We start from the raw sequence: 115,343 nt of genomic DNA on the forward strand, positions 1-115,343 counted from the left end.
GTATTAGGCACGCCGCCAGCGTTCATCCTGAGCCAGGATCAAACTCTCCAATAAAGTTAGTTTGTCTAGCATCTAAAATAAAAATTGACGTTTCACGTTGTTTGTTTCGTTTAGTTTTCAAAGTTCAATATCGCGTTTCAGCGACTTTTATAATATATCATAGTATATTATTTTCGTCAACAAGTTTTTTCGATAAGTTGTATCTCTCATTTGCTGACTCTGCCTATTATATAGGCTTTCTCTTCCCTATGCAAGTATTATTATAAAAAAATAAAGAGAGGGAAAATCCCCTCTCTTATTCTTCTGAAGAAACCTCTTCACTCGTTTCTTCCTCTTCATCTTTTTGTGCTTTTGCTACCGTCGCTACCTCTTGGTCTTCCTCTAATCGAATTAGACGAACACCTTGTGTATTACGTCCCATTTGAGAGATTTGATCAACTGGCATACGAATAATAACGCCTGCCGCTGTAATTAACATAATATCTTCTTCACCTGTAACAGACTTAACAGCTACTAATTTACCGTTCTTATCTGTAATGTTACAAGTTTTCAGACCTTTACCACCGCGACTTTGCAGACGGTATTCATCAATCGGTGTACGCTTTCCGTAACCATTTTTCGTTACAATTAGAACATTTACATCCTCTTCGACAATTTCCATACCTACAACTTGGTCTTCATCGCCCAACGTAATAGCTTTAACACCTGCAGCATTACGTCCCATAGAACGAACATCTTGTTCATTGAAACGAATTAGCATACCGTTACTTGTCCCGACAATAATATCCTTATCACCCGATGTTAAACGTACAGATATTACTTCATCCTCTTCACGAAGAGAAATTGCAATTAAACCATTTGTACGTATATTTGCAAATGATGAAAGTGGTGTTCTCTTAGAAACCCCTTGTTTTGTCGTAAAGAATAAGAACTGATCGTCACCAAATTCACGAATCGGAATAATAGCGTTAATCCACTCACCCTTATCTACCCCTAATAGGTTAATAATTGGTAGTCCTTTTGCAGTACGACTATACTCTGGAATTTCATATCCTTTCGTACGGTATACTTTACCCTTGTTTGTAAAGAATAAAATATGATCATGAGTAGACGTTGTTAATAAATGTTCAACAAAGTCATCATCATTCGTACCCATTCCTTGCACACCACGTCCCCCACGGTTCTGTGTTTTGTACGTAGAAGCCGGTAACCTCTTAATATAACCGTTATGAGTTAACGTAATCGCAATGTTTTGTTCAGGAATTAAATCTTCATCTTCAATAAATTCCATACCGCCAATTGTAATTTCTGTTCGTCTCTTATCATTGAAACGCTCTTTTACTTCTGTTAATTCTTCACGAATAATCTCAAGAACTTTTTCTTCATCTGCTAAAATCGCTTTTAATTCAGCAATTAACTTCATTAAGTCTTGATATTCTTGCTCAATTTTTTCACGTTCTAATCCAGTTAAGCGTTGCAGACGCATATCTAAAATCGCTTGCGCTTGTTTCTCACTTAAACCAAAACGTTCCATTAAGCCTTGCTTTGCAATATCTGCCGTTTTTGAACTACGAATTAACGTAATAACTTCATCAAGATGATCTAAAGCAATTCGTAATCCTTCTAAAATATGAGCACGTGCTTCTGCTTTTTCTAATTCATAAGCAGTACGTCTACGAATTACTACCTTCTGATGCTCTAAATAATGATATAGATTTTGTTTTAAATTTAGTACTTGTGGCTCCCCATTTACAAGAGACAACATATTAATACCGAAACTTGTTTGAAGCGCTGTATGTTTATATAGATTGTTTAATAGTACGTTTGCATTAGCATCACGACGTACTTCCATGACAATACGCATACCATTACGATCTGATTCATCACGTAAATCTGTAATACCTTCAATTTTCTTATCGCGAACTAATTCTGCGATTTTTTCAATTAATCGTGCCTTATTAACTTGATAAGGTAGTTCAGTTACGATAATAGATTGTTTACCGTTTGACTTCTCTTCAATTTCAACCTTAGCACGAAGCATAATGGAACCGCGACCTGTTTCATAAGCTCTTCGAATTCCACTTCTTCCTAAAATTAAACCTGCCGTCGGAAAGTCTGGACCTGGAATGTATTCCATTAATTCCGCGATAGTAATATCAGGATTATGACTTAATGCCAGCACACCATCAATTACTTCGCCAAGCTGATGCGGCGGTATATTTGTTGCCATACCAACAGCAATACCTGTTGTACCGTTTACTAATAAATTAGGGAAACGCGCTGGTAGTACTATCGGTTCTCTTTCGGAACCATCATAGTTATCTTGATAATCAATTGTATTTTTTGAAATATCACGTATTAATTCCATAGAAATCTTAGACATTCTTGCCTCTGTATAACGCATTGCAGCTGCTGAATCTCCATCTACAGAACCGAAGTTACCATGCCCATCTACAAGCATATAACGTTGACTAAAATCTTGCGCCATACGTACCATTGTTTCATAAACGGCTGAATCACCATGAGGGTGATACTTACCGATTACTTCACCGACAATACGTGCTGATTTCTTATACGCTTTATCAGCTGTAATTCCTAAATCATTCATCGCATATAAAACCCTACGATGCACAGGTTTTAATCCATCACGAACATCTGGTAATGCACGAGATACGATAACACTCATTGCGTAATCTAAAAATGAGGTACGCATTTCATGACTAATATTAATTTCTCGAATTCGTGCTTGTTGTTGATTGTCTGACATCAACGAGCACCTCCTCTTACATTTCCGTTACACATACATTGATTTATATGTAGAAGACAGGAATACTTAGATTCCTGTCATTACTCATTTAAATATCAAGGTTCTTCACGTATTTTGCATTCTCTTGGATAAAGTTACGACGTGGCTCTACTTTATCTCCCATTAAAATTTCAAATGTTTCGTCTGCTTCAATTGCATCTTGAAGGGAAACTTGAAGTAATGAACGTACTTCTGGATCCATTGTCGTCTCCCATAGCTGAGTTGGATTCATCTCCCCAAGACCTTTATAACGTTGAATTCCTGGTTTCGGCTGGGCTGGTAGCTCAGCTAAGATTTTTTCAAGTTCCTTATCGTTGTAAGCATATTGAATTTTTTTACCTTGTTGTATTTTAAACAATGGCGGCTGTGCAATATAGATATAACCACACTCAATTATTTGACGCATATAACGATAGAAGAACGTTAATAATAGGGTACGAATATGTGCACCATCAACATCGGCATCGGTCATAATAATAACTTTATGATAGCGTGCTTTTTCAATATCGAAGTCTCCACCAATATTTGTACCGATTGCCGTAATAATTGTACGAACTTCATCATTTGATAAAATCTTATCTAAGCGCGCCTTTTCCACATTAATAATTTTACCCTTCAGCGGTAAAATTGCTTGGAAATGACGATCGCGTCCTTGTTTTGCAGATCCACCCGCAGAGTCACCCTCTACGATGTAAATTTCACTAATTGCTGGATCTTTCGAAGAGCAATCAGCTAATTTACCAGGTAAACTTGAAACTTCTAACGCACTCTTTCGACGTGTCAATTCACGCGCTTTTTTCGCAGCTACACGTGCACGTGCAGCCATCGTACCTTTTTCTACAATTTTTCGCGCTACATTAGGATTTTCTAGTAAGAACTTTTCAAATGCCTCTGAGAATACAGACTCTGTAATTGTTCTCGCTTCACTATTCCCAAGTTTTGTCTTCGTTTGTCCTTCAAATTGTGGATTTGGATGCTTGATTGATACAATTGCTGTTAAACCTTCACGAACATCCTCACCAGTTAAATTACTGTCCGCATCTTTTAAAATGCTATTTTTACGACCATAGTCGTTGATTACACGAGTTAAAGCTGTTTTAAAACCTACCTCATGTGTACCACCTTCATACGTATGGATGTTATTCGTAAATGAGTAAATATTATTTGTGTATCCTTCGTTATATTGAAGAGAAACCTCAACCTGAATACCATCTTTTGAACCTTCTACGTACACAGGCTCTTCATGAATCGGTTGTTTTGAGCGATTTAAATGCTCAACGTATGATTTAATTCCACCTTCGTAATGGAATTCTTTCTTTTGCTTATGTTCACGTTTATCTTCAATTGTTAATTTAATATTACGATTTAAAAACGCTAATTCACGCATACGAGTTGCTAGCGTATCAAAATCGTATACTGTTGTTTCTTGGAAAATTTCCGGATCTGGTTTAAATCGAGTTATTGTTCCTGTTTGATCTGTGTCACCAATGACTTTTAAATCCGCAACCGGAATACCTCTTTCATATTTTTGGTAATGGATTTTACCTTCACGATGTACAAATACTTCTAATTCTGTTGATAGAGCATTTACAACCGATGCCCCAACACCATGTAAACCACCAGAAACTTTATAACCGCCACCGCCAAATTTACCACCGGCGTGGAGAACAGTCATAATAACTTCTACAGCTGGACGTCCCATTTTTTCTTGTATACCAACCGGAATACCACGCCCATTATCCGTTACACGAATACTATTATCTTCTTCGATACTAACATTAATTTCATCACAATAACCTGCAAGTGCTTCATCAATACTATTATCTACGATTTCCCAAACAAGATGGTGAAGCCCTTTTCCACTTGTAGATCCAATATACATACCAGGGCGTTTCCGAACTGCCTCTAGTCCTTCAAGCACCTGTATCTGACTTTCATCATATGCATTTTCTTGCATTTGCTTTTGTTCCATTGACACAAAGATCACCTACTTTTCCATTTAAACAGGGGTTATTCCCTATCTATTTCACAATCTACAGTGCCGTTCGTTACATGAATTGTTTTCGCTTCTTTTAATGTTTCGTGTTCAATTCCGTCGACACTCGTCGTTGTAACAAATGTTTGCACTTTTCCTTGAATTGTATTTAAAAGATGTGATTGACGATAATCATCTAATTCTGATAAAACATCATCCAACAAAAGGATTGGATATTCTTTAACCTCTGAATAAATCAATTCAATTTCAGCTAATTTTAGGGATAGTGCGGTCGTTCGTTGTTGTCCTTGCGAACCAAAGACTTGAACATTTTTACTATTAACGAAGAATTGTAAATCGTCACGATGAGGACCAATCAAAGTCGTACCACGGAAAATTTCACGTTGTTTCACAGATTGAAAACTTTCATAGTATACTTCTTTTATTTTCGACAAATCCATTGATTCTGATACATCTACACTTGGTTTATAGACAATTTCTAACTCTTCTAATCCACGGCTTATACCTCGATGAATTGGAGCTGCCCATTCCTGTAGCAAATGCAAAAATTCAAAACGTTTTTGCAGTATTTTCGCACCATGCTCAATTAGTTGAAGTGTAAATACATCCAACATCGTTTCCTCATTCTTACTATTCCCTTGCATTTTTTTCAACAAGTGATTTCGTTGCGTGAGCACCTTTTGATATTGACTTAATTCATACAAATATACAGGAGCTATTTGTCCTAATTCCATATCTAAAAAGCGTCTTCTTACTTGAGGGCTTCCTTTTACAAGATTTAAATCTTCTGGGGCAAACATGACAACGTTCATCACGCCAATATATTGACTTAACTTTTGTTGTTCAAGTTGATTTAATTTTGCCTTTTTACCTTTTTTCGAAATATTTAATTCCAAAGACAAAGAACTGTTTCTTTTTTGTAATTTCCCTTTTATTTGACCAAAATCTTCATCCCAGCGGATAAGTTCGCGATCATTAGAGGTTCTATGAGATTTCGCCATCGCTAAAACATAAATAGCTTCCATCAAATTTGTTTTCCCTTGCGCATTTTCGCCGATAATTACATTTACCTTATCTTCAAAGGAAAGCTCTAATTTTTCATAATTGCGATAGTTTTTTAATTGTATTTCTGAAATAAACAAAGGGCTCCCCCTTTATGCCTGAACTTGGAAAGTTCCGCTTCCTGGAATTTCAATAACATCATTCGCATATAGTTTGCGACCTCTTCTATTTTCAAGTTCGTTGTTCACGTACACTTCATATTCTTGTAAAAACCATTTTACAGCGCCACCTGTATCAATTACATCAGCTAACTTTAAAAATTGTCCTAGTGTAATATACTCTGTTGAAATTTTAATACGTTTCATAAAATCGCTCACTTTCTGAAAGTGTTCATTCTTTCATTGTACTAAATAAACTAGCATTAGGAAAGTAATACCCAAAAATCAAATAAGGGCCACTAGCATCTTTAAACTAGCAACCCTTATTCCTTACCTAGTAAGTACGAACCGGTAAAATTAATTGAATAATTGAATCATCATTTACTGTACGAATTAAGAACGGTCTCATCGCCCCAGTAAAGCTAACTTTAATCTCTGTACTATCCAAAGCTTTCAATGCATCCATCATATATTTTGCACTAAAAGATATTTTTAACTCTTCTCCATCTACTTTTTCGCATTGTACTTCTTCGACAACTTTTCCGATTTCTGGTGAATTCGAAGAAATCTCTAGCATTTCTTGCTCTAAAGTTGATAATTTAACAACGTTATTGCGGCCATCTCTTGCTAATAGTGAAGCACGATCAATTGCTTGTAGGAATTCTTTTGTATTCACAAAAATATCCGTTTTACTCTCTGCCGGAATTAAACGTGTCGTATCAGGATAATTCCCTTCTAACAATCTTGAGAAGAATAATAAATGTTTTGTACGGAATAATACTTGATACTCCGTAATAACGATATCTACCATTTCTTCAGACTCATCTAAAATTTTACTTAATTCATTTAAGCTCTTACCTGGAATAACAACATTAGCTTGGAATTCATCTGCAATATTATGTCCTTCAATTTTTGCTTTTCGAAGTGCCAGCCTATGACTATCTGTTGCAATACAAGTTAACTCGCTGTTATATACCTTCCAGTTTACACCTGTCAAGATTGGTCTTGTTTCAGAAGTAGAAACTGCAAATACAGTTTGTCTGATCATATGTTTAAGTAAATCTGTTGGTATCTTAAATACATGATGTTCTTCAATCTGTGGCAATAAGGGATATTCTGCAGAATCTAAACCATTTAAGTTAAACTCTGATTTTCCAGATTTTATTTTTGTCATAAAATGATTTTCTACAGAAATTTCGACAGTGTCTTTAGGTAGTTTTTTTACAATCTCACTAAAATATTTTGCCTGTAAAACAATGCTTCCTGATTGAGTTATTTCTACGATTTCTTTTCCAGCTTCTTCGACTGGAATAAACGATTCAATAGAAATATCAGCATCGCTTCCTGTTAATGTAACTCCTTCTTCAGTCGCTACAACTTTAATTCCCGTAAGAATTGGGATTGTTGTACGAGAAGAAACTGCCTTCATTACATCTTGTACACCTCTTACAAGATAGTCTTTTTGTATTGTAAAACGCATAAAGAAAAACCTCCGGTAAGTATAAGATTTTATTTAATTAATAAAGATAAAAAATAGTAGTAATAGTAATAGGGCTTGTGGATATGTGGATAACTCCGCTAAAGGATGTAAAAACAGTCTATCTACATGTGGATAGACTGTGCGTAAAACAAGGTAAGTTATTCACACTATTCAGCTACTACTTTAAAATACCATTAATTTCTTCAACTTGCTTTTGTAATTGCGTATCGGTTTTTAGTAGTTTAGAGATTTTTTCATGGGCATGGATAACTGTTGTATGATCACGTCCACCAAATTCTTCACCTATTTTTGGTAAAGAGGAATCTGTAAGCTCGCGCGATAAATACATTGCAATTTGGCGAGGAAACGCAACTGATTTTGTACGTTTTTTCGCTTTAAAATCTTCTAATTTCACTTGATAAACGTCCCCGACAGCTTTTTGAATATCATAAATAGAGATAATTTTCGGCTTAGAATTTGGAATAATATCTTTAAGTGCTTCAGCTGCTAAATCAGCATTAATATCTTTATTAATTAAAGATGAATAAGCTACAACTCGGATAAGTGCACCTTCTAATTCACGAATATTTGAATCAATTTGATTTGCGATATAAAGCATAACTTCATTTGGTATATCAAGCCCTTCAGCTTTTGCTTTTTTGCGTAAAATCGCAATTCGTGTCTCTAAATCTGGCGGCGTAATGTCTGTAATAAGTCCCCATTCAAAGCGGGAACGAAGACGATCTTCTAAAGTTGGAATTTCTTTTGGTGGTCGGTCACTAGAAATTACAATTTGTTTACTTTCTTCGTGTAATGCATTAAATGTATGGAAAAACTCTTCTTGAGTCTGTTCTTTTCCAGCAAGAAATTGAATATCATCTATCAATAAAACATCTACGTTGCGATATTTATTACGAAAATCAACAGCTTTATTATCACGAATAGAGTTAATAAATTCATTTGTAAATTTTTCTGATGATAAATATACAACTTTTGCATTTGGATTATGTTCAATTACATAATGACCAATTGCATGCATTAAATGTGTCTTTCCAAGTCCAACTCCTCCGTAAATAAAGAGTGGATTATACGCTTTAGCTGGCGCCTCAGCTACAGCTAATGAAGCTGCATGGGCAAAACGGTTACCAGAGCCAATAACAAATGTATCGAATGTATATTTTGGATTTAACATGCTCTGTGGTAAATGAGCTGAATCATCTTGTGCTGGATTCGGCTTAACTGGAGGCAGATCAATGTCCTCTTCAGCTTGACTTTGGGGAATAATAAAGCGAATTGCTAATTTTGCCCCTGTTAAATCGTATAGTGTTTCTGAAATTAGTTCGGAGTAATGAGATTCTAGCCAGTCACGAGCAAATTCATTCGGAGCTGTAATCGTTAATACGTCTTTCTTCAAGTTATGAGCGGTTGTGGATTTTAACCATGTCTCATAACTAGGCTTGCTTACCTTTTTTTCTAATTCTTTTAAGGCACTATTCCATAAATCAGAGATATTTTCCAAAGGTGTCCCTCCTTTACTAAGTTGGTAAAAGAATAAGGTTGCGCAACAAATGTACAACCTAATAAATATAAAATGTATATTTATACGAAACGTATTTTAAAACCTAAAAACGTCGTTTGTATATGAGATAGGGTTTTCGACAAAAAAAGCAAATGTGGACAACTATTTACCCACATGTGATTAAAACTGTCCACATGTTATACACAAATTGTGGATAAGATAAAGATGTGGAAAACTTATTCAAAGTGAAAACACAACTATAATATCAAAAAAAAGTGGCTATAGCAATGAATTTAAGAAAGTTATCCACAAAATCAATACCTTGTGGAATAAACTTGTCCACAACACGATATACTGTGTAAAAGTGTGAAAAAAGTTTGTGGATATAAAAAACGCGAAAAAATATTTATCCACAAGGAAATATAGGTGCTGTGAAAAAGTATGTGAATAGGTTCAAAATGAATATTTGATGAAAATTTCTAGAACCATTGACATTTTCCTAGTTAATTAACTATAATTTATAGGACTGTCTTTAACAGATATTCCTCAGGGAGGTGTCATATAATGAAAAGAACTTACCAACCAAATAAACGTAAGCGCAGCAAAGTACATGGTTTCCGCAGCCGTATGAGCACAGCGAACGGACGTAAAGTGCTAGCAGCTCGTCGTCGTAAAGGAAGAAAAGTATTATCTGCGTAGACCACTGATCGTTCAGTGGTCTTTTTTTCTAATAATAGTGAATTTCCGCTGATGAAATACAGGAGTGTCAATTGATATGAAGAAAAAACATCGTATAAAGAAGAATGATGAATTCCAGGCGGTTTTTCAAAAAGGAAAATCAAATGCAAATCGTCAGTTTGTTGTATACCAATTAGATAAAGAAGAACAGCCAAACTTTCGCATCGGCCTTTCTGTTAGCAAGAAAATAGGAAATGCAGTAGTTCGTAATCGAATTAAGCGCATGGTCCGTCAGGCTATTACAGAGTTAAAAGATGAGATAGATTCTGGAAAAGATTTTGTTATAATAGCAAGGAAGCCTTGTGCAGAGATGACATATGAAGAAGTAAAGAAAAGCTTAATTCATGTCTTTAAACGCTCTGGTATGAAAAGAATAAAAAAGTAGCGTAAGGAAATGAATTACACTATATACATACCGATACAAGGAGGAGTAGGCTTTGAAAAAGAAATTAGGTTTACTAGCCATGGTCGTTGCATTAATGGCGATTGCCACCGGTTGTAGTGAAACGGGTCAGCCGATTACATCGAAAAGTACTGGGATTTGGAATGAATATTTCGTATATCCGCTTTCTCAGTTAATCACGTATTTTGCCGACTTATTTAACAGTAATTACGGTTTAGCAATTGTTATTACAACTCTTATCATTCGTTTTGCATTATTACCATTAATGATTAAACAAACAAAGAGTACAAAGGCAATGCAAGCGTTACAACCAGAAATGGTGAAGTTAAAAGAGAAATATAGTTCTAAAGATCAAGCAACACAGCAAAAACTACAACAAGAAATGATGCAGTTATATCAAAAGAATGGTGTAAATCCATTGGCAGGATGTTTACCGATATTTGTTCAGATGCCTATTTTATTCGCGTTTTATCATGCGATTATGAGAACAGCTGAAATTAAACAACATAGTTTCTTATGGTTCGATTTAGGACATGCAGACCCGTTCTATATCTTACCAGTCGTTGCAGCAATTACGACATTTATTCAGCAAAAGCTTGCAATGGCAGGAACAGCTGGTCAAAATCCACAAATGGCAATGATGCTTTGGCTTATGCCGATTATGATTTTAATCTTTGCAATTAACTTCCCAGCTGCATTATCACTTTACTGGGTTGTTGGTAATATCTTTGGTATTGCTCAAATGTACTTTATTAAAGGGCCAGAGATTAAGGCTAGTAAGGCTGGTAAAGCTGGAGGCTCAAGCAAGTGAGTGTAATTACTGCTAAAGGACAAACAGTCGAGCTGGCAGTAGAGGATGCTTTAAGGCAATTAAATACATCAAAAGATCGAGTAGATATAAATATTGTCGATGAGGGTAAAAGGGGATTCTTAGGTTTATTTGGGAATCGCCCTGCAGTAGTAGAAGTTGTATTGAAGAAAGATCCAATTCAAGAATGTGAAGAATATTTAAGAAATGTTATTCACGATATGGGTGTGGAAGTCGAGATTAGTAAAATTGTAAAAGGACGCGAAATCGAATTCACAATTTCTGGTGATAATGTAGGTGTTTTAATTGGGAAAAGAGGTAATACATTGAACTCTTTACAGTATTTAACAAAACTTGTCGCGAATCGTAACACGAAGCAATATATCGGTATTACACTAGATGCTGAAAATTATCGTAGTAAAAGAAAAAGTACGTTAGAATCACTTTCTTATCGATTAGCGAAACAAGTATTTAATACGAAAAAAAGAGTTATTTTAGAACCGATGCCATCTTTTGAACGAAAAATTATTCATCAGGCATTATCAAATCATCAAGGTATCAATACAACTTCTGAAGGAAATGAACCACATCGGCATGTTGTAATATCTCCTAAATGACCGGTTGCTCAAATGAGTGCCGGTTTTTTTGAGCGGAAAATAGATGTGGATAACTAAAAAACACTAAACTTATCCACTGTGAATAAGTTTAGTGTTTTTTACATGGGGATATAATAAAATGAGTTATTCTTCTTTTGTAGATAGGTTCGTTATGGTATCCTAATAATTTAGTGAAAGAAATAATCATGTTGAAATAGAGATAAATAAGCAAGTGAGGTGAAAGGACATGGAATTTGATACAATTGCTGCGATTTCCACAGCGCTTGGAGAGGGTGCAATTGCCATTGTTCGAGTAAGTGGGGATGATGCGGTTGAGAAAGTTGATCGTATTTTTAAGGGGAAGGATTTAACAGAGGTTCCTTCTCACACTATTCATTATGGTCATATTGTTGATTTAGATACAAATCAAGTTATTGAAGAAGTTATGGTGTCTATTATGCGCGCACCAAGGACTTTTACACGTGAAAATATAGTGGAAATTAACTGTCACGGTGGACTTGTTTCAGTAAATAAAGTATTGCAACTTATTCTAGCACAAGGAGTACGATTGGCAGAACCGGGCGAATTTACAAAACGTGCTTTTTTAAATGGACGTATCGACTTATCACAAGCAGAAGCTGTTATGGATTTGATTCGAGCAAAAACAGATCGTGCGATGAATGTAGCAATTAATCAAATGGAAGGGCGATTATCTAAATTAATTGGTCTTTTGCGTCAAGAAATATTAGAAACATTAGCTCATGTTGAGGTAAATATAGATTATCCAGAATACGATGATGTAGAAGAGATGACACATAATATTTTAATTGAGAAAGCGACGCATGTTCGTTCGGAAATCGAAAAAATATTAGAAACATCAAAACAAGGGAAAATTTTACGTGAAGGTATTGCTACAGCAATTATCGGTAGACCTAACGTTGGGAAATCATCGTTATTAAATAGTCTTGTTCAGGAGAAAAAGGCAATTGTAACTGATATTGCAGGAACAACTCGTGATGTTATTGAAGAGTACGTTAACGTGCGTGGTGTACCTCTTAAACTTATAGATACAGCCGGTATTCGGGAGACAGAAGATATTGTTGAACGAATTGGTGTGGAACGTTCAAAAGAAATGATGAGCCAAGCGGATTTAGTATTAGTTGTTGTCAACTATAGCGAGGCTTTAACAAATGAGGATGAAGATCTATTCCGTGCGGTACAAGGAAAAGACTTTATTGTTATTGTGAATAAGACTGATTTACCGCAAGCGATTGATATGGAACGTGTTACAGAGTTAGCCGCGGGAAATCGTGTTATTACAACATCCTTAATTGAGGAACAAGGAATAGATGAACTCGAAAAGGCAATAGCTGATTTATTCTTTGAAGGAACAATTGATTCTGCAGATATGACATATGTTTCTAATGCGAGACATATTGGATTATTAACACAAGCAGGAAAAACAATCGGTGATGCAGTTGAGGCGATTGAAAATGGTGTACCAATTGATATGGTACAAATTGATTTAACAAGAACGTGGGAAATACTTGGTGAAATTACTGGGGACACAGTGCATGAAAGCTTAATTGACCAGTTGTTCTCTCAATTTTGTTTAGGAAAATAATATAGTGAAGTTGTAGAAAGATAGAGATTATTAGGAGGAATAAACAATGGGATACAATGCCGGTTCATACGATGTCATAGTAATCGGTGCAGGTCATGCAGGATGTGAAGCTGGTCTTGCGGCAGCACGAATGGGCTCAAAAACATTAATGTTAACAATTAATTTGGATATGGTAGCATTCATGCCATGTAACCCTTCTGTTGGTGGACCAGCAAAAGGGATTGTTGTTCGTGAAATTGATGCATTAGGCGGAGAAATGGGACGTAATATTGATAAAACTCATATTCAAATGCGTATGCTAAATACAGGTAAGGGACCAGCCGTACGTGCACTTCGAGCGCAAGCTGATAAATTCGCTTACCAACATGAATTAAAGAAAACAATTGAAGAAACACCAAACTTAACGTTGTTCCAAGGAATGGTAGAGCGTTTAATCGTTGAAGAAGGTGTATGTAAAGGGGTAGTTACACAAGCTGGTGCAGAATATACAGCAAAAACCGTTGTAATTACAACTGGAACATTTTTACGCGGCGAGATTATCATGGGCGACTTAAAATATTCAAGCGGTCCAAATAATCAGCAACCGTCTATTACATTATCTGAGCATTTAGAAGAACTTGGATTTGATCTTGTTAGATTTAAAACAGGGACACCTCCGCGTGTAAACAGTAATACAATTGACTACAGTAAAACAGAAATTCAACCAGGTGATGATAAGCCACGTGCGTTCTCTTTTGAAACAACGAAATTTATTATGGATCAAATTCCATGTTGGTTGACATATACAAGTACAGAAACACACCGTTTAATAGATGAAAATTTACATCGTTCAGCTATGTATTCTGGTATGATTAAAGGAACAGGCCCTAGATACTGTCCTTCTATTGAAGACAAAGTAGTAAGATTTAATGATAAACCACGTCATCAAATTTTCTTAGAGCCAGAAGGGCGTAATACACAAGAAGTATATGTACAAGGTTTATCCACAAGCTTACCAGAAGATGTACAACGTGACATGCTTAGAACAATTCCAGGCCTAGAAAATGTTGAAATGATGCGTACAGGTTATGCAATTGAATATGATGCAATTGTGCCAACACAACTATGGCCAACACTTGAAACGAAAAAGATTAAAAATTTATATACAGCAGGACAAATTAATGGAACTTCTGGTTACGAAGAGGCGGCCGGACAAGGGCTTATGGCTGGAATTAATGCAGCATGCCGTTCTTTAGGTAAAAAAGAAGTTGTTTTAGGTCGCGAGGATGCTTATATTGGCGTCTTAATTGATGATCTTGTAACGAAAGGTACAAATGAACCATATCGTTTATTAACGTCTCGTGCAGAATACCGTCTATTATTACGCCACGATAATGCTGATCTTCGTTTAACTGAAGTTGGTCGTGAAATTGGACTAATTAAAGAAGAGCGCTATGAGCGATTTACAAATAAAAAATTACAAATTGAACAGGAAAAGGAACGTTTAAGCAGCATTATTATTAAACCACGTCCTGAAGTTCAAGAATTAATTCGCAATATTGGCGGAAGTGAATTGAAAGATGGAATACGTGCAAGTGACTTATTACGTCGTCCAGAGATGACATATGAGCATATTCATCTTTTAGTACCAAGTGAAGTAGAATTAAGTGATGAAGTTAAAGAACAAGTTGAAATTCAGATTAAGTATGAAGGGTATATTGAAAAATCTTTACAGCAAGTAGAGCGTATGAAGAAAATGGAGAGTAAAAAAATCCCTGTAGATATTGATTATGATGCGATTTCTAGCCTTGCTTCAGAAGCTAGACAGAAATTGAAAGATGTTCGTCCACTTTCAATGGGGCAGGCTTCACGTATTTCTGGCGTAAATCCAGCGGATATTTCCATTTTACTTGTGTATATAGAACAAGGAAAAATTGCACGCGTATCGAACCAATAAATAGTAAGGAGATATTGCTAGATGAACATAGAACAATTTCAATCTATGCTAGAAGAGAAGGGAATCACCCTCTCTTCTAGACAGTTAGAGCAGTTCAAAATCTACTTTGAAATATTAGTAGAGTGGAATGAAAAAATGAACTTAACGGCTATTACAGAAAAAGAAGAAGTATATTTAAAACACTTTTTTGATTCCATTACAGCTGCTTTTTATTATGATTTTTCAAAACCATTCTCAATTTGTGATGTTGGTGCAGGGGCTGGATTCCCAAGTATTCCTTTAAAAATCTGTTTCCCGCACTTAAAAGTAACAATTGTAGATTCATTGCAAAAACGTATTAATTTCTTAAATCACTTAGCCCAAAAGTTAGAATTAAGTGATGTTGCATTTTGTCACGATCGTGCTGAAACATTTGGGAAAAAAGAAGGTGTACGTGAATCATACGATATTGTAATGGCACGTGCAGTTGCGCGTCTTTCTGTATTAAGTGAGCTATGTTTACCACTTGTAAAAGTTGGAGGAACATTCATTGCAATGAAAGGTGCAGCAGCAAACGAAGAAATTGAAAATGGCAAGTATGCTTTAGAGGTGCTAGGCGGAGAGTTGAAAGAGATGTCTACTTTCCAATTACCATTTGAAGAGAGTGAACGTAATATTTTATTAATCGAGAAAAAGCGCAAGACACCAAAGAAATATCCACGCAAACCGGGAACACCCAATAAATTACCTATTGAAAAATAAATCTTATTAGACGTAAGATTAAATTATATAAATGAAAACGTAAATGTTTCATAGGAAACATTTTATGGAGAATAGTCAATAGGCCTAAAAGGTGGTGGAATATGTATGAAAAATACGTTTTCTCGTTTATTTGGCTTTGGAGATAAAGAGAGCGAATTCGAATTACAAGACGAAAGCCATGAAGAGATAGATAAAAAGGTATATGAAGAAATACAAGAAATTCCGATAGTAAATATTACCCCTAACCGTTATCAACCAAGAACAGTTTTTGATGATGCGCGTATTGATGAGTTAGCATTAACAATTCGTACACATGGACTTATTCAACCGATTGTTGTAAGGCAATATGAGGATGATAAGTACGAGATTATTGCTGGAGAAAGACGTTTTCGCGCGGCAACAAAGTTAGGTTGGGAAAAGGTTCCTGCAATTATAAAGAATTTAAATGATACAGAGACAGCTTCTGTAGCTTTAATTGAAAACTTGCAACGTGAGGAACTAACGGCAATCGAGGAAGCTGTGGCATATCAAAAGCTGATTGAGTTACATAATTTAACACAAGAAGCATTGGCACAACGACTTGGAAAAGGACAATCTACAATCGCAAATAAGTTGCGCTTGTTAAAGTTGCCTGAAGAAATAAAAAGTGCATTATTAGAAAAAAGCATTACAGAACGTCATGCCCGCGCTCTCATTCCTTTAAAAAATGAGGAATTACAACTGAAGGTTTTACAGGAAATTGTGGAGAAACAACTAAATGTAAAGCAAACAGAAGAACGAATTGCGAAGTTACTAGAGGAAGCGAAACCGAAGCGTAAGGCAAAGCAAAAAGCAGTAAGTCGAGATACGAGGATTGCTATGAATACAATTAGACAATCTTTACAAATGGTTACTGAAAGTGGTTTGAATGTTAATTCTGAGGAAGAAGAATTTGATGAGTACTATCAAATTACAATTAAAATTCCAAAGAAAAAATAATAATGACGTGCTAGAGACCTTATCCTATTGGAGAGGTCTCTTTTACTATATTTTCTTGTTAAATGAAGAAGGAGTTTAGAAATAAATTTTGAAGTTTAATAAAGGACGTAAAAGAAAAAGTTTTATTTCATGTTACAATAAACGTAATTGTTATTAGAATAAGATAGAAAGGTTGAAAGTAGGTGACATCATGGGAAAAATCATTGCTATTGCTAATCAAAAAGGCGGTGTTGGAAAAACAACAACATCTGTTAATTTAGGGGCTGGATTGGCGCAAGTAGGTAAAAAAGTCCTTCTTGTAGATATTGATGCTCAAGGAAATGCAACGACTGGTGTGGGAATTGAAAAATCTGAATTAGATCAATGTATTTACAACGTTCTTGTGGAAGATGCAGATGTTCAAGGGGTTATACAGAAAACCGCAACTGAAAACTTAGATGTTCTACCCGCTACAATTCAATTGGCTGGTGCTGAAATTGAATTGGTACCGACTATTTCCCGGGAAGTACGTTTGCAAAGAGCATTACAGCCAGTTCGTGATGAATATGACTATATTATTATCGACTGTCCCCCATCTTTAGGGTTATTAACGATTAATGCATTAACAGCAGCAGATTCTGTTATTATTCCTGTACAGTGTGAATATTACGCACTAGAAGGGTTAAGTCAGCTATTAAATACAGTTCGACTTGTACAAAAACATTTAAATAAAAATTTAGCAATTCAAGGTGTATTGTTAACAATGTTGGATGCCCGTACAAATTTAGGGATTCAAGTTATAGATGAAGTGAAAAAGTATTTTAGGGATAAAGTATATCGCTCGATTATTCCGCGTAATGTACGCTTGAGCGAGGCTCCAAGTCATGGGAAACCTATTATGCAGTATGACGCTAAATCAAGAGGAGCAGAAGTGTATATAGATTTAGCAGAGGAAGTGATTGCAGGTGGCTAAAGGATTAGGAAGAGGAATTAATGTGTTTTTTCCTGATTTAGATGTGAAAGAAGAGGAAACAATTCAGGAGATTCTTGTAACTGAATTAAGGCCGAATCCATATCAACCGCGTAAACACTTTAATAAAGAGGCGATTCAGGAATTAGCAATTTCGATTAAGGAACACGGTATTCTACAACCATTAATTGCTAGGAAGAGTATTAAAGGATATGAAATTGTTGCAGGTGAAAGACGATTTCGTGCTGCAAAAGAGGCTGGTTTAGAAAAAGTACCTGCGGTTGTAAGACAATTAACTGAACAGCAAATGATGGAATTTGCGTTGTTAGAAAACTTACAACGAGAAGATTTAAATCCTATGGAAGAGGCAATGGCATACCAGATGTTAATGAATGAGCTAAATGTAACGCAAGAACAATTAGCGAAACGTCTTGGTAAAAGCAGACCTTACATTGCAAATTATACTCGGTTATTAAGCCTACCTTCTTTCGTACAAGATATGATTGCAAATGGTCAACTTTCAATGGCTCATGGGAGAACTTTACTTACGATAAAAGATGAAGAACAATTGAAGTCCTTATTGAAACGCATTGAAAAAGAAGGATTAAATGTTCGTCAATTAGAGAAAATCGTCCAAGAGATTAATCAACACGTTTCACGTGAAACAAAAAAAGTGAAAAAAGAGCGAAATATATTTTTCGTGGAACGTGAAACGTTCTTAAGAGAAAAGTTTGGCACAGATGTGAAAATTAAAGAGACGAAAAAAGAAAAAGGTAAAATCGAAATTGAATTTTTTAATAAAGAAGATTTAAATCGTATTTTAGAACTATTAGCACAGAAAAATTAAAAAGCAAACCATCTTATTATTTATAGATGGTTTGCTTTTTTTAATGCGGATAATTTTTGATCCGTCTCTTTTATACTTTTTGCGATTACATCAGCCATTTTCATGACTAAACTTAATCTTGTATTTTGAAGAACGAAAAACTCCATAAACCCATTTAGATTGACGATACCGTGTATGTGCAAATCACCAACTGCAGGTAATTTCTTATTCATAGCAGCTCCAGGTTTACTAGGTCCCTTTCCAGTAGTGATTGATCCGATATTTTGGGACTTTCCTAAACATGCATCAACAGCAATTATAAATGCAGTAGGATATTCTTTCTGTATATTCTGAATTTTCTCTTCTAAATTTAGCGCATGTACTGGCTCATCTAGTGTACCGAATACTTGGAGGTTTTGGATGTCTATTTGTTCAAGTTTTGTACCAACTAATGGGCCGAGTGCGTCACCTGTAGAGCGATCTGTGCCGATACAAACGAGAATGAGTGGTATATTAGTTTTAATAGGAATATGGGTAAGTAAGAAATTACTGATTATCTCAGAGGCTTCTAGATCTTGGTGCATAACGTTTTGAGTTTCTTTCTCAAAAAATGGTAAGCGAAAACTTCCAATATTCATGAAGCACCCATCCTTTTAATAAATTTTCAATATATGTTATATGGTGAGGAAAATGGAAAGTTATAAGTGCGTAATTTTTGCAAAATGTGAATGAAAACGGAAATAATAGTACTAGTATATATATATTCGTTCCATTTTATACCTGGATGTCGGGGATAAAATAGGATTAAAATCATAAAATTTTTTCAGCAATTAGGGGACTTCTGATACAATAATAAGGGTAACTAAAAAGAAATTTTAGCTAGAGAGGTAGAGGTACATGGATTTATTAGCGAAGTGGTTTAATTCTATGAAACAGTATTTATTAGATGCTGATCGTTGGGCTCATATTGGAGTTGCGACATTAAAAATATGTATTATTTTAACAATTGGTGCAGTTGTTGTGCGAATTGCAAGGGCGGTTGTACGAAATGCGTTTCGTATGGGGAGTCGTTCTCCAATTCAAATTTCAGAACGTCGTACAGTTACAGTAGCGAAATTACTTGAAAATATTGTAGCGTACGTTGTTATGTTCATTATGCTAATTGCGATTTTAGGTGTGTTTGATATTAATGCATCAGGTTTATTAGCGGGTGCTGGGGTAATTGGTTTAGCAGTCGGATTTGGTGCTCAAAGTTTAGTGAAAGACGTTATTACAGGTTTATTTATTTTGTTAGAAGATCAGTTTTCAGTTGGCGATTATGTTAAAATCGGTCAATTTGAAGGAGTCGTTTTAGAAATTGGACTTCGTACAACGAAAGTAAAGAGTTGGACAGGTGAAATTCATACTTTACCAAATGGAAGTATTATTCAAGTTACTAACTACTCAGTTAGTAATAGTGTAGCATTTGTTGATGTATCTATTTCATATGAGGCTGATATTGCGAAAGCAGAGCAAGTTATTGAAGATTTATTAGTAGAATTACCTTCAAAGTACGAAAAAATGGTAACAACGCCTCAATTATTAGGTGTGCAAACATTAGCAGCATCAGAAGTTATATTACGTGTTATTGCTGAAGTAGAACCGATGCAACATGCAGTTATTGCAAGGGCACTTCGTAAAGAGATTAAAAATCGTCTTGATTTACATGGAATTGAAATTCCATATCCACGTATGGTTTTATATAATCGTGAAGAATTAGTTAGTGGAAAAGCAATTTAGTATGGAGAGGAGTTTGGAGAATGGAGCAAAAGGAATATAACTTGTATGATGTTGTGGAAATGAAGAAAGCCCATCCATGTGGCGAGAATCGTTGGAAAATTATTCGTATGGGAATGGATATCCGCATTAAGTGCGAGGGGTGTGACCATTCAGTAATGATTCCTCGAAGAGAGTTTGATCGTAAGGTGAAAAAAATACTTGTGAAGCACGAAGAATAGAGGGAGAGTAACAGTTACAGTAGGTAACTGTTACTTTTTTTCGTTTGGCGGAAACTTGTCATTTTTTTCGTTACTATCTATAATGATGAAAGATTGAGACATAGGAGTGAAAAATATGGGATTAACGGCTGGGATTGTTGGATTACCTAACGTAGGGAAGTCCACTTTATTTAATGCAATTACACAAGCAGGAGCAGAATCTGCGAACTATCCATTCTGTACAATTGATCCAAACGTAGGGATTGTAGAAGTACCAGATGAGCGTTTAAATAAATTAACGGAATTAGTAGAACCGAAAAAGACTGTTCCGACTGTATTCGAGTTTACTGATATTGCAGGTATCGTAAAAGGTGCTAGTAAAGGTGAAGGTTTAGGAAATAAATTCTTATCTCACATTCGTCAAGTAGATGCAATTTGCCAAGTTGTTCGTTGTTTTGAAGACGAAAATATTACGCACGTTTCAGGGAAAGTAGATCCAATTGATGATATTGAAACAATCAATTTAGAGCTAATTTTAGCGGACTTAGAGTCTGTTGATAAGCGTATCGAGCGTGTTGCGAAATTAGCAAGACAAAAAGATAAAGAAGCGGTATATGAGCATGAAATTTTAGTTCGTTTAAAAGAAGCTTTTGAAGAGGGAAAACCAGCTCGTACTGTTGAATTTACAGAAGAGCAGATGAAGATTGTTAAAGGCCTTCATTTACTTACAACAAAAGAAATGTTATACGTAGCGAATGTAAGTGAAGACGATATTATCGATCCTTCGGAAAATAAATACGTACAAATGGTAAAAGAATTTGCAGCAAATGAAAATTCTCAAGTAATCGTTGTATGTGCAAAAATCGAATCAGAAATCGCTGAATTAGACGAAGAAGAGAAAAAAGTATTCCTTGAAGAATTAGGAATTGAAGAGTCTGGTTTAGATCAATTAATTCGTGCAGCATATGACCTATTAGGACTTGCTACTTACTTTACAGCTGGCGTTCAAGAAGTACGTGCTTGGACATTTAAACAAGGAATGAAGGCACCACAATGTGCTGGTGTTATTCATACAGACTTTGAGCGTGGATTTATTCGTGCAGAAACAGTTTCTTACGATGATTTAATGACAAACGGTTCTATGACAGCTGCAAAAGAAGCTGGAAAAGTACGTTTAGAAGGAAAAGAATATATCGTAAAAGACGGAGATGTTATGCACTTCCGTTTTAACGTTTAATTTAATATTTCCTAGGAAAAATAAAGATATGAGCTTGGCAAATATATTATATGTTTGCCAAGTTTTTTATGTATTGGTGAGTTGATTCATATAACTTACTATGATATAATCTAAACTCGTGAGTAATTACTATAAATTAATTGCTCCTTGCCCATTACGGGCCGTTTAGACCAAAAGGAGGTGAAAGTGTAATGAGAAAGTACGAAATTATGTACATCATTCGTCCTGGCGTTGAAGAAGAAGCTCAAAAAGCTTTAGTTGAACGTTTTGCAGGTGTTTTAACAAACAATGGTGCAGAAATCATTAACACGAAAGAGTGGGGTAAGCGTCGTTTAGCTTACGAAATCAACGACTTACGTGAAGGTTTCTACATGATCTTAAACGTGAAATCTAACGCAGAAGCGATTAACGAATTCGACCGTTTAGCTAAGATCAACGAAGACATCCTTCGTCATATCGTTGTTAAAGAAGAAGAAAAATAATTGATATATAAGGGAGAGTGGTTCGATTGATGAATCGTGTTATCCTCGTTGGTCGTTTAACTAAGGACCCTGACTTACGTTACACGCCCAATGGTGTCGCAGTAGCTACTTTTACGTTAGCTGTGAATCGCGCATTTGCCAATCAGCAAGGTGAGCGTGAAGCTGACTTTATTAATTGTGTAATATGGCGTAAACAAGCAGAAAACGTAGCAAATTATTTGAAAAAAGGTAGCTTAGCAGGCGTAGATGGACGTCTTCAAACTCGTAATTACGAGGGACAAGATGGTAAACGTGTATACGTAACAGAAGTTCTTGCGGAAAGCGTGCAATTTTTAGAGCCGCGTAATGGCGGTGGGGAGCAACGTGGTTCATTTAATCAGCAACCATCAGGAGCTGGTTTCGGTAACCAAGGCTCTAACCCATTTGGTCAATCTAGTAATTCAGGTAACCAAGGTAACTCTGGATTTACGAAGAATGACGATCCATTTTCAAATGTAGGTCAACCGATCGACATTTCCGACGACGATTTACCGTTCTAATACAGTAAATTTGTTAGTTTTAACAAAGAATGGAGGGAAATAGACATGGCAGGACGCAAAGGTGGACGTGCGAAACGTCGTAAGGTGTGTTTCTTCACAGCTAACGGCATCACTCGCATTGACTATAAAGATGTTGATTTATTAAAACGTTTCGTTTCTGAGCGTGGTAAAATTTTACCTCGTCGTGTAACAGGAACAAGCGCAAAATACCAACGCAAACTTACAGTTGCAATTAAACGTGCTCGTCAAATGGCACTTTTACCATATGTTGGTGAATAATAGCGTATGAAATGCACAGTAGAGTGGGACTCTACTGTGCATTTTGCTATGCTTTTCTTTTTGAAAGAGAGGTTAAAATGTGAAACAAACAAAGTTTATTACAGAAGGTGCAGCATTATTAGCTATATATGCAATTTTATTGCTTATATCTATGTATGTTCCGATTTTGGGTACAGTTGTAACTTTTGCGTTGCCGTTACCATTTATACTATTAATGATAAGACATAAACTATCTAATGTGCTCGTGGTTTTTGTAGCGGCACTTTTTGTTACTATTATTGTGAGTCAACCGCTGAATTTAGTGAAGACAATTATGTTTGGATTGATAGGGATTGTTTTAGGATATATGTATAAAACAAGAAAAAAGCCAGTCGAAATCTTAATAGCGGGGACGCTTGCATACTTAATTGGTTTTGTACTTATTTATGTTGCGAGTATAAAGTTTTTCAACATAGATATAATGAAGCAAATGCAAAGTATGTTCAGTGAAAGTATGGCGAAAAGCGAAAAGATAGTAAGTGCTACAGGTATGCCGATTAGTAAGGAACAAAAAGAGTTACTCGCACAAATGAATGATATATTACAATCGTTACTTCCAAGTATACTTGTGCTAGTTTCAGTATGTTTTTCTTGGATTACAGTGATAATATCAGGTAGTGTTTTGAAAAAGTTAAAACATGAAGTTATATCTTGGCCTAAATTTAAAGATATACAATTACCAAAGAGTATCATTTGGTATTACGTTATATTTATTTTGTTAGCAACTTTTATAAAAGTAGAACCAACATCATATTTACATATGGTATTTTCTAACCTAAATGTCATATTTGCACTATTGCTTGTACTGCAAGGTCTGACATTTATCGCCTTTTTAGCGTATAGAAAAGGTTTTACTAAAGGGGTTCCTATTATTAGTTTTATTGCATGCATGTTTATTCCGATGCTGTTTCCTCTTGTGACAATCTTAGGTATAATTGACTTAGGGATTTCATTGCGTTCTAAAATAGGGGGATAAAATAATATTCCTTATACTATTTTAATCTGTTTAACTAACTGGAAGGTAAGTTAGTTTTACTTTATAGGAGTTGTATACATGCCTGAATTTGATAAGAAACAGTGGTTTTTATATCCTGTTTATGTATTGGCATTTTTTGTGTTTGTGCTCATTTTAATTCTCTGTTATTTTCATTTAATTATGGGTATAGCTGCTTTTGTCATTTTTTGTATCGTATTCTTTATCGTTATACGATTTGAACTTAATTTTCAAAGGAATTTCGAAAAGCATACGACAGATATGATTACAAGAGTAAAGAAAGTAAGTAATGAAGCATTTAACCAAATGCCGATTGGTATTTTGTTATACAATAAGGATTATGGGATTGATTGGGCAAATCCTTATTTATCTTCATGTCTGGGACAGCACGCATTAGCTGGATGGCACCTTTACGATGTATCAGAAACATTACTTCTTTTCATTAAAGGAGAAACTTCTGATGATATAGTCTCTTTAAATAATCGAAAGTTTCGCGTTTTTGTAAGGAAAGAAGAAAAGTTAATTTATTTCTTTGATGTAACGGAACAAACAGAAATCGAAAAGATGTACGAGGATCAAAGGACTGTTTTAGCTGTCATCTATTTGGATAATTATGATGAAGTTACACAAGGATTAGATGATCAATTACGTACGAATATAACAAGTCTTGTGACATCGCGACTAAATGAATGGGCACTTAAGTATGGTGCTTATTTAAAACGTGCATCTTCAGAAAGATTCTTCGTTGTGCTAAATGAAAGTATTTTGACGCAGATGGAGAAAGGGAAATTTAGCATTTTAGATCAGGTGCGTGAAGAAACATCTAAAAGGAATATACCACTTACATTAAGTGTGGGTGTCGGATCAGGTGATTTACCTTTATCAGAGCTTGGAGCAATGGCTCAATCTGGTTTAGATCTTGCGCTTGGGCGCGGGGGAGACCAAGTAGCTATTAAACAAGCGACAGGTAAAGTTAAGTTCTATGGAGGTAAGACAAATCCGGTTGAAAAACGTACCCGTGTACGTGCCAGGGTCATTTCGCATGCGTTAAAGGATTTAGTATTAGAAAGTAGTAATGTCATTATTATGGGGCATAGGGCTCCCGATATGGACGCAATTGGTGCTGCGATTGGTATTTTAAAAGTGGCTCAATTAAATGAGCGTAAAGGATATATTGTGTTAGATGAAAATGATTCCGATAAAGGAATTAAGCGTTTGATGGACAAAGTGAAACAAAATGAGGAGTTATGGTCTCATTTTATTACTCCAGAGCAAGCGATGGAATTTGCAAATGATGAGTCGTTACTTGTTGTTGTCGATACGCATAAACCTTCTATGGTGATGGAGCAAAAACTGTTACATAAAATTGAAAATGTGGTAGTTATTGATCATCATCGCCGTGGAGAAGATTTTATTGAAGACCCATTGCTAGTTTATATGGAACCATATGCTTCTTCAACGGCAGAATTGGTTACAGAATTACTTGAGTATCAACCTAAAAATTTAAAGATGACAATGTTAGAAGCGACGGCATTGTTAGCGGGTATTATTGTCGACACGAAAAGTTTCACATTCCGGACAGGGGCTCGTACATTTGATGCTGCTTCTTATTTACGCTCACATGGTGCAGATACTGTACTTGTACAAGAACTTTTAAAGGAAGATATGGATCAGTATTTACGGGTTGCAAAAGCTATAAAAAATGCGTACATTTATAAAAATGGAATTGCGATTGCTAAAGTTGATAGTGATGATTACTACGATCAAGTGCTTATTGCGCAATCGGCAGACACGTTATTAACGATGACAGGGATTATTGCATCATTTGTTGTTGCGAAACGTGGCGAGAATCTCATTGGAATTAGCAGCAGGTCTTTAGGTGAAGTGAATGTGCAGCTAATTATGGAAAACTTAGGCGGTGGCGGGCATTTGACGAATGCAGCCACACAGATGAAAAATGTTACAGTAGATGAAGCTGAGGAGAAGCTTCGATTTGTTATTGATGACTATTTACAGGGAGGCACACAATCATGAAAGTAATTTTTCTAAAAGACGTAAAAGGTAAAGGTAAAAAAGGAGAAGTAAAAAACGTACCAGATGGCTATGCAAATAACTTCTTACTAAAACAAGGATTAGCTGCTGAAGCAACAAATAGCAGTATGAAAACTTTAGAAGCTCAAAAGCGTAAAGAAGAAAAAGATGCAGCAGCAGAGCTTGAAAATGCAAAAGAGTTAAAAGAGACTTTAGAGAAATTAACTGTAGAATTAAAGGCGAAATCTGGAGAAGGTGGCCGTTTATTTGGTTCTATCACAAGCAAACAAATCGTAGATGCAATGCAAAAATCACACAAGATTAAACTTGATAAACGTAAATTTGAAATGGACGATGCAATCCGCGCGTTAGGTTATACAAACGTTACTGTGAAATTGCATCCACAAGTAACAGCAACAGTAAAAGTTCATGTTAGTGAACAATAAAAATAAATTAAGCAAGGAGGATTGCGTATGAGTGATGTACTTGCTGATCGTACCCCTCCGCATAATATAGAGGCTGAGCAGGCGGTTTTAGGGGCCATATTGATTGATCAAGATGCGTTAACTTCAGCATCAGAGTTATTGGTACCTGATTCGTTCTATCGAACGAAACATCAAAAGATTTTTGAAGTCATGCTTGGGCTATCTGATAAGGGAGAGCCGATTGACTTAGTAATGATGACATCAGCAATGGCTGATCAAGGATTACTAGAAGAGGTTGGTGGGGTTTCTTACTTAGCAGAGTTAGCAGAAGTTGTGCCAACTGCAGCTAACGTAGAATATTACGCACGCATCATCGCTGAAAAGGCGCTTTTACGTCGTTTAATTCGCACGGCGACTCATATTGTATCGGATGGATACGAGAGAGAAGATGATGTGGATGGTCTTTTAAACGAGGCTGAGAAAAAAATATTAGAAGTATCCCATCAAACGAATGCAAAAGCATTCCAAAACATTAAAGATGTTCTTGTAGATGCTTATGACAAAATTGAACTTTTGCATAATCAAAAGGGTGAAGTTACTGGGATACCAACTGGGTTTACTGAATTAGATAAGATGACAGCAGGTTTCCAACGAAATGATTTAATTATCGTGGCAGCACGTCCATCAGTAGGGAAAACGGCATTTTCATTAAATATTGCACAAAACGTAGCGACGAAAACGGATGAAAATGTAGCGATTTTTAGTTTGGAGATGGGTGCTGATCAGCTTGTTATGCGTATGCTTTGTGCAGAAGGGAATATTGATGCACAAAGACTTCGTACTGGTTCATTAACTTCCGATGATTGGGCAAAATTAACAATGGCAATGGGGAGTCTCTCAAATGCTGGTATATATATTGATGATACGCCAGGTATTAAAGTAAATGAGATTCGAGCAAAATGTCGTAGATTAAAGCAAGAACAAGGTCTTGGTATGATTTTGATTGACTATTTGCAGCTTATTCAAGGAAGTGGGAAATCAGGAGAAAACCGTCAGCAGGAAGTATCTGAGATTTCTCGTACTTTAAAAGGGATTGCGCGTGAATTGCAAGTGCCTGTTATTGCTTTATCACAGTTATCTCGTGGTGTAGAATCGCGTCAAGATAAACGCCCGATGATGTCTGATATTCGTGAATCTGGAAGTATTGAGCAGGATGCTGATATTGTAGCTTTCCTATATCGTGAAGACTACTATGATCGAGAAACAGAAAACAAAAATACAATTGAAATTATTATTGCAAAACAACGTAACGGTCCAGTTGGTTCAGTGGAACTTGCATTCGTCAAAGAGTTCAATAAGTTCGTTAACTTAGAACGTCGTTTTGAGGATGGACATGCTCCACCGGCATAAAGGCAGTATAAAAAAGAAACACATTTCTTATAATAAGATGTGTTTCTTTTTTTTTATAAGAAAGATAAGGCTTTCATAAGTTAAATATATAATTCTTACGAACGAAAATGTTTTTTTGTGAAAAAATGTTCGCTTTTCGGTTGACTTCTCTTTCGGTTTTGGTACAATTATATTGTTTGAATAGATCGTTTGAAAATTGCGGAGGTGCTTTAATAATGTCTTCAGTAGTAGTTGTAGGAACACAATGGGGCGACGAAGGAAAAGGTAAAATCACTGATTTTCTTTCTGAGCATGCGGAAGTAGTTGCAAGATATCAAGGTGGAAATAACGCGGGACATACAATTGTTTTCGGCGGAGTTAAATATAAATTACACTTAATTCCATCTGGTATTTTCTATAAAGAGAAAATTTGTGTAATCGGAAACGGATTAGTAGTAGATCCAAAAGCATTACTTGAAGAGTTAAAATACTTACACGATCGTGGTGTAAGTACTGATAATTTACGTGTAAGTAACCGTGCACATGTTATTTTACCTTACCACTTAAAACAAGATGAGTTAGAAGAAGCAAGTAAAGGTGATAACAAAATCGGTACAACGAAAAAAGGTATCGGTCCTGCATATATGGATAAAGCTGCTCGTATTGGTATTCGTATGGCTGATCTTTTAGACCGTGAAGCATTTAAAGAGAAGCTTGAGCGCAATTTAGTAGAAAAAAATCGTTTATTTGAAAAAATGTACGATACAGAAGGTTTCACTGTAGAAGAAATTTTTGAAGAGTACTTCGAGTACGGGCAACAAATCGCGCAATATGTATGTGATACGTCTGTTGTATTAAATGATGCATTAGATAATAATCACCGTGTATTATTTGAAGGTGCGCAAGGTGTTATGCTTGATATTGACCACGGTACGTACCCGTTCGTTACATCTTCTAACCCAATTGCTGGTGGTGTAACAGTTGGAACTGGAGTTGGTCCTGCGAAAGTTACTCGCGTTGTAGGTGTATGTAAAGCATATACAAGCCGCGTTGGTGATGGTCCATTCCCTACTGAGCTTCATGATGAAATTGGTCATCAAATTCGTGAAGTTGGTCGCGAGTATGGAACGACAACTGGTCGTCCACGCCGCGTAGGTTGGTTCGATAGCGTTGTTGTAAGACATGCACGTCGTGTTAGTGGTTTAACGGATCTATCATTAAATTCTATCGACGTTTTAACAGGTATTCCAACTCTTAAAATTTGTGTAGCTTACAAATACAATGGCGAAGTTATTGATGAAGTTCCAGCTAACTTAAACATTTTAGCGAAATGTGAGCCTGTATATGAAGAGCTTCCAGGTTGGGAAGAAGATATTACTGGTGTAAAATCATTAGATGAACTTCCTGAAAATGCACGAAAATACGTAGAACGTGTTTCTGAGTTAACAGGAATTCAAATATCTATGTTCTCAGTTGGACCAGATCGTAACCAAACAAATATTGTTCGTAACGTATACGAAGCTTAATTAACATTTTTTAGAAAAAACTCATGTCTGCATGAGTTTTTTCTTATTCTTTTATAAAAAAACAAAAAAAGTATTGCAATAAATACAGAATACATGTTATGATACATCTTGTCGTCACGAAAATATGACGTTGGTGAGTATGAGCCATTAGCTCAGTTGGTAGAGCATCTGACTTTTAATCAGAGGGTCGAAGGTTCGAGTCCTTCATGGCTCACCATTTTATTTTTCGTGGCCCGTTGGTCAAGTGGTTAAGACACCGCCCTTTCACGGCGGTAACACGGGTTCGAATCCCGTACGGGTCATGTTTTTTTTTGCTTATTTTTGGTCCCGTGGTGTAGTGGTTAACATGCCTGCCTGTCACGCAGGAGATCGCCGGTTCGACCCCGGTCGGGACCGCCACTTTTGTTTATACCACCATTAGTGGTTTTATATATAGTTTTGGCTCGGTAGCTCAGTCGGTAGAGCAGAGGACTGAAAATCCTCGTGTCGGCGGTTCGATTCCGTCCCGAGCCACTCTCAGGATATTAAGTGGGCCCACTTAATATCCTTTTTATTTATGTAATTTTACAAAACTGAGTAGTTATTTTAAAATAGAACGAGGAGCCTCTAGCAGTTGAAGCTAGAGGTTTTTCTATAGATCGTATAGGATGCCGTGTAAAAGTGGATCATACATGAGTCTATGAGAATAGAGGAGAAAATACTTAAACAAAGGATGCGGTCATATAGGACATACTATGTAAACATCAATATGTTTAGGGATTATTGACCATATTTTTATAAGGAGGAAATAGACGATGATGGGAAAGAAAATTTTAGTAGTTGATGATGAAAAGCCGATTGCAGATATTTTGAAGTTTAACCTAGAAAAAGAAGGTTTTGAAATAGTAATGGCGCATGATGGTGATGAAGCAATTGAAAAGGCTAATGAAGAGCAACCAGATATGGTTTTATTAGATATTATGCTACCAGGTAAAGATGGCTTAGAGGTTTGCCGTGAAATACGTAAAAGCTCAGAAATGCCGATTATTATGCTTACAGCAAAGGACTCTGAGATTGATAAAGTATTAGGGCTTGAGCTTGGGGCAGATGATTATGTAACGAAGCCATTTAGTACAAGAGAATTACTTGCTCGTGTGAAGGCGAATTTACGCCGCCATCAACAAGGTGGTGCTGCGGAAAAAGAAGAAAATACAGAAATGGTTATTGGACCAATTGTGATTAATCCAAATGCATATAGTGTAACGAAGCGTGAGGAAAATATCGAGCTTACACATCGTGAATTTGAGTTGCTACATTATTTAGCGAAACATTTAGGACAAGTTATGACACGCGAACATTTATTACAAACAGTTTGGGGTTATGACTATTTTGGAGATGTGCGCACAGTAGACGTTACAGTACGTCGTTTGCGTGAAAAAATTGAAGATAATCCAAGCCATCCTACTTTAATTGTAACTAGACGTGGAGTAGGGTATTACTTGCGTGACCCAGAGCAGGAATAGTATATGAAGAAAGTTGGTTTTTTTCAATCTATTCATTTAAAATTTGTGCTTATATATATGCTATTAATATTAATAGCGATGCAAGTTATTGGAGTATATTTCGTAAGGGAATTAGAGAAGAGCTTAGTACAAGGTTTTAGGGATTCTTTAACGCAGCAAACAAACTTATTATCATATAATTTGAAGCAAGAGTTTAAAAAAAGTTATACAAAAGCAGAAACAGAGTCAACAGATGAAACGATTAAAACTTCAATTCGAAAATTTGCCTCTGATCAGAAGAAAGTTATACAAGAGGTAAGTGTATTTGATTCGCACAGAAAGTTACTGGCTATTTCAGATGAATCAAAGCAGAATAAGGTGAATCGAACATCAACTGATATAGCTGTTCAGCGAGTGTTAGTACAAAAAAAGCCGGAAGTGAAAATTGAGAAGGATGGTAGTACAGGTCATCGTGTTCAAGTTATGCTTACTCCGATTCTAGATGATAACGGTAAGGATGCGCTTGGTGTTATTTACATTGTGGCATCTATGGAAGATGTATATAAACAAATGAAGGATATAAATCAAATTTTTGCTACGGGAACAGTAATTGCTTTATTAGTAACGGCCGTACTTGGGATTTTATTGGCTCAAACAATTACAAGACCAATTTCAGATATGCGGAGACAAGCAATCGAAATGGCAAAAGGAAATTATTCGAGAAAAGTAAAAGTGCATAGCCATGATGAAATTGGACAACTGGCATTATCCTTCAATAATTTATCAAAAAAATTACAACAAGCTCGTTCTTCTACAGAAAGTGAAAGGCGTAAATTATCATCTGTTTTATCACATATGACAGATGGAGTAATTGCTACTGACCGAAAAGGGGATATTATTTTACTAAATGACCCTGCGGAAAAGATGTTAAATGTTTCTCGTGAAACAGCGCTCGATCAATCTGTTTTAGAGGTATTAGGAATACAGGAAGAATTTACGCTCGATCATTTATATGAAGAGCCAGATTCTGTTTTATTAGATTTTAGTACGAGAAACGAACCATATATTTTACGTGCTAGTTTCTCTGTTATTCAAAAAGAAACAGGGAAGGCAAATGGCTTAATTGCTGTACTATATGATGTAACAGAGCAGGAGCGTATAGAAAGGGAACGCCGTGAGTTTGTGGCGAATGTCTCTCATGAATTAAGGACGCCATTAACGACGATGCGCAGTTATTTAGAGGCACTTACAGATGGAGCATGGCAGGATCCAAATATTGCACCACAATTTTTAACGGTTACACAAGAAGAAACAGAAAGAATGATTAGACTTGTAAATGCGTTGTTACAGCTATCTAAACTTGATAGTACAGAGCATCGTTTAATGAAAGAATGGGTCGACTTTACTGATTTCTTTAATAATATTATTGATCGCTTTGAAATGTCTAAAGAGCAAAATGTAAGTTTCAAACGATCTTTCTCTAAGAAATCTAGATTTATTGATATGGATACTGACAAAATTACTCAAGTGCTGTATAACATTATTTCTAACGCATTAAAGTATTCACCAGAAGGTGGAACAGTAACATATCGTTTACGTGATCGCGGTGATTTATTAGAAATTAGTGTAAGTGACCAAGGAATGGGGATTCCAAAAGAAAACGTTGATAAAATCTTTGAACGTTTTTATCGCGTAGATAAAGCTCGTTCAAGACAAATGGGTGGTACTGGGCTTGGATTAGCAATTGCAAAAGAAATGATTGAGGCACATGGTGGCTCTATTTGGGCGAAGAGTGAAGAAGGAAAAGGGACAACTATTTATTTCACGTTACCAATGGCAGCAGATGAAGAGGACGATTGGGAATGAGTATGGAAAACTTTAAAACAATAGTTTTAATTAACCTAGTTGTAATTAGCCTATTTCTTACTTTTAACCTATGGACGTATGTGCCAGATTCTACATCCATGCAAAACGCGAAATTTGTGCAGGGAAATGAAGGAATGAACCAAACTAAAATTTCCGATGTTGTCCGTCCTACTTCTATCATCGTGCATAAAGATAAAAATCATTATGGGAGCAGAAGAGAGGCAGATATAGAATCAATCTATAAGCCTCTGGAAGTAGGGGAACTACATGATTTTAAAGAGATATCAATCACTAAGGGGGATTTCCTTTCATATGTGCATGGTGAAGGGAAAGTTGAACTTGTTTTCCCTACCGATATCCCATTTGATGCAGTAAAATCCATGTTTAACATGAAAGAGAAGAGTACAGATAAGCCTAAACATTTTAATCGTATTCTCCTCGATCCTTCTCGAAGTAAGGATCAAGAAATTAAAATTAACTTTGTTTCTGATGGTGATAACTTTAAAATATACGAGGCAAAATTAAGTGGCGTGTATTTAAAAGATATTGTAAATGCCCAAAATCAATTTATAGTATCAGCAAAGCCTTATTTTGATTATCAACTTAATGATATGAAAAAGTTATTTTTACCAGATGGAACGACAGAGTTAAACAATATAACATATATTTCATCTAATTTAGCAGTTGATACGTTTAAGAATGCTCTGTTTAGTGATCCTCGTTATTTAAGTCCGATTACCGAGATGTCGAAAGAAACATTTACAGATGGTATTAGATCCATGGAAATTGAAAACGATCGTCACATGCTAAAGTATAAAAACTCTTCTGTCTTAACTGAGAAAACGATAGATAATTTAATGCTTTTACAAAAAAGCTTTGAATTCGTAAGTGGTCACAGTGGAAGTTTGGATTCATATCGTTTGGACTATATGAATAAAGGAGAGACAGTATTTCGTTTAAATGAAGATGGATATTCAGTATTCAATGAAGATGGATTAGCTGAATTGAGACAAATATGGGGATCAGAAGAAGTAATGGAATATGAAAGACCGTTGCTGTCTTTAAATACTAAAGGTATAGAACAGAAGGTTACTCTTCCGTCAGGGCATGTTGTAATAGCATCTCTAGAAAATAATCCAGAGATAAAGAAACAAGTAATTAAGGATATTGGTATTGGATACAAGTTATCACTAGATGGACAAGTAGTTCGATTACAACCAATTTGGTATGTAAAGCTTGTTGAAGATGAAACAGGTAAACAGAAAATCTATGAGTGGAGTGAGGGAGGACTAAATGGATTGGGATCGGATTAAAACCATATTTATTGTGACCTTTTTTGTTTTGGACCTCTTTCTCATTTTCCAATTCATTCAAAAGCAAGATAGTAATCAATTGGAGCTTATTGCAGAAACAAAGATAGATCAAGAATTAAAAGCAAACAAAATTACGATGGGAAATATCCCTAAAGAACCGAAAAAAGAGTCATTTATTAGAGCGGAAAATAAAGCTTTTAAAGAAGAAGATATACAGTCTTTGAAAAATCAAACAGTGCATATACAAAATATGTACAAGATAGAAAGTAAGCTAAAAGAGCCTTTTTTAAATACGAAATCATTATCAAAAGATAAGTATAATGAATTTTTGAAGAACTATGTATTGGATGGACAAAAGTATGAATTTGGAGCGGTGAAAGACTCTAAAATTTATTTCTTCCAAAAATATAAAGATAAGCCTATTTTCTATAATAATCAGGCGATGATTGTTGTGGAATTAAATGAAAAAAATGAACTTGTTTCATATACGCAGACAATGCTAACTGATTTAAAAGAAATGGGCGAAGGTGAAAAAACGAAAGAGCAAGAAATTATTACGGCTCAAACAGCTTTAGAAAATTTGTATTTAAAAAATAAAATTCATGGAAATACGCATGTTAAAGAAGCGCAAATTGGTTATGCCACTCTTACCGCATCTACTTCTAATAACCAAGTACTGGCTCCAACATGGAATTTGAAAACGGAGCAGAAGCAGGACTTCTTTGTGAATGCAATTGAAGGACAAGTTATGGAATTAGGAGAAAAGGAAAATCAAGTGGTTGATGAACATACTGGAGTGAGAAAGAATGGGGTTGCATTTTAGCGTACTTGCAAGTGGAAGTACAGGAAATATGCTATACGTAGGAACCGATGAAAAAAAATTACTAGTCGACGCAGGTTTAAGTGGTAAAGCAACAGAGGCTTTATTTAAACAAGCAGAACTGAATATAAATGATGTATCAGGTATTCTTGTAACGCATGAGCATAGTGATCATATTAAAGGATTAGGTGTACTGGCACGTAAATATGATTTACCTGTTTATGCGAATGAGAAAACATGGAATGCAATGGAACATTTAATAGGAAATATCCCAACTGAACAAAAGTTTATTTTCTCAGTTGGTGATGTGAAAACCTTTGGTGATATTGAAGTCGAGTCATTTGGAGTTTCTCATGATGCGGCAGAACCGATGTTTTATGCTTTCCATAACAATAATAGGAAGTTAGCGCTTATTACAGATACGGGATACGTAAGTGACCGTATGAAAGGCGTTATTAAGGGAGCTAATGCTTTCGTATTTGAAAGTAATCATGATGTAGAAATGCTTCGTATGGGACGTTATCCATGGAGCATTAAACGACGTATTTTAAGTGACGTTGGGCATGTTTGTAATGAGGATGCTGCATTAGCGATGGCAGATGTAATTACAGATGAGACAAAGCATATTTATTTAGCACATTTAAGCTTAGATAATAACATGAAAGAACTAGCGCGTATGTCAGTATCACAAGTACTAGAGGAAAAAGGATTTGGAGTGGGTGAATCCTTTGAAATTCACGATACAGATCCAAAAATGCCTACAAAAATTCAATACGTATAATTCTTCATTTTAGTAAACAATAAAGGTGAATATAGTTGTTTTCAGGAAGATAGGTGAACAAATATGTCCTTTATTGATGAAGAAAATTATCGTATGAAACGTGCAGGAAAAAAGAAGCACAAAGGTATAGTTCTTTCTAGTATAGCGGGAACAATTGTAGGAGCTTCTTTATTCGCGTTTGGAGCGCCTTTATTTTCAAATTCTGCTGATACGCTTCCGCAAGCTGAAGCAAGCGGAAGTAATATGGCCGAAGCTCAAGGGATTAAACAGATTAGCTTTGTAGATGCTGTTGATCGTGCATCTGAAGCTGTTGTGGGTGTTATTAACATTCAACGAGATAACTTTTCAGAGGCAGATTCAGAGGCCGGTACAGGATCAGGAGTAATTTATAAAAAGACAGATGGTCAAGCTTATATTGTAACGAATAATCATGTTGTAGCTGGAGCGAATCGTATTGAAGTAAGTCTAAGTGACGGTAAGAAGGTTCCTGGAAAAGTATTAGGAACCGATGTAGTCACAGACTTAGCTGTATTAGAAATAGATGCAAAGCATGTGAAAAAAATAATTGAAATTGGCGATTCTAATACTGTTCGCAGAGGAGAGCCAGTTATTGCGATTGGAAACCCACTTGGACTGCAATTTTCTGGAACAGTTACACAAGGTATTATTTCAGCTAATGAACGTATTGTCCCTGTAGATTTAGATCAAGATGGACATTATGATTGGCAAGTAGAAGTGTTACAAACAGATGCAGCGATTAATCCGGGGAATAGTGGCGGTGCGCTTGTAAATGCAGCAGGACAATTAATTGGTATTAATTCAATGAAAATTGCTGCAAAAGAAGTAGAAGGAATCGGCCTTGCTATTCCGGTGACTAGAGCTGTTCCGATTATGAATGAACTTGAGAAGTATGGAAAAGTAAGAAGACCATATGTTGGGATTGAACTTAGGTCATTAAATGAAATTCCAAACTATTATTGGTCAAAAACATTACATTTATCAGGTACTGTAACAGAGGGAGTTTGTATTTTGGATGTGAAAAGTCCTTCGCCAGGTGCGGATGCTGGTTTAAGAGAACATGATGTTATTGTGGCAGTAGATGGAAAACCGATGCGCGATATTATTGGATTCCGTACGGCCTTATATGATAAGGAAATTAATGATAAAATGACTCTTACGTTTTATCGTGGCACAAAAAGAGTAACAACAACAGTGAAATTAGGCATTCAAAAGTATTAAAAACAGGAGGGCCTACCTCCTGTTTTCTATTGTAGAAAAGTGAGGTGAAGAAAATGAATTTACCTTGTTGTTTAGAGCATGTTGAATTAGCGTTAGATATTATTGTGGATGAGTGTGAAGTTGCGCCAGTTATCAACAATGTGGATAACTCGGAAAAAGAGAAAAAAACATGTGAATTTTGTCAAAATGAGGCGACATATGTTGTATCGAACACAGATTCTCACACAATATGTGGGTAGTATTTGTGGATATGTGGATAAGTTTTGTGGATAACATGTTTGTAAGGTGGAGGATACGTGTGAATATCTCGATTATTTCAATTGGGAAATTAAAAGAAAAATATTTGAAACAAGGTATAGCAGAATACTTAAAACGATTATCTGCATACGCAAAAGTAGAAGTAATTGAATTGCCTGATGAAAAGGCGCCAGAAAATTTAAGTGAAGCAGAAATGTTAATTGTAAAGGAAAAAGAAGGTATACGTATACTGGATAAAATTTCTGATGACACGCATGTGATTGCATTAGCTATAGAAGGAAAGCAAAAGTCATCAGAAGAATTCGCGATAAGTCTAGATCGCCTTGCTACATACGGAAAGAGTAAAGTCGCATTTGTAATTGGTGGATCACTCGGACTAAGCTCAGAAGTGATGAAGCGTTCAAATGAATCACTTTCTTTTTCAAAGATGACATTACCACACCAATTAATGCGATTAGTGTTGCTTGAGCAAGTGTATAGAGCGTTTCGGATTAATCGTGGGGAACCGTATCATAAGTAATGTATTCTATATAAAACACTGATATTATCATATTTATTTTATTATGCCTATAACTGGAGGCTATGTGAATGGTAAGTGATCAGACGAGATATTCTAGGCTCGCGAATATAACAAAAATAATAAATACGAAATTAGAACTACGTGACGTATTGCAGCGTGTGACAATGGCGATATCAGAGGAGATTGTTAGGTGCGATGCTGTTGGAATTTATTTACCCCAGGAAGATGGAACATTTAGAGGGTTTGCAGGAAAACCAGAGACTATAAATGGTGTAACGCTCGATACTCAAGTAATTGATCCTGAAATAGACTTACTGGCAAAAGAAGTTATTGAAACGAAAAGAACCATCTATATTCCTGATACCTCAAAGGATCATCGACCAGATCCGAGACCGGTTAATGCATTCAAAATTAAGTCCTTATTAGCTCTGCCTATCTCATTTGGGCAAGAGTTATTTGGTCTGGTTTTTTTATTTGATTATGGAATTCCGATGAACTTAACAGATTCAGAAATTCAAAGTGTTGAAGCTTATGTAAATATGGCTGCGGTTGCAATTCAAAACGCAAATAATTTAAAACAAAAGGAAAACCTTATTGCTGAGAAACAACTGTTACTAAATGTTACACGTGATTTATCGATGTGTTCCTCGATACAGGAGAGTTTTGATAAATGCTTTTTTTACCTAGAACAGATTTTAGAGAGTAAAAATATGACTGCTCATCTTCTAGATCCGCTAGATAAAACAACAATTAAAACAACGAAATTAAGTAAGGACTGTCATTGGACAGAAGCGGATTGGACAGAGAAAAGCTATGAAGCCAAGATCCAAGAGGTTATTCAAACAAAAAATATAGATAGTAAGGGTCTATTGATGATTCCATTGGTTTCAATGGGAGAAGTATTAGGGGTAATCGTCGTTGGCAAAGAAGGAAAAGCTCACAATTATGATGATTCCCAACTTCAACTAGCAAAATCTATCGTTGATGCCACAGCCCCTACGTTTTCGAATTTGTTGTATATGGATCAACTAGAGAGCATAGTGGAAGAGCGAACGAGAGAGTTAGCTGCTGCTAATGAAAAAGTTACAAGTGTGATTGAATGTATTACGGATGGATTTTTTATTTTAAATAATAAATGGGAATTTACGTACGTAAATAAGTACCAATATTTTCCGCAAAGAAAAACAGCAAAAGATGTATTAGGAAAGAATATATGGAATGTTTTCCCGAGTGAAATTGACACAGTTATGTATAAGGAATTTCATCGTGCGATGTCAGAGCGAACTACAGTTCATTTCGAATTTCTTTCTACTGCAGATGAATATTGGCACGAAGTTATTGCATACCCATATGATGATGGTATTTGTTGTATTTTTAAAAACATAACGGAAAAAAAGAAATATGAACAGGAATTGAAAAGATTATCCAATATAGATTTAATAGGGCAAATGGCAGCAGGTATCAGCCATGAAATTAGAAATCCAATGACAACAGTACTGGGATTTTTACAGTTATTAAAAGAAGAGAATACCTATGAGAAACATAATAAGTACTTTTATTTAATGATTGAAGAACTTAACCGTGCCAATTCTATTATTACTGAATTTCTCTCAATGGGTAATACAAGGAAATTGGATTTGCAGATGTTAGATTTAAATTCAATTATCCGCGATATTATTCCTTTAATAAAGATTGATACGTACAATCAAAATAAATATATTCAAGTCGATACAAATGACATTCCAGAATTACTTTTAAATCGTAATGAGATACGGCAATTATTAATGAATCTATATCGTAATGGCTTAGAAGCGATGAATACAGGGAAAGTTCTAACCATTAGCACTTACAAGGAAGGTCAAAATTGTGTGGTGCTTGCAGTGCGGGATCAAGGAAAAGGTATCAGGCCTGAAGTATTAGAGAAACTGGGTACGCCGTTTTACACGACCAAAGATAATGGAACTGGATTGGGGTTAGGTGTATGTTATGCCATCGCTGCCCGCCATAATGCAAAAATAGAAATTCAAACAGGATCGGAAGGCACTACCTTTTTTGTTAAATTTAATTATGAAAATAATAAAAAATAACCTTATTTAGAATAGTTACGATGAACCGTATCATAAATAAATTTATTCTTTGTATATAAAAGGATAAAAAGACCATTGGACAAAAATTACCGATGGTCTTTTAAATATTATTAGATGGTATGTAGATTTCCTAAAATAAGTATGTTTCTATTTCCATAAAAATATGCTGTAATATGAAGAGGAAAAAGTATAAGTAGTTAGAGAAGTGAGGAATTAAAGGTGAAGAAGTTTAAGAAGTTTTACTTGGAGATTACGAGTGTATGTAATCTTGCGTGTAGCTTTTGTCCGCCGACGGAAAGGCAGAAGCAATTCATTTCTGTGGAGGATTTTGCTAAAAGATTAGACCAAATTAAACCTCACACAGACTACATTTATTTGCACGTGAAGGGTGAGCCGTTGCTCCATCCGAAAATAGATCAACTATTAGACTTAAGTCATGAAAAAGGGTTTAAAGTTAATATTACAACGAACGGAACGTTAATTAATAAGAGAAGACATAGGCTGTTAAATAAGCCTGCGTTAAGACAAATGAATTTTTCACTGCATAGTTTTGATGGACATCCAGGTTCGCAAGATAAAGAGGGCTATGTAAGGAGTATACTTTCCTTCATTAGGGAAGCGACAAGTCAATCAGATTTAATTGTATCGTTAAGGTTATGGAATTTAACTCAGGATAATAAAACAAATGCTGAAATCCAGAAAAATAGAGAGTTATTATCTATAATTGAAAATGAATTTGATCTATCTTATCAAATTGAAGAGAAGCTTACACCAGGAAAAGGTATAAAAATTGCAGAACGTGTCTTTATTAATCAAGACTATGAATTCCAGTGGCCAGCATTACATGAGGAAGAGGATGATGGGAAAGGATTCTGTCATGGACTTCGTAATCAAGCGGGTATTTTAGCGAATGGAACAGTTATTCCTTGTTGTTTAGATGGTGAAGGGATTATTAACCTTGGGAATATTAATAATGATTCATTTTCTAACATTATTGAAGGTGAAAGAGCAACAAACATTGTCGATGGATTTTCGAAAAGAGTTGCGGTTGAAGAACTTTGCAGGAAATGTGGATATCGCAAACGGTTTGGGAAGTAAATATGAAATAAGCCCTCATTAAAGCGAGGGCTTATTTTTTTATTCTTGATAAGAATGCTCTAATTCATCAATTAATGAACCAACGTAAGAAACAGCTTTACGGATTGCATCTGGTTTTGACATATCTACTCCGGCATGTTTCATTAGTTCAAGTGGTTTCATTGTACCACCAGCACGAAGCACATCTAACCAGCGATCAATAGCAGGTTGTCTTTCCTCTTTAATCATTTGAGCTACTGCAGTGGATGCAGTGAGGCCTGCGGAATATGTATAAGAATATAGACCCATATAATAATGAGGTTGACGCATCCAAGTTAAGCCTGCACCTTCATCGATTTCTACAGAATCTCCCCAGAATGTCGATAGGACATTCGTTTTGATTTCAGTTAAAGTTGTAGCTGTAAGGGCCTGTCCTTCTTCTGCTAGAGCATATACTCTACGTTGATATTCACCCTCAAGTAAGTGAGTAACAAAGTTGTGATAATATGTGCCAAGTAGTTGCAGAATAACCCATCTGCGCATTCTCTTATCGTCAGTAGTCGCTAGTAAATGCTGAGCTAATAGTAATTCATTCATAGTTGATGGTGCTTCAACAAAGTACATAGATGGGCGTACGTTCATAATACGTTGATTTTTATTTGCTAAATAAAAATGACCGGCATGTCCAAATTCATGTGCTAATGTAAAGCATCCGCGCATCGTATTTTGCCATGTAATTAAAATATAGGGATGAGAGCCGTATGGACTTGAGCAAAATGCTCCTGTTGATTTACCTACGTTATCTGCAAGATCTACCCATCTTTCTTTGAATCCTTTTTCGATTATGGAACTATATTCATCGCCTAATATTTTTAAAGAATCTTGAATGAGCGTGCCTGCGTCTTCATAAGTAATCGACGGATTAAATTCGGGATCTAAAGGTGCATGTAAGTCACAGAAAAGCATTTGATCGAGTCCTAATACTTTCCTTTTTAAATCTGCAAAACGGCGCATATGAGGTGCTAGTTCTTTATAAATAATATCAAGTTGGTTGTTATACATTTCAAGTGGAACCTTTTGTGGTTCTAATAGCATATGGGTAACGGATTCATATTTACGTAAACGAGAAAGTGTTACTTGTTTTTTTACTTCAGTAGCATATGTTGTGGCAATTGTATTTTTATATCGGTTTAGTGTGGAAACAAATGATGAATATGCTTTTCGACGTATATATGTGCTTGGAGAAAATTCATATTTGCTTTCAACTAATGAGAATGAAACAGGAAGTTCGTTTCCTTGTTCGTCTTGTATAGAAGTGAAATCCATATCGGCCAATTTAGTCATGCCGTAAATTTTGTATGGAGAACTATGAACTTCGCCAAGTGCAGCAAGTGCTTCTTCTGTTTCAGGAGAGAGTGTGTGCTGTCTTTTTTGTAGTATTTCTAGTAACGATTTACGGAAAGGTTCAAGTTTTGTTTCTTCAGTTAAATATTTTTCAATTGTTCCTTCGTCGAATGAGAGGATTTCATTATGAATAAAGGATAGTGCAGTATGTACTTTCGTCCATAAAGCAGAAATTTTGGAAGAGTTCGCTTGAATACTTGGATTTGTACGATCAGTAGATTCTTTTAAATTTGCATATGAGTATAGTTTTGTTAACGTCATTAAAAGCTCTTCTTCTAAAAGTAGGCAATTTAATAAAGTGTGGGAGCTAGTATGTAAATGCCCTTTAAATGAATCAAGTTTCTGTATATCATTTTCCAATGCGTTTAATGCAGCATGCCATTCGGCATCAGAATTATACAAATCGGATAAATCCCATGTTAGTTCAGCAGGTACCTCTGCGCGATTAAGGCGATTTTCCATTACATTTTTCAAGTCGTATCTCCTCCTTATTAAGACTATCTAAACACATAATACTAGAAAATTCAGTTAAATTAAAATATTTTACATTTTTATATACAAAAAAGAAGGACAAGCATGAAAATGCTTGTCCTTCGAGTTAATTTAAGAATTAATATACTTTGTCACCATTGAAAATCGAGTTTTTCACGACAACATAATCTACAGTACGAATAGCGTCTAATTTTGTTCCGCCAGCGTAAGAGATAGAAGATTGAAGATCTTGTTCCATTTCGATTAACGTATCTTCTAAAGAACCTTTATGCTCAACGAACATTTTCTTACCTTCAACGTTTTTCTTCTCACCCTTTTGGAATTCAGAAGCAGAACCGAAGTATTCTTTATAAAGTTTGCCATCTCTTTCAATTGTTTCCCCTGGAGACTCTTCGTGACCAGCGAATAGAGAACCGATCATGACCATAGTTGCCCCAAATCGAATAGATTTAGCTACGTCGCCGTGTGTACGAATACCACCATCAGCGATAATTGGCTTACTTGCAGCTTTTGCACACCAGCGAAGTGCAGCTAGCTGCCAACCACCAGTTCCGAAGCCTGTTTTAATTTTAGTAATACAAACTTTACCAGGTCCAATACCAACTTTTGTTGCATCGGCACCAGCATTTTCTAATTCTCTTACCGCTTCTGGAGTTCCAACGTTTCCAGCGATAACGAAGCTCTCTGGTAAATGTTTTTTAATATGTTGAATCATGTTGATCACAGCATTAGAATGACCGTGTGCGATATCAATCGTGATATATTCAGGTGTAAGTTGCTCAGCAGCTAATTGTTGTACGAATTCATATTCGTCCTCTTTTACACCAACGCTGATAGAAGCGATTAATCCACGTGATTGCATATCTCTAATGAATGAGATTCGTTTCTCTGGTTGGAAACGATGCATGATATAAAAGTAGTTGTTCTCAGCTAAATAAGTTGCAATTCTTTCATCAATAATCGTTTGCATATTTGCAGGCACGACAGGTAATTTAAATTTATGTTTTCCTAAAGTGACAGTTGTATCACATTCAGAGCGGCTATTTACAATACATTTTGCAGGAATTAATTGAATATCTTCATAGTCAAATACGTTTTCCATCATTTACACCCCTAAAATACGAATATTTTATTTTTATTAATCAAAAATGTTCGTCCATAGGATAATTTACATTATTTTTATTAAGAAGTCAAAGGATTTCTTAACATTTTTTAAAAAAGTAGATTTTATATCTAAAAAAAAACGTTAAAAACGAATTTAAAACGTTTTTTTGTTTTTATTGTTCGTTTATGGGAAGGGTTGAAAAATTAAGATAATTATACAAGGTTGTATGTATTCTTTTTATTTTTTTGAGTGGATGTAGGATACTATAAAAAGGTTAATGCTAACAATACGAGAAAAAGATGTTATCAAGTAGTTGAACAATATATGAAATGAAAAGGTTTATTTCTATATAAAAAGATGAATCTGGCATGATTCACCTTTTATGTGAGGTTTCAAGTATAATAAGTAGGGTGATAGTAACGTATACAAAAGATAAAAAAGAAAATAATACAGAATAAAATGAGGTTAATATATGAGTAAAAAAAGTTTTTCTGATTATAAATTAAGTAAGGAAATTGTAAGGGCACTTACTGGGTTAGGGTATGATCATCCAACGGAAGTACAAGGTGAGGTTATTCCAGTTGCATTACAAAAGAAGGATCTTGTTGTGAAATCCCAGACTGGAAGTGGAAAAACAGCTTCATTTGGTATTCCACTTTGTGAAATGGTGGAGTGGGAAGAGAATAAACCACAAGCATTAGTTTTAACACCAACGAGAGAGCTTGCGGTACAGGTAAAAGAAGATATTACAAATATAGGTCGATTCAAAAGGATTAAGGCTGCGGCAGTTTATGGGAAATCTCCATTTGCACGTCAAAAATTAGAATTAAAGCAAAAGACACATATTGTAGTTGGGACTCCTGGTCGTGTGTTGGATCATATTGAGAAGGGTACCCTTTCTTTAGAGTGTTTGAAGTATTTAGTTATTGATGAAGCAGATGAGATGCTAAATATGGGCTTTATCGATCAAGTAGAGGCAATTATTGATGAATTACCTACAAAAAGAATGACAATGTTATTTTCAGCAACACTTCCAGAAGATGTTGAGAAATTGTCTCGTACATATATGAATTCACCAACTCATATTGAAATTAAAGCGGCTGGGATTACGACGGATAAAATTGAACATACTCTTTTTGAGGTGATAGAAGACGAGAAGCTTTCACTACTTAAAGATGTAACAACGATTGAGAATCCTGATAGCTGTATTATTTTCTGCCGTACACAAGAAAATGTAGATCATGTATATAGACAATTAAAACGAGCTAACTATCCTTGTGACAAAATACATGGTGGTATGGTACAAGAAGATCGTTTTGAAGTCATGGATGATTTTAGAAAAGGAAAATTCCGTTATTTAGTAGCAACAGATGTAGCTGCGAGAGGAATTGATATTGATAATATTACACATGTTATTAATTATGATATTCCACTTGAAAAAGAAAGCTATGTACATCGTACTGGAAGAACGGGACGAGCTGGAAATAGTGGAAAAGCTATTACATTTATAACACCATATGAAAATAGATTTTTAGAAGAGATTGAGGAGTATATTGGATTTGAAATTCCAAAGGCAATTGGACCTTCAAAAGAAGAAGTTATGAAAGAGAAAGCTGCATTTGAAGAAAAGATACATGCTAAACCAATTATAAAGAAAGATAAAAATGCAGACATCAACAAAGGCATTATGAAGCTGTACTTTAATGGCGGGAAGAAAAAGAAAATTAGGGCGGTAGATTTCGTCGGTACAATTGCTAAAATTAAAGGTGTTACAGCAGAAGATATAGGCATTATTACGATACAAGATAATGTTTCTTACGTTGAAATATTAAATGGAAAAGGACCACTTGTCTTGAAAGTCATGAAGACTACAACGATTAAAGGGAAACAACTAAAAGTTCATGAAGCAATTAAGTAAATAAAAAACTATCCACTTTAATAGGTGGATAGTTTTTTATTTATGATTCTTTTAAATCATCCACTAGTTGCTCCGCTAAACGTCTATACATATTACTCATAGTCACGAAGGATGTTAGTAGTAGAAATTTTTCTAGCTTTGTATCTTCTAAGGAAGAAATCTCATTTACTTCTGTAACACGGTTATTTACGTCTTGTTTAAAGCTTTCGACATTGCTTTCAGTAAGAGCAAGATAATTTTTGTATAACGTATTTAATTCGAATGAATCATCATTTAATAAGGAGTCATTTATAGTTTCTAATGAACTTTTTATGTCGTTAATGGAGAGAGCTCCCTTTAATTGATAAATTAGGCTAATTAAAATCATATGCTCTTTTGAATACTTTTTATTTTTGATGGGGATGAATAGTTTCCCTTTTGCGTAATTATTAATCATCGTTTTGGTTAATACTTTTTCATCATCAGTTCTCGTTGTATCTGCATAAGTATTCTCAAATAGTTGAACAACTTGATCTACATATAAGTCAACATTTGGAATATCCTCAAGTTTAATGTTTTTTTCTAAATGCAATGTCTCAAGTAATTCATTTATATTTTCCACGTAGAATCCCTCACTTTTATAACTTAGTGGAACTTAATGTTTAATATATCTTTAAATATGGTATTACGAAACAAATGAATTGTAAATGTTGACCTTAAAAAGAAATGTGTATATAATTACATGTAGTTATTAAAACTACATGTAATTATATGAGGGGTGTTATTATGAATGCTTATGTAAGGGAACCAGTTAATGCATTTACTCACTTAGGTGGAGCGATATTATCATTTATTGCCTTATTAGCTATGCTTGTGAAAGTTTCTATCAAGATGCCATCATTTGCTGCAATTACAGCTGTTATTTTGTTTGGTATTGGAATGATGGTCCTTTATACGGCGTCAGCTGTGTATCATAGTGTTGTGGCCAATGAACGTGTTATTTACTTCTTTAGGAAGCTAGATCATTCTATGATTTTTATATTAATTGCAGGTACATATGCACCCTTTTGCTTAATTACATTAAATTCAGCAAGTGGTTTACTATTATTTTGTTTAGTCTATGCAACTGCGATTTGTGGCATTGTATTTAAAATGTTTTGGTTTAATTGTCCAAGATGGTTATCGACAGCAATTTATATTACGATGGGTTGGTTAATTGTGTTATTCTTTGCACCGTTAGCTGAGAATTTAAGTACAGGAGGCATTATTTTCTTAGTACTTGGGGGCATTTTTTATACAATTGGTGGATTTATTTATGGAACAAAGCCAAAATGGTTAGAGTTTAAATATATGGGGCATCATGAAATTTTTCATGTTTTTGTATTATTAGGTAGTCTTGCGCATTTTCTAAGTGTATATTGTTATGTAATTTAATAAAAAAACGCCACATAATAAAAATTATGTGGCGTTTTTTTATTACCTGATTAGAATCGTATATGTTATAAAATTATTATGGGATAAAATGTAAGTTTCTGTGTTCGCATGTTAAACATAGGATAAGAAATATGTGATATACTTTGAGAAGTTTATAATGAATGAAATATGGAGGACTATAATTATGGCAATACTTGTAACAGGTGGAGCAGGATATATTGGTAGTCATACATGTGTAGAATTACTAAATAGCGGTTACGAAGTTATAGTAGTGGATAACCTTTCGAATAGCTCGGTAGAATCTATAAATCGAGTGAAAGAAATAACAGGAAAACAATTTAAGTTTTATAAAGAAGATGTTTTAAATCGCGAAGCGCTTGACGCAATTTTTGAAGAAAATGCAATTGAAGCAGTTATTCACTTTGCAGGATTTAAAGCTGTAGGGGAGTCAGTAGCGATTCCATTAACATATTATCATAACAACATTACAAGCACGTTAGTGCTATGTGAAGTAATGCAGAAACATAATGTAAAGAAGATAATCTTTAGTTCATCTGCAACTGTATATGGTATCCCGGAAACGTCACCGATTACGGAGGAGTTTCCATTAAGTGCAACAAATCCATATGGTCAAACGAAATTAATGATTGAGCAAATTATGCGTGATGTAGCATTTGCAGATGCAGAATGGAGTATCGCGTTACTTCGCTATTTCAATCCATTTGGTGCACACGAAAGTGGGCGTATCGGAGAAGATCCAAATGGAATCCCAAATAACTTAATGCCATATGTAACGCAAGTAGCGGTAGGTAAGTTAAAAGAATTAAGCGTATTCGGAAATGACTATCCAACGAAAGATGGAACAGGAGTCCGTGATTACATCCATGTTGTGGACTTAGCAAATGGTCACGTAAAGGCGCTTGAGAAAGTACTGAGTACAACGGGAGTAGATGCTTATAACCTGGGCACAGGTATGGGCTATAGTGTACTAGAGATGGTTGAAGCGTTTGAAAAAGTTTCGGGTAAGAAAGTTCCTTATAAAATTACAGAGCGTCGCCCAGGTGATGTGGCAGTATGTTTTGCTGATGCATCGAAAGCAAAGCGTGAATTAGGCTGGGAGGCAACACGCGGATTAGAAGAAATGTGTGCAGATTCTTGGAAATGGCAATCAAATAATAAAAATGGCTATTTAGAAGTTTAATGATGAATATAAAAAAATGACCTTTGCATAAAAGCAAGAGGTCATTTTTTATTAATTTTATTAGCGAACCTAGAAAAGAACGTTCGCTGTTTTAAATGATGTGATTTTACAATATCTTATGCTAGAAGGTAGTAGAATGAGATAGAGGAATGTATTATTTTATTAATTTTTTATAGAAATTGAAAGCGTAGTATTGAAAAGTATTCCAACACTTGTATCATTGCTAGAGTCCGTTTATAATCAAGGAATCCTAGTTCATGTTTTAATAGGATTATTTATTATTGAAAGCGTTTTAAGTTCGCTCCTTTTTGAGGTAGGAGGTCTGACTTATTCGGATGAAAAATTATGTATGTAGTTTTAAATGGGAAGAAAAATAATATAAGTATCACTTTATAGTGTGGGGAGGTTAAAAGTGTGAAAGGTAAAGATTTTCACACGAATATATATGGGTTATGTAGGATTATTACTTTCAGGGGCAGCTTTATTTTTAAATAGTCTTGTTATATTAGGGAAAGCAGAGATGAAAAGTGCGGGTGTTTTTAATTTATTTGTGGGTGCACTACAAATTATTATTCCGTTTTATTTGATCATGATTTCTGACCAAAGCAATTGGACAGTGTATTCATATGCGGCTACTTTCTTATTTGGATTAACTTATTTATATGTAGGTGTTACTTTTATAAAAGGAATGGATAGTAGTGGTCTAGGATGGTTTTGTATTTGGGTAGCAATTATAGCCTTATTCTATATGGTTGTTTCATTTGTTCAATTCCATGATGTTGTTAATGCGTTAACGTGGTTTATGTGGGCATTACTTTGGTATTTATTCTTTGTATTAAATACACAAAAGAAGAACATTAATCAATATCTTGGAAGGATTGCCTTCGTACAATCATGGGTAACATTGACTTTACCTTCACTCTTTTATTTTATGGGAGTGTGGGGAGAGGGATTTGTATATGAACTATGGGTTTATGTATCAGTAATTTCTATTTTGTACTTCTGTTATTGTATTTATAAATATCGAGTACGTTAATATATTTTCTGTAGAAAAGCATGGAATCGTTAAACGAATTCCATGCTTTTTATATGTTGGCACTTATAATAGAGAGGTAGTATTTTACAATTTGCTAAAATGGGGATGATGAAGTTGAAAAAAGTATTGGTGCTAGGGGGAACAAGATTTTTTGGTAAACATTTAGTAGAAGCACTTTTGCAAGAGGGGCACGATGTAACGATTGCGACGAGGGGAGTTACTGAAGATTCTTTTGGTAGCGCAGTAAAAAGAATAATTATTGATAGAGAAGATGGAAAGCTACTAGAAAAGCGTCTAGAAGGAAAAAGTTATGATATTGTATACGATAATTTATGCTATAGCTCGAATGCAGCGAAGATAATATGTGAAGTGTTACGAGGGAAAACGAAGAAATATGTTATGACATCTTCAATGGCCGTCTATGAACCTGCCCTAAGCTTATCAGAAGAAGACTTTAATCCGCACGATTATGCAATCGCGTATGGAGATAGGAATGACTTCAATTATGGTGAAGGAAAGAGATTAGCTGAAGCCGTTGTATTTCAACAAGCAACATTCCCAGTTGTTGCAGTTCGTTTTCCAGTTGTTATTGGAGAAAACGATTATACGAAAAGGTTACAATTTTACGTTGAATGTATTGTGAACCAAAAACCTATCGTTGTGGATCATGTAGATGGAACTTTGTCATTTATACATGAAAAAGAGGCAGGAGAGTTTCTAGCTTGGTGCGGAATGGAAAATGTGAAAGGGCCAATTAACGCCTGTAGTAACGGGGTAGTTTCTACGGAAGAAATTATTCATTTCATAGAAGAGAAGACAGGAATAAAAGCACTCATTCAGAAAGCTGGGGAAAATATAGCTCCTTATAATGAGGTAACTAACTGTACATTACATAATGGAAAGGCTCGTGAATTCGGATTTTTGTTCCGAGAGCTGAAACTAGAAATGAAAAATGTTTTAAAACATTATATAAATACAATGAAGTAATCATAAATCCCCCGGTGGCAATCCGGGGGATTCTGGAGGATTTCGACAATACTGATTTTACATTACCAAATTTACCTTATACGTACGACTAATGTTTTTGTGATTGAATTGCTTGTAAATACTTCTCGTTTACTTGGTCCCAGTTTACTGTATGCCACCAGTTGGTAACAAACTCTGGGCGCCTATTTTGATACTTTAAATAATAAGCATGTTCCCATACATCAATTACGAGTAAGGGGATTTTCCCTTCTTGCAAAGGCGTATCTTGATTTGGTGTACTCATAACAGAGAGTTCCTCACCGTCAAGAACAAGCCATCCATAGCCACTTCCAAAACGACTAATAGCTGCTTTGGAAAGTTGATCTTTTAAGTTGTCAAAGGTATTGAAATAATAATCAATTACTTTTGCAACGTCTCCATTAGGCTCACCGCCACCTCGTGGGCTCATCACTTCCCAAAAAAGACTATGACAATAGTGACCACCACCGTTATTTCGTACAGCTGTAACAATTTCCTTCGGTAAAGCATCTAAATTACATAGCAATTCTTCTAAAGATTTATTATGTAATTCAGTATAATTTTCTAAAGTAGCATTTAAATTGTTTACGTATGTCGCATGGTGCTTTCCATGATGAATGGAAAGTGTATTGCTATCAATATGTGGCTCTAGTTCATCATAGTCATATGAAAGCTTTGGCAATTGAAATGAAGACATAACATTACCTCCTTTCCACTTAAAAAGTTGGTCTAGGTAAAAATACTTTACCTGAGTCAAAAATACACCCATTTTCCATATAAGTCAATAGTAAGTCCATTAATTTTCTGAAAAATATTACAATAAAAGTAACACTCTCACTTTCATTTGTGACTCCTATCCTTTTTGCTTATACTGTAAAGTAGCAGGGTTTTGTTGAAATAGAAGGAGATTGTTTATGAGTAAAACGAAACAATTAATAGAGGAAGCAAGTAATTTTATTACGATTTGTTATAAGGAGCTTCATAAAGAACAATTGATAGAAGAACGTATAAAAGAAATTCAAATTGAGATAGAAAAGACAGGGACATATGAGCATACATTTGAAGAACTTGTTCATGGTTCACGAATGGCATGGCGTAACAGTAATAGATGTATTGGAAGACTATTTTGGAGTAAGATGCACATATTAGATGCGCGCGAAGTAAATGATGAAGAGGGTGTATATAATGCATTAATTCATCATATTAAATATGCAACGAACGACGGGAAAGTTAAACCAACCATTACGATTTTTAAGCAATATCAAGGTGAAGAAAATAATATAAGAATTTATAATCACCAATTGATTCGATATGCAGGATATAAAACAGAAACGGGAGTGATTGGTGATTCTCATTCCGCTACATTTACGGACTTTTGTCAGGGGCTTGGTTGGCAAGGAGAAGGTACGAATTTCGATGTATTGCCACTTGTGTTCTCTATAAACGGGAAGGCGCCTACATATAAAGAAATTCCGAGAGAAGAAGTAAAAGAAGTGCCAATTGAACACCCAGAATACCCTATTTCATCACTTGGAGTAAAATGGTATGGTGTTCCAATGATTTCAGATATGCGTTTAGAAATTGGCGGTATTTCTTATACAGCCGCTCCGTTCAATGGATGGTATATGGGAACAGAAATTGGGGCGCGCAACTTAGCAGATCATGATCGTTATAATTTACTTCCGGCTGTTGCGGAGATGATGGATTTAGATACATCGAGAAACGGTACCTTATGGAAAGATAAGGCGCTAATTGAGTTGAATATTGCCGTACTACACTCCTTTAAAAAACAAGGAGTTAGTATTGTTGATCACCATACTGCTGCACAACAATTTCAGCAATTTGAGAAGCAAGAAGCTGCTTGTGGTCGTGTTGTAACAGGTAATTGGGTATGGCTTATTCCGCCATTATCTCCAGCTACCACTCACATTTATCATAAACCGTATCCGAATGAAATTTTGAAGCCAAATTTCTTTCATAAATAATATTTAGTGTAGGTTTTTTCTGTGAAATATAATTTTTTTTAATTACTGTTATGTAGCAAATGGAAGCCTTTACTCTCGGTTATTTTTGGAAGAGGCTTTTTGAACCAAGGAGTACCTTATGTTATAATCAAATTTCTGTTTCGAAGACCTTATAGAAATATAAGGTCTTTTGTTTTGCTTTTTTATGTAAGAGGAAGAGGATTTTTCTTTTTAATAAGGGATTTGGCATATTTTTAGGGACAACATAAGTATGTGGGAAGTCGATAAAATGTTATGCATATATAATTATTATGTTTTTAGGTTTAAACAATAAAACATAATAAAGTTGTTTTTTTAGATTGCTGAGGAAGGAGGAAGGAAGTATAAATGAGGATGAAGAGTCGAAAAACTGATTGGCCTGTATTTATTATTAGTGGTGGTTCACTTTTATTATTTGTAATTGCAGTTTTTTTGAACAAGGATTATGTAGAGAGTGCGATTAATAAAAGTTTCGCTTTTTCAATTAAATATTTCGGTGCCTTCTGGCAAGTTTTATTATTAGGTACATTTATTGTTGCGATGTGTATGGCTTTCTCCAAATATGGGAGAGTTAAGCTTGGGGGATTAGAAAAACCTGAGATTAGTACGGCAAAATGGCTTGCTATTATTATGTCTACATTACTTGCTGGAGGTGGCGTTTTTTGGGCAGCAGCAGAGCCAATGTATCATTTGATGACGGTGCCACCAATACATGATGGTATATCTGCTGGAACGAAAGAAGCAGTCATGCCTGCTTTAGCACAAAGTTATATGCATTGGGGATTTTTAGCATGGACGATTTTAGGTACAATTAGTGCGGTAGTTATGATGTATGGACATTATCATAAAGATATGCCGCTAAAACCTCGAACACTTTTATATCCTATTTTTGGGGAAAAATTAAGAAAGAGCCTGCTTGGAACGATAATTGATGCAGCTGCAATTATTGCAGTAGCTGCAGGTACAATTGGCCCAATTGGATTTTTAGGTTTACAAGCAAGTTATGGATTACAAGAATTATTTGGAGTTTCTGATGTGTTTACTACTCAATTAGCAATTATTGTTTGTGTGGTGGCCGTGTCTACCATATCGGCAGTAACAGGTATTGATAAAGGGATTCAAATTATAAGTAATTTAAATGTTAGATTAGCAATTGTGTTAATGGCATTCATATTACTATTTGGGCCAGGTGGATTTATTATTGATTCGTTTGTTTCTTCGTTTGGATTTTATGTAAATGAGTTTATACCGATGAGCACATACCGTGGTGATACAAGTTGGTTAGGATCTTGGACAATCTTTTTCTGGGGATGGTTTATTGGATACGGACCAATGATGGCAATTTTAGTGAGTCGAATTTCAAGAGGGAGAACGATTCGAGAAATCATCGTTGCAATTGGAATTATCGCACCTATTATTACAACATTTTGGTTTACTATATTAGGTGGATCAGGCGTGTTTTATGAGTTGATGAATCCTGGGTCTATCTCGGACGCATTAAGTGAATCTGGTATGCCGGCAGCTATGATTGCAATTACAGGGCAATTGCCACTTTCTAATATTATTGGACCAGCATTTCTTTTATTAACAATTTTATTTGTAGTGACAACAGGAGATTCAATGGCGTATTCCATTTCAATGGCAGTGACTGGAGACGGAGATCCTAGAATTAGTTTGCGAATTTTTTGGTCGCTTATTATGGGCGCAGTTGCAGCAATTCTTTTATATATGGGTGAAGGAAGTATTAATGCGCTACAATCGTTTATCGTGGTGACGGCAGTTCCGGTATCAATTTTGTTATTCCCAATGCTATGGTTAGCGCCTAAAGTTGCGGGAGAATTAGCATTAAAACAAGGTATTGTAAAAGAAGAAGATAAAACTGCAGTCTTATTTCAGAAGGCTAGTAAATCAAAATAAATAAAAACGTAAAAGAGGAAGCATCTTAAATGAGATGCTTCCTCTTTTACGTTTAATCTAATACTTTTCCCTTTGTTTCTGGTACACATAGTAGCATTGTAATTAACCCGATTGGGTAGATGATAAAAATCAAGGACAATGCTCCAAGTAGGTTGCCACCTGTAGCAAGTAAGCCAATAATAACAGGCCCAAATCCAGCTAACCCACGTCCTGTACCGAAAATAAAGTTTTCGGCGGTAGAGCGAGCTTCAGCAGGATAGTTTTCAGCTAAAATTGCTCCAAATCCTCCCATCATTCCATTTGCAAAGAATCCAAGCAATGCACTTCCCCATAATAATAATGTTGAATCTGTGAATAAGAAGAAGTAAATGAGACAGTATACTGTACCGCCAATATAATAGATTGCAAAAGTTTTACGGCGACCAATTTTATCAGCTAGAATACCAAAGATTGCAATTCCAATTAGCATACCGATGGTAGAAATGAACATCCAGCCACTTGCTTTTGCTAATGTATAGTTATATTTATTTGCTAAAATAGTGGGCATCCATGTGAAGATTCCGTAATATCCGAAGTTTTGGATGAACGACATAATAATAAGACCAATTGTTGTAATTGTTACTTTTTTATTGGCAAATAACTTTCGAAGTGGAAATTTTTTTATATGTTTTAGTTGTTCTGCTTCAGTAGTTGTTAATTTACCTGCAGCTTCTTTTTGCAATAGTTCCTTTTTGTAGCGTTGTTTTTGCTCCCATATTTTCGGTTCACTTAAACTTTTACGGACATAGACAGCTAGTAAAGCTGGAATTAATCCAAATAAGAAAACGGCTCTCCATCCAAAGTGTGGGACAATAAATGCTGGAAGGAGTGAAGCAATCAGTACACCAAATTGCCATCCAAGTGCAACAACAGATGTCGCTTTAGCGCGCATTTCTTTAGACCATGTTTCTGTTACGATGGCCATTCCGATTCCGAATTCACCACCAACTCCCATTCCAACTAAAAAGCGCAGAATTAATAATTGCCAGTAGTCTGTTGCGAAATAAATGAGTGCGGTTGCTAGTGAAAACAGTAAGATTGTGAAGGCCATTGTACGAATACGGCCAAATAAATCAGCAATAAATCCAAATAAATAAGAACCAATTAACATTCCTATTGTGGTAGCTAAAGTTAAGTTTCCACCTTCAACAGGACTTAAGTGAAACTCTTTTAAAATATAGACAAGTACGAAAGATAATAGCAACATATCTAAACCTTCTGCTGCATATCCTAGCGCAGAACCAAATAATGTTTTATATCTTTTCGCTTTTGTCTCCTCTGTTGTTTGTTGTACATCAGTAGTGACGTTCATTATTACTCCTCCTTATTTTCTACAGTCGCTATGGAAGAATAACAAAAGGCCTTCTCACCTGATATGATGAGAAGGCCAAAAAAGCATACGTATCCCCAAGAAAAGAACATACGTATATTGTATTCCGACTTCCTTCTCAACCTCACGGGGTTGGGTTAAAGGACTGTATTATATTACTTTATTTTTAGCACTCTTCTATATGTATTGTCAAATAAAGAGGAAGTTATTATGTGTAAAATATTTCAAAAAACATTTCGTTCTTCTTGACGCCGACTTCATTATTTTCCCATAATAAAACTAACTAAATAAAAAGGAATGAATCAAAGATGCTAAATTTAGTACTCATGATGATTGAACGAGTCGGACTTATAGTTATTTTAGGATTTTTACTCTCTCATATTAAAACTTTCAGACGCCTCCTTCATAAACAGGATGGCTATGTAGATAAGCTTAAGCTTATTTGTATTTTTTCGGTATTTACAATTGTAAGCAATTACACTGGGATTGAAATAGCAGGAAATACGATTATGAATGAAAATTGGTTACAAGGTGTTTCATCATCGAGTACCATTGCAAATACACGTATTATGGGTGTTGGAATTAGTGGATTGCTTGGTGGTCCTATCGTCGGAATTGGGGTAGGATCAATTGCTGGTATTCACCGTTATATGCTTGGAGGGACGACAGCTCTAAGTTGTGCAATCTCTTCAATTTTAGCAGGCGTTATAACTGGTTATATCGGATACATTTTTAAAAAATATAACCGTACAATTACCCCTAAGTTTTCAGCGATTTTAAGTGTTTTTATCGTTTCTTTAGAAATGATTATGATCCTATTAATTGTAGAGGATGGAATGAGCATTGTGAAAACAATTGCGATACCAATGATCCTTGTAAATAGTTTTGGAAGTTTTATTTTACTTTCTATGATACAAGCTATTTTGCGTCAGGAAGAGAACGCAAAGGCACTTCAGACTCATAAGGTATTACGTATTGCAGATAAAACGTTACCATATTTTCGCCAAGGCTTAACAGAAGAATCGTGTAAGCATGTGGCACAAATTATTCACCGCTTTACAGGAACAGATGCGGTATCCTTAACAGATACAGAGAAAATATTAGCTCATGTTGGATTAGCATCAGATCACCATATTCCGTCACATAGTTTAATAACTGGTTTGTCGAAAGAAGTGTTACACACAGGGAAAATAATGAAAGCAAAATCACGTGAGGTTATTAATTGTCAACATGAAGGCTGCCCTTTGCAAGCGGCGATTGTTATTCCACTAACTTCACATGGAAATACAATAGGGACATTAAAACTGTATTTCAAAAATCCTAACCAGTTAAGTCGTGTGGAAGAGGAATTAGCAGAAGGATTAGCAAAAATATTCTCTACACAACTTGAATTAGGTGAAGCTGAGTTGCAAAGTAAATTATTGCAAGATGCGGAAATAAAGGCATTACAAGCACAAATTAACCCGCATTTTTTATTTAATGCGATTAATACAGTATCAGCTTTATGCCGAACAGATGTAGAAAAAGCAAGGAAGTTATTATTACAGCTTAGCGTATATTTCCGATGTAATTTGCAAGGGGCACGTCAGTTATTGATTCCACTAGAACAAGAATTAAACCATGTACAGGCATATTTATCCTTAGAACAAGCAAGGTTCCCAAATAAGTATGAGGTAAAGATGTATATTGAGGACGAGCTAAAGACAACTTTAGTACCACCATTTGTTCTTCAACTATTGGTTGAAAATGCATTGCGACACGCTTTTCCGAAGAAGCAACCAGTATGTGAAGTAGAAGTGCATGTTTTTGAAAAAGAGGGTATGGTTCATTTTGAAGTAAAAGATAATGGGCAGGGAATTGAGGAAGAACGTTTAGAACAATTAGGAAAGATGGTAGTTTCGTCAAAGAAAGGGACTGGAACAGCTTTATATAATATTAATGAACGTCTTATTGGATTATTTGGAAAAGAAACGATGCTTCATATCGAAAGTGAATTAAATGAGGGGACAGAGATTACTTTTGTTATTCCAAAAAAAGTAGGGGAGGAAGAGCAGATTGTTAAAAGTATTAGTAGTTGACGATGAAATGTTAGCACGTGATGAACTAAAGTATTTATTAGAGAGAACGAAAGAAGTTGAGATAATTGGTGAGGCTGATTGTGTGGAAGACGCATTAGAAGAACTAATGCAAAGTAGACCAGATATTGTGTTTTTAGATATTCAATTATCCGATGATAACGGATTTGAAATCGCCAATATATTAAAGAAGATGAAAAATCCACCTGCAATTGTATTTGCTACTGCCTATGATCAATATGCACTGCAAGCATTTGAAGTAGATGCGTTAGACTACATTTTAAAACCATTTGATGAAGAGCGTATTGTGCAGACATTAAAGAAGTATAAAAAACAAAAACAATCGCAAATAGAAACGAAGCACGAAATAAAGGGGACAGATGTAACAGTAGAGATGCATAAATTAGCATTACCAATTGAAGAATCAATCGTACTTGTTAATATTGAAGATATTGTATATGTAGGACTTGTGGACGGAAAAGTGACAGTAAAAACAATGAGGGAAACATATGTAACACACGATACACTTGTGATTTTGGAAAAGAAGTTGCCGCAAGTAAGTTTCATGCGCATCCATCGTAGTTTTATTGCGAATATTAATCATATTACTGAAATTCAGCCATGGTTCAATTCTACTTATAATTTAATCATGAAAGAAGGATCAAAAGTACCTGTTAGCCGTACATATGCAAAAGAACTCAAGAAGCTGCTTCGTATTTAAGGAGCAGCTTTTGTATTTCATCCTTTTATATTTGTAACTGATTCTGTATATTTGACGCTCTGTTATGTAAACGCTTACTCGGGCGGTTATATCCTATACAATAAAGGTACCAAATCGAAAGAGGTGGCCAAAATGAGTACGAAAAAAGTATATAGTTTCTTATCACAAGCATTCATATTCTCAGCTATTATGTTAATTTCTAATATTATTGCAACACATTTACCAATTCCAATGCCTTCATCGGTAATCGGGTTAGTTATTTTATTTAGTCTATTATGTTTAAAAGTTATTAAATTGGAGCAAGTTGAATCACTCGGAACAGCTTTAACAGGTATTATTGGATTCTTATTCGTCCCATCAGGTATTTCAGTTATTAATTCTCTTGGTGTAATGGGACAATACTTTGTACAAATTTTAACTGTAATTGTTGTAGCAACAGTTATTTTACTCGCTGTAACAGGATTATTTGCACAATTTATTTTAGGAAAAGATGAAAAAGAAACAGAAGATACAAAAGAATTGAAAGTAGTAAATAAAGGACGCAAGCACGGAAAGGTTGCGTAACCATTGTATTTATATATTGTTGGGAGGTAATGAACATGGCAAGCACAATGACTCCATATTTCGGAATCGTCGTTTCATTAATCGCATACGGAATCGGAACATTATTATTCAAGCATTCAAAAGGGTTCTTCCTATTTACACCATTATTCGTGGCGATGGTATTAGGGATTGTATTTCTAAAGGTAGGTAACTTTACTTTTGAAGAATATAATACTGGCGGAAAAATGATTAGTTTCTTCTTAGAGCCAGCAACAATTGCATTCGCTATCCCACTATATAAACAAGTTGATAAGTTGAAAAAATATTGGTGGCAAATTTTATCAGCTATCGTGGTTGGATCTATTTGCTCAGTAATTGTCGTGTTCATTGTTGCAAAAGCAATCGGTTTAGATACAGCAGTAATGAATTCAATGCTACCACAAGCAGCAACAACAGCAATTGCGTTACCAATTTCAGAAAGTATTGGTGGTATTCCAGCAATTACATCGTTTGCAGTTATTTTCAACGCAGTTATCGTATACGCATTAGGAGCATTATTCTTAAAAACATTTAGAGTGAAACATCCGATTGCAAAAGGTTTAGCACTTGGAACAGCGGGTCATGCATTAGGAGTTGCAGTAGGAATTGAAATGGGTGAGGTAGAGGCAGCGATGGCAAGTATTGCTGTAACGGTAGTTGGGGTTGTAACAGTAGTTGTCATCCCAATGTTCATGCCATTCATTGGATAGTAAAACTTACTTAAAAAATAAGAAAAGCAAGCTATTTGTAGGACAGATTTCTACTGATAGCTTGCTTTTTATGTTACAGTAGTGGTAAGACCTATTAAAAAATGTAAGTTTCCTTAAATCTTCATTAATACTATGTAGAATACGTTTTGAATTAGGTCATTGTATTGTAAAATAAGAAGTAGGCTACTATATACCTGGTAAGGTAGGCATATAATGAGTTTATAAAAATCTTAATATGAATGAATAATTAAAAGTAGAAAAGAGAGAGAAATCTACTTATTAACGTTTTAGTTTATAGGACAGGAGAGAGTATTCGTCGATTATGCAAATAAAAAACCTGTTTCAAAGCAAAGGATTCCAGAGGTTACTCGTATTAGTAATACTTGCTCTCGTGTTATACGGGCTGCAAAGTATGTTGAATTTAATATTAATTACGTTTATTCTCACGTATTTAATGGATCGATTCCAAAAGTTTATTTCACGCAAATTAGATCATTTCATGCCTATTAATCGAAAAATTATTATAGCGTTTCTATATGTAATGTTAATTGGTGGAATTGCTATTACGCTATTTAAATATTTACCAGTATTGACGATACAAATTTCACAACTGATTTACCAATTCAATGTATTTTTAAGAAACCCACCAGATAGTGAACTAATTAAGTATGCAGTTAATGCTGTCAATCATATGGAGCTTTCTAAATATGTAGGACAAGGCGTAGACATTTTGTATAAATCGATTACGAATGTTGGTAAATTTGGCCTTCAAGTTTTACTTTCTTTAATTTTGAGTTTGTTTTTCTTATTAGAAAAATCTCGTATTGTCGGTTTTACTGCAAAGTTTAAAGAAAGCAGGCTTGCAATTTTCTATACTGAAATTGAGTACTTCGGAAAGAAATTTGCACGTTCATTTGGAAAGGTAATCGAAGCGCAATTTTTAATTGCTGTTGTTAACTGTGTTCTTTCAGTTATCGCATTATGGATATTAGGATTCCCACAATTATTAGGTTTAGCGTTAATGATTTTCTTGCTTGGCTTAATTCCAGTAGCAGGGGTTATCATTTCGTTATTCCCACTTTGTATGATTGCTTACAATATTGGCGGTATCATGTACGTTGTTTATATTTTGGTTATCGTAACAGTGATTCATGCGCTTGAAAGTTACGTATTAAACCCGAAGTTTATGTCGCAAAAAACAAATTTACCGATTTTCTATACATTTATGGTATTAATCTTCTCAGAACACTTCTTAGGTGTATGGGGATTAATTATCGGTATTCCAATCTTCATCTTCTTATTAGATGTTTTAGACGTGACAAGTGATGAAATGGAGAAGGATGTTGGAAAAAATAAAGTGAAGTAAAGAAAAAGCATCGATGTTCGGTGCTTTTTCTTTTATAATATGATGTTTCTTATGCCATACTGTAAGCAGAACATAGAATAGGGGTGAAGTAATGGCTGTAAATGAAAAGGTAGAATTGGCTACATTTGCTGGAGGGTGCTTCTGGTGTATGGTTTCGCCATTTGAAGAGATGGAAGGGATTATAAAGGTTGTTTCTGGCTATACAGGTGGTCATAAAGAGAATCCAACGTATAAAGAAGTATGTTCAGAAACGACGGGACATTATGAGGCAGTACAAATTACATTTGATGCAAATAAAATGCCGTATGAGGAATTGTTAAATATATATTGGAGACAAATTGATCCGACCGATATTGGTGGACAATTCCACGACCGCGGACAGTCTTATGAAACGGTGATTTTTTATCATAATGAAGAACAACATAAAAAAGCAGAGACCTCAAAAGAAGAGCTTGAGCAGAGTGGACGCTTTTCAAAACCAATTGCGACAAAAATACTACCAGCAGCTACATTTTATCCAGCTGAAGAATATCACCAAGGATACCATAAGAAAAATACATTCCGCTATGAGTTATATCGTAAAGGCTCAGGACGAGATGCTTTTATTAAGCAACATTGGCCAAAGGATAATGCTCATTTAAAAGAAAAACTCAATGAGATGCAGTATTATGTAACACAGGAAAATGGTACAGAACCACCATTTCGAAATGAGTATTGGAACCATAAAGAGGAAGGTCTTTATGTAGACATCGTTTCAGGTGAGCCGTTGTTTACTTCTCTAGATAAATTTGATAGTGGATGTGGATGGCCTAGTTTTACAAAACCAGTGATGTCAGCAAGTGTGAAAGAAAAGATGGATGTGAGTCATAATATGACACGTACAGAAGTGAGAAGTAAAGAAGGAGATTCACATCTTGGGCACGTATTTCCAGATGGTCCAGGACCAAATGGCCTTCGTTACTGTATTAATTCCGCAGCTCTTCGATTTATTCCAAAAGAGGAATTAGAGAAAGAAGGCTATGGCGATTTCCTAATCTTGTTTGGAAATAAAAAATAACCTCGCAGTTAGCGAGGTTATTTTTTTGTTATTTTGTTTTTTTCTTTTTAAATTTGCTTAATACTTCATAAACGATTGGAACAATAAGAAGTGTTAATAACGTTGAACTTGTTAATCCACCAATTACCGTTACGCCAAGTCCTTTAGAAATTAAGCCACTACCTTCAAATCCTAATGCAAGCGGAATAAGAGCACCGATTGTTGCAATTGCAGTCATTAAAATTGGACGAAGGCGTGTTGCACCAGCTTCTAATAAAGCTTCACGTGTTGATAGTCCTTCATTTTCCTTATGAATAACGCGGTCGATAAGCACGATTGCGTTTGTTACAACGATACCGATTAACATAAGCGCACCAATCATTGCAGATACACTTAATGTTTCACCAGAGATTAATAAGGCAACAAGAGCCCCAATAATTGTAAATGGTAGCGAGAATAAAATTGCGAATGGTGCTAGGGCACCACCAAATGTAACGACAAGAACGAAGTATACAATGGCAATCGCAGCTAACATCGCTAGGCCAAGTTGCTTGAATGATTCTTGAATATCTTTAGTAACACCGCCCATAGAAACATCTACACCAGAAGGAAGATCCATTTTATCTACTTCTTTTTGTACTGCAGCAGATGCTTTTGAAACGTCATCAGATGTTAATTTGGCACTAACCTCTGCATAAACACGTCCATCTCGGTGTGTTACTGTATTCGATGTTTCACCTTCTTTTACAGTCATAACATCTTTCACAGCTACTTCATTACCAAGTGGTGTTGTAATTTTGCGATTTGTTAAGTCATCGATTGTTTCATAATTTTGTTTTTCAGCTTCTACATATACATTGATATCTTTACCGTCTTTTTTAATTGTTGTCAGAACAGGGCGATCATGTTGATTAGAAAGTCCCATTCCAATTTGAGCAGCCGTTAAGCCCATTTTACTCAGCTTTTCTTGATCTGCGACTAAAGTGTACTCTGCATATGTTTTTGCAATACTAGAATCTATATCTTTTAAGTCTTTATTTTTCTTCATGATATTTTGAATATCTTTTACGACAGGCTTAATGTCTTCTGAGCTATCTCCATAAACGTATAGTTTAATTTCGTTACTACCGCCACTTGCTCCGAAGTCTTGGTTTTTCCATTCGCCTTTGCCAGACATCTTCTGTAAATCTTTAACGACTTGTTCTTTCTCTTTTTCAAAGTTTTTCGTGTCGTTATCATATTGCACGAAGAACATTGCTTGGTTTGATTGACCAGGACTCATTGGATTCTCTCCACCTAATGAGAACTGAATTGTTTTGACGTCTTTATTATCTTGGAAGTGCTTCTCAGCTTTTGTTGCAATTTTTTCAACGTCTTCTAACGTTTGACCTGGTTCAGGATTATATGTTGCAATAATCATTTTTTCTTCTTCAGAAGGTAAGAAACTTACACCGATAACTGGTACAAGTGCAAGACTACCAACTAATAGAAGGACAGCGATACTTGATGTAATAATTTTGTGATTTAAAGCCCATGCAAGTATGCGTTTATACCCATTTGCTAATTTACTTGGTTTTTCTTCATGATGTACTTCTTTTTCCCTCATGCTCTCTTTCTTAAATAAGGAATGAGCTAGCATCGGTACGATTGTAACTGCTACTAGTAATGATGCTAATAAAGCGAAGACGATAGTTAAGGCGAATGGTAAGAACATTTCACCAATCATACCTTTTACTAGTCCAAGCGGTAAAAATACAGCAATTGTTACAATGGTGGAAGACATAATCGGGATAAACATTTCTTTCGTAGCTTCACGAATTAAATCTTTTCCACGTAATTTCTCTTCTGATAACGACATACGTCGGTAAATATTTTCAATAACAACAATTGAGTCATCGACAACGCGGCCTATAGCAACGGTCATTGCTCCAAGTGTCATAATGTTAAGCGTAATATCCATTTGCTTTATGACTAAAACAGCAATTAATAAAGAAAGTGGTATTGAAACGACAGAAATTAACGTTGTTCGAATATTTCGTAGGAACAGCATAATAATAACAATCGCAAAGATAGCACCGAAAATTGCTTTGCTCAGCATTGTTTCAACTGATTTTTCAATAGGTGCACCTTGGTCGAATGTTGAAATGATCTCTAAATCTTTATATTTTTTCTCAAGATCTTTTACTTTATCTTTTACTGCATTTACAACATCAACTGTATTTGCATCAGAGGCCTTCACAATTTGAATTCCAATTGCTTCTTTTCCATTTGTTCGAGAAATAGATTCTGCTTTCCCAACTTCTTTAATGTCAGCAATTTCGTCTAATGTAACTGTTGGAATCCCGTTCATAGCAGCTGGATTCATTTGCGGCGTTTGTGCACCAGCGCCAGCATTTTGACTACCTTGACCGTTAGGTGAGGAAGGTATAGCTGGGATTTTAAGTTCTTTTAACGCTTTAATCGTTGTAATATTGCCATCTACAACAACTGATTTTTCCGTGTCTTTAAATGTGTATAAGCCAAGTGGTAAAGATACATCCGATCCCTTAATCACATTTTTTACGGTATCTTCACTTAGTCCTAGTTCTTTCATTTTATCTTTCTTGAAGACAAGCTGTACTTCATCTACTTGTTGGCCAGCAATTTGAACAGATGCAACACCATCAAGTCCTTTTAATCCTGGTACAACATTTTTTTCTACATTTTCAGTTAAGGTAGCTAAAGATTCATTCTTACTTGCCACGCTTAACGAAATAACTGGAAAGGCATTGAAGTTTACTCGTGAAACTTTAGGATCTTTAACACCTTCTGGGAGTTTTACATGTGTGAGAGCTTCTTTAATTTCTGTTTCTGCTTTTTCCATATTTTTATCAAAATCGTATTCTACTTGAATAGAAGATGCGTTTTGAAAAGATGATGAACTCACAACGTTAACACCGCTTAAATTTTGTAGTTGTTCTTCCATCGGCTTTGAAACTTTATCAGCTACTTCTTCTGGTGTAGCACCAGGATAGACCGTAGTTACTGTCACAATCGGTGTTGTAATATCAGGGATTGTTTCCAGCTTCATATTGAGTCCAGAGTAGATCCCCGCAATAGTAACAATAATGGTTAGTAGCCAAACTGCGAACTTATTTTTTAACGAGAAATTGATGATTTTGTTCATGTTTGCGCTCCCTTTTTATTATATTGACCAACTGGTCAGTCTAATACATAATATAACTGACCGTTCGGTCAATCGTCAATAAAAAGAGATGGTATAATACATTTATAATAAGATGCGAGATTAAATTTAGGAGAGAAGATATGAAAGAAAAAGAGCGTTTAATTATAGAATCGGCTATGAAGTTATTTGCTACTAAGGGTGTAAATGCGACATCAGTGCAGGAAATTGTGACAGCTAGTGGTATATCTAAGGGAGCTTTTTACTTATATTTTAAATCGAAAGATGAGCTTTTATTAGCGACACTTCGATATTATTATGACAAAATCCAAAAGAAAATGCTGGATATTGAACAAGAGTCTTTATTACCACGTGAAAAATTTGCAAAACAATTACATTGTCAGTTTAATGATATACAAAAGCATAAAGAATTTATTATTATGCATGCGAGAGAAAATGCGATTCCGTTTAATAAAGAAGTAGAAGAATTTATGATGCGGATGAAGTTAGAGTCTCATGCATTTTATCGGAATAGTTTATTGTCCATTTATGGTGAAAAGGTTATGCCATATTTATTGGATTTAGTAATTATGGTAGAAGGCATATGCCGTGGGTATTTAGAATTAATTATTTTACAAGCACCAGAAATTGATTTATCGTATGTAGCTGCTTTTATTTTAAAAAGAGTAGATAATTTAGTAGATGGCTTAGTAGAATCTTCGGAAGAACCTATTTTACATGAAGAAAAGCTTGGAGAATTCCTTTGTAAATCAGAGCTTATTAAGGAACAAGTTAAAGAACATTTTTTAAAAGAGATTATTGTATTTAAGCGCACTTTAGCTGATCAATTAGAGGATGATGAGCTGTTGGTTACATTAGATGTTTTAGAGGCGGAAATACGATTGCTTAATCCAAGAATTCCGGTAATTAGAGGTATGTTAGCAAATTTAGAGGCGTATCCGGAATTAAAAGAATTTCGATTACGCCTTATAGGATACTATAATATAAAAAATTCTTAATAAAAATAAGTAAAAAACTCCTTGTCTACACAAGGAGTTTTTTCTTAAAGACTACTTACTATTTTGAGACCATTCTTCAACATCCCAAACTTTTGTGATCCAATCTTCATAGAAGTCCGGTTCGTGACATACAAGGAGAATTGTTCCTTTATATGCTTTCATAGCCTTCTTAAGTTCCGCTTTTGCTGTAACATCAAGATGGTTTGTCGGCTCATCAAATAATAGCCAGTTACTTTCCTCACCCATTAGCTTACATAAACGAACTTTTGCTTGTTCTCCACCACTTAATTGGCTTAATGGGCGAGAAATATGTTCATTTTTTAATCCGCATTTTGCTAACATCGCACGAATTTGATGCTGGTCTAGGCCAGGGAATGTATTCCATACATCATCAATTGGTGTTATATTATCAGCTTTAACTTCTTGTTCAAAGTATGCAGGCTCTAAGAAGTCACCAAGACTTGTTTTACCGCTTAAAGGTTTAATTTTACCTAAGATTGTTTTTAGCAACGTTGATTTACCAACACCGTTACATCCAACAATAGCAATTTTTTCACCACGTTCAATCGTCATTGATAGCTTTGGTAGTAGCGGATGTGTATATCCGATTTCTACATTTTCACCTTCAAAGACGAAGCGACTACTTGCACGACTTTCTTTAAATGAGAATTCCGGTTTAATTGCTGTTTCCGGACGATCAATAAGCTCCATGCGATCAAGTTGTTTTTGACGACTCTTTGCACGACCTGTCGTTGAATAACGAGCTTTGTTCTTTGCAATGAAGTCTTCTTGCTTTTTGATAAACTCGCGCTGTTTTTCATAAGCGTTTATATGTTGATTTTTATTGATTTCTGCTAGTTCTAGGAATTTTTCATATGTCGCTGTATAGCGTGTCATTTTTGTGAATTCTAGATGGAAAATAACATCAACACATTTGTTCATAAATTCCGTATCATGAGAAATTAATAAGAATGCATGTGGATATTCTTTCAAATAATTTGTTAACCAATGAATATGTTCAACGTCTAAATAGTTAGTAGGTTCATCAAGCAATAACACTTCTGGCTGTTCAAGTAATAGCTTTGCAAGCAATACCTTTGTACGTTGTCCACCACTTAATGCTGAAACATCACGATCTAAACCAATTGCATCAATTCCAAGACCACGTGCAGCCTCTTCAATTTTCATATCTAGTAAGTAGAAACCACCTGCTTCAAGTGCATCTTGTATTTCTGCCATTTGCTCAAGAAGTTCTTCTAGTTCTTCTGGTGTAGCAGTTCCCATTTTTTCTGTAACTTCATTTAAAGCTTTTTCCTTTTCGAATAACGGTAAAAATGCATCCGCTAGTACGTCACGGATTGTACGCCCAGGTGTTAAAACAGTATGCTGATCTAAGTAGCCGTAATGTGTGCCCGGTGTCCATTCTACGCGACCTTGGTCATGAATAAGCTGACCAGTAATGATATTCATGAATGTTGATTTACCAACACCGTTTGCACCAACTAATCCAACGTGCTCACCTGCTAATAATCGCATAGATACATCTTTAAATAATGTACGATCGCCAAATGTATGTCCTAATTTTTCAACTGTTAATAAGCTCATAGTATCCTCCGTCCAACTTGAAATAGTACCTTGAATCATGATACTAAATTCTTTCATATAATGCTATCATTTCAAAATGTATATTTTTTCAAAAGAAGTGTTTGTAAATGTTAGTATATAAAAAAGTTACTTCTCCTACAGAAGTAACTTTTTGGTTATGCCTTTTGTTTAACTTCACTAACTTTCTTTTCAGCTACAATAAAATGCGGTCTACGTTTTGTTTCATAATAAATACGACCGATATATTCACCAATAACACCTAGGAATATGAGTTGAATACCGCCAATAAATAGTATAGCGGAAATGAGAGTAAAGTAACCAGGAACTTCCACACCACCGAGGATGATTTGAACGAACGTAGTGATTACGTATAAAAGTCCTAAAATGGTTGTTAGTAATCCAAGATATATAGATAGACGTAACGGTTTATTATTGAATGAAATTACACCATCAATTCCATAATTTAATAATTTCGAGAAGGTCCATTTACTCTCTCCATCAGAACGTAATACATTTTCATATTCAATGATTAATTCGTTATAACCGATCCAAGAAAATAAGCCCTTTGAAAATCGGTTGTATTCACTTAAAGATAATAAAGAATCTACTGCTCTTCGACTTAAAAGTCTAAAGTCACCAATACCGTCTACTAATTCAATATCTACAAATTTATTCATCACTTTATAGTAAAGACGAGAGACGAAAGAGCGAACGGGTGAATCACCAGTTCTTGTTCTTTTTGCAATGACTTGGTCGTAGCCGTCGTTATATCCTTCTAACAGTTCTTTTATTAACGTAGGAGGGTGTTGTAAGTCAGCATCCATAATAACAATTGCATCGCCTGTAGCATATTTTAAACCAGCTAACATTGCAGCTTCTTTTCCGAAGTTTCGACTAAATGATATGTAGTGTACCGATGAATCTGCACTAGCTAAATCACGTAAAATATTTAAAGTATCATCTTTACTACCATCATTAACAAAAACAAATTCATAATCGGTAGTTAATTTATGAATTTCAAGGGAAGTCTCTGAATAAAAGGCTCGAAGCACCTTTTCTTCATTGTAGCATGGTACAACTATTGAAAGGGTCATGTTTGACACTCCTTGTTTGTAGTGGATTAAAATAATATTTAGATATTATTTTAGGAAGCTATCTAAATAGATAGCTTCATGATTCATTAAGTGCTCATTATTGCTTTTTAAAAGAAAATTTTCGTCGTGCTTTTGGATTTTTGAAAATTAGTAAAGCTATACAGATAATTAGTGAGATGATTGATATAGTCATACCTAATTTGAAGTAAGGTGTAACGTAAGTCATTTCGATTACATGTGAACCTTTTGTAATTGGAACACCGATAAAGGCAGAATTCGCTTTCGTAAATTCTGTTTCTTTCCCATCAATTTTTATAGTCCAGCCTTTACTATATGGGACAGATAGATATAAGAGCCCGTCTTTATTTGATTTGATATCCCCTTTTAAATAATTGTTCTTATAATAAATATTTTCAAGCCTATTTTCAGTTAGTTTTTTTGTTTCTTTTTGTATACTTTCATAGTTTACAATATTTGCTTGCAAGTCACCTAATTCATACTCACCTGCCATATCAATAGAGATAGTTAGGTTTTCTGGACGCTCATTGCCCAAATTGTAAACAAACCTTTCTAACGGATAAGAGTATGCACCAGCATCGTCCCCTTTTCCTATCGTTTTTCCATTAACAGTTGCATTGAATGTGCCTGCATTTTTTAATTTTAATTCTATCAGCAGATCACCAGGTGTATCAGGATAATTGATAGGTACAATCATATTTCCAAAGCCATGAACAATTAGTTTATTTTCTTGTTTTTTCATGTTTTCGAATTTTGCTTTTTCCGTTTTAATAGATACTGCCTTTGATTTAAGGTCTTGTTTATTAAAATGGTTTAATGAAAATTCTTTTGTATTATTAACGACAACAGCATGTAATAATAATTGATCACGCTGAGCGAAGTTTAATTTAGAAAATTCTTCTTCACTTATAGCCGAATCATATACATATCCTAACGGTAAAGCATAGTCATTTTTGTAAATATTATATGGTCCTACTTGCTGTAATAGTTTATATCCATAAGGTACATTCTTTGAATCTGTATCAGCACTTAATACGCGATATTTTATACCTAGCATATTTTCGAGTAGTAGTCGACTATCAGCTTGATAAAACATTGAAGGTGTATCGTACATTTGGAATACGCCATATTTATTTTTCATAAAGTCATGGACATAATAATTAACCAAGCTTTGATACGTACTTACGCCATGATATCCTTGTAGCATTGGTGTGTTATATTCGCTATATGGATTAAGAATACGATAAAAGTCTTTATCATTTTCTTGTATGTAGCGAATTGCAGCAATTTCTTCTTGATTATCATAGCCTGGTTCGTGTAACTTTTCAGTTGAAATCTGGCTCTGTCCGTAAACTGTGCTAAGTATATTATTCGCATACATATAATTCATAGAAATTGTGCTAACGAGTACGTTCAATACAACTAAAAATTGTATGAAAGGTTTAGAAATATAACGCCATAAACATACTGTAATAACAGAAAGAACGACAGTTCCGAGTAAAATGTTATCAACGTCTTGTAAAGGTTTATCAGTTACATTTATATTTGCCTTTCTATAAAATGCATAAATGAATAATCCAATAGACACTAATAAACTTATTAAATAAGGTAATTTGTAGTCTTTCTTATGAATAATCATCCAATCTAGAATGTATGCAATTGTTTGGGCAATTACAAATACAAATAAATAAAACCATCTAGATTGCATTGCTGAAAAACCATTAAACATAGAATATGTATATGGAAGCATAAACAGAATGAACATGAATAACGTAAAGAATACTTTATTCTTAACGAGTTTATCACGTATAAACATTCCAAATACGATTAAGAATAAAATTAAAGCTGGTAAAGCTAATTGATGATTTTCAGCATTATACATGAAGAAAATATTTTCCATTAAATCTTTATAAAATTTATCTTCAAATAATAATGGTATCTCAAACTTTTTTGATAGTCGATCAGCGCTAAATACGGCATTAACTGATGGGAGGAAGCAAACGGCGGCTAAACCGAGTGATAATCCGTACAATAAACCGATTCTAATATAATAAGTTAGAAAAGAGACAATCGTTTTATTTTGTTGTGTCGCAAAGTATTGGAATAATGCATAAATAAATATGAAAATACTTGTGATAAAAGCAAAATAAAAGTTTGATGCTAACATTAAAGTAGCAGCGATTAGGAAAAGGCCGTGCTTCTTTTCAATAATATATTTATCAAGTCCCCATATTACTAATGGTAAAAATACAATGGCATCAGCCATGAAATCCCATAGTAAAGAGTGGCGGATGAAAGTAATACAGCCACCATATATAATAGCAGCAACAAAAGATGAGAATGCTGTTTTATTATGGTAACGTAAAGAACCATACATGAATACCATAGCTAAAAAGTTTTTTAAAATACTCATGTATAATTTCACGTCATACACTTGCTCAAGACTTAGTTTAGGTAGTAACAGTGTAATCCAGAAAAACGGTGATGTGCTGTAATAATAACTAAACTCTCCAAATAAATCTCCACCTAATCCATAATCAAAAGACCAAAAAAGGTTGCCATCTTTAAAGGCATGTTGTAGAAGAAACGTAAAAAAGCCAAATTGACGTAACGCATCCCCTGTACCAGAAAAGGCTTGATTAGATGTTAAAAAGAAATAATGAAAAGCAAAAGCGCACAATAATAATATTGGTATAATTATCATTGTTTTCTTGGAAAAGAATTTATTATTCGGCTTTATGCTCATAAAAATTGATAATCCTCCTTTGAAAGTCGTTACATGTAGCAACTAGTTTTTAGGTAGCATATAAAAACACACCAATTTTTAAAGGTGTGTTCTTTAGTTTTAACATGAGAAAATATATATTTTTGTTGAAGCATATATATTTTTACAAGCGTTGAATTTCATAGTTTATATATAATTTAGTATAAGGCATTTTCAGAAAGTAAGTCAATTTGAGCTGGAATATATAGCATTTTTTTACTGAAGAAAAATGATGGTATATAAAAAAAGCAAAAAGCTTTTCCATTTTTAAATAGGAAAAGCTTTTTGCTTTTAAGCATGTTTGCGAATGAGCTTTTGTTTTATAAACCCTAAAACAAATCCACGTATTTGAGGATCAATTCCAATTCCAATTATACCGTATAGTATACCAGTAAGAGTTAAAGCAATTAGTGGCGGTAAGTTGATTAATGCAATTCGGTATATACCGTAACTAATAATAAAGGCTAAGGAATTAAATATAATTCCTTTAACTAATAATTGCATGCCTTTACGAATAAAGAGGGTAAATCCGATTAATAGTGTAATTTCGGTAAGGATAGCTGCGGCAGCTGCCCCCATCATTCCATATTTACTACCTAATACAATATAACCTATGATGGCAACAACTAATCCAATAGTCATTGTTGTTGCACGTTTCCATTGCTGGCCAATCGTTGTTAAATTATCGGCTAGTGGATAGTTAATTGATTGTAAAATAACCATAAACGCTAGAATAGCAAGAGCGTCACCGGCGGGAGCGTATTCTTCTCCTAATAAACTAACAATCCAGAAACTTGGATCCGCAATAAAGGGGATAGAAATTCCCATTCCTAAAAAAGACATAAGTTTTAATTCAAAACTTGATAATTTTCTATGTTCTTCAATATTTTTCTCATTACCAAAAGCAAAAAGCCTTGGATAAAAGGCCGCTGCAATTACCCCAGGTATTTGATATAGTACAGCAGGTATTTTAGATGCAGCACCAAAGAATCCAACTTGCTTATATGTTGAAACCTTTTCTAATATAATAGGGCCCAATTGTGGTAAGAGCATAATGATGATGCCATTGATTGTAAAAATAAGTAGTTGATCTAAAATGCCTTTATCCCAACCCTTATGGACCTTCGTATAACGTATTGTCATTATAAAGGCGATAACACCTGTTACAAGACTAGATACCCCGTACATGGCAGCAACCATCATAAGTGACCATTGGAAAGACATCCCTAGTAATAGGGCAGCAGCAGCAGTTACACCTTGTAGTACAGAAATAATAGCTGTAAATTGCATGCGTTCTGTTACTTGGAAGTAAGCCATTCCAACACCTTGTAAGGTTGCTCCGAACATTGTTGGTAGAACAACCCAATATACCATCGCGCGTAAGTAAGCATCGGGATAGAAGAACTGGGCAAAAATAGCGAAAAGTACAGAAATTACGATAGCTAATATTAAACGAATACGTAAGTAACTACTTATTAGCACGCTAATATTAGCATCGCTTCTCGTTCCTTCACGCATAAACGTATGTGTTAAACCTGCATCTGTAAAGTAACAAATAACAGCTGAAACTGCTAACGCAGTTGTAAACATACCGTAATCACTTGGAGAAACATACCTTGCAAAGAAAATTGTTGCAATAGCCAGTACAAAACGGACAGTAATGTTTCCTACAAACAGGTAGGATGCGTTTTTTAGAATTTTATTTGTTTTCATGAGAAAAGACCTTTCTATTCTTTAGGACCCGGTTAGCTTGTCCTATTTGTAAATTTGATTTGTTCACAGAAAGAGAGAGTATCGTTATATTTTCAGTTTAAGAAAACAGAAATTTAATTCGTACAAACCAAAGCATTGCATATAGTTTTTTACTACGTTTTCCATTCTTTGAATAGATTTTACGGCAATATTTCTTTATATCTTTTTTGATTAATTGAACTTGTGATTTATCTAATTGAGAGTTTTCTTTAATATATATACAAGCGTTATTGATGACTGTATAAGGGAATAAATAAGTCTCAAGAATTTCAATAAGTAACTGAGAATCTTTTGTAATGAAATCTTGAGATTTATTATGTACCCATTCCTTCATACGATTGAATACTTCCAGCTCTTTTGTCGTTTTTAATTCATAATCTTTATACTTAGAAGAAAGATTTCCTTCTGATAAGATTCTATAATAAGTTAAGTATTCATGGACATAACATACATTTGTCACACTCATAAGTTTAAATAAAAACTCTAAATCTTCGCCCCAACTACATTCTGGTGTAAAACGAATGTTATGATCCATTACGATGGATCGTTTGAAAATCCAAGTACTTGTTTGAGCAACAACTTGATGCGTTAGGAATGCTTTTGCCATATCACCTTTAATAAAGTTTGTTGTATGTTCAACCTTCTCGCCTGTTTCTTCGTAGAAATTCATATAACCACAATAGCAAGCGTCCATGTTGTTTTTATGCATACTTTCGACTTGCTTCTCAATTTTAGTTGGATGCCATAAGTCATCGCTATCAAGAAAAGCGACATATTCTCCGCTAGCATTTTCAATACCCGTATTACGAGCTACTGAAACACCTTGGTTTTTTTGATGAACGTATTTTACTTGCCCTGGATATTTTTCAGCAAGGTTTTTCACAATAGAAGGTGATTGATCTTTACTTCCATCATCTACAATTACAATTTCGATATTTTTATATGTTTGATCTAGTATTGACTGCATCGTTTCTTCAATATATTTTTCCGTGTTATACAGGGGTATGACAACAGAAACAAGTTGCTTTTGTTCCATCATAGAATTTTTATCTCCTCAAGTTTTTTATGTCTTGCATCATATATACAAGCCTTTTGAAAGGAAGAAGATTACAAGAACATCTGTATAAGTTTAACGCATATAAACTTTGTAAATCAACTTTCTATTAAAAAGGTGGCGGGAAGTTAGATTCTTATGGTTAATTCTCGTATTTCAAACAGCTTTATCATGTCTATTGCATATAACTTCTTATTCATGTCATTTTAACTTATTAGTTAAGTAGGATGTATCTATCGTAACGATTGTGAAGGCGAATAAATTATTATTAAGAATAAAAAACCTCTTAATTTTTGCAATAAATTAAGAGGTTTTTTATATTAGCTATGAAATATTAGGTTAGTCTTTGTCTGGCTCAGTTGCATTTAATTTTTGCTTTAGTAACGCATAATCTTGCGTTAATGTTACAAGTTGATGATGTTGTTTAGAAATTTTTCTTGTTAGGTCAAAAATTAAGATGAAACAGAATAATAGTCCAAATAAGAATAAAATGGAAGGGGGATATTCTACTTTTAATAGTTTTCCAATCCAGTTTATAATTTTATCGGTAGAACTTAAAATAGCCATTGCAATACAAACGAAAATCCATAAAACAGCATATTTCGTTTCTAAAGTTCCACGGCGAATGGAATTAATAATTAATAATAATAATAATAAAATAAAGATGAATGAAAAGGTAATTATAGGCATTTATTATCAACCTTTCACGATTTTTTGCATCAATATAGCAAGACTTACTTTAATCATGTAATATGCAGATTTAAAAGGTGTGATAGAAGATTGTCCACCTTGTCGCTCTTGCATATTTACAGATATTTCATTAATACGAAGTTTTTTCTTTTTTAAATGAATAAGAACTTCTGGTTCTGGATAATCTTTTGGATAGTTGTGTGCAAAAATTTTAATTACTTCTCGATTGATAGCACGATATCCAGAAGTTGGATCCATAAATGTTTGTTTTGTTAGTACTTTCAATAGGGCAGTAAAATAAAAAATACCGATCCTTCTGGAAATACTACCTTTATATGCTGTTTTTTCTGTAAAACGTGACCCTAGCACCATATCGCATTCATCTTCAGCGATTGGCTTTATAATTTTATATAAATCATCTGGATTATGTTGTCCATCAGCATCGAACTGAATCGCAATATCATATCCGTTCTCATATGCGTATTTATATCCAGTTTGTACAGCTGAGCCAATACCTAGGTTATATGGTAAATTCACAAGGTGAACAGGAAAATCTTGTACGATTTGAGCTGTTTTATCGTGTGATCCATCATTAATAACACAAATGCTTAATCCTGTAAAATGCTGTTTTAGTTTTAATAGTCTTGTTAATGTATCTGCAATTGCTTCTTCCTCGTTATACGCTGGAATAATAATTAACGTTTTTGGTATTGAAATTGGTACTTCAATAGTCATTACCGCACCATCCCTTATATACTTAATCATATTATGGTTATTTTTAAACGAACTTTATTTAATATACCATTAACAGTATAACAAAATAAAGGAAAAGCTGGTGCGTGATTTAGGAGAACAGATTGAGAATAAAATGGTAAGAGGTGATATTTTGTATAAAAAAATACATGCAAGGAAGAAAAAATCTGTGCATGTATATGGAAGAGTATTGTATTAAATATTCCAAGGTTTATTTAAAGTTAAAACCTCAGCCATTTCTTTGCTTTTTAAACGTCCTTTTTTTCTATTTTCCGCACGTTCTGAACCGGTTGTGTATAACCAATGTTCTTCCTCAGTTTCAGGTAGTACTTGTGGTACGGACGAAGGTTTTCCATCTTTTATTGCTACAAATGTAATGAAGCAAGTAGCAGCAATTCTACGCTCGCCGGCTAATAAATTTTCTGCAATTACTTTTACGAAAACTTCCATTGAAGATTTCCCTGTATAACATACGAATGCTTCATAACAAACAGAATCAGCTTGGTGAATTGGAGTTAAAAAATCAACTGAATCAATAGATGCTGTTACGCAATGTTTACGACTATGTCTTGCAGCCGCAATTGAAGCAATACTATCAATTTCTGCTAATAATTTCCCCCCAAAAAGTGTTTGGTGATTATTTAAATCGTTAGGAAAAACACGTGTTGTCTTAATTGCTTTAGATTCTCGCATGAATTTCTTTTCCATATATTCAGCCCCTATAGTCTGTTTTCAATCAGAATAATATGTGTAAGCTTAGTACTCATATTAGATATTTAATGAAGTAAAGTGTAGTCCAAAAGAGTAGTATTTAAACTTCTGTATTTGTATTCATGTAACTGAAAGAAAATTTATTTTATCTAAAATGTAGTGTAAAAGAGGATTCGCTTACATTGCAAGTAAAAAGTAATGACTATGTATTTGTCATAGAAATTCTCTATCAGCCGTGTACCCATTCATGATAGAATCGTTTTGTTATGAATGGAAATAGAGGTGCAATGGACATATGAATCATATACAAACAAATTTTTCATCTTTCTTCAATAAAATTACGATCGGTGCGATGTTCGCATTTTTTGTTTATAGTTGTTGGGCAGCATTTGAGACAAGTAAGCAATTCTTTGGAGGAAGTACAACAAGTGTAACAATCATATTGGCAATTTTCGTCATACTTATTTTGTTAGTGGCATCAATTCTACAATATCGTTTTACAGATAAACAATTTCTTATTTTTCTTATAAGTATATCTATAGTTGTGAGGCTTAGTATGCTGTTATTTGTAGATGCTCCAATAATTGGTGATATGAAAGTGATGTATGAGTCTGCAAAGCAGATTGCAATTGGTAATAATATAGAGACTGTAACTCATTTGCCTTTTATTATATATGAGTCAGTAATTATTCGTATATTTGGTGATACATTATTCGCTTTACAACTATTTAATGTGTTATTTTGCGCAGGAACCGCATTTTTTATTTATCGTATTGCAGCAATGGTTTTTGGAGAAGAATGCGGTCGTATTGCTTCTATCTTTTATGCTCTGTATATTCCAAATATATTCATGAGTTCCGTATTAACTCCTGAGTCACTTGCAATATTTTTATTTTATTTTGCTTGTTACATACTTTTATATAAAGGATTAGATCATCCTTATATGTGGGTGTTTTCAGCGATTTTATTTGCATTTAGTAATATGATTTTCCCAATGGGATTATTTCTTCCTATTTTTATCACGTTATATGTATTATTAATCGAAGTATTTCAATCAGCAACGAAACAAAAGGTGTTACTAAAGATGATGGGGATACTTATTCTATTTTATAGTGCCCATTTTGGTGTGAATTATGGAATTAAGACAATGGGAATGTCACAATATACGATTGCGAATGAGACGTATGTTCAATCTGTTTTAATTGGAAAAACGCAACATGAAGAAAAAATATCGAAAAATCAAAGTGTAACAGAGCATATTGATCAAAAGTTAAAAGAGATTGAGGGAGAAAGATTTAAACTTTTAGAACCGATGATAAATCAGTTTTCAGATGAGGGGATAAATTCTATTCTTTTCAAATATGAAAAATTGATATATATAGCCGTAACATTGTTTATGACTATAGCTCTATTACACTTCCTTATTAAGAAACAACAAAATGAGGGATATATGTTGTTCTTATTTTTAATTAGTGGATACGTATTGTTAAAGCTCTTCCAAGTAGATATGGCATATTACAATGTAATTATGCCAGCATTGTTTATTTTGCAGAGCTTTGGTGTTTATATGAGTTATGTGTATTGTCAAAAAATATTTTTCAGAAAATAAAAAGAATCCATTCTGGATTCTTTTTTTGATGGAAGATGAAATTTAGTAGTTAGTACAGATGAAAAGTATGCTTGACTACTAAATTTCATCTTATCGATTTAGTTCTAGTTGCAAATTATCGGCTGTTAGAGCCATTTGTGAGGAATCATCTTGAATTCCTTTCATTACTTGTGAAATAGCTTGTAGTTCGTGTTCAATTTTCTTATTCTGTTCTTTTGAGTTAGACATATCTTTTACGATTTCTTGGAAGTATCGATCTGTTGCCGACATACTATCTGTTCCTTCCGATACGAGAGAGCTAATTTGTTTCACAGAAGACGAGACACGAGTAATTTGTTCATTTGTTTTTTCGACGAGCTTTGTAACGTTAAATATAGATTCTTTCGTTTGCTCTGATAATTTTCGGATTTCGCCAGCAACAACAGAAAACCCTTTCCCAAATTCTCCAGCACGTGCCGACTCAATAGCAGCATTTAGTGCGAGTAAATTTGTTTGCTCCGCAATCGATTTAACAATATCTATGATTTCATTAATTTTGTTAGAAATATTGAGAAGTTCATGAGTATCTGTAATAATCGTTTCCATATTCATTTGAATAGATCCCATTCGTTTGTTTTGCTGGTTTAATTGTTCTTTCCCTTTATTCGCTTTTTCTTCAGATGTTGTAGCTAATGATGTACCTGTTTTAGCAATCTCTACAATAGTTTCAGATTTGGCGGTTAGTTTTTGAATAGAAGAGCTTGTTTTTTCAGATACAGCAGCTAGTTCTGTTGCGATATGCGTAATTGTCATAGCAGTTAATTCTTTTTCTTTCTCATGCTCTTTTTGCATTCTTTCATATTCAGATTCATAAGCTGCAAGAACAAGTTCTTGTTCAAGAGTGAATAATTTATTTATAACATTTATAGAATATGAAAAATCATCGATTGTCGTTATTTTTGTTTGCAAAATCTTCATGATAGAGCGGAATAATTCTTGATAAGCAGCAGTATACCATTTTCGATGTAAACCAATTTGTACATGCCTTTTGGCAATCCTAACACGCTGTTCAATAAAATCTTCATGCATATTGCCGCTGAATAATTCTTTAATATGTGTTTTTAAAGTTTGTTTTAGTTTTGGAATAGAGCTGTAACGCTCAATAATAGTAATTAAATTAGGTTGTTTTGTAATGTTGGCATAGAATTTTTCAGTAATCCAATCAATTTCTGCATAAATAAAAGGCTGTAGTACTTTTACAACTTGTAAATCTTCTTTTGAAATATGTAGCATATCCATTTGAATTTTTAATTCAGAATTAGTAGGTACATTAAAAGTTATTTGTTGGTTCTTACTTAATTCGATTATACTGGCATTTGTTTTATTAATATTTTTTTTGAAAACCCCAAGCATCATTCTTCCCCCTGTATATAAAACGTTTTCAATTTTAAAACTAATATAGGGTAATTATATATGCTTATATATAATTACTCTATATTAGTTCGTTGAATAGTATATAAATTAAGAGAATTCTATCTAGAATTCTCTTAATGGCCTTTATTAATTTTAGCATGTGTTTTAAAGAAAACAGGGAAATGCACATTATATATTACAGTGACGACACGAATAACGAATGTTACTAATAAACAAACATAGAAAGCTAATACGTGCGCCCCCATAGCGTGTGTGATTAGGAAGCTAATTGCTCCTAAGATAGAAGCGATTGCGTAAATCTCTTTTCGGAATACGTAAGGGATATCTTGAGCACAAATGTCACGCAAAATACCGCCTCCAATACCTGTAATGACTCCCATTGAAACAACTAGAAATGAGGCGTCAACATGATGTGACATTGCCGCATTTGCACCAATAGCTGTAAAAACGCCTAAGCCAACAGCATCAGAAAGCATAATAACGACTTGAAGTTTATTGATACGCTCAAAAAACATACAAGTAAATAATGCTGATAATACACTTACGAAAAAGTAAATGGGTTTTACAAATGCGACAGGGGGCAGGTTACCAATCATGATATCACGAATAATACCGCCGCCGAGCGCAGTGGCTACAGCTAAACAAAGGACACCAAATAAATCTAAATCTTTTTTTAAACCAACTAATGTACCAGAAATGGCAGCGGCGATAATGCCAAGAAACGTAAATATATCGATTAATAACATGGCCTTAATCCCTTCCTCTTAAAGATGTTCCAGAGAAAAAATATACACTAAAGTATTGGAAATAACAATTACTTTTCGCTACATGTAGAAAAACGGATAAAATTCATAAAGAAAGCGTTTGAAAATGTTTGGAAAATAACCATAAAGTAATCTGAAAAAGATATGAAAAGATTAATTTTACATTTTTTGATGTTGTTAATTTGGTAAAATATTACAATTAGAGGTGAGATATTTATATTTGTATAAAATGATAAAAAAATATGTATATACTGACAAAAATAAGGGGATGGTTGTTAGATAGATTTTGTAAAAATAGGGGAGTATAGCTAAAGGACGATGATTTTTATTACTTATTAATACTTGTCCTGGCTAGTTTTAGCTGGAAAAATAGTTCTCGATTTGAATATGAGTTATGTTATAATTGCTAGGTGTGTTTGAATGATAAAAAATTATGATTAAAAGATAATGTTAAGATTTTGTATGGAGGTCTTGGAATGTTAGCAAATCAAGCTAGGGTTAGATTTGAGCATTTTTTGCTCTTTTTTATTATTTTACAGCCTGTTTTAGATTTATTAACGTCTCTTAGCATCACTTTATTAAAGTCAAATGCTACCGTTGGAATTTTAGTAAGATTCCTTATTATGGCTGTTGGTGGTATTTACATTTTAATTCAGGCAAAAGAGAAGGAAAATAGAAAGTTTTTAATTTATCTTATATTATTAGCCGGAGTTTTAGGGATAGGGTTTATTAATAACAAACTAGTTAAAAATCCTATTGTACTTGGTGAAGAGGTTAAATTTGTTGCGAAAGCATTATATATATATATCATGCTGGGATCATACATTTTAGCTTTAAAATCATTGAAAAAGACAGTTAATATTAGTGATAAGGTTCGAAATAGTATTGTATATTCTACATTAATCATTAACGCAATTATGGTTATTTCTATTTCAACATCTACTGACTTTGGTAGTTATGAATGGATGAAGGTTGGTTCTCGAGGTTGGTTCTATGCAGGGAATGAACTAGGTTCAATCTTAGCTATTATTTTCCCTATTGTGGTACTATATTCTATTCAAAAAACAAAGAGCTGGAAACACATTTTATATTGGATTCCATCACTTTTAATGATTTATTCGCTAATTCAAGTCGGTACAAAAGTTGGAATGGGCTCAATTGGTGCTACGTTAGGGGCAGCAATCGGAATCATTGTACTACAATTATTATTTGATAGAAAAAATCCGAACAAAAAATCCCTTGCGCTTAATGCAGTAATTGCTATGGTCCTATTAGCTGGTGTAGTTGGGACGTTTAAACAAACACCATTAGCACAAAATATGGGTATTCACAATAATTATTTATCAGAGCAAAATGTGGCACAGCAAGGTCAAAAAGAAAAAGAAATTAAAGAGAAGCTGAAAAAAGAGCAAGAACTTAAAGCAAAAGAAGAAAATCATCATAAAGTTGAAAAGCCAGAAGAAAAGGCGAAGATAGAAGAGGAAGTTAAGAAAGAGCTTGAGAAAGAGCAAAAGAAAGAAAATCAAGAAAATCTTATTTTCAGTGGACGTCAAGTATATGAAGAAAGACATAAGCAGTTCTTTAAAGAAGCGCCAATGTCACAAAAGTTATTAGGAATGGGTTATGCAGGTAACTTTAAATACAATGAACAAAAGCAGCCAGATCCAAAACTAATTGAAATGGACTTCCATGATTGGTTTTATGATTTCGGGATTATTGGCTTTGTATTACTAATGATTCCATTTATTTATTACGGGCTAAGAATTTTACTAGCATTTGCTACGAGATTTAAGGACATATTCAATATAAAATATGGAATGATTTCAGCAAGCTTATTGTTAGCGTTAGGTATTGCTTATATTGCAGGACATATTTTAACAGCACCAGGAGTTGGGATTTACTTTGTAGTGGTGTTAGCTTATCTAATAGTAGATCTAGAAATTGAATGATAAAAATAAAAGCTAACTTTTGTTAGCTTTTATTTTTTAGTACAGTAAAATAAAAATAGATGGAAACGTAGCGAGGATTTAAAGGAGGAAAAAATATGAGAATATTGCATATGAATGCAGGAGCAGAAGATGGGGGAGGGAAAACACATATTATTTCACTTCTCGATCAGTTTCCAACTGGTGAAGTAGAATTAGCAGTATTTGAAGATGGAATTGTTGCGAAGGAAGCAAGGGAGTTAGGGATAAAAGTCCATGTGTTTTCACAAAAATCGCGCTATGATTTATCCATTTTAAAGAATATAAGTGAATTTATTAATAAAGAAAAATTTGATGTAGTTCATACACATGGCCCTAGGGCTAATTTCTATGTTTCTTTAATGAAAAAGAGAATAAAGGCAAAATGGGTAACGACTATTCATAGTGATCCATTTCAAGACTTTACTAAACAGGGCTTAAAAGGTTGGATTTTTACGAAATTAAATTTGAAAGCCTTAAAAAATATAGACTTATTTTTCGTTGTAACAAATAGATTGAAAAAAAGCCTGGCAGCATTAGGTATTTCAAATGAAAAGATGCATGTTATTTATAATGGAATTGAATACGATAAGGAAAAAGCAGAAGGCTATAATAAAAAAGAAATGTTCAATATTGATGAAGATGTATTTACGGCAATCCAAGTAGCACGATTACATCCTGTCAAAGGACATGAAGTTTTATTCGATGCGTTACAACAAACAAAATTAGAGAAAATTAAAGTATTATTAGTTGGCGATGGCCCATTAGAAGAAAATCTAAAGTCATTAGCTACTGAAAAAGGGATTAACGATAAAGTAGAGTTTTTAGGACATCGTCAAGATGTAAAACAATTATTTGCGTCGTCACATGTAAATTTATTAACTTCCCATAGTGAAGGGTTCCCACTAGTTTTATTAGAAGCGGCAAATCAACGCGTACCATCAATTGTGACTAGGGCTGGAGAAATTGAACCATTAATCGTAGATGAAACTTACGGATGGATTGTGCCAACAGGTGATGGAAAGGCATTAGCATTAGCTTTAGAAGAAGCGTATGATAAGTGGAAAACTGGAGAGTTAGCAGCAATGGGTAAACATATTTATGAGCATGCTACTATGAACTTCTCACTTCAAAAACTATATGAAGATACAAAGGAAACATATAAGCAATTAATAGCGAAAAACTTGTAATGATAGAGAGGATAGTTAACTATGGCAGTACAAACAGTTGATATTCTAGGCGTTCCTTTTTCTACAATGACAATGGATGAAACGGTCCAATATTTAAAAGAACAACTAGAAGCGGAGCGAATTCATACGTTTCAGGTAGTAACAGCAAACCCTGAAATTGTTATGTGCGCAAAAAAGGATGAAAAGTTCTATCAAACATTATTGAATACAGATTTAATTACACCTGATGGTATTGGGGTTGTAAAGGCAAGCGGGATGCTTGGTACACCTTTAAAAGAACGTGTAGCAGGTTTTGATTTAATGTGTAATTTACTTGCGAAGTTATCAGAAGATAGTAAGCCGGTATCTGTTTTCTTATTAGGTGCAAAGCCGCATGTTGTACAAGCTGCAGCAGATCATTTAACAAAGACATATTCAGCTGTATCCATCGCCGGTATACAAGATGGTTATTTTAAACAAGAAGACGAAGAGAATATTATTTCTCGCATTCAAGAAGCAAAACCAGATTTATTACTTGTTGCACTTGGTTTCCCGAGACAAGAGAACTTTATCCAAAACAATAAGCATCGTTTAGAAACGAAAATGGCTGTTGGAGTGGGTGGAAGTTTAGACGTATGGGCTGGAGAGGTAAAACGTGCACCAAAATGGATTCAAGCGATTCATTTAGAGTGGTTTTATAGATTATGCAGTAATCCAACACGCTGGCGTCGTCAGTTAGTATTAGCGGAATTTTTAAAAGAAGTAATGCGTTCGAAAAAGTAGCGAAATATCGCTGCTTTTTTTATTTGTTCATTTTTAATAAATTGAAACTTTAATCAGTGAGGCATCCCCACTGATTATTAGCTCTCACCAATCGGGATAGACGTTTTACTTTTTGGGAATGATGAAGGAGAATTTTTTACACAAAAGTATTTTACTTATACAATTCACACGTGTAAAATTATGTGTAAAGACACCCGTGTGAGGAGGACTTCTAGTGGGCAAGGTAAAAGAAATTTCGAAGCGCAAACTACTTGGTATAGCTGGGCTTGGATGGCTATTTGATGCAATGGATGTTGGAATGCTTTCATTTGTAATGGTAGCCTTGCAAAAGGATTGGGGATTAAGTACGCAAGAAATGGGCTGGATAGGCAGTATTAACTCAATCGGTATGGCAGTAGGAGCGCTTATTTTTGGGATACTATCAGATAAAATAGGGCGAAAATCAGTCTTTATTATTACATTATTATTATTTTCTATCGGTAGTGGTTTAACTGCATTAACAACAACACTTGCGATGTTTCTCGTTTTACGCTTTTTAATTGGTATGGGGCTTGGCGGAGAGCTTCCGGTTGCCTCTACACTAGTATCAGAGAGTGTTGAAGCGCATGAGCGTGGGAAAATTGTTGTTTTATTAGAAAGTTTTTGGGCAGGTGGATGGCTAATTGCAGCTCTTATCTCGTATTTTGTTATTCCTAAATATGGTTGGGAAGTTGCGATGGTATTGAGTGCAGTTCCAGCATTATATGCTTTATATTTAAGATGGAATTTACCGGATTCCCCAAGGTTCCAAAAAGTTGAAAAAAGGCCATCTGTTATTGAAAATATAAAATCAGTTTGGTCTGGGGAATATCGTAAAGCAACAATTATGCTATGGATTCTATGGTTTTGTGTTGTTTTTTCCTATTATGGAATGTTCCTTTGGTTACCGAGTGTAATGGTGCTAAAAGGATTTAGTTTAATAAAAAGTTTCCAATACGTACTTATTATGACATTAGCTCAACTTCCAGGATATTTCACAGCTGCTTGGTTTATTGAACGTCTCGGTCGTAAATTTGTTTTGGTTACGTATTTAATCGGGACAGCTTGCAGTGCTTATTTGTTTGGGGTTGCGGATTCATTAACAGTATTAATCGTGGCAGGTATGTTACTATCCTTCTTTAACTTAGGTGCTTGGGGAGCATTATACGCCTATACACCTGAGCAGTATCCAACGGTTATTCGTGGTACAGGTGCAGGAATGGCAGCAGCATTTGGTCGTATTGGTGGTATTCTTGGGCCACTATTAGTGGGATATTTAGTTGCCTCAGAAGCTTCACTATCATTAATATTTACGATTTTCTGTGGATCAATTTTAATTGGTGTATTCGCTGTAATAATACTTGGACAGGAAACGAAGCAACGAGAATTAGTATAAAGTGAAAATTTAAACGTATCCTGGATCGTTTATCATCCTACACTACTCGGCTCTTTATAGGCAGTTAGTACGGGATAAAGGGGGAGAGGAAACCGAAGTGGTTTCCTTTTTTCTGTTTTTTTAGATAAATAATGGTATAGTAAGAAAAAGGGATTATTTCTTATAAAAGCGAATGTATACAACAGGACATATGGACAAAGAATTAGGTGGTTGAAGAAATGAAAATTTTACTGATTATGGAAGAGGCAGAAGAGAGAAGAGAGTTAGCTGAAAATTTCACTGAAAATATGAGAAATGTAGAATGTTTTGAAGCAAAGACAGGAACAGAATCTTTATTTATGATGAAAAAACATATACCAGACTTTGTTTTTTTAAGTTCCAAATTACTAGATGGTACTGGTTTTGAATATGCAAGTTTATTACGAGAAATAAATTGCTATACAAAATTTATTTTTGTAGGTGAAAACATAGAAGAATCTATTACAGCTTTTCGTTTCCAAGCATTTTATTATTTATTGCGACCATTTCGTGAAGAAGATTTACAATTTCTTTTATATAAAATAGGTAAAGAACAAGGTGAGAAAGCAAAGAGTTATTTGCGAAAACTACCGATAGAAAGTCAAGAGGGCATACGATATATTCTTCCAGAAGATATCGTATATGTAAGTAAAAATAAAGAAAATAAAACTGTTTCAATTTACACAACGAATAATCAGTATATTTCAACATATACACTTCAGGAATTAGAAAATAAGCTAAATGCATATGATTTTTTACGTGTACATAAAAGCTATTTAATTAATATGTCATATGTAAAAGAACTGAAACCTTATTATAATGGCACGTATAATTTGTATTTAGATAGGTATGATGAGCAACCGATTCCAGTCAGTCGTAATTATGTAAAACGCCTTCGAAATAACATTGAATTATAGTAGATAATGAGAGTATTTTAACATGATAAACTGAAAATCCTTCATGATAGGGAGGATTCAAGTTAAATATTCAGAAAATTTAGTACAATCTCCACTAAGAAATAGTATTGGGGGAATTGTATGTGAAGACATTGAAATCGATCTTACTTTGGGGCGTTATTACAGCAGTAGGAGCAGGTGCTTTTGGGGTAATAGCTTTATCACAAGGTGAAACCATTAATGCTGTATGGCTCTTAGTAGCTGCCGTATGTGTATATGCAGTTGCTTATCGCTTTTATAGTAGATTTATAGCGAGAAAGGTTTTTAATTTAGATGATAATCGGCAAACACCAGCCCATACATTAAATGATGGGAAAGACTATGTTCCAACAAATAAGTGGGTATTGTTTGGACATCACTTTGCAGCGATTGCTGGAGCGGGACCTTTAGTAGGACCGATTTTAGCGGCACAAATGGGGTATTTACCAGGGACCATTTGGATTATTGTTGGGGTAGTTGTTGCGGGGGCTGTCCAAGATTTTGTTATTTTATTTGCTTCAATGAGACGTAATGGTAAATCGTTAGGAGAAATGATTAAAGATGAGATTGGACCTGTTACAGGACTAATTGCAATGATAGGTATTTTAGGAATTATGATTATTTTATTAGCAGTATTAGCGTTGGTCGTAGTAAAGGCACTAATCGGAAGTCCTTGGGGAATGTTTACGATAGCAGCAACGATTCCTATCGCTATTTTAATGGGAGTTTATATGCGCTATATTAGGCCTGGTCGTGTTGGAGAAGGATCAGTAATCGGTATTATCCTACTTATTTTATCTCTTGTTGGAGGACAGTATGTAGCAGAAAATCCAACACTTGCAAGTATGTTCACATTTAGTGGTGAAACAATTGCTATTATGCTTATTGTATATGGATTTATTGCATCTGCATTACCAGTTTGGATGCTTTTAGCACCACGTGATTATTTAAGTACATTTTTAAAAGTTGGAACAATTGTAGGGTTAGCAATCGGTATCTTAATTGTAGCACCAGATTTACAAATGCCAGCAGTTTCGAAATTTATTGATGGAACTGGTCCTGTGTTCTCTGGAAACTTATTCCCATTCTTATTTATTACTATTGCTTGCGGTGCAGTGTCTGGATTCCATGCTCTTGTTTCATCAGGTACGACGCCGAAGATGATTGAGCAAGAGGGACACGCACAGCCAATCGGTTATGGAGCAATGTTAATGGAGTCGTTTGTAGCAGCGATGGCGATGATTGCAGCTTGTGTATTAACACCGGGAACGTATTTTGCAATTAATAGTCCCGCAGCACTTATCGGTACAGATGTCTCGCAGGCAGCTCAAGTTATTTCCTCATGGGGATTTGCTATTACACCAAATGAACTAAAAGATCTCGCTGTAAATGTTGGAGAGCAAACGATTTTATCACGTACAGGTGGTGCGCCAACATTAGCGATAGGTATGGCATATATTTTCTCACAAGTAATAGGTGGAACGGCCATGATGGCATTTTGGTATCATTTTGCGATTCTCTTTGAAGCCCTATTTATTTTAACAACGATTGATGCCGGAACGCGTGTCGGCCGATTTATGATTCAAGATATTTTAGGGCATGTATATAAGCCATTTGGGAAAACGGATTCTACATTAGCGAATGTAATCGCTACAACATTATGTGTATTAGGGTGGGGATATTTCTTATACCAAGGGGTAATAGATCCGCTCGGTGGAATTAATACATTATGGCCACTTTTCGGTATTGCAAATCAAATGCTAGCAGGTATTGCATTATTACTTGGAACGACAATTTTGTTCAAAATGGGAAAAAAGGCGTACGTTTGGGTAACACTTATTCCAACTGTCGGGTTGCTGATTGTAACAATGACGGCGGGGTATCAAAAGCTATTTCATGAAAATCCTAAAATTGGATTTCTATCGCATGCAAAGGTATTTCAGAGAGCATTAGATGAGGGAAAAGTGTTAGCGCCAGCTAAAAATGTCGCTCAAATGAAGCAAATTATTTTCAATGATTATATTGATGCAGCGCTTTGTGGGATTTTTATGATAGTTGTAATCGCTGTGTTAATTTCAGCACTTCGAATTTGGATACAAGTATTAAGAAATAAGCAAATGCCGTTAAAGGAGGCACCATATATTCCGAGAGATGAAAGTGAGTCGAGGAACTATGCTTAAAAAGCTGTGGCAAGTATGGAGGGAAAGAAAACGCTTTATTAGTTTGCTCGTTGGGGTACCAAGTTATGAAGTATATGTGGAGCATATGAAAAAGCATCATCCTGAAGAAGAGGTTTTATGTCAAAAGCAATTTTTTGCTGAGGCACAAGAAACAAGATTTAACGCAAAGGGTGGAAAAATATCACGCTGTTGTTAATGAAAAAGGGCGAGTTTTCGCCCTTTTTATTTTTTTGCTGTTTCACGTGGAACAGCAAAAAATAAATAAAAACTTTGGGAATTATAGGGATTTCGTATACAATAAAGTAAGGAAAGGGATAGATAGAAAAGTAAGGAGATCATTTTATGTTAAAGGACTTATTTGTAAATACAACAATTATTCTTTCCTTTATTTTTGTTGGAGGTCAGCTTTTAAGAGATAAGCCGTTAAAAGAAGGATTCTCTTTTGGGCAGAAATGTGTAGTAGGCATTTTTACTGGGATACTAGGTATATTACTAATGTATTTCGGTGTTCGTGTTGGTACCATCCTATTGGATTTACGCTACTTAGCTGTTATTCTAGCTGTTATTATTGGAGGGCCGATAGCGAGTACCATAACAATTATTATGATTTTAGTAACTAGACTGTTGTTTATGGATTATTCATTAGCTTCTCAAGTGGCCTTTTATACAATCATTGCGATAGGAATAGGGAGTATCTTTATTTCGCGTATGAAGCTTTCTTTAGGGGAAAAGTGGGTATGGTTACACGCATATATTTTATCTATTCTAATCCCAGCGTTATATATATGGTTAATTAAAGAGATCCACATAGTGGGATTATATTTAATTTCTAGTATTATTACAGGTTACATAACATTCATAAGTGCAAATTATGTTTTACAATCCAATGAGCTATTTCAAACGATGAAGCAATACGCAACGATAGATGCATTGACAGGTCTAGGAAACGTAAGACAGTTTGATTTAGAGATGAATCGTCATATTAGTAATAAACACTTGAAAAATGATTCACTTTGTTTACTACTTATAGATATTGACCATTTTAAGCATGTAAATGATACGTATGGGCACCCAGCGGGAGACGAAGTGTTAAAACAAGTAGGGCATATTTTGCGAGAAATGTCAGCATTTCCGGATTTGGTTTTTCGAAAGGGTGGAGAGGAGTTTGCGCTTTTGATACCAAGGAAAGGAATAGCTTATGGAATTCATGTTGGGGAACAAACTCGTATAGCTGTTGAAAAACATTCATTTGAATTGTTAGATGGAACAAAAATAAAAATTACAGTTTCGGTAGGGGTTTCAGAGTATGAAGGGGCATCAGAGCAATTTATTCAAGCGGCGGATGATGCGTTATACTACTCGAAACGAAATGGTAGAAATAAGGTCAGCTCTGCATCTTAAAGATAAGATGACCGGAAGACATAAAGCTTATAAAAAACACTCACAGAGGCAATGTATGAACCTTGTGAGTGTTTTTATTTATATATTAGACAAGTTCTTTTGATACAACGAATTTACGATATGCACCATGGTGAGTTGGACCTACGTATTCGTTAATTTTGAATGAGTAACGAATAGCAGCTGTGATGAATTCTTTAGCAGTTTTTACTGCTTCTTTCACAGGTTTTCCTTTTGCAAGTTCTGCTGTAATTGCAGCAGAATATGTGCAACCTGCGCCGTGTGTATTTGTAGTATCAATTTTTTCTGATTCTAAAAGATCGAATGTTTCTCCATCATATAGGACGTCGATTGCAGTTTCCGTACCAAGTTTGCTTCCGCCTTTAATTAGTACGTATTTGGCACCTAAAGCGTGGATTTTCTTCGCTGCTTCTTTCATGTCCTCAAGAGAATTAATTTTCACACCGCTTAATTGGTAAGCTTCAAATAAGTTTGGCGTTACAACTAATGCCTTTGGCACAAGAACGTCACGTAAGCAATCGTTCGTTTCAGGGTGTAATGCTTCATCTGCACCTTTACATACCATAACAGGGTCAACTACTACATCTTTGAAATTGTGCTTTTCGATTGTTTCTGCAACCATTTCAATAATTTCTACTGATCCAAGCATACCTGTTTTTAAAGCGTCTACGCCAACACCTTCAATTGTTGTTTCTAATTGTGGTTTTAATGTAGAAGCTGGGATTGGAAATACGTTATGTGCCCAACCGTTATGTGGATCCATCGTTACGATTGTTGTAAGAGATGTCATTCCGTATACGCCCAGTTCTTGGAATGTTTTTAAATCTGCTTGTATACCAGCACCGCCACTTGTGTCAGAACCAGCGATAGTAAGTGCTTTATTTAATGTCATTATGAAAGCCCCCTCGAGTGATATAATGAAAACTATGTTTTCACCATTATATCAATGTTACGAATAAGTACAAAGTGAAAAGTAGATGATTTATTTTAAGAGCTATTTAAAATCTTGTATGCAGGAGAATGAGTATGTTTCGAGATAATCGTACGAATGAATTAGTTATATTAAAGGAAATTGCAGAAACATTAAATACATCAAATGATACATATCATGTATTGCAAGCTGTCCTCGAGAAATTGCTAAGTGTAACAGGTTTAACGACAGGATGGATTTTTCTTGCGGATGAAAATGGGAAGTATACGAAGTTAATTGATTATCAATTACCAGAGGCACTTACATATAAAAATAAACGCCCGATGTGCGAAGGTGAATGTTGGTGTTTACGAGGTTTTGTAGATGGAAAATTAGAGAGAGCCGTTAATATTATTGAATGTAAAAGAATTAATAATGCAGTTGAATATAATTGGGGGGATACGGAGGGCATTCTTCATCATGCTACGGTTCCTTTAAAAGCTGGGGGAGAAAAATTTGGGGTGTTAAATGTTGCAAGTCCGGGTAAAACACATTTTTCAGAAGAAGAATTAGTATTACTCCAATCGGTTGCCTTCCAAATTGGTACGGCTTTAAAGCGAACAAAATTATATGAAAATGAAAAGAGAAGAGCACATTATTATGTGAAATTAGAGCGTTTCATTCAAGATTTAAAAATGATTCATAAGTTTAATGTACTACCTGAAAAGGTGGTAAATCACGTAGGTGAAGTATTTCAATGGAATCAAGTAGCGCTTTTTATTAGGGAGGAAAAAGAATTATCTCTGCGAGCGTCTTACGTTCAGGAAGAGTTACAAGAGGATGTAAAAGAGGCGGCCAAGAAGGCGTTAGAACAAGATGAACCAGTTCTAATAAAACATCAAATAGGACATAATGTACATCTAAATCGAGCTGTTATTGCTACACCAATACATATTCAAAACCATATATTTGGTGTTTTATGTGTTAGTTTGAATAATGGAGAGTTTGATGCTAATACAATAGATGTAATTCAAGCATTATCGAACCATGTTTCGTTAATAATAGAGAATTTGAGGTTAAACGAGCAGCGCCGTGAACTTGTACGAATGGAAGAAAGAAATCGGTTAGCAAGAGATTTACATGATTCTGTTTCGCAAAAATTATTTTCATTAACCTTCATGACAAAAGGCGCCGAGGCAGTTTTAAAAGGTAAAAATGAAAAGGTAGATCAATCTTTGCATGAGATGCGTGAACTTGCGCAAGGAGCTTTGAAAGAAATGAGGACATTAATTTGGCAGCTTCGTCCGGCAGGATTAGAAAAAGGATTATTGCCAGCTCTAAAGCAGTACGGTGAAAATTTGGGACTGAAAATTAGGGAGCAAGTTACGGGTGTTCGTGATTTACCTCGTGTAGTAGAAGAAGCCTTGTGGCGCATAGGCCAAGAAGCACTGAACAATGTAAGTAAGCATGCAGGTGTAAAAGAAGCGACGATTTATTTTACAGTGAATGAGAAAAATGTATCATTAGAAATAGTTGATCAGGGAAAGGGCTTTGTGGAAAAGAATATAAAAGAAAAGAAATCACTAGGTATGACTACGATGCGTGAAAGAGTAGAATTAGTTGGTGGAACAATTAAAATTGTAAGTAGTAATAAACGAACGAGCGTAAAAGTAAATGTACCATTATGATGTGAAAATGAGGGAAGTTTGTGAAAATAAAAGTATTGTTAGTTGATGATCATACAGTCGTTTTAAAAGGATTAGCATTTTTCTTAAGTACACAGGAAGATTTAGAGTTAGTTGGAGAAGCGAATAATGGGAAAGAAGCGTTAGTGAAAGTAGGAGAAACAAATCCCGATGTTATATTAATGGATTTATATATGCCTGAAATGGATGGTGTTGAGGCGACGGCATATATAAAAAAAGAGTATCCAAATGTGAAAGTAATTGTATTAACTAGCTTTTCTGATCAGGCGCATGTGTTACCTGCATTAAGGGCTGGAGCAAGTGGGTATATTTTAAAAGATGTAGAACCAGATCAGCTTGTTGAGGCTATTCGAAGCGCATATAAAGGTAATATTCAATTACATCCGGATATAGCAAATGCTCTTCTCTCTCAAACATTACCTGTAGAAGAAAAGGAAGAAGAACCTTCTATTCAAGTGGATGTGCTAACAGCGAGAGAAAATGAAGTATTGCAGCTATTAGCGAAAGGGATGAGCAATAAGGAAATTGCATCTGTTTTAGTTATTACAGAAAAGACGGTTAAGGCGCATGTAAGTAGCATTTTGAGTAAGTTGAATTTATCTGATCGTACGCAAGCGGCATTATATGCAGTTAAAAATGGAATTGTATAAGACGAAAGTCGTAAGACCAAGTTCGCCTTTAGAAGGTGGACTTTTTTTATGGAAAAATACGTCTATGTGAGGACGAAATTGTCTTTATATAAAGATAAAATATGTTTGTAAGCAACAAAACAACAATTACAAGGGATACCTTTTTTGAAAGCATATAACAACATAAGAGTGAGTACTAGGAGGAATAAATAATGGCAACAGTTTTATTCGTTAAAGCAAATAACCGTCCAGCGGAACAAGCAGTTAGTGTAAAATTATATGAGGCATTTTTAGTAAACTATAAAGAAGCACACCCAAATGATACAGTAGTAGAACTTGATTTATATAAAGAAGAATTACCATACGTAGGCGTAGACATGATCAATGGTACATTCAAGGTAGGTAAAGGATTTGATTTAACAGAAGAAGAAGCAAAAGCAGTAGCAGTTGCTGATAAGTATTTAAATCAATTCCTAGAAGCTGATAAAGTTGTTTTCGGCTTCCCATTATGGAACTTAACGATTCCAGCAGTATTGCACACATATATTGATTATTTAAACCGTGCTGGTAAAACGTTTAAATATACGCCAGAGGGTCCAGTTGGCCTAATTGGAGATAAGAAGATTGCATTATTAAATGCAAGAGGCGGCGTATATTCAGAAGGTCCAGCAGCTGAGGTAGAAATGGCTGTTAAATATGTAGCAAGTATGATGGGCTTCTTCGGCGCAACAAACATGGAAACAGTAGTTATTGAAGGGCATAACCAATTCCCAGATAAAGCAGAAGAAATCATCGCTGCAGGTCTTGAAGAAGCAGCTAAAGTAGCAAGTAAATTTTAATTAAAATTATAATCGTCACTCGAAAAAAGCAGCATTAACATGTAAACGTTAATGCTGCTTTTTTATATTTTTAGTTCATCAGCAAGCTTTTCTAATGTATTTCGATCTTGTATATAATATGTTCGGCCTTCTTTTCTTAAATAATTTTGTTGGCAAAACTGATTTAATACATATAAAAGATGACGGTAGCTGACATTTAAATATTCCGAGGCCTCGGTATGCTTTTCTATATAACAATTATTTTGCTCTGTTAATAAAATAAAAGCAGCTAATCGATTTTCAAAAGGATAACTATAGTTTTTTGCGTAATTTTCAGTGCGAGTAATTGTCTTTTCTCCAATAAATTTACATAAGTGCTGTAAAAACGTTGCATCTTGTAATAAAAGTTGCTGACAATCTTTAAGAGGAAGTGCCAAACACACACAATCTTCTAGTACTTCAACGGACTTAGTAATATTTTCTACTCCTATTAATCCTAATTCTCCGATAAAAGATGGTGCTTGAATAAAATTAATTAATGAAACCTTCCCGTTTTTATGACTCATATATATTTTGGCTCTCCCAGAAATTAAGTAATAGAGATAAGGAAGAGCATTTCCTTCGCTACATATCATCTCTTTCGTTTGAAAAGAATGCAGCTCTACATATGGCAAGACATGAAATGAAAATAGGGTATGGAATTGATGGATTCGCATGTATTGATAAATTTCTTCCTCATTTTTGCTGATTTTCATATTTTCACCCCTATGTATAGTATGAGATATCTCCTATTATCTTTACAAGAAGGAATGATACGATTTATGTAAATTTGTTTTTGTAGAAAAGAGAGTGTGATGAATTTATGAAAAAATATAAAACATTGTTATTTGATGTAGATGATACATTACTAGACTTCCAAAAGGCTGAAAAAGTGGCTTTACGGGTACTTTTTGAAGAGAAGGGAATCCCTTTAACAGACGAGATAGAGGCTCGTTATAAAAAAATAAATAAAGGTCTTTGGGATGCTTTTGAAAAAGGTGAACTATCACGCAATGAAGTTGTAAATACACGATTCTCTCTGTTGTTTAAAGAGTATGGAGAAGAAGTAAATGGAATATTATTCGAAAATAATTATCGTAACTACTTAGAAGAAGGAAATCAACTCATGCAAGGTGCGTTTGAATTTATAAATCAAATTCAAGGGGAGTATGAATTGTATATAGTGACAAATGGTGTTTCTAAGACGCAAGATAAACGTTTGCGTAATACAGGGTTACATTCATTATTTAAAGATGTCTTTGTTTCGGAAGATACAGGTTTTCAAAAACCGATGAAAGAGTATTTTGATTATGTTTTTGAACGGATTCCTAACTTTGCACCTGAAGAAGGGCTGATTATTGGGGATTCGTTAAGCGCTGATATTAAAGGTGGATATGTAGCGGGAATTGATACTTGTTGGTTTAATCCAGAAAGAAAATTAAATGATAGTGGGATTATACCGACATATGAAGTGCATAATTTTGAGGAGTTAGAAGCTTTATTAAAGCAGCATGTGTAATAAAAATAGGCAGTGGAGCTTTCGTCCCCACTGCCTATTTTTATTAATTTTTATTTTCGTTATGTTTTGGGAGTGGAAAGGCATTCCCGATAGCAGCTGCACCAAGCATGGGCAATAGTAAATTAAGCGGGAAAAACATAAGTAATAGTAATGTTATAGCTATTGGCTTTCGTAACGCATAGCTTGAAATTGCTGTCGTTACGATGGCAACAGATGCTACTGGATCTATAGGAAGAATAGATGCTACAGCGTATCCGATACTTGAACCAGAAAATATAATTGGGAAGATATGTCCACCTCGCCACCCTGTGTTCAAACAAACGGCAGTAATGCACAACTTTAAAATCCCTGAAAGAAGTAGTATCCAAAAAGATAAATGGCTCCATTCAACAACTAATTCTTTTAATTGATGTTCCCCTGAAAATAATGTGTACGGAAGAAAAGTTCCCCCGATTCCTAATAAAATACCACCGATAATTCCGAGTGTCAGCTTGTATTCTCTAAAAGGGTGAATTAACTTTTCTAATGTGAATTCTAACTTGAAATAAAAGAAACCAACTATAGCGCCGATACTAGCAAGTGGAAGAAATGCAATCCATTCATTGAAAGAAAGTGCACCTTCCCCGAAATCAACAATAAAGGATCCACGATTATCAAGTTTACTCAGTAGTAAATAAACAGAAAAACCTGCGAAAGTAGTAGCTAAGTATACAATCGCTTTTTTTCCTTTAGAAAAAGCAGCAATTTGTTCCCCCTCATTTTCATTTGGTGCTAAATAACCGAATAATGGTGCGTTAAAAATGACACTTAAAGTAGCGCCAATTCCGATCTCGGTTAGCTCATTCATACCCTTTAAGGCAAATTTAAAGCGATCCCCTACCCATGTGCACAGTCCGCCTATAATTCCAACTAGTGCGGCTTCTGGACCAAGACTAGCACCGAAAATTAAAACAATAATCGCTGTTAAAGTAGCCCGATGGACAAAGCGATATTCGATTCGACCAGTTTTTTTATATTCAGCCATCACTTCAGGCATAAGGCGTGGGTATGTACCGAAATGTTTTTGTGATAGACCAACAAGGACCCCGCCAATTATTGTTACGCAAAGGGTGTAATAAGAGGGAAAAGAGAGAACTTCAGGCAAGTATCCCCAAATAAAGTGGATTCCAATATTTATTGTGACTAAAAATAACCAGACTGTAGCTCCTACTATAGATCCTAGAAGAATGCCATATAGAGCAAGTATGTAATGCATATCTTTTTTATTTGTCATGTTATACCTCCGTTATGTAAATCTTAGTAGGGAAAAAAGTGAAATATACTAGTGAAAAATGGATTGAATATATATAGTATCTTTTTGAGAAGATGGCCTATTCAACATATAGGCTAACTTTTGGGGAATTTGAATTTATAGGTTAAATTACTTATTTAATTTTATAGACTGATTTGAGGTTTTTAAAGGTCTTTTTTGAAATAGACTAGAATATATTTCTTTTGTTGCTTTATATGAAACTGTTAACATTTATTTTAGAACATTCAGAAAAACTGTTTGACATTAGGAAATTATTGCTATAAAATCAACGGTAATTGCATAGTCTTATCAAGAAAAGGTGGAGGGACAGGCCCGATGAAACCTTGGCAACAGCCGTATAACGGAATTGTGCCAAATCCTGCAGGTAGTAATCCTGAGAGATAAGAAAGAGCCTTTAGAGCGTGTTTTCAAACTGCTCCTTTCTTGTTTTCAGGAAAGGGGCAGTTTTTTATTTTGTATAAAAGAAAGGAGAATGAGAGATGGGAGAATCATGGGGAAAAGGAACAATTTGTGTGCAAGGTGGCTATACGCCAAAGAATGGTGAACCACGTGTTTTACCACTTTATCAAAGCACAACGTATAAATACGATACTTCGGATGATTTAGCAGCTCTATTTAACTTAGAGGCAGAAGGATATATTTATACACGTATTGGAAACCCTACTCTAGCAGCATTTGAGCAGAAGTTATCAGATTTAGAAGGCGGTGTAGGAGCTGTTGCAACGGCTTCTGGGCAAGCAGCTATTATGCTCGCAGTTTTAAATATTTGTAGTAGTGGAGACCATTTACTTTGCTCTTCAACTGTTTACGGGGGAACGTTTAATTTATTTGGGGTGAGTTTACGTAAGCTTGGCATTGATGTTACGTTCTTTAATCCAAATTTAACGGCAGATGAAATCACGGCGCTTGCTAATGACAAGACGAAACTTATCTATGCAGAATCGTTAGGAAATCCAGCGATGAATGTTTTAAATTTTAAAGAATTTTCAGCTGCCGCTAAAGAATTAGAGGTACCTTTTATCGTTGATAATACATTAGCAACTCCTTATTTATGCCAGGCGTTTGAACATGGGGCAAATATTATTGTTCATTCTACGACGAAGTATATCGATGGGCATGCGAGCTCCTTAGGCGGTATTGTAATTGACGGTGGAAACTTTGATTGGACAAATGGAAAGTATCCTGAACTTGTTGAACCAGATCCAAGTTATCACGGTGTAAGTTACGTTCAAAACTTTGGTGCAGCAGCGTATATTGTGAAAGCACGTGTTCAGCTATTAAGAGATTATGGAAATTGTATGAGCCCATTCAATGCATATATTAGCAATATTGGCTTAGAAACATTGCATTTACGAATGGAACGTCATAGTGAAAATGCTCTTGCAGTTGCTAAGTGGCTTGCTAATCATGAACGTATTGAATGGGTGAATTATCCAGGCTTAGATAGTAATGAAAATTACTCATTAGCACAACAGTACTTGAAAAAAGGTGCTAGTGGTGTTTTAACTTTCGGTATTAAAGGCGGATTAGAAGCAGCAAAAGAATTTATCGCAAATGTAAAACTAGCAACTCTTGTAACGCACGTAGCTGATGCACGAACTTGCGTTATACATCCTGCTAGTACGACGCATAGACAATTAAATGCTGAAGATCAGCGTTTAGCGGGTGTTACATCTGATTTAATTCGTTTATCGGTTGGTATAGAAGATGTTTCTGATATTATTGCAGATTTGGAAGCAGCTCTAGTTGGAGGCAAAACACATGCCGATCATAATTGATAAAGATTTACCGGCTCGCAAAGTGTTGCAAAAAGAAAATATTTTTGTAATGACGAAGGAGCGGGCAGAAACACAAGATATACGTGCTTTAAAAATTGCTATATTAAATTTAATGCCAACGAAACAAGATACAGAGGCGCAATTACTTCGCTTAATTGGAAACACACCGTTACAATTAGATGTTCATTTGCTTCATATGGAATCACATCTATCGCGTAATGTAACGCAAGAACATTTAACAAGCTTTTATAAAACGTTTCGTGATATTGAAAATGAAAAGTTTGATGGGCTCATTATTACAGGAGCGCCAGTGGAGACCCTTGCTTTTGAAGAGGTAGATTATTGGGAAGAGCTTAAACATATTATGGAGTATTCAAAAACGAATGTAACATCTACGCTCCATATTTGCTGGGGGGCACAGGCTGGCTTGTACTATCATTATGGTGTTCCAAAGTATCCCCTTAAGGAAAAAGTGTTCGGTGTATTTGAACATGAAGTTTGCGAGCAACATGTGAAATTATTACAAGGATTTGATGAATTGTTTTTTGCTCCGCATTCTCGTCATACAGAAGTACGAGAGAATGATATTAGAGGAGTGAAAGAATTAACATTGTTAGCAAACTCTGAAGAAGCAGGTGTTCACCTTGTTATTGGGTCAGAAGGAAGGCAAGTGTTTGCCCTTGGACATAGCGAATATAGTTGTGAGACGTTAAAACAAGAATACGAACGAGATCGTGACAAGGGATTAAATATTGATGTGCCAAAAAACTATTTTAAACATAATAATCCAGATGAAAAGCCGCTTGTTAGGTGGAGGAGTCATGGTAATTTATTGTTTTCTAATTGGTTGAATTATTACGTGTATCAAGAAACCCCTTATATATTGTAAAGAAAGATTGTGTAACACGTGGCAACGTTTTCCTTGTAAAGATTAACCTTTATTTTTCCGAATGTTCAAAATATATTGTTTTTCAGATTTTTTACTCATATAATTTCATCTAAACACAATTTTTGAGGGGTGGACAGTACTATGAAAGAAATTCAAGTTGGGTTATTAGGTCTTGGGACAGTTGGCAGTGGTGTGGTTCGTATTATTACGGATCATCAAGAACGACTCATACACCAAGTAGGTTGTCCAGTGAAGGTAACGAAAGTATTAGTGCAAAACATTGAGAAAGAGAGAGAGGTAGAGGTACCTTCTACTCTATTAACACAAGATGCAAATGAAATTTTAGATAATCCAAATATTGATGTTGTTATTGAAGTGATGGGTGGCATTGATGATGCAAAATCATATATTTTACAAGCTTTAAAAAGCGGAAAGCATGTTGTAACTGCAAATAAAGACTTAATGGCATTACATGGAGCTGAATTATTAGCGACAGCAAAAGATAATAAGGCTGATTTATTCTATGAGGCGAGTGTGGCAGGGGGAATTCCAATTTTACGCAGTATCGTAGAAGGACTTTCTTCAGATCTTATTACGAAAGTAATGGGAATTGTAAATGGAACAACAAATTTTATTTTGACGAAAATGTCAGACGAAGGGAGAGCATATAACGACGTGTTAAAAGAAGCCCAACAACTTGGATTTGCAGAAGCAGATCCAACATCAGATGTAGAAGGTTTAGATGCAGCAAGAAAAATGACGATTTTAGCTACCCTCGGTTTCTCTACAAATGTAGAGCTTGGAGATGTGAAAGTAAAAGGTATTACCTCTATTACAGAGGAAGATATTGAATACAGTAAGAGCTTAGGTTATACAATTAAATTAATCGGTCTTGCAAAACGAGATGGTGAAAAATTGGAGGTTACAGTTGAACCAACTTTACTTCCAAATACACATCCTCTTGCAGCAGTACAAAATGAATATAACGCTGTGTATGTGTACGGTGAAGCAGTTGGGGAAACGATGTTTTATGGACCAGGCGCAGGAAGTTTACCGACAGCTACAGCTGTTGTTTCGGATTTAGTTGCTGTAATGCAAAATATTAGATTAGGGGTAACAGGAAATAGTGCTGTAGTCCCACAATATCAAAAAGTATTAAAAGAGCCAGACGAAATTGTCGTGAAAAAGTTTTTAAGACTGCATGTAAAAGACGAAATTGGTGTATTTGCAAAAATTACTTCATTGTTCTCTGAGCGCGGAGTTAGCTTTGAGAAAATTATTCAAATGCCGCTTGAAGAGAAAGGAAAGGCTGAAATTGTAATTGTAACGCATCGTGCGTCTCTTGCTGATTATGATTATATTCTACATACGTTGCAAGGGTATGAAGAAATAGATTGTTTGAAAGCGAACTATCGAATTGAAGGGGATGCTAAGTAGTATCTCTTACCATAAAACAGAAAGAGCCTATTAAGCAGCTTGCTTAATAGGCTCTTTTCTATTTAAAATCTGCGTACCAACTTGAATAAATGCTTGGATAATCCAGCCTGTTGTAAAGGATAAGATGATTGTTCCAAAATAGATAGGTCCGTCTAATAAAAAGCTTAACGTTAAAAATAAAAAGGCTAATGAAATCTCTGTTCTTCTAAACGTCCATTTTTTCTTCTCGGCAACCGTTAAAACGAAAGCTTCTTGAGGCGCTGCACAAAGGTTTGTAGAGACGTAAAGACCAATTCCAGCTCCAACGAATAGATTTCCGCAAATAAGTGTTATATATTTTGGAAGAGAGCGGATAGCGTCCATAATAGTTGTAATGGAACCAATCCAATCAACAAAAAGAGAAATAAGAACCATCGTTACAATTGTACCGATTGTAATTTGTTTTTTATTCCAAAAGAGTACGATAAGTGTAAAGGCAAAGTTAATCATGAAAATCCAAAAACCAATACTTATCCCAAAATTTTGATATAGTGCAATAAAGAAGGAATCATAAGGGCTAAGTCCAAAGGAAGTAATTGTCGTCATCATATTAATACCGATGGCAAGAATGAGTAAACCGCCAATGAAAAATATATATTCTAATTTGAATCGAAGCATAGTTGTATATCCTTTCTAAATGTATTTGCTAGGAAAGGATATATTGTGGAAAGCTTACCAGGTCAAGGGAGAATTTTTGTGAGAAGGGGAAAATGAGATGACAAATATAAGAAAGATTGCTGAACTTGCTGGAGTATCTGTTTCAACTGTTTCACGTGTACTAAATAATCATCCGTACGTAAATGAACAGAAACGAAAAGAAATTTTAGCGATTATAGAAGAATTAAATTACACGCAAAACGTGAATGCAATTCATTTAGTGAAAGGAAAAACGAATGTAATTGGCGTTTTATTGCCACACGTAAATGATCAATATTATAGCGCTATTATCGAGGGGATATCAAAAGAGACAGCAAAGAATAATTATAATATGATGCTTTGCCAGACGAATCATAGTGAAGAAAGAGAACTAGAAATTTTGAATATGTTAAAAATGAAAAAGCTTGATGGGGTTATTATTTGTTCTCGGACAAATAGTAAGGAGAAGCTTGAAGAATATACGAAATTCGGCCCGATTGTTATGTGTGAAGAAATAGATTCAAAATGCATTTCAAGTGTACATATCGATTACTACAAAGTATTTTCACGTGGGATGAAAAGCTTAATAGATGCCGGTCATACACGTATTGGATATTGTATTGGAAGAAGTAATAGTGTTAATAGCCAAAGACGAAAGAAGGCGTATGAAGATTCGCTTCAACAGAGTATCGTAACACCGTTAGAGACCTGGAAATTTGAAGGTTGTTTTACAGTGGAAGATGGACGCAATGTAATTAGAGAATGGGCTCATATGTCAGTAAAACCGACAGCGTTCCTTGTATCTTGTAACCATATTGCAGCGGGGATGGTTACAGAAGCAAAAAAACAAGGAATTCGTATTCCAGAGGATATTACGATTATCGGGTGTGATGATCAAGAGGTGGCAGATATATTGGGTATAACGACGATTTCGCATTCTAGTAAAAACGTTGGAGTAAAAGCGTTTGAATTATTATATGAAAAGATTAATGAAGAGAAATTAGATGTGAAGCATATAGAGTTATTACCAGAGTTAATAGATAGAGAAACGACATAATTGAGAAGGTGTGAAAATCGCTTTTCAAAATTTCGTTTGGTATAATTATGGACAATCTATGAGGGCTAAAAGGGGTTTTGATATGAGATCAAAAGTAGTAAAAGTAATTCTACTCATTACAATTGCATCTTTCTGTTTATTTGCATATGGCTTTGTTTCAGGTGTAAATGATGTATTAAATCCGAAAGCTTCAAATTTAATTAAAAAGACCGATGTAGTGGCAAAAGAGAAAAAGAAAACGGGAACGTTACAAATCGTTAGTTTAGGTGATTCATTAACGCGTGGTGTTGGTGATAAAGAAGGAATTGGCTATGTTGGGCGAATGAAAGAGGATTTACAAAAAGATTATAAGCAAAAAATTGCATTAACAAATTTAGCAGTTAGTGGTGCAAAAATGCCCGATTTATTAAAACAAATTGAAAGTAATGGCGCTCAATATTCAATTAAGCAAGCAGATGTAATTGTGTTAACGATTGGTGGAAATGATTTGTTCCCAGGCTGGGAATCACTTGGGAAAATAGATTTAGAGACGTATCGTCCTGACACAGAGACGTTTCAAAATGAAGCAAAGAAAATTATAGAAGAAATTCGTAAATTAAATACAGATAGTCCGATTTTTTGGCTTGGTTTATACAATCCTTTTGAAGATGTAGAAGATTTAAAAGGGTCTTCAAACATTGTTGTGGACTGGAATGCATCTTTAGAGAAATTAGCGCTAAACGATAAAAATGTGTATATTACACCGACATTTGATTTATTCCAAAACCGCGGGAAAGATTTATTATACTCTGATCATTTTCATCCGAACGAAGTAGGTTATACGTATATGGCAGAACGTTTAGTTCAAAATGTTGTAAGTAAATTAAAATTAGAACAAGGAGGGGTAAAATGACGACGATACTTTCCGTACGAGACTTGAAGAAGGTAATTGGAAAGAAGACTCTTGTAGAGAATATTTCCTTTGATGTAAAGCAAGGAGAAGTGTTCGGGTTCTTAGGACCAAATGGTGCTGGAAAGACGACTACGATTCGAATGTTAGTCGGATTGATTAAGGCGACAGAAGGTACGATTTCTATCGGTGGTTATTCGATTAAGGAAAATTTCAGAGAAGCGATGCGTCAAATTGGGAGTATCGTTGAAAACCCAGAGTTGTATACATATTTAACGGGATGGGAAAATTTAAAGCAATTTGCTCGTATGTTAGGTGATATATCAGATGAACGTATTATTGAAATTGCTGAAATGGTTCATTTAGATGAAAGAATTCATGACAAGGTAAAAACGTACTCACTTGGTATGAAACAACGCCTTGGAATTGCGCAGGCGCTCCTTGGAAATCCGAAATTGCTCATATTAGATGAACCAACGAATGGTTTAGATCCAGCAGGGATTAGAGAACTTAGGGAATTTATACATAAGCTTGTAAAAGAAGAAAATATGAGCGTGTTTATTTCAAGCCACTTGCTAAGTGAAGTGCAAATGATATGCGATCGCGTTGCTATTATTCATAAAGGAAAGATGATAACAGTTGCCAAGGTTGAAGAATTAATTAAAACAGCAAGTGATCGTGTAGAATGGATTGTTACACCGATTTCTAAGGCGAAAGATATGCTAGAAGCGGCCGAAGAAGTAAGGGAAGTGAGTGTAGAAGGCGATCGATTACTATGCCGCATGGATATTGCATCTATAAGTAGTTGGAATAAACACTTTGTCGCAAATGAAATAGATGTACATAGCGTTAAGGAGCTTGTATTTACGCTAGAAGATTTATTTATTGAACTCACAAGGGGTGAGCAGCATGCGTGAATTTGCGAATCTAGTTTTAAATGAATCAGAAAAGATTTACCGCAAGAAACGTATTTTTGTTGTCATGCTTATTTTAGCAATCTTGATCCCGCTTTTTGTGTATGCGCAGTATCGTGAAATAGAAACGACACAAAAAAGACTCGGTACAACTGATTGGAAGGTTTCATTGCAACAGCAAATTGTTGATTCTCAGAACCGGTTGAACAATTCTAGGTTGCCAGAAGAATGGCGTGATTGGTTAAAGGTAAGAGTTGAGCAACAACAATATTATTTAGATCATGATATTAATCCGATGGCACCGGGTGCACCGACTTTTGTCAGAGCATTTATTGAACAAGGAATTACATTATTTATTCCGCTTCTCGTAATGATTGTCGCCATTGATATCGTTTCAGGAGAACGAAGTGATGGGACGATGAAGATGTTACTTACGCGGCCGATTCGGCGCTGGAAAATACTCCTTAGTAAATACGTGACGATGTTATTTTTCATTTCGCTCATACTGTTTCTTGTAGGTTTGTTTGCTTACATATTATCAGGGCTTGTATTTGGGTACTCGGGATGGAATTTACCTGTTTTAACAGGATTCGTCATTGATAAGGAAACGTTAAATACGAACTTTGTGCATCTTATTCCGCAGTGGCAATACATCTTAATGGCGTATGGACTAGCCTGGTTTGTTGCTATCGTTGTCGGAACTATATCATTTATGGTCTCTGTTTTAATTCGTAATACACCAGCTGGTATGGGCGTTATGCTAGCTGCATTAATTGCAGGCGGTATTTTAAGCTCGTTCGCAACATCTTGGGAAGGCGCCAAATATATTTTTAGTGTGAATTTATCATTAACGGATTATTTATCAGGAAAATTACCTGCATTACAAGGTTTATCGATGGGATTTTCTTTGATGAATTTAACTGTTTGGGCAGTTGTTTCTCTTGTTATTTCGTTCGTAGTATTTACAAGACAGGATATGGTGAATTAATTAGACAGGAAGTGACAGTATGGAAAATGTTTTAAAGAATGATTGGGAGCCACTATTGGCACCAGAATTCGAGAAAGAGTATTATCTTACTCTATCCAGTTTTTTGACAGAAGAATACAGCACGCATGTTGTTTATCCGAAGGTAGAAGATATTTTTAACGCTCTTCAGTATACAAGTTATGAAAATACAAAGGTTGTCATTTTAGGGCAAGATCCATATCATGGACCGAATCAAGCGCATGGTTTAAGCTTTTCTGTGCAACCTGGTGTTAAAACACCACCGTCATTGTTAAATATGTATAAAGAACTTCGAGATGAATATGGTTATGAAATCCCGAATAACGGTTATTTAGTAAAATGGGCGGAACAAGGAGTATTATTACTAAATACCGTATTAACAGTTCGTCAAGGCGAAGCAAATTCTCATAAGGGAAAAGGATGGGAGCACTTCACAGATCGTGTAATTGAACTGTTGAACGAACGTGAAAAGCCAGTTATTTTCATATTGTGGGGGCGCCATGCGCAGGCGAAGAAGAAATTAATTACGAATCCGAATCATCATATTATCGAATCTGTACATCCAAGCCCATTATCGGCAAGACGTGGTTTCTTTGGTAGTAAGCCATATTCTAAAATAAATACGATTTTAGCTAATATGGGCGAAAGAGAAATTGATTGGGAAATTCCAAATTTATAAATAGAAAAGGTAGTTAACAGTTGTTAACTACCTTTTTATTATCATTGTTGCTCGTTCTTTAATTTTGCATCTAGTACAAAAGTACCAAATGGGATAACTGATGAAACGAATGCTCCAAGTGCCCATAAAATTGATTTACGGTGTACGATTGTTACTTGAATTACTGCAAAGATGAATAGAATAAATAGAACACCATGAGCCATGCCTGTAATTTTAACAGCTGTTGCAAATCCTGCGAAATATTTCAATGGCATTGCTACAAATAATAGTAATAGGAAAGAAATACCTTCAACTAGTCCAATTGCTCTTAATCGTCCGATTGGTGTAGATAACATAAAGTAGCCTCCTTTAACGTATGCTTGTATATAGTAAATTTGTATTCTTTTTCAAAATAAAATAGTCTATTTTGTTTCATTATATACAAAAAGAAAGTTTACACTACGAGAATAGTGCAAAGTTCAAAATATAGTCACAAAAGCATGAGAATTTAAATAAAAACCTATTTGAAGTATTTGACTTCAAATAGGTTTTGTGAATGAAAATATTAAACAAGTACATCCGTTTTTAAAACGAATTTCTCTACAACTTTTGCAACACCATCGTTCATATTTGTATCTGTTACGTAGTTTGCAATTTCTTTAATATCATCAGGTGCATTTCCCATTGCAACGCCAAGACCAGCAAATTCAATCATTGCTTGGTCGTTATAGCTATCGCCCATTGCGATAACTTCTTCACGCTTAATGCCAAGCTTTTGAATCAGTTTGTTTAAGCTCGTTCCTTTTGTAACACCGGCTTCTGTAAATTCTAAGAAGAATGGTTTCGAACGCATCACGCTTAATTGGCCTTCTAGTTGTTTTTGTAGTTTCTTTTCAACTTCAACAAGGCGTTCAGCCTCTTTATTCATTAATACTTTTACTACAGGCTCTTTAACTGCGGCTTTAAAGTCATCTACTACAACAATTGGCATACCGGTAATATCGCCCTCAATTTCAGTATAAGGATTATTTTCTTCCGTTACGATATCATCGCCCATATAAGTATGAATCCATACATCTTCAGTTTGACTAATTTCAAATAGGTTGTGAACGATTTCAGGAGATAGCGTACTACTAAAGATTTCTTCGTTTGTTTTACAGTTAATAATTTTTGCACCATTAAAAGATAGAATGAAACTGCCGTATTCTTCTAAACGAAGTTCTTTGGCTACATTGCGCATACCAAACGTTGGACGTCCAGAAGCAAGTACAACCTTTACACCTTGCTCTTGTGCAGTCATTAACGCTTCTTTCGTACGAGGTGAAATAGTATGGTCATCACGTAATAAAGTATCATCTAAATCTAAAACAATCATTTTATAAGTCATATAGAAAATTCCTTTCTTTAATTGAAATCAAAATACATGTTCATGAAGATGTTGAGGAATAATAGTAAGACATCAAACCTCTTTGAAAAGAAGTAGATAAATTATTATGAGTTGTTGCTCATAATATTGGTTAATAATCATTGGGGAAGAATAAAACCCCAATGATTAAAGTTTGATTTTATCGTAACAACTCTAAAGGTAGAGTGCAATAATGGAAGTTTTCCAATTTAAGATATTTGTTTTGCAGCGGAACGAGAAAATAGTATTTCTAGCAAGATTGCCATTACAGATCCAAGAACGAGACCATTACTTAAAAACGATGCTAGAAATGGTGGAAGTGTGGAATATGCTCCTGCTGGAACAAACATAACTCCGACTCCTGTAAAGATTGAAAGACCGGCTACTTTAAATAATCGTTCTTTATCCTGGACAGTTTCGTATTCTCGAAAGGCGAGACCAATCATGCTTGCGAATACAGGATAAATAGCGGCATAACCAACTGCAACAGGGATTGCCGCAAAGAATGAAGTAATCTTTGGAAATATACTAACGACAATAATAAAGCTTGACCCTAATATAAACGGGAGACGTTTATAAATATTAGTCGTTGCAATAAAACCTGCTGATCCAGAAATAGCGACAGGCCCAATAGCTGAAAATAGGCCGCCTAGCAATTGGTTGATTCCTGTTATAATGCCAGCTTGTTTAAAACGATCTGATGCAGCGTTTTCTTCATATTTAGAGACAACCTTTTGTACAACGCGAATACTTGCTAACATATTTGTTAGAAGTAAGAGTGTAACGAAAATGACCGTAATTACCATGTTCCATTCAACACGAGGCATTCCGAAAACAAATAAGGATGGAAAACGGATTATGTCTGTCACTGGTGTTATTGGATTAGATAATCCGAAACATGCGAATAATATCCAGCCGCATACGATACTGAAAAGAACGGAATATTGTCCAATAATAGGTAGCTTCATGATGAAAAAGGATAGTAAAATAACAATGAGTGAAAGAATAAATACGTTAGGTTGTACTTCTGTATGTTTTCCATCAAGGCCAAACATTCCCTTTAAGAAGGAGCCACTAAGCTGCGCGACAAGAAGAAATAAATACGTTCCAATGACTGTCGGTGTAAAATAGCGAACAAGTTTATCAATAAGTCCAAAAACGCTAAGAATAATACAAATAATACCGCTTAATAAGAAAGCATATTGAAGAACTTTAAGTGTCTCATTGCTTGATCCAAATAGCACGACGCCTAAACTTGCGTAAAGGGAGAAAATTCCCCACCAAAGGCCAGCAGGACCTTCTTGAATAGGAAGTTTATGCCCAAATATAGCTTGCAAGAGACCAGCAAAACCTAGAACAAATAACGTTCTTTGTACGAATGCGATAGCTTCAGCACCATCAAGACCATAACTAGTTGCGACACTAATTGGTACAATAAGGCTTCCAGCTAAAATAAATAGTGCCCATTGTAAGGCGGAAAGAAATGTCTTCATTATATCAACCTCTTTCATAGATTCCGTATCTAGTATATACGTATTTTATTTCCACTGGCAAAGATTGTAGATAGAGAAAAGAGTTGAAACACGGTATGAATGCACGTAAGCAATTATGGATAGCAGTTATATGTATGACTTTTGTTGTAATTCTAGGAACGATAGGATTTATGACGATTGAAGAGATTAGTTTGTTTCAAGCATTTTGGATGACAATGATTACTGTATTGACTGTTGGATACGGAGATGCTGTTCCTGTAACGCAAGCGGGGAAAGTATTTGCGCTTCTTATTATTCCTGTTGGCGTAGGTATTGTTACGTATGCAATTGGGGTAGTGGCCGCTATGATTATTGAAGGGAATTTATTTCATGCAGTACGGAGGAAGAAGATGGATAAACAAATAGCGCAGTTGAAAAATCATATTATAGTATGTGGTTGCGGTAGAGTGGGGCTTCAAGTTGTACATGAATTGCAAGAAAAGAATATTCCATTTGTCGTTGTTGATAAAGATGAAAGTATATTGGAGCAGGAAAAGCTTTTATTTGTACATGGAGATGCAACGGAAGATCAAGTATTACATAATGCCGGAATTTTAAAAGCAGCTGGTTTAGTTGCTATTGTTGCAAATGATGCCGAAAATGTATTTATTACATTAACAGCAAGAGGGTTAAACGATACGATTAAAATTGTGGCGAGATCTGAAAAGCCAGAAACTGAAGAGAAATTAAGGCGTGCCGGTGCAAATAAGGTTATTAATCCATCTAGTATGGCGGGTATTCATATCGCAAAAGGTATTGCAAATCCATTAACCGTTCATTATATTGATACAGTGTTGTATGGAATAGAACAGTCATTTGTCATTGAAGAAATTCTAGTTGGAAAAGATTCAATATTAGTTGGTAAATCGTTACTAGAGAGTAATGTAAGGAATCAGTTTGATGTAACAATATTAGCGATTTCAAGAAATGGGGATATTATACATAATCCAGCAGGGCAGGAAAAATTGAAAGAACGTGATATGATAATAGTATTTGGTTCAGTAGAGAAATTGGGACAATTCGAGAAAGAATTACAAAGTACGAGGTGATAAGGAATGCAAATATCTAGCGGCAAGATTTTAAATAAAATGGCGAATGAAATTGCGAAGGCGAAAAGTAGTGAAGGACAAAAGTCAAAAGAACATTTATTAGTTGTGCGTGCTTTATGTGACTTATTATTAGATGAACAAGTTGAAACATCTACATATAGAGAACCGCAAATTCCATCGCAAGTAATTGAATCACAACCAGTAACAACTATGCAACCAATTGCACCTGTTTCTGGAGAGCCAGTATATATAAAAGAAAGTGATGCAAACGGTAACTCTTTATTTGATTTTTAGAAGATAAATCGTTTGGCTTATATGAAAAAATTGCTTATGATAAAGGTAAAAAAGGGGAATTAAGATGAAAATTTTCTTTTTACTAGGTTGTATTGCAGCGGGGCTATCTGTTGCGTTAGGGGCCTTTGGAGCACACGGTTTAGAAAATAAAATTTCTGCAAAAATGTTAGAAGTGTGGAAAACAGGCGTTACATATCAAATGTTTCATGCAGGTGGACTATTCGTAGTTGCTTTATTGATGGATAAGGTTCAATCAGCACTTTTAACTACTGCTGGTTGGCTAATGGTAGCTGGAATTATTATGTTCTCAGGTAGTTTGTATGCATTAAGTACGACAGGTATTAAGTTCTTTGGTCCAATTACACCTCTTGGTGGTGTAGCGTTTATTGTGGCGTGGATTCTAGTAGGGACTGCAGTTGTAAAAGGATTATAAAAAACAAAAGCTGGCATTTGCCAGCTTTTTTTATGGTCTTGGAGTATAAGTTGCTTGTTGACTAGGTAAATACGTAATTTCTTCTGGAAATTCTACGTAATCTAAGTAGATCATTAGTAGTAAATAGCGTTTTCCTGATTGCGGTTCACTAATAACGATATGGTCACGGCCAGCTGCTTCAATAATACCTGTATAAGATTGTGTGCCAAGGGAACTGCCACGTTCATAGGTCATTACAACCGTAGCTTGCTTACCTTTGTTTAAACGAAGGATATTTTCAATATAGGATTGCTCTAGAGGTAACATGCCTTGAGAAATTGCATATTGAGCTTGCGCAGCTTGAGCTGTTTGTTGTTGCATCGCTTGCTGCTGTTGTTGAGTCATTTGTTGCGGTTGTACATAAGTTCCAGATGGTTGATAAAAACCTGTTCCATAGTACGGATTTTGTTGCTGTGCCATTCAAAAATCCCTCCTCATTTTTATTCCTTAATATACGCTAGGGCAGTCTCCAGCAGATGGCTGGAAGAAGCAGTGCTTTTTAAAGCGACCAGAGTTTTGTTGGTTATACCAAGTTGGTGGACATGCACCTTCAGGTCTAAAGAACCATAAGGCAAAGTTGGCAGGCCAAAAACGTTGCCCTTGAATGGTCCGTCTCGCTAGGGCAATATCTTGTTCGCGTGCCCGTTGATAAAAATATCCTTTTTGCGTTGCTTCAAAACCGCCGGGGTTTTGATAAACCATTTGACGTAAATTACGAATGCTTTTAAAGTCTAAACAATTTCCGCGGACACGATTTACCCCAACGTTTCCGACCATTAACATTCCTTGTTGCCCTTCTCCTTCGGCTTCAGCACGCATCAGTCTAGCCAACAACTTTACATCTTCTTCGTTATAAGCAATAACGCCCATTATGTGTCACCTCTCTTTTTGTAATACCTTTTGGAAAGAGGTTTATCCCGCATTAACAGGCAGTAAGACTCCTGCCCTAAAATTTGGTTGAAGTAAAGAAATTAGATGGGAGATCAAACTGCCCGTAAACGCCCGATTGGTTCAACTAATAATCAGCGGGGGATTCCCCCACTGATTAAAGTTTCACTTTATCTCTAGATGAAGTGTGTAACAATTACTAGTTCATACGTATGAGGAAAAGGACTCAGATATGACAACCAAACGAAGTTTTACATTGAGAGTGGAAAATAAAAAAAGCTAGCGTGAGCCAGCTTTTTTATTAAAAAACTTTAGACCATAAGTTTGAGAAGAAATCACCAATAGAGCGCATTGTTAACACAAACCAATTTGCTTTTTCAACTTCCTCTGTCGTTTTTGCAGTAACTTTCATACTTTTACTACCGTCTAAGAAACCATATTTATCAGTTGATTCTAAAGTAATTGAGCCTACTTTGGTATCTTTCTTAATAGGAGCAACTAAATGTCCATCTTCAGAAAGAGATTTATCTAATTCAGTTCCAATTTTATAAGGCTCTTTGCTACCTTTTTTCGCAATTACTGTTATTTCTTTTTCGGGTGCAACAGTTACTTGGTCTTCTTTCCCTTTTACTACAGAGATTGTATTGTTTTTACTAACTTTTAGTTTTTGTTTTTCAAAGTTATTAAATCCATATTCGATTAATTCACGAGATTCCGTGAAACGTTCATCCATTGATTTTGTTTTAATAATAACCGAGATAAGACGTACATCACCACGTTTAGCAGTAATGGTAAATCCGTATCCAGCTGTATCAGAACTTCCGGTTTTTAAACCATCAGTACCTTCATAAGCGAAAGCAGCTCCTGGTAACATCCAATTCCAGTTTTCCATACGAATTGGTTTTGGGTGATTGTCTGGGAAGTTTCTAAATCTTTGTTTTGTATCCTCTAGCATTTCTGGATACTTTGTAATCATTGCTTTTGAAAGCATACCCATATCACGAGCTGACATAGAGTTTTCTGCATTTGGATCAGTACCCTCAGGATGTTTTCCTTTTAAGTCAGCGTTATTTAAGCCAGTAGCGTTTACAAATTTATATTTCTTTAAGCCTAGCTTTTTAGCATGTTCATTTGCAAGATTTAAGAAGTTTTTCTCACTTCCTGCAAGAAGTTCTGCTAAAGCAATACTAGATCCATTTGCAGAGAATATAACAATAGAATGATATAATTCTTTTACAGTATATTGACGTCCTTTTTCGAACGGTACATTAGAGAATTCATTATTACGAGAGACTTCATAAGCGTAATCAGAAATATTTACTTTCGTATCCCATGTGATTTTTCCTTCTTTAATTGCTTCTAAAACAGCGTAAACAACAATTAATTTTGACATACTAGCAATAGCTAGCAATTCATCTGGATTTTGCTCGTGAAGTATTTTTCCTGTATCTGCATCAAATAAAAGTGCAGCCGCCGCCTCAATATGTATTTTTTCTTCCGCATGGGATGTTGTTACTCCTAAGGAAGAAATTGACAATACAAGCAATAGTAAAATAGACAAGATTTTTTTCATATAGATTATCACCTTCGCATCGTTATTTAGCATATAGCTCGTATCATTTTAGCATATCTTTACATATAAAAAGGTTACAATTTTACAAGAAATTTGAAAAAATGTTGGTTTTTCTTCAAAAGTGCAGAAAAAAGGAGATTTTTGAGGATAAATATAGAGAAGAATAAAAAAAGGAACGAATTTCGTTCCTTTTCACCATTTATATGTGTAAAAATTTCTCTACTTTTTCGCCTTGTAAAATGTTTCCAACGAAGAATGTTCCAAATTCACCATAACGAGCACTTACTTCATCGAAGCGCATTTCGTATATAAGTTTCTTAAATTGAAGAACATCGTCAGCGAATAATGTTACGCCCCATTCGAAATCATCGAATCCAACAGATCCTGAAATCACTTGGCGTACTTTACCTGCGTATTGACGACCAATTTTACTATGGCTGTACATCATTTTTTTACGTTCTTCCATAGGAAGCATGTACCAGTTGTCATCACCTTGGCGACGCTTATCCATTGGATAGAAGCAAATATGATTTGCTTTCGGTAATTCAGGATATAAACGAGCTAAAATTTGCGGGTTTTGGTATGGATCCTCATCAGCTGGAAGGTAGTTGCTTAATTCAACAACAGATACGTAAGAATATGCAGGAACCATATATTCAGCTAAAGTTGTTTTATTCAATTCTGTCTCAATTTCATTTAACTCTTCCATTGTTGGACGTAAAATCATAAGCATAATATCAGCTTTTTGGCCAACAACTGTATACATTGCGTGACTACCTTTTTTCGCAGTAGCTACTTCGTTCCATTTTTCAACGACATTTAAAAATTCAGACACTGCTTGTCCGCGTTCGTCGCTATATAATGTTTTCCATGCAGCCCAATCAATAGAACGTAAATCATGTAAACAATACCAGCCATCTAACGTTGTTGTTGCTTCACTCATTCTATTCACCTCAGTTAATGATAGTTTTACACGTTAACTATAGCATATATAGTTTTAAAATCATCTATATAAAACCTTGGCGCATAAAATTGTCACATTTAAGTGTTTAAGCAAGGTGAATTTAACGGCTGAATTTTATGAAAATATAATCATTTTTATTTTATCTATTTTTTGGGAGCTATAAGTTTAAAATATAGAAGAAAAGCAGTATTCTTAAAGATAGAGTTTTTTTAACATATGTAGGAGGGTTTATTCGTGAGCAACTTATTTACAACAGTAAAAGAAAAAGTTCAAGGAAAAGGCATTTCTATCGTACTTCCTGAAGGAACTGATGAAAGAATTTTAGGCGCTGCAGAGCGTTTAGCAAAAGAAGAGTTAGTAAAACCAA

At 34.9% G+C, this 115,343-nt stretch carries 104 protein-coding genes, 4 tRNA genes, 2 pseudogenes and 1 riboswitch (1 of these 111 running past the window's edge); of the genes and pseudogenes, 75 read left to right on the top strand and 35 right to left on the bottom strand.

Features of this window, described 5'->3' with window-relative positions; translation table 11 throughout:
- Positions 1-295: 295 nt before the first annotated feature.
- The 6 genes from gyrA to dnaA all read right to left on the bottom strand — a co-directional run bounded on the left by gyrA (position 296) and on the right by dnaA (position 8,961).
- Positions 296-2,767 (bottom strand): DNA gyrase subunit A, encoded by a 2,472-nt coding sequence (gene gyrA, locus ACTFRU_RS17675; RefSeq protein ID WP_001282864.1) that lies wholly within the window; start codon positions 2,765-2,767, stop codon positions 296-298.
- 88 nt (positions 2,768-2,855) lie between these two features.
- The gene (gyrB, locus tag ACTFRU_RS17680; protein ID WP_000435982.1) at positions 2,856-4,778 is read right to left on the bottom strand and encodes a DNA topoisomerase (ATP-hydrolyzing) subunit B; all 1,923 of its coding nucleotides are present in this window, start codon (positions 4,776-4,778) and stop codon (positions 2,856-2,858) included.
- 38 nt (positions 4,779-4,816) lie between these two features.
- Positions 4,817-5,944, bottom strand: coding sequence for a DNA replication/repair protein RecF (recF, locus tag ACTFRU_RS17685; RefSeq protein ID WP_000470745.1), 1,128 nt, complete (start codon positions 5,942-5,944; stop codon positions 4,817-4,819).
- A gap of 12 nt (positions 5,945-5,956) precedes the next feature.
- On the bottom strand, positions 5,957-6,169 hold the full coding sequence (gene yaaA / locus ACTFRU_RS17690) for a S4 domain-containing protein YaaA (protein ID WP_000821364.1): 213 nt from the start codon (positions 6,167-6,169) through the stop codon (positions 5,957-5,959).
- A 127-nt stretch (positions 6,170-6,296) separates the two neighbouring features.
- Positions 6,297-7,442, bottom strand: a complete 1,146-nt coding sequence (gene dnaN / locus ACTFRU_RS17695; protein ID WP_016121496.1) for a DNA polymerase III subunit beta — start codon at positions 7,440-7,442, stop codon at positions 6,297-6,299.
- Between the two features lie 178 nt (positions 7,443-7,620).
- Positions 7,621-8,961, bottom strand: a complete 1,341-nt coding sequence (dnaA, locus tag ACTFRU_RS17700) for a chromosomal replication initiator protein DnaA (RefSeq protein ID WP_000428017.1) — start codon at positions 8,959-8,961, stop codon at positions 7,621-7,623.
- A 564-nt stretch (positions 8,962-9,525) separates the two neighbouring features.
- Here dnaA and rpmH point away from each other — a divergent pair.
- The 10 genes from rpmH (at position 9,526) to spo0J (ending at position 18,581) form a co-directional block, all read left to right on the top strand.
- Positions 9,526-9,660 carry a 50S ribosomal protein L34 gene (rpmH, locus tag ACTFRU_RS17705; RefSeq protein ID WP_000831901.1) on the top strand — a complete coding sequence of 45 codons (135 nt, stop codon included), beginning with the start codon at positions 9,526-9,528 and terminating at the stop codon, positions 9,658-9,660.
- Between the two features lie 76 nt (positions 9,661-9,736).
- Positions 9,737-10,084: a ribonuclease P protein component gene (rnpA, locus tag ACTFRU_RS17710; RefSeq protein WP_000726621.1), complete on the top strand. Its 348-nt coding sequence runs from the start codon at positions 9,737-9,739 to the stop codon at positions 10,082-10,084.
- A gap of 52 nt (positions 10,085-10,136) precedes the next feature.
- A complete protein-coding gene (spoIIIJ, locus tag ACTFRU_RS17715) occupies positions 10,137-10,913 on the top strand; it encodes a YidC family membrane integrase SpoIIIJ (RefSeq protein WP_000727738.1) in 777 nt (258 codons plus the stop codon).
- On the top strand, positions 10,910-11,527 hold the full coding sequence (gene jag, locus ACTFRU_RS17720; protein ID WP_000111516.1) for an RNA-binding cell elongation regulator Jag/EloR: 618 nt from the start codon (positions 10,910-10,912) through the stop codon (positions 11,525-11,527). The genes spoIIIJ and jag overlap by 4 nt, the downstream gene beginning before the upstream one ends.
- Positions 11,528-11,753: 226 nt before the next feature.
- Positions 11,754-13,130 (top strand): tRNA uridine-5-carboxymethylaminomethyl(34) synthesis GTPase MnmE, encoded by a 1,377-nt coding sequence (gene mnmE, locus ACTFRU_RS17725; protein ID WP_000393754.1) that lies wholly within the window; start codon positions 11,754-11,756, stop codon positions 13,128-13,130.
- 46 nt (positions 13,131-13,176) lie between these two features.
- The gene (gene mnmG / locus ACTFRU_RS17730; protein ID WP_000541031.1) at positions 13,177-15,066 is read left to right on the top strand and encodes a tRNA uridine-5-carboxymethylaminomethyl(34) synthesis enzyme MnmG; all 1,890 of its coding nucleotides are present in this window, start codon (positions 13,177-13,179) and stop codon (positions 15,064-15,066) included.
- Between the two features lie 21 nt (positions 15,067-15,087).
- Positions 15,088-15,807, top strand: coding sequence for a 16S rRNA (guanine(527)-N(7))-methyltransferase RsmG (rsmG, locus tag ACTFRU_RS17735; RefSeq protein WP_440037733.1), 720 nt, complete (start codon positions 15,088-15,090; stop codon positions 15,805-15,807).
- Between the two features lie 105 nt (positions 15,808-15,912).
- On the top strand, positions 15,913-16,785 hold the full coding sequence (gene noc, locus ACTFRU_RS17740; RefSeq protein WP_000799016.1) for a nucleoid occlusion protein: 873 nt from the start codon (positions 15,913-15,915) through the stop codon (positions 16,783-16,785).
- A 190-nt stretch (positions 16,786-16,975) separates the two neighbouring features.
- The gene (soj, locus tag ACTFRU_RS17745) at positions 16,976-17,737 is read left to right on the top strand and encodes a sporulation initiation inhibitor protein Soj (RefSeq protein ID WP_000516114.1); all 762 of its coding nucleotides are present in this window, start codon (positions 16,976-16,978) and stop codon (positions 17,735-17,737) included.
- Positions 17,730-18,581, top strand: coding sequence for a stage 0 sporulation protein Spo0J (spo0J, locus tag ACTFRU_RS17750; RefSeq protein ID WP_001051832.1), 852 nt, complete (start codon positions 17,730-17,732; stop codon positions 18,579-18,581). Before soj ends, spo0J begins: the two co-directional genes overlap by 8 nt.
- Positions 18,582-18,601: 20 nt before the next feature.
- Here the strand turns inward: spo0J and yyaC are convergent, their stop codons facing one another.
- Positions 18,602-19,198 carry a spore protease YyaC gene (gene yyaC, locus ACTFRU_RS17755; protein WP_001020714.1) on the bottom strand — a complete coding sequence of 199 codons (597 nt, stop codon included), beginning with the start codon at positions 19,196-19,198 and terminating at the stop codon, positions 18,602-18,604.
- A 259-nt stretch (positions 19,199-19,457) separates the two neighbouring features.
- On the opposite strand from yyaC, the gene ACTFRU_RS17760 reads away from it, so the two are divergent.
- The 25 genes from ACTFRU_RS17760 (at position 19,458) to ACTFRU_RS17880 (ending at position 40,940) form a co-directional block, all read left to right on the top strand.
- Positions 19,458-20,339, top strand: a complete 882-nt coding sequence (locus tag ACTFRU_RS17760; RefSeq protein WP_000364814.1) for a mechanosensitive ion channel family protein — start codon at positions 19,458-19,460, stop codon at positions 20,337-20,339.
- 20 nt (positions 20,340-20,359) lie between these two features.
- Complete coding sequence (locus ACTFRU_RS17765; protein WP_000435485.1) at positions 20,360-20,557, top strand: DUF951 domain-containing protein; 198 nt, start codon at positions 20,360-20,362, stop codon at positions 20,555-20,557.
- Positions 20,558-20,672: 115 nt separating this feature from the next.
- Entirely contained in the window at positions 20,673-21,773 is a 1,101-nt protein-coding gene (gene ychF, locus ACTFRU_RS17770; protein ID WP_000524657.1) for a redox-regulated ATPase YchF, read from the top strand.
- A 191-nt stretch (positions 21,774-21,964) separates the two neighbouring features.
- On the top strand, positions 21,965-22,255 hold the full coding sequence (rpsF, locus tag ACTFRU_RS17775) for a 30S ribosomal protein S6 (RefSeq protein ID WP_001233778.1): 291 nt from the start codon (positions 21,965-21,967) through the stop codon (positions 22,253-22,255).
- Positions 22,256-22,281: 26 nt separating this feature from the next.
- Positions 22,282-22,794 (top strand): single-stranded DNA-binding protein, encoded by a 513-nt coding sequence (gene ssb, locus ACTFRU_RS17780; RefSeq protein WP_000981966.1) that lies wholly within the window; start codon positions 22,282-22,284, stop codon positions 22,792-22,794.
- A gap of 45 nt (positions 22,795-22,839) precedes the next feature.
- The gene (gene rpsR, locus ACTFRU_RS17785) at positions 22,840-23,073 is read left to right on the top strand and encodes a 30S ribosomal protein S18 (protein WP_000918873.1); all 234 of its coding nucleotides are present in this window, start codon (positions 22,840-22,842) and stop codon (positions 23,071-23,073) included.
- Between the two features lie 79 nt (positions 23,074-23,152).
- Complete coding sequence (locus ACTFRU_RS17790) at positions 23,153-24,088, top strand: YybS family protein (protein ID WP_000814840.1); 936 nt, start codon at positions 23,153-23,155, stop codon at positions 24,086-24,088.
- A 78-nt stretch (positions 24,089-24,166) separates the two neighbouring features.
- Entirely contained in the window at positions 24,167-26,140 is a 1,974-nt protein-coding gene (locus ACTFRU_RS17795) for a DHH family phosphoesterase (RefSeq protein WP_001113778.1), read from the top strand.
- Positions 26,137-26,583, top strand: coding sequence for a 50S ribosomal protein L9 (gene rplI, locus ACTFRU_RS17800; protein ID WP_000864228.1), 447 nt, complete (start codon positions 26,137-26,139; stop codon positions 26,581-26,583). Before ACTFRU_RS17795 ends, rplI begins: the two co-directional genes overlap by 4 nt.
- A 27-nt stretch (positions 26,584-26,610) precedes the next feature.
- Positions 26,611-27,972 (top strand): replicative DNA helicase, encoded by a 1,362-nt coding sequence (gene dnaB, locus ACTFRU_RS17805; protein WP_001286148.1) that lies wholly within the window; start codon positions 26,611-26,613, stop codon positions 27,970-27,972.
- A 215-nt stretch (positions 27,973-28,187) separates the two neighbouring features.
- Positions 28,188-29,477, top strand: a complete 1,290-nt coding sequence (locus ACTFRU_RS17810) for an adenylosuccinate synthase (RefSeq protein WP_000100238.1) — start codon at positions 28,188-28,190, stop codon at positions 29,475-29,477.
- A gap of 141 nt (positions 29,478-29,618) precedes the next feature.
- A tRNA-Lys gene (locus tag ACTFRU_RS17815) sits at positions 29,619-29,694 on the top strand.
- 13 nt (positions 29,695-29,707) lie between these two features.
- Positions 29,708-29,779: transfer RNA gene (locus ACTFRU_RS17820), tRNA-Glu, on the top strand.
- Positions 29,780-29,800: 21 nt separating this feature from the next.
- Positions 29,801-29,876: transfer RNA gene (locus ACTFRU_RS17825), tRNA-Asp, on the top strand.
- Between the two features lie 41 nt (positions 29,877-29,917).
- Positions 29,918-29,990: transfer RNA gene (locus tag ACTFRU_RS17830), tRNA-Phe, on the top strand.
- Between the two features lie 281 nt (positions 29,991-30,271).
- Entirely contained in the window at positions 30,272-30,979 is a 708-nt protein-coding gene (gene walR / locus ACTFRU_RS17835; protein WP_000971865.1) for a cell wall metabolism DNA-binding response regulator WalR, read from the top strand.
- Between the two features lie 3 nt (positions 30,980-30,982).
- On the top strand, positions 30,983-32,824 hold the full coding sequence (walK, locus tag ACTFRU_RS17840; protein WP_000755367.1) for a cell wall metabolism sensor histidine kinase WalK: 1,842 nt from the start codon (positions 30,983-30,985) through the stop codon (positions 32,822-32,824).
- Positions 32,821-34,137, top strand: a complete 1,317-nt coding sequence (locus ACTFRU_RS17845; RefSeq protein ID WP_000061560.1) for a YycH family regulatory protein — start codon at positions 32,821-32,823, stop codon at positions 34,135-34,137. Before walK ends, ACTFRU_RS17845 begins: the two co-directional genes overlap by 4 nt.
- Positions 34,118-34,960, top strand: coding sequence for a two-component system regulatory protein YycI (locus ACTFRU_RS17850; RefSeq protein ID WP_000383740.1), 843 nt, complete (start codon positions 34,118-34,120; stop codon positions 34,958-34,960). Before ACTFRU_RS17845 ends, ACTFRU_RS17850 begins: the two co-directional genes overlap by 20 nt.
- Positions 34,944-35,738, top strand: coding sequence for an MBL fold metallo-hydrolase (locus tag ACTFRU_RS17855; protein ID WP_000522837.1), 795 nt, complete (start codon positions 34,944-34,946; stop codon positions 35,736-35,738). The genes ACTFRU_RS17850 and ACTFRU_RS17855 overlap by 17 nt, the downstream gene beginning before the upstream one ends.
- 63 nt (positions 35,739-35,801) lie before the next feature.
- Positions 35,802-36,977 carry a S1C family serine protease gene (locus tag ACTFRU_RS17860; protein WP_440037734.1) on the top strand — a complete coding sequence of 392 codons (1,176 nt, stop codon included), beginning with the start codon at positions 35,802-35,804 and terminating at the stop codon, positions 36,975-36,977.
- 53 nt (positions 36,978-37,030) lie between these two features.
- On the top strand, positions 37,031-37,216 hold the full coding sequence (locus tag ACTFRU_RS17865) for a CxxH/CxxC protein (protein WP_001052827.1): 186 nt from the start codon (positions 37,031-37,033) through the stop codon (positions 37,214-37,216).
- A gap of 59 nt (positions 37,217-37,275) precedes the next feature.
- A complete protein-coding gene (gene rlmH, locus ACTFRU_RS17870) occupies positions 37,276-37,755 on the top strand; it encodes a 23S rRNA (pseudouridine(1915)-N(3))-methyltransferase RlmH (RefSeq protein WP_001027000.1) in 480 nt (159 codons plus the stop codon).
- 68 nt (positions 37,756-37,823) lie between these two features.
- The gene (locus ACTFRU_RS17875) at positions 37,824-39,842 is read left to right on the top strand and encodes a GAF domain-containing sensor histidine kinase (RefSeq protein WP_000253117.1); all 2,019 of its coding nucleotides are present in this window, start codon (positions 37,824-37,826) and stop codon (positions 39,840-39,842) included.
- 219 nt (positions 39,843-40,061) lie between these two features.
- Entirely contained in the window at positions 40,062-40,940 is an 879-nt protein-coding gene (locus ACTFRU_RS17880; protein WP_000713633.1) for a radical SAM/SPASM domain-containing protein, read from the top strand.
- Between the two features lie 39 nt (positions 40,941-40,979).
- On the opposite strand, the gene pepF is transcribed toward ACTFRU_RS17880, so the two are convergent.
- Positions 40,980-42,797, bottom strand: a complete 1,818-nt coding sequence (pepF, locus tag ACTFRU_RS17885; RefSeq protein WP_016123914.1) for an oligoendopeptidase F — start codon at positions 42,795-42,797, stop codon at positions 40,980-40,982.
- A 136-nt stretch (positions 42,798-42,933) separates the two neighbouring features.
- Positions 42,934-43,917: a GMP reductase gene (gene guaC / locus ACTFRU_RS17890; RefSeq protein WP_000432447.1), complete on the bottom strand. Its 984-nt coding sequence runs from the start codon at positions 43,915-43,917 to the stop codon at positions 42,934-42,936.
- 475 nt (positions 43,918-44,392) lie between these two features.
- On the opposite strand from guaC, the gene dbpA reads away from it, so the two are divergent.
- A complete protein-coding gene (gene dbpA, locus ACTFRU_RS17895) occupies positions 44,393-45,838 on the top strand; it encodes an ATP-dependent RNA helicase DbpA (protein WP_000039350.1) in 1,446 nt (481 codons plus the stop codon).
- 40 nt (positions 45,839-45,878) lie between these two features.
- Here the strand turns inward: dbpA and ACTFRU_RS17900 are convergent, their stop codons facing one another.
- A complete protein-coding gene (locus ACTFRU_RS17900) occupies positions 45,879-46,439 on the bottom strand; it encodes a DUF1836 domain-containing protein (RefSeq protein WP_000427879.1) in 561 nt (186 codons plus the stop codon).
- 164 nt (positions 46,440-46,603) lie between these two features.
- Here ACTFRU_RS17900 and trhA point away from each other — a divergent pair, with 164 nt between their 5' ends.
- The 4 genes from trhA (at position 46,604) to ACTFRU_RS17920 (ending at position 50,475) form a co-directional block, all read left to right on the top strand.
- Positions 46,604-47,251, top strand: a complete 648-nt coding sequence (gene trhA / locus ACTFRU_RS17905) for a PAQR family membrane homeostasis protein TrhA (RefSeq protein WP_000995363.1) — start codon at positions 46,604-46,606, stop codon at positions 47,249-47,251.
- 184 nt (positions 47,252-47,435) lie between these two features.
- Positions 47,436-48,452 (top strand): UDP-glucose 4-epimerase GalE, encoded by a 1,017-nt coding sequence (gene galE / locus ACTFRU_RS17910; protein ID WP_000996540.1) that lies wholly within the window; start codon positions 47,436-47,438, stop codon positions 48,450-48,452.
- A gap of 445 nt (positions 48,453-48,897) precedes the next feature.
- Positions 48,898-49,488 carry an AmiS/UreI family transporter gene (locus ACTFRU_RS17915; RefSeq protein ID WP_000542569.1) on the top strand — a complete coding sequence of 197 codons (591 nt, stop codon included), beginning with the start codon at positions 48,898-48,900 and terminating at the stop codon, positions 49,486-49,488.
- 99 nt (positions 49,489-49,587) lie between these two features.
- Positions 49,588-50,475, top strand: a complete 888-nt coding sequence (locus tag ACTFRU_RS17920; protein WP_103597579.1) for an NAD-dependent epimerase/dehydratase family protein — start codon at positions 49,588-49,590, stop codon at positions 50,473-50,475.
- Positions 50,476-50,563: 88 nt separating this feature from the next.
- On the opposite strand, the gene sodA is transcribed toward ACTFRU_RS17920, so the two are convergent.
- On the bottom strand, positions 50,564-51,190 hold the full coding sequence (gene sodA / locus ACTFRU_RS17925; RefSeq protein WP_000094037.1) for a superoxide dismutase [Mn]: 627 nt from the start codon (positions 51,188-51,190) through the stop codon (positions 50,564-50,566).
- Positions 51,191-51,407: 217 nt separating this feature from the next.
- On the opposite strand from sodA, the gene ACTFRU_RS17930 reads away from it, so the two are divergent.
- Both ACTFRU_RS17930 and ACTFRU_RS17935 read left to right on the top strand, forming a co-directional pair.
- Positions 51,408-52,478, top strand: a complete 1,071-nt coding sequence (locus ACTFRU_RS17930; RefSeq protein ID WP_000047627.1) for a nitric oxide synthase oxygenase — start codon at positions 51,408-51,410, stop codon at positions 52,476-52,478.
- A 366-nt stretch (positions 52,479-52,844) separates the two neighbouring features.
- Positions 52,845-54,413, top strand: coding sequence for a BCCT family transporter (locus ACTFRU_RS17935; protein WP_139848947.1), 1,569 nt, complete (start codon positions 52,845-52,847; stop codon positions 54,411-54,413).
- Positions 54,414-54,465: 52 nt separating this feature from the next.
- Here the strand turns inward: ACTFRU_RS17935 and ACTFRU_RS17940 are convergent, their stop codons facing one another.
- On the bottom strand, positions 54,466-55,764 hold the full coding sequence (locus tag ACTFRU_RS17940) for an MFS transporter (protein WP_001103412.1): 1,299 nt from the start codon (positions 55,762-55,764) through the stop codon (positions 54,466-54,468).
- 326 nt (positions 55,765-56,090) lie between these two features.
- Here ACTFRU_RS17940 and lytS point away from each other — a divergent pair, with 326 nt between their 5' ends.
- From lytS to msrB, 7 genes and pseudogenes are all read left to right on the top strand, one after another.
- Entirely contained in the window at positions 56,091-57,860 is a 1,770-nt protein-coding gene (gene lytS / locus ACTFRU_RS17945) for a two-component system sensor histidine kinase LytS (protein ID WP_000933561.1), read from the top strand.
- Positions 57,838-58,578: a LytR/AlgR family response regulator transcription factor gene (locus ACTFRU_RS17950; RefSeq protein ID WP_000921842.1), complete on the top strand. Its 741-nt coding sequence runs from the start codon at positions 57,838-57,840 to the stop codon at positions 58,576-58,578. Before lytS ends, ACTFRU_RS17950 begins: the two co-directional genes overlap by 23 nt.
- A gap of 132 nt (positions 58,579-58,710) precedes the next feature.
- Positions 58,711-59,142, top strand: a complete 432-nt coding sequence (gene lrgA, locus ACTFRU_RS17955) for an antiholin-like murein hydrolase modulator LrgA (RefSeq protein ID WP_000104901.1) — start codon at positions 58,711-58,713, stop codon at positions 59,140-59,142.
- 35 nt (positions 59,143-59,177) lie between these two features.
- A complete protein-coding gene (gene lrgB, locus ACTFRU_RS17960) occupies positions 59,178-59,870 on the top strand; it encodes an antiholin-like protein LrgB (RefSeq protein WP_000168869.1) in 693 nt (230 codons plus the stop codon).
- 322 nt (positions 59,871-60,192) lie between these two features.
- Positions 60,193-61,236, top strand: a complete 1,044-nt coding sequence (locus ACTFRU_RS17965) for an AI-2E family transporter (RefSeq protein ID WP_001166010.1) — start codon at positions 60,193-60,195, stop codon at positions 61,234-61,236.
- A gap of 91 nt (positions 61,237-61,327) precedes the next feature.
- Positions 61,328-61,795 (top strand): annotated as a pseudogene (gene msrA / locus ACTFRU_RS17970) (peptide-methionine (S)-S-oxide reductase MsrA); the annotation flags it as partial.
- Positions 61,796-61,840: 45 nt separating this feature from the next.
- Positions 61,841-62,293 carry a peptide-methionine (R)-S-oxide reductase MsrB gene (gene msrB / locus ACTFRU_RS17975; RefSeq protein WP_224201069.1) on the top strand — a complete coding sequence of 151 codons (453 nt, stop codon included), beginning with the start codon at positions 61,841-61,843 and terminating at the stop codon, positions 62,291-62,293.
- A gap of 28 nt (positions 62,294-62,321) precedes the next feature.
- Here the strand turns inward: msrB and ACTFRU_RS17980 are convergent, their stop codons facing one another.
- A complete protein-coding gene (locus tag ACTFRU_RS17980) occupies positions 62,322-65,438 on the bottom strand; it encodes an efflux RND transporter permease subunit (protein WP_086388871.1) in 3,117 nt (1,038 codons plus the stop codon).
- Positions 65,439-65,578: 140 nt separating this feature from the next.
- On the opposite strand from ACTFRU_RS17980, the gene ACTFRU_RS17985 reads away from it, so the two are divergent.
- Positions 65,579-66,454, top strand: coding sequence for a TetR/AcrR family transcriptional regulator (locus ACTFRU_RS17985; RefSeq protein WP_000659648.1), 876 nt, complete (start codon positions 65,579-65,581; stop codon positions 66,452-66,454).
- 51 nt (positions 66,455-66,505) lie between these two features.
- Here the strand turns inward: ACTFRU_RS17985 and ACTFRU_RS17990 are convergent, their stop codons facing one another.
- The 8 genes from ACTFRU_RS17990 to ACTFRU_RS18025 all read right to left on the bottom strand — a co-directional run bounded on the left by ACTFRU_RS17990 (position 66,506) and on the right by ACTFRU_RS18025 (position 76,892).
- A complete protein-coding gene (locus tag ACTFRU_RS17990) occupies positions 66,506-68,059 on the bottom strand; it encodes an ABC-F family ATP-binding cassette domain-containing protein (protein ID WP_000055410.1) in 1,554 nt (517 codons plus the stop codon).
- A gap of 155 nt (positions 68,060-68,214) precedes the next feature.
- Positions 68,215-69,153, bottom strand: a complete 939-nt coding sequence (locus ACTFRU_RS17995; RefSeq protein ID WP_000175825.1) for a glycosyltransferase family 2 protein — start codon at positions 69,151-69,153, stop codon at positions 68,215-68,217.
- A 97-nt stretch (positions 69,154-69,250) separates the two neighbouring features.
- Positions 69,251-71,917, bottom strand: a complete 2,667-nt coding sequence (locus ACTFRU_RS18000) for a YfhO family protein (RefSeq protein WP_016123909.1) — start codon at positions 71,915-71,917, stop codon at positions 69,251-69,253.
- Positions 71,918-72,226: 309 nt separating this feature from the next.
- Positions 72,227-73,648, bottom strand: a complete 1,422-nt coding sequence (locus ACTFRU_RS18005; RefSeq protein WP_440037735.1) for an oligosaccharide flippase family protein — start codon at positions 73,646-73,648, stop codon at positions 72,227-72,229.
- A 97-nt stretch (positions 73,649-73,745) separates the two neighbouring features.
- Positions 73,746-74,726, bottom strand: coding sequence for a glycosyltransferase family 2 protein (locus ACTFRU_RS18010; protein WP_000970530.1), 981 nt, complete (start codon positions 74,724-74,726; stop codon positions 73,746-73,748).
- Between the two features lie 354 nt (positions 74,727-75,080).
- Positions 75,081-75,431 (bottom strand): DUF2304 domain-containing protein, encoded by a 351-nt coding sequence (locus ACTFRU_RS18015; protein WP_001121774.1) that lies wholly within the window; start codon positions 75,429-75,431, stop codon positions 75,081-75,083.
- Positions 75,432-75,437: 6 nt separating this feature from the next.
- On the bottom strand, positions 75,438-76,166 hold the full coding sequence (locus ACTFRU_RS18020; RefSeq protein WP_000151539.1) for a glycosyltransferase family 2 protein: 729 nt from the start codon (positions 76,164-76,166) through the stop codon (positions 75,438-75,440).
- 213 nt (positions 76,167-76,379) lie between these two features.
- Positions 76,380-76,892 (bottom strand): acyl-CoA thioesterase, encoded by a 513-nt coding sequence (locus tag ACTFRU_RS18025; RefSeq protein WP_000412123.1) that lies wholly within the window; start codon positions 76,890-76,892, stop codon positions 76,380-76,382.
- 298 nt (positions 76,893-77,190) lie between these two features.
- On the opposite strand from ACTFRU_RS18025, the gene ACTFRU_RS18030 reads away from it, so the two are divergent.
- Positions 77,191-78,504, top strand: a complete 1,314-nt coding sequence (locus ACTFRU_RS18030) for an ArnT family glycosyltransferase (RefSeq protein ID WP_016123908.1) — start codon at positions 77,191-77,193, stop codon at positions 78,502-78,504.
- A 90-nt stretch (positions 78,505-78,594) separates the two neighbouring features.
- Here the strand turns inward: ACTFRU_RS18030 and ACTFRU_RS18035 are convergent, their stop codons facing one another.
- The 3 genes and pseudogenes from ACTFRU_RS18035 to ACTFRU_RS18045 form a co-directional block, all read right to left on the bottom strand.
- Entirely contained in the window at positions 78,595-79,335 is a 741-nt protein-coding gene (locus tag ACTFRU_RS18035; RefSeq protein ID WP_370512974.1) for a methyl-accepting chemotaxis protein, read from the bottom strand.
- 15 nt (positions 79,336-79,350) lie between these two features.
- Positions 79,351-79,899: pseudogene (locus ACTFRU_RS18040) on the bottom strand (protoglobin family protein); the annotation flags it as partial.
- A 131-nt stretch (positions 79,900-80,030) separates the two neighbouring features.
- Complete coding sequence (locus ACTFRU_RS18045) at positions 80,031-80,663, bottom strand: trimeric intracellular cation channel family protein (RefSeq protein ID WP_000924371.1); 633 nt, start codon at positions 80,661-80,663, stop codon at positions 80,031-80,033.
- Positions 80,664-81,157: 494 nt separating this feature from the next.
- On the opposite strand from ACTFRU_RS18045, the gene ACTFRU_RS18050 reads away from it, so the two are divergent.
- From ACTFRU_RS18050 to ACTFRU_RS18085, 8 genes are all read left to right on the top strand, one after another.
- Positions 81,158-82,630 (top strand): O-antigen ligase family protein, encoded by a 1,473-nt coding sequence (locus tag ACTFRU_RS18050; protein WP_000880755.1) that lies wholly within the window; start codon positions 81,158-81,160, stop codon positions 82,628-82,630.
- A gap of 95 nt (positions 82,631-82,725) precedes the next feature.
- Positions 82,726-83,835 carry a glycosyltransferase family 4 protein gene (locus ACTFRU_RS18055; protein WP_001221227.1) on the top strand — a complete coding sequence of 370 codons (1,110 nt, stop codon included), beginning with the start codon at positions 82,726-82,728 and terminating at the stop codon, positions 83,833-83,835.
- Positions 83,836-83,856: 21 nt separating this feature from the next.
- The gene (locus ACTFRU_RS18060; protein ID WP_000290745.1) at positions 83,857-84,597 is read left to right on the top strand and encodes a WecB/TagA/CpsF family glycosyltransferase; all 741 of its coding nucleotides are present in this window, start codon (positions 83,857-83,859) and stop codon (positions 84,595-84,597) included.
- A 214-nt stretch (positions 84,598-84,811) separates the two neighbouring features.
- On the top strand, positions 84,812-86,011 hold the full coding sequence (locus tag ACTFRU_RS18065; RefSeq protein ID WP_000521077.1) for an MFS transporter: 1,200 nt from the start codon (positions 84,812-84,814) through the stop codon (positions 86,009-86,011).
- 218 nt (positions 86,012-86,229) lie between these two features.
- Complete coding sequence (locus ACTFRU_RS18070; RefSeq protein ID WP_000698256.1) at positions 86,230-86,946, top strand: LytR/AlgR family response regulator transcription factor; 717 nt, start codon at positions 86,230-86,232, stop codon at positions 86,944-86,946.
- A 122-nt stretch (positions 86,947-87,068) separates the two neighbouring features.
- On the top strand, positions 87,069-89,144 hold the full coding sequence (gene cstA, locus ACTFRU_RS18075; protein WP_440037736.1) for a carbon starvation protein CstA: 2,076 nt from the start codon (positions 87,069-87,071) through the stop codon (positions 89,142-89,144).
- On the top strand, positions 89,137-89,340 hold the full coding sequence (locus ACTFRU_RS18080) for a YbdD/YjiX family protein (RefSeq protein WP_440037737.1): 204 nt from the start codon (positions 89,137-89,139) through the stop codon (positions 89,338-89,340). Before cstA ends, ACTFRU_RS18080 begins: the two co-directional genes overlap by 8 nt.
- Before the next feature lie 146 nt (positions 89,341-89,486).
- Positions 89,487-90,545: a GGDEF domain-containing protein gene (locus tag ACTFRU_RS18085; protein ID WP_000910190.1), complete on the top strand. Its 1,059-nt coding sequence runs from the start codon at positions 89,487-89,489 to the stop codon at positions 90,543-90,545.
- 85 nt (positions 90,546-90,630) lie between these two features.
- Here the strand turns inward: ACTFRU_RS18085 and pdxK are convergent, their stop codons facing one another.
- Positions 90,631-91,455 (bottom strand): pyridoxine/pyridoxal/pyridoxamine kinase, encoded by an 825-nt coding sequence (gene pdxK / locus ACTFRU_RS18090; protein ID WP_440037738.1) that lies wholly within the window; start codon positions 91,453-91,455, stop codon positions 90,631-90,633.
- A 134-nt stretch (positions 91,456-91,589) separates the two neighbouring features.
- Between pdxK and ACTFRU_RS18095 the strand changes: the two genes are divergently transcribed.
- The 3 genes from ACTFRU_RS18095 (at position 91,590) to ACTFRU_RS18105 (ending at position 94,647) form a co-directional block, all read left to right on the top strand.
- Positions 91,590-93,161: a GAF domain-containing sensor histidine kinase gene (locus ACTFRU_RS18095; RefSeq protein ID WP_098905895.1), complete on the top strand. Its 1,572-nt coding sequence runs from the start codon at positions 91,590-91,592 to the stop codon at positions 93,159-93,161.
- A gap of 20 nt (positions 93,162-93,181) precedes the next feature.
- Positions 93,182-93,829, top strand: coding sequence for a response regulator (locus ACTFRU_RS18100; RefSeq protein ID WP_000695799.1), 648 nt, complete (start codon positions 93,182-93,184; stop codon positions 93,827-93,829).
- 191 nt (positions 93,830-94,020) lie between these two features.
- A complete protein-coding gene (locus ACTFRU_RS18105; protein WP_000246744.1) occupies positions 94,021-94,647 on the top strand; it encodes an FMN-dependent NADH-azoreductase in 627 nt (208 codons plus the stop codon).
- A gap of 62 nt (positions 94,648-94,709) precedes the next feature.
- Here ACTFRU_RS18105 and ACTFRU_RS18110 read toward each other — a convergent pair whose 3' ends face one another.
- Complete coding sequence (locus ACTFRU_RS18110; protein ID WP_000703327.1) at positions 94,710-95,381, bottom strand: transcriptional regulator YeiL; 672 nt, start codon at positions 95,379-95,381, stop codon at positions 94,710-94,712.
- A 107-nt stretch (positions 95,382-95,488) separates the two neighbouring features.
- Here ACTFRU_RS18110 and ACTFRU_RS18115 point away from each other — a divergent pair, with 107 nt between their 5' ends.
- Positions 95,489-96,184 carry a YjjG family noncanonical pyrimidine nucleotidase gene (locus ACTFRU_RS18115; RefSeq protein ID WP_044306625.1) on the top strand — a complete coding sequence of 232 codons (696 nt, stop codon included), beginning with the start codon at positions 95,489-95,491 and terminating at the stop codon, positions 96,182-96,184.
- A 43-nt stretch (positions 96,185-96,227) separates the two neighbouring features.
- Here ACTFRU_RS18115 and ACTFRU_RS18120 read toward each other — a convergent pair whose 3' ends face one another.
- Entirely contained in the window at positions 96,228-97,457 is a 1,230-nt protein-coding gene (locus ACTFRU_RS18120; protein WP_046393124.1) for a chloride channel protein, read from the bottom strand.
- A 321-nt stretch (positions 97,458-97,778) separates the two neighbouring features.
- A riboswitch (SAM riboswitch) is annotated at positions 97,779-97,883 on the top strand.
- 92 nt (positions 97,884-97,975) lie between these two features.
- Between ACTFRU_RS18120 and ACTFRU_RS18125 the strand changes: the two genes are divergently transcribed.
- From ACTFRU_RS18125 to ACTFRU_RS18135, 3 genes are all read left to right on the top strand, one after another.
- Complete coding sequence (locus ACTFRU_RS18125; RefSeq protein WP_000504780.1) at positions 97,976-99,274, top strand: bifunctional O-acetylhomoserine aminocarboxypropyltransferase/cysteine synthase; 1,299 nt, start codon at positions 97,976-97,978, stop codon at positions 99,272-99,274.
- Entirely contained in the window at positions 99,258-100,163 is a 906-nt protein-coding gene (metA, locus tag ACTFRU_RS18130; protein WP_006921973.1) for a homoserine O-acetyltransferase MetA, read from the top strand. The genes ACTFRU_RS18125 and metA overlap by 17 nt, the downstream gene beginning before the upstream one ends.
- Before the next feature lie 141 nt (positions 100,164-100,304).
- Positions 100,305-101,600, top strand: a complete 1,296-nt coding sequence (locus ACTFRU_RS18135; protein ID WP_000659109.1) for a homoserine dehydrogenase — start codon at positions 100,305-100,307, stop codon at positions 101,598-101,600.
- Between the two features lie 30 nt (positions 101,601-101,630).
- On the opposite strand, the gene ACTFRU_RS18140 is transcribed toward ACTFRU_RS18135, so the two are convergent.
- Positions 101,631-102,257 (bottom strand): YczE/YyaS/YitT family protein, encoded by a 627-nt coding sequence (locus ACTFRU_RS18140; protein ID WP_000943411.1) that lies wholly within the window; start codon positions 102,255-102,257, stop codon positions 101,631-101,633.
- Positions 102,258-102,354: 97 nt separating this feature from the next.
- Here ACTFRU_RS18140 and ACTFRU_RS18145 point away from each other — a divergent pair, with 97 nt between their 5' ends.
- Genes ACTFRU_RS18145 through ACTFRU_RS18165 form a run of 5 tightly spaced genes read left to right on the top strand, consistent with a single transcriptional unit; the run spans position 102,355 to position 106,820 of the window.
- Complete coding sequence (locus ACTFRU_RS18145) at positions 102,355-103,332, top strand: LacI family DNA-binding transcriptional regulator (RefSeq protein ID WP_440037739.1); 978 nt, start codon at positions 102,355-102,357, stop codon at positions 103,330-103,332.
- A gap of 10 nt (positions 103,333-103,342) precedes the next feature.
- A complete protein-coding gene (locus ACTFRU_RS18150; RefSeq protein ID WP_002022849.1) occupies positions 103,343-104,224 on the top strand; it encodes an SGNH/GDSL hydrolase family protein in 882 nt (293 codons plus the stop codon).
- On the top strand, positions 104,221-105,138 hold the full coding sequence (locus ACTFRU_RS18155; protein ID WP_000207717.1) for an ABC transporter ATP-binding protein: 918 nt from the start codon (positions 104,221-104,223) through the stop codon (positions 105,136-105,138). The genes ACTFRU_RS18150 and ACTFRU_RS18155 overlap by 4 nt, the downstream gene beginning before the upstream one ends.
- The gene (locus ACTFRU_RS18160) at positions 105,131-106,123 is read left to right on the top strand and encodes an ABC transporter permease subunit (protein ID WP_001206477.1); all 993 of its coding nucleotides are present in this window, start codon (positions 105,131-105,133) and stop codon (positions 106,121-106,123) included. The genes ACTFRU_RS18155 and ACTFRU_RS18160 overlap by 8 nt, the downstream gene beginning before the upstream one ends.
- 19 nt (positions 106,124-106,142) lie before the next feature.
- Positions 106,143-106,820, top strand: a complete 678-nt coding sequence (locus ACTFRU_RS18165; protein ID WP_000432519.1) for a uracil-DNA glycosylase — start codon at positions 106,143-106,145, stop codon at positions 106,818-106,820.
- Between the two features lie 41 nt (positions 106,821-106,861).
- Here ACTFRU_RS18165 and ACTFRU_RS18170 read toward each other — a convergent pair whose 3' ends face one another.
- The 3 genes from ACTFRU_RS18170 to ACTFRU_RS18180 all read right to left on the bottom strand — a co-directional run bounded on the left by ACTFRU_RS18170 (position 106,862) and on the right by ACTFRU_RS18180 (position 109,697).
- Positions 106,862-107,155: a DUF3817 domain-containing protein gene (locus ACTFRU_RS18170; RefSeq protein WP_000953396.1), complete on the bottom strand. Its 294-nt coding sequence runs from the start codon at positions 107,153-107,155 to the stop codon at positions 106,862-106,864.
- 209 nt (positions 107,156-107,364) lie between these two features.
- Entirely contained in the window at positions 107,365-108,186 is an 822-nt protein-coding gene (locus ACTFRU_RS18175; protein WP_000221395.1) for a Cof-type HAD-IIB family hydrolase, read from the bottom strand.
- A gap of 227 nt (positions 108,187-108,413) precedes the next feature.
- A complete protein-coding gene (locus ACTFRU_RS18180) occupies positions 108,414-109,697 on the bottom strand; it encodes a purine/pyrimidine permease (RefSeq protein WP_000847034.1) in 1,284 nt (427 codons plus the stop codon).
- Between the two features lie 95 nt (positions 109,698-109,792).
- Between ACTFRU_RS18180 and ACTFRU_RS18185 the strand changes: the two genes are divergently transcribed.
- The 3 genes from ACTFRU_RS18185 (at position 109,793) to ACTFRU_RS18195 (ending at position 111,512) form a co-directional block, all read left to right on the top strand.
- The gene (locus ACTFRU_RS18185; RefSeq protein ID WP_000993980.1) at positions 109,793-110,785 is read left to right on the top strand and encodes a potassium channel family protein; all 993 of its coding nucleotides are present in this window, start codon (positions 109,793-109,795) and stop codon (positions 110,783-110,785) included.
- Between the two features lie 6 nt (positions 110,786-110,791).
- A complete protein-coding gene (locus tag ACTFRU_RS18190) occupies positions 110,792-111,079 on the top strand; it encodes a YwdI family protein (protein ID WP_025709656.1) in 288 nt (95 codons plus the stop codon).
- 64 nt (positions 111,080-111,143) lie between these two features.
- Positions 111,144-111,512 carry a DUF423 domain-containing protein gene (locus tag ACTFRU_RS18195; RefSeq protein WP_025709657.1) on the top strand — a complete coding sequence of 123 codons (369 nt, stop codon included), beginning with the start codon at positions 111,144-111,146 and terminating at the stop codon, positions 111,510-111,512.
- 30 nt (positions 111,513-111,542) lie between these two features.
- On the opposite strand, the gene gerQ is transcribed toward ACTFRU_RS18195, so the two are convergent.
- The 4 genes from gerQ to hemQ form a co-directional block, all read right to left on the bottom strand.
- Positions 111,543-111,971 carry a spore coat protein GerQ gene (gene gerQ / locus ACTFRU_RS18200; RefSeq protein WP_000068652.1) on the bottom strand — a complete coding sequence of 143 codons (429 nt, stop codon included), beginning with the start codon at positions 111,969-111,971 and terminating at the stop codon, positions 111,543-111,545.
- A gap of 27 nt (positions 111,972-111,998) precedes the next feature.
- Positions 111,999-112,421, bottom strand: a complete 423-nt coding sequence (gene cwlJ / locus ACTFRU_RS18205) for a cell wall hydrolase CwlJ (RefSeq protein ID WP_000538167.1) — start codon at positions 112,419-112,421, stop codon at positions 111,999-112,001.
- A 319-nt stretch (positions 112,422-112,740) separates the two neighbouring features.
- Complete coding sequence (locus ACTFRU_RS18210) at positions 112,741-114,012, bottom strand: serine hydrolase (protein WP_025709658.1); 1,272 nt, start codon at positions 114,010-114,012, stop codon at positions 112,741-112,743.
- A 199-nt stretch (positions 114,013-114,211) separates the two neighbouring features.
- On the bottom strand, positions 114,212-114,955 hold the full coding sequence (hemQ, locus tag ACTFRU_RS18215) for a hydrogen peroxide-dependent heme synthase (protein ID WP_440037740.1): 744 nt from the start codon (positions 114,953-114,955) through the stop codon (positions 114,212-114,214).
- Between the two features lie 255 nt (positions 114,956-115,210).
- Here hemQ and pta point away from each other — a divergent pair, with 255 nt between their 5' ends.
- Positions 115,211-115,343, top strand: the start of a protein-coding gene (gene pta, locus ACTFRU_RS18220; protein ID WP_000067215.1) for a phosphate acetyltransferase. The gene runs 839 nt beyond the window's last position; only the first 133 of its 972 coding nucleotides appear in the window; the start codon lies at positions 115,211-115,213; its stop codon lies off the right edge, out of view.

The organism is Bacillus cereus group sp. MYBK220-1 (assembly GCF_051916445.1).
GTDB lineage: Bacteria > Bacillota > Bacilli > Bacillales > Bacillaceae_G > Bacillus_A > Bacillus_A cereus.

Bases quoted from the DNA above. Each gene is read 5' to 3' on its own strand.
- gyrA (WP_001282864.1), bottom strand. From the start codon at position 2,767: ATGTCAGACAATCAACAACAAGCACGAATTCGAGAAATTAATATTAGT.
- gyrB (WP_000435982.1), bottom strand. From the start codon at position 4,778: ATGGAACAAAAGCAAATGCAAGAAAATGCATATGATGAAAGTCAGATA.
- yaaA (WP_000821364.1), bottom strand. From the start codon at position 6,169: ATGAAACGTATTAAAATTTCAACAGAGTATATTACACTAGGACAATTT.
- dnaN (WP_016121496.1), bottom strand. From the start codon at position 7,442: ATGCGTTTTACAATACAAAAAGACTATCTTGTAAGAGGTGTACAAGAT.
- rpmH (WP_000831901.1), top strand. From the start codon at position 9,526: ATGAAAAGAACTTACCAACCAAATAAACGTAAGCGCAGCAAAGTACAT.
- rnpA (WP_000726621.1), top strand. From the start codon at position 9,737: ATGAAGAAAAAACATCGTATAAAGAAGAATGATGAATTCCAGGCGGTT.
- mnmE (WP_000393754.1), top strand. From the start codon at position 11,754: ATGGAATTTGATACAATTGCTGCGATTTCCACAGCGCTTGGAGAGGGT.
- mnmG (WP_000541031.1), top strand. From the start codon at position 13,177: ATGGGATACAATGCCGGTTCATACGATGTCATAGTAATCGGTGCAGGT.
- rsmG (WP_440037733.1), top strand. From the start codon at position 15,088: ATGAACATAGAACAATTTCAATCTATGCTAGAAGAGAAGGGAATCACC.
- noc (WP_000799016.1), top strand. From the start codon at position 15,913: ATGAAAAATACGTTTTCTCGTTTATTTGGCTTTGGAGATAAAGAGAGC.
- soj (WP_000516114.1), top strand. From the start codon at position 16,976: ATGGGAAAAATCATTGCTATTGCTAATCAAAAAGGCGGTGTTGGAAAA.
- yyaC (WP_001020714.1), bottom strand. From the start codon at position 19,198: ATGAATATTGGAAGTTTTCGCTTACCATTTTTTGAGAAAGAAACTCAA.
- ACTFRU_RS17760 (WP_000364814.1), top strand. From the start codon at position 19,458: ATGGATTTATTAGCGAAGTGGTTTAATTCTATGAAACAGTATTTATTA.
- ACTFRU_RS17765 (WP_000435485.1), top strand. From the start codon at position 20,360: ATGGAGCAAAAGGAATATAACTTGTATGATGTTGTGGAAATGAAGAAA.
- ychF (WP_000524657.1), top strand. From the start codon at position 20,673: ATGGGATTAACGGCTGGGATTGTTGGATTACCTAACGTAGGGAAGTCC.
- rpsF (WP_001233778.1), top strand. From the start codon at position 21,965: ATGAGAAAGTACGAAATTATGTACATCATTCGTCCTGGCGTTGAAGAA.
- rpsR (WP_000918873.1), top strand. From the start codon at position 22,840: ATGGCAGGACGCAAAGGTGGACGTGCGAAACGTCGTAAGGTGTGTTTC.
- ACTFRU_RS17795 (WP_001113778.1), top strand. From the start codon at position 24,167: ATGCCTGAATTTGATAAGAAACAGTGGTTTTTATATCCTGTTTATGTA.
- rplI (WP_000864228.1), top strand. From the start codon at position 26,137: ATGAAAGTAATTTTTCTAAAAGACGTAAAAGGTAAAGGTAAAAAAGGA.
- dnaB (WP_001286148.1), top strand. From the start codon at position 26,611: ATGAGTGATGTACTTGCTGATCGTACCCCTCCGCATAATATAGAGGCT.
- ACTFRU_RS17810 (WP_000100238.1), top strand. From the start codon at position 28,188: ATGTCTTCAGTAGTAGTTGTAGGAACACAATGGGGCGACGAAGGAAAA.
- walR (WP_000971865.1), top strand. From the start codon at position 30,272: ATGATGGGAAAGAAAATTTTAGTAGTTGATGATGAAAAGCCGATTGCA.
- walK (WP_000755367.1), top strand. From the start codon at position 30,983: ATGAAGAAAGTTGGTTTTTTTCAATCTATTCATTTAAAATTTGTGCTT.
- ACTFRU_RS17845 (WP_000061560.1), top strand. From the start codon at position 32,821: ATGAGTATGGAAAACTTTAAAACAATAGTTTTAATTAACCTAGTTGTA.
- ACTFRU_RS17850 (WP_000383740.1), top strand. From the start codon at position 34,118: ATGGATTGGGATCGGATTAAAACCATATTTATTGTGACCTTTTTTGTT.
- ACTFRU_RS17855 (WP_000522837.1), top strand. From the start codon at position 34,944: ATGGGGTTGCATTTTAGCGTACTTGCAAGTGGAAGTACAGGAAATATG.
- ACTFRU_RS17860 (WP_440037734.1), top strand. From the start codon at position 35,802: ATGTCCTTTATTGATGAAGAAAATTATCGTATGAAACGTGCAGGAAAA.
- ACTFRU_RS17865 (WP_001052827.1), top strand. From the start codon at position 37,031: ATGAATTTACCTTGTTGTTTAGAGCATGTTGAATTAGCGTTAGATATT.
- ACTFRU_RS17875 (WP_000253117.1), top strand. From the start codon at position 37,824: ATGGTAAGTGATCAGACGAGATATTCTAGGCTCGCGAATATAACAAAA.
- guaC (WP_000432447.1), bottom strand. From the start codon at position 43,917: ATGGAAAACGTATTTGACTATGAAGATATTCAATTAATTCCTGCAAAA.
- dbpA (WP_000039350.1), top strand. From the start codon at position 44,393: ATGAGTAAAAAAAGTTTTTCTGATTATAAATTAAGTAAGGAAATTGTA.
- trhA (WP_000995363.1), top strand. From the start codon at position 46,604: ATGAATGCTTATGTAAGGGAACCAGTTAATGCATTTACTCACTTAGGT.
- galE (WP_000996540.1), top strand. From the start codon at position 47,436: ATGGCAATACTTGTAACAGGTGGAGCAGGATATATTGGTAGTCATACA.
- ACTFRU_RS17915 (WP_000542569.1), top strand. From the start codon at position 48,898: ATGGGTTATGTAGGATTATTACTTTCAGGGGCAGCTTTATTTTTAAAT.
- ACTFRU_RS17920 (WP_103597579.1), top strand. From the start codon at position 49,588: ATGGGGATGATGAAGTTGAAAAAAGTATTGGTGCTAGGGGGAACAAGA.
- sodA (WP_000094037.1), bottom strand. From the start codon at position 51,190: ATGTCTTCATTTCAATTGCCAAAGCTTTCATATGACTATGATGAACTA.
- ACTFRU_RS17930 (WP_000047627.1), top strand. From the start codon at position 51,408: ATGAGTAAAACGAAACAATTAATAGAGGAAGCAAGTAATTTTATTACG.
- ACTFRU_RS17935 (WP_139848947.1), top strand. From the start codon at position 52,845: ATGAGGATGAAGAGTCGAAAAACTGATTGGCCTGTATTTATTATTAGT.
- ACTFRU_RS17940 (WP_001103412.1), bottom strand. From the start codon at position 55,764: ATGAACGTCACTACTGATGTACAACAAACAACAGAGGAGACAAAAGCG.
- lytS (WP_000933561.1), top strand. From the start codon at position 56,091: ATGCTAAATTTAGTACTCATGATGATTGAACGAGTCGGACTTATAGTT.
- lrgA (WP_000104901.1), top strand. From the start codon at position 58,711: ATGAGTACGAAAAAAGTATATAGTTTCTTATCACAAGCATTCATATTC.
- lrgB (WP_000168869.1), top strand. From the start codon at position 59,178: ATGGCAAGCACAATGACTCCATATTTCGGAATCGTCGTTTCATTAATC.
- ACTFRU_RS17965 (WP_001166010.1), top strand. From the start codon at position 60,193: ATGCAAATAAAAAACCTGTTTCAAAGCAAAGGATTCCAGAGGTTACTC.
- ACTFRU_RS17980 (WP_086388871.1), bottom strand. From the start codon at position 65,438: ATGAACAAAATCATCAATTTCTCGTTAAAAAATAAGTTCGCAGTTTGG.
- ACTFRU_RS17985 (WP_000659648.1), top strand. From the start codon at position 65,579: ATGAAAGAAAAAGAGCGTTTAATTATAGAATCGGCTATGAAGTTATTT.
- ACTFRU_RS17990 (WP_000055410.1), bottom strand. From the start codon at position 68,059: ATGAGCTTATTAACAGTTGAAAAATTAGGACATACATTTGGCGATCGT.
- ACTFRU_RS17995 (WP_000175825.1), bottom strand. From the start codon at position 69,153: ATGACCCTTTCAATAGTTGTACCATGCTACAATGAAGAAAAGGTGCTT.
- ACTFRU_RS18000 (WP_016123909.1), bottom strand. From the start codon at position 71,917: ATGAGCATAAAGCCGAATAATAAATTCTTTTCCAAGAAAACAATGATA.
- ACTFRU_RS18005 (WP_440037735.1), bottom strand. From the start codon at position 73,648: ATGAAAACAAATAAAATTCTAAAAAACGCATCCTACCTGTTTGTAGGA.
- ACTFRU_RS18010 (WP_000970530.1), bottom strand. From the start codon at position 74,726: ATGATGGAACAAAAGCAACTTGTTTCTGTTGTCATACCCCTGTATAAC.
- ACTFRU_RS18015 (WP_001121774.1), bottom strand. From the start codon at position 75,431: ATGCCTATAATTACCTTTTCATTCATCTTTATTTTATTATTATTATTA.
- ACTFRU_RS18020 (WP_000151539.1), bottom strand. From the start codon at position 76,166: ATGACTATTGAAGTACCAATTTCAATACCAAAAACGTTAATTATTATT.
- ACTFRU_RS18025 (WP_000412123.1), bottom strand. From the start codon at position 76,892: ATGGAAAAGAAATTCATGCGAGAATCTAAAGCAATTAAGACAACACGT.
- ACTFRU_RS18030 (WP_016123908.1), top strand. From the start codon at position 77,191: ATGAATCATATACAAACAAATTTTTCATCTTTCTTCAATAAAATTACG.
- ACTFRU_RS18035 (WP_370512974.1), bottom strand. From the start codon at position 79,335: ATGCAAAAAGAGCATGAGAAAGAAAAAGAATTAACTGCTATGACAATT.
- ACTFRU_RS18045 (WP_000924371.1), bottom strand. From the start codon at position 80,663: ATGTTATTAATCGATATATTTACGTTTCTTGGCATTATCGCCGCTGCC.
- ACTFRU_RS18050 (WP_000880755.1), top strand. From the start codon at position 81,158: ATGTTAGCAAATCAAGCTAGGGTTAGATTTGAGCATTTTTTGCTCTTT.
- ACTFRU_RS18055 (WP_001221227.1), top strand. From the start codon at position 82,726: ATGAGAATATTGCATATGAATGCAGGAGCAGAAGATGGGGGAGGGAAA.
- ACTFRU_RS18060 (WP_000290745.1), top strand. From the start codon at position 83,857: ATGGCAGTACAAACAGTTGATATTCTAGGCGTTCCTTTTTCTACAATG.
- ACTFRU_RS18070 (WP_000698256.1), top strand. From the start codon at position 86,230: ATGAAAATTTTACTGATTATGGAAGAGGCAGAAGAGAGAAGAGAGTTA.
- ACTFRU_RS18080 (WP_440037737.1), top strand. From the start codon at position 89,137: ATGCTTAAAAAGCTGTGGCAAGTATGGAGGGAAAGAAAACGCTTTATT.
- ACTFRU_RS18085 (WP_000910190.1), top strand. From the start codon at position 89,487: ATGTTAAAGGACTTATTTGTAAATACAACAATTATTCTTTCCTTTATT.
- pdxK (WP_440037738.1), bottom strand. From the start codon at position 91,455: ATGACATTAAATAAAGCACTTACTATCGCTGGTTCTGACACAAGTGGC.
- ACTFRU_RS18095 (WP_098905895.1), top strand. From the start codon at position 91,590: ATGTTTCGAGATAATCGTACGAATGAATTAGTTATATTAAAGGAAATT.
- ACTFRU_RS18105 (WP_000246744.1), top strand. From the start codon at position 94,021: ATGGCAACAGTTTTATTCGTTAAAGCAAATAACCGTCCAGCGGAACAA.
- ACTFRU_RS18110 (WP_000703327.1), bottom strand. From the start codon at position 95,381: ATGAAAATCAGCAAAAATGAGGAAGAAATTTATCAATACATGCGAATC.
- ACTFRU_RS18115 (WP_044306625.1), top strand. From the start codon at position 95,489: ATGAAAAAATATAAAACATTGTTATTTGATGTAGATGATACATTACTA.
- ACTFRU_RS18120 (WP_046393124.1), bottom strand. From the start codon at position 97,457: ATGACAAATAAAAAAGATATGCATTACATACTTGCTCTATATGGCATT.
- ACTFRU_RS18125 (WP_000504780.1), top strand. From the start codon at position 97,976: ATGGGAGAATCATGGGGAAAAGGAACAATTTGTGTGCAAGGTGGCTAT.
- metA (WP_006921973.1), top strand. From the start codon at position 99,258: ATGCCGATCATAATTGATAAAGATTTACCGGCTCGCAAAGTGTTGCAA.
- ACTFRU_RS18135 (WP_000659109.1), top strand. From the start codon at position 100,305: ATGAAAGAAATTCAAGTTGGGTTATTAGGTCTTGGGACAGTTGGCAGT.
- ACTFRU_RS18140 (WP_000943411.1), bottom strand. From the start codon at position 102,257: ATGCTTCGATTCAAATTAGAATATATATTTTTCATTGGCGGTTTACTC.
- ACTFRU_RS18145 (WP_440037739.1), top strand. From the start codon at position 102,355: ATGACAAATATAAGAAAGATTGCTGAACTTGCTGGAGTATCTGTTTCA.
- ACTFRU_RS18155 (WP_000207717.1), top strand. From the start codon at position 104,221: ATGACGACGATACTTTCCGTACGAGACTTGAAGAAGGTAATTGGAAAG.
- ACTFRU_RS18160 (WP_001206477.1), top strand. From the start codon at position 105,131: ATGCGTGAATTTGCGAATCTAGTTTTAAATGAATCAGAAAAGATTTAC.
- ACTFRU_RS18165 (WP_000432519.1), top strand. From the start codon at position 106,143: ATGGAAAATGTTTTAAAGAATGATTGGGAGCCACTATTGGCACCAGAA.
- ACTFRU_RS18170 (WP_000953396.1), bottom strand. From the start codon at position 107,155: ATGTTATCTACACCAATCGGACGATTAAGAGCAATTGGACTAGTTGAA.
- ACTFRU_RS18175 (WP_000221395.1), bottom strand. From the start codon at position 108,186: ATGACTTATAAAATGATTGTTTTAGATTTAGATGATACTTTATTACGT.
- ACTFRU_RS18180 (WP_000847034.1), bottom strand. From the start codon at position 109,697: ATGAAGACATTTCTTTCCGCCTTACAATGGGCACTATTTATTTTAGCT.
- ACTFRU_RS18185 (WP_000993980.1), top strand. From the start codon at position 109,793: ATGAATGCACGTAAGCAATTATGGATAGCAGTTATATGTATGACTTTT.
- ACTFRU_RS18190 (WP_025709656.1), top strand. From the start codon at position 110,792: ATGCAAATATCTAGCGGCAAGATTTTAAATAAAATGGCGAATGAAATT.
- ACTFRU_RS18195 (WP_025709657.1), top strand. From the start codon at position 111,144: ATGAAAATTTTCTTTTTACTAGGTTGTATTGCAGCGGGGCTATCTGTT.
- gerQ (WP_000068652.1), bottom strand. From the start codon at position 111,971: ATGGCACAGCAACAAAATCCGTACTATGGAACAGGTTTTTATCAACCA.
- cwlJ (WP_000538167.1), bottom strand. From the start codon at position 112,421: ATGGGCGTTATTGCTTATAACGAAGAAGATGTAAAGTTGTTGGCTAGA.
- ACTFRU_RS18210 (WP_025709658.1), bottom strand. From the start codon at position 114,012: ATGAAAAAAATCTTGTCTATTTTACTATTGCTTGTATTGTCAATTTCT.
- hemQ (WP_440037740.1), bottom strand. From the start codon at position 114,955: ATGAGTGAAGCAACAACAACGTTAGATGGCTGGTATTGTTTACATGAT.